The organism is Micromonospora sp. NPDC049139, assembly GCF_055586845.1.
Genome location: NZ_JBVJHK010000005.1, coordinates 1 through 112337, shown reverse-complemented (window position 1 = coordinate 112337; position 112337 = coordinate 1). Strand labels below are relative to the sequence as shown.

At 73.9% G+C, this 112337-nt stretch carries 103 protein-coding genes and 2 pseudogenes (1 of these 105 running past the window's edge); 48 read left to right on the top strand and 57 right to left on the bottom strand.

Annotated elements, in window-relative coordinates:
* Positions 1-1535, bottom strand: partial view of an amidophosphoribosyltransferase gene (gene purF / locus ACZ6Q9_RS11660; RefSeq protein ID WP_396828705.1) — the 5' portion only. 4 nt of this gene lie to the left of the window's left edge; the window shows 1535 of its 1539 coding nt (coding positions 1-1535); the start codon lies at positions 1533-1535; the stop codon falls past the left edge of the window.
* Between the two features lie 171 nt (positions 1536-1706).
* Positions 1707-2060, bottom strand: coding sequence for a sterol carrier family protein (locus ACZ6Q9_RS11655; protein ID WP_393259876.1), 354 nt, complete (start codon positions 2058-2060; stop codon positions 1707-1709).
* Between the two features lie 160 nt (positions 2061-2220).
* On the opposite strand from ACZ6Q9_RS11655, the gene ACZ6Q9_RS11650 reads away from it, so the two are divergent.
* Positions 2221-4191: a carboxypeptidase-like regulatory domain-containing protein gene (locus tag ACZ6Q9_RS11650; protein WP_396828707.1), complete on the top strand. Its 1971-nt coding sequence runs from the start codon at positions 2221-2223 to the stop codon at positions 4189-4191.
* A gap of 248 nt (positions 4192-4439) precedes the next feature.
* On the opposite strand, the gene ACZ6Q9_RS11645 is transcribed toward ACZ6Q9_RS11650, so the two are convergent.
* The 4 genes from ACZ6Q9_RS11645 to purS form a co-directional block, all read right to left on the bottom strand.
* The gene (locus tag ACZ6Q9_RS11645) at positions 4440-5195 is read right to left on the bottom strand and encodes a 2-phosphosulfolactate phosphatase (RefSeq protein WP_393259872.1); all 756 of its coding nucleotides are present in this window, start codon (positions 5193-5195) and stop codon (positions 4440-4442) included.
* Positions 5196-5199: 4 nt separating this feature from the next.
* Positions 5200-7908: a phosphoribosylformylglycinamidine synthase subunit PurL gene (gene purL, locus ACZ6Q9_RS11640; RefSeq protein WP_393259868.1), complete on the bottom strand. Its 2709-nt coding sequence runs from the start codon at positions 7906-7908 to the stop codon at positions 5200-5202.
* A 130-nt stretch (positions 7909-8038) separates the two neighbouring features.
* Positions 8039-8722, bottom strand: a complete 684-nt coding sequence (purQ, locus tag ACZ6Q9_RS11635; RefSeq protein WP_393259865.1) for a phosphoribosylformylglycinamidine synthase subunit PurQ — start codon at positions 8720-8722, stop codon at positions 8039-8041.
* A complete protein-coding gene (purS, locus tag ACZ6Q9_RS11630) occupies positions 8719-8982 on the bottom strand; it encodes a phosphoribosylformylglycinamidine synthase subunit PurS (RefSeq protein ID WP_030332194.1) in 264 nt (87 codons plus the stop codon). The genes purQ and purS overlap by 4 nt, the downstream gene beginning before the upstream one ends.
* Before the next feature lie 410 nt (positions 8983-9392).
* Between purS and ACZ6Q9_RS11625 the strand changes: the two genes are divergently transcribed.
* Together ACZ6Q9_RS11625 and ACZ6Q9_RS11620 are read left to right on the top strand one after the other, a co-directional pair.
* Positions 9393-10076: a S1 family peptidase gene (locus tag ACZ6Q9_RS11625; RefSeq protein WP_396828710.1), complete on the top strand. Its 684-nt coding sequence runs from the start codon at positions 9393-9395 to the stop codon at positions 10074-10076.
* A gap of 23 nt (positions 10077-10099) precedes the next feature.
* Positions 10100-10667, top strand: a pseudogene (locus tag ACZ6Q9_RS11620) (YbjQ family protein).
* 117 nt (positions 10668-10784) lie between these two features.
* Here the strand turns inward: ACZ6Q9_RS11620 and purB are convergent.
* The 3 genes from purB to ACZ6Q9_RS11605 form a co-directional block, all read right to left on the bottom strand.
* Entirely contained in the window at positions 10785-12209 is a 1425-nt protein-coding gene (gene purB / locus ACZ6Q9_RS11615) for an adenylosuccinate lyase (RefSeq protein WP_396828712.1), read from the bottom strand.
* 256 nt (positions 12210-12465) lie between these two features.
* Positions 12466-12603, bottom strand: coding sequence for a hypothetical protein (locus tag ACZ6Q9_RS11610; RefSeq protein WP_393459031.1), 138 nt, complete (start codon positions 12601-12603; stop codon positions 12466-12468).
* A gap of 24 nt (positions 12604-12627) precedes the next feature.
* Complete coding sequence (locus ACZ6Q9_RS11605) at positions 12628-13107, bottom strand: TNT domain-containing protein (RefSeq protein ID WP_396828714.1); 480 nt, start codon at positions 13105-13107, stop codon at positions 12628-12630.
* Positions 13108-13123: 16 nt separating this feature from the next.
* On the opposite strand from ACZ6Q9_RS11605, the gene ACZ6Q9_RS11600 reads away from it, so the two are divergent.
* Positions 13124-13513, top strand: coding sequence for a hypothetical protein (locus tag ACZ6Q9_RS11600; RefSeq protein WP_396828716.1), 390 nt, complete (start codon positions 13124-13126; stop codon positions 13511-13513).
* A gap of 236 nt (positions 13514-13749) precedes the next feature.
* Here ACZ6Q9_RS11600 and ACZ6Q9_RS11595 read toward each other — a convergent pair whose 3' ends face one another.
* Both ACZ6Q9_RS11595 and ACZ6Q9_RS11590 read right to left on the bottom strand, forming a co-directional pair.
* Entirely contained in the window at positions 13750-15507 is a 1758-nt protein-coding gene (locus tag ACZ6Q9_RS11595) for a sugar ABC transporter permease (protein WP_393459028.1), read from the bottom strand.
* A gap of 144 nt (positions 15508-15651) precedes the next feature.
* The gene (locus tag ACZ6Q9_RS11590; RefSeq protein ID WP_396828720.1) at positions 15652-16944 is read right to left on the bottom strand and encodes an acetyl-CoA C-acetyltransferase; all 1293 of its coding nucleotides are present in this window, start codon (positions 16942-16944) and stop codon (positions 15652-15654) included.
* A gap of 55 nt (positions 16945-16999) precedes the next feature.
* On the opposite strand from ACZ6Q9_RS11590, the gene ACZ6Q9_RS11585 reads away from it, so the two are divergent.
* The 7 genes from ACZ6Q9_RS11585 to ACZ6Q9_RS11555 all read left to right on the top strand — a co-directional run bounded on the left by ACZ6Q9_RS11585 (position 17000) and on the right by ACZ6Q9_RS11555 (position 24216).
* On the top strand, positions 17000-18355 hold the full coding sequence (locus ACZ6Q9_RS11585) for a 3-oxoacyl-ACP reductase (protein WP_396828722.1): 1356 nt from the start codon (positions 17000-17002) through the stop codon (positions 18353-18355).
* On the top strand, positions 18355-19428 hold the full coding sequence (locus ACZ6Q9_RS11580) for a MaoC/PaaZ C-terminal domain-containing protein (RefSeq protein ID WP_396828724.1): 1074 nt from the start codon (positions 18355-18357) through the stop codon (positions 19426-19428). Before ACZ6Q9_RS11585 ends, ACZ6Q9_RS11580 begins: the two co-directional genes overlap by 1 nt.
* A gap of 103 nt (positions 19429-19531) precedes the next feature.
* Positions 19532-20284 (top strand): NUDIX hydrolase, encoded by a 753-nt coding sequence (locus tag ACZ6Q9_RS11575; RefSeq protein ID WP_396828726.1) that lies wholly within the window; start codon positions 19532-19534, stop codon positions 20282-20284.
* Positions 20281-21252, top strand: coding sequence for an RIO2 family protein (locus ACZ6Q9_RS11570; RefSeq protein ID WP_393459017.1), 972 nt, complete (start codon positions 20281-20283; stop codon positions 21250-21252). The genes ACZ6Q9_RS11575 and ACZ6Q9_RS11570 overlap by 4 nt, the downstream gene beginning before the upstream one ends.
* Before the next feature lie 10 nt (positions 21253-21262).
* Positions 21263-22222 (top strand): hypothetical protein, encoded by a 960-nt coding sequence (locus tag ACZ6Q9_RS11565; protein WP_393459014.1) that lies wholly within the window; start codon positions 21263-21265, stop codon positions 22220-22222.
* Positions 22219-23481: an adenylosuccinate synthetase gene (locus ACZ6Q9_RS11560; RefSeq protein ID WP_393459011.1), complete on the top strand. Its 1263-nt coding sequence runs from the start codon at positions 22219-22221 to the stop codon at positions 23479-23481. Before ACZ6Q9_RS11565 ends, ACZ6Q9_RS11560 begins: the two co-directional genes overlap by 4 nt.
* A 123-nt stretch (positions 23482-23604) precedes the next feature.
* The gene (locus ACZ6Q9_RS11555; protein ID WP_393259832.1) at positions 23605-24216 is read left to right on the top strand and encodes a DedA family protein; all 612 of its coding nucleotides are present in this window, start codon (positions 23605-23607) and stop codon (positions 24214-24216) included.
* Positions 24217-24262: 46 nt separating this feature from the next.
* Here the strand turns inward: ACZ6Q9_RS11555 and ACZ6Q9_RS11550 are convergent, their stop codons facing one another.
* From ACZ6Q9_RS11550 to ACZ6Q9_RS11540, 3 genes are all read right to left on the bottom strand, one after another.
* Positions 24263-24904, bottom strand: a complete 642-nt coding sequence (locus tag ACZ6Q9_RS11550; protein WP_393259830.1) for a response regulator — start codon at positions 24902-24904, stop codon at positions 24263-24265.
* Complete coding sequence (locus ACZ6Q9_RS11545) at positions 24901-26106, bottom strand: sensor histidine kinase (protein ID WP_396828729.1); 1206 nt, start codon at positions 26104-26106, stop codon at positions 24901-24903. Before ACZ6Q9_RS11545 ends, ACZ6Q9_RS11550 begins: the two co-directional genes overlap by 4 nt.
* 70 nt (positions 26107-26176) lie before the next feature.
* The gene (locus ACZ6Q9_RS11540; RefSeq protein WP_393459002.1) at positions 26177-26794 is read right to left on the bottom strand and encodes a TetR/AcrR family transcriptional regulator; all 618 of its coding nucleotides are present in this window, start codon (positions 26792-26794) and stop codon (positions 26177-26179) included.
* Between the two features lie 87 nt (positions 26795-26881).
* On the opposite strand from ACZ6Q9_RS11540, the gene ACZ6Q9_RS11535 reads away from it, so the two are divergent.
* Together ACZ6Q9_RS11535 and ACZ6Q9_RS11530 are read left to right on the top strand one after the other, a co-directional pair.
* The gene (locus tag ACZ6Q9_RS11535) at positions 26882-27775 is read left to right on the top strand and encodes an NAD(P)-dependent oxidoreductase (protein ID WP_396828731.1); all 894 of its coding nucleotides are present in this window, start codon (positions 26882-26884) and stop codon (positions 27773-27775) included.
* 137 nt (positions 27776-27912) lie between these two features.
* Complete coding sequence (locus ACZ6Q9_RS11530) at positions 27913-28554, top strand: DedA family protein (protein WP_393260659.1); 642 nt, start codon at positions 27913-27915, stop codon at positions 28552-28554.
* A gap of 216 nt (positions 28555-28770) precedes the next feature.
* On the opposite strand, the gene ACZ6Q9_RS11525 is transcribed toward ACZ6Q9_RS11530, so the two are convergent.
* Positions 28771-29409: a TetR/AcrR family transcriptional regulator gene (locus tag ACZ6Q9_RS11525; protein ID WP_396828733.1), complete on the bottom strand. Its 639-nt coding sequence runs from the start codon at positions 29407-29409 to the stop codon at positions 28771-28773.
* 68 nt (positions 29410-29477) lie between these two features.
* Between ACZ6Q9_RS11525 and ACZ6Q9_RS11520 the strand changes: the two genes are divergently transcribed.
* From ACZ6Q9_RS11520 to ACZ6Q9_RS11510, 3 genes are all read left to right on the top strand, one after another.
* Entirely contained in the window at positions 29478-29930 is a 453-nt protein-coding gene (locus ACZ6Q9_RS11520; RefSeq protein WP_357449789.1) for an SCP2 sterol-binding domain-containing protein, read from the top strand.
* Between the two features lies 1 nt (position 29931).
* Positions 29932-31146, top strand: a complete 1215-nt coding sequence (locus tag ACZ6Q9_RS11515) for an acyl-CoA dehydrogenase family protein (RefSeq protein ID WP_396828735.1) — start codon at positions 29932-29934, stop codon at positions 31144-31146.
* 80 nt (positions 31147-31226) lie between these two features.
* Positions 31227-32552 (top strand): MFS transporter, encoded by a 1326-nt coding sequence (locus ACZ6Q9_RS11510; RefSeq protein WP_396828737.1) that lies wholly within the window; start codon positions 31227-31229, stop codon positions 32550-32552.
* Here ACZ6Q9_RS11510 and ACZ6Q9_RS11505 read toward each other — a convergent pair.
* The 6 genes from ACZ6Q9_RS11505 to ACZ6Q9_RS11480 form a co-directional block, all read right to left on the bottom strand.
* Positions 32543-33382 (bottom strand): hypothetical protein, encoded by an 840-nt coding sequence (locus ACZ6Q9_RS11505; RefSeq protein ID WP_396828739.1) that lies wholly within the window; start codon positions 33380-33382, stop codon positions 32543-32545. The two genes, ACZ6Q9_RS11510 and ACZ6Q9_RS11505, sit on opposite strands and share 10 nt — an antisense overlap.
* Positions 33375-33902 carry a SigE family RNA polymerase sigma factor gene (locus tag ACZ6Q9_RS11500; RefSeq protein WP_466021401.1) on the bottom strand — a complete coding sequence of 176 codons (528 nt, stop codon included), beginning with the start codon at positions 33900-33902 and terminating at the stop codon, positions 33375-33377. The genes ACZ6Q9_RS11505 and ACZ6Q9_RS11500 overlap by 8 nt, the downstream gene beginning before the upstream one ends.
* Before the next feature lie 50 nt (positions 33903-33952).
* A complete protein-coding gene (gene purD, locus ACZ6Q9_RS11495; RefSeq protein WP_393259810.1) occupies positions 33953-35200 on the bottom strand; it encodes a phosphoribosylamine--glycine ligase in 1248 nt (415 codons plus the stop codon).
* A gap of 89 nt (positions 35201-35289) precedes the next feature.
* The gene (locus tag ACZ6Q9_RS11490; protein ID WP_393458990.1) at positions 35290-35655 is read right to left on the bottom strand and encodes a hypothetical protein; all 366 of its coding nucleotides are present in this window, start codon (positions 35653-35655) and stop codon (positions 35290-35292) included.
* 9 nt (positions 35656-35664) lie between these two features.
* Complete coding sequence (locus ACZ6Q9_RS11485) at positions 35665-36201, bottom strand: hypothetical protein (protein WP_396828743.1); 537 nt, start codon at positions 36199-36201, stop codon at positions 35665-35667.
* Positions 36202-36408: 207 nt separating this feature from the next.
* A complete protein-coding gene (locus ACZ6Q9_RS11480) occupies positions 36409-37698 on the bottom strand; it encodes an adenylosuccinate synthase (RefSeq protein ID WP_357449811.1) in 1290 nt (429 codons plus the stop codon).
* A 123-nt stretch (positions 37699-37821) separates the two neighbouring features.
* Here ACZ6Q9_RS11480 and ACZ6Q9_RS11475 point away from each other — a divergent pair, with 123 nt between their 5' ends.
* Entirely contained in the window at positions 37822-38991 is a 1170-nt protein-coding gene (locus tag ACZ6Q9_RS11475; protein ID WP_393458984.1) for a diacylglycerol kinase family protein, read from the top strand.
* A 622-nt stretch (positions 38992-39613) separates the two neighbouring features.
* Entirely contained in the window at positions 39614-41419 is a 1806-nt protein-coding gene (locus ACZ6Q9_RS11470; RefSeq protein WP_466021403.1) for a MinD/ParA family ATP-binding protein, read from the top strand.
* A gap of 60 nt (positions 41420-41479) precedes the next feature.
* Here the strand turns inward: ACZ6Q9_RS11470 and ACZ6Q9_RS11465 are convergent, their stop codons facing one another.
* On the bottom strand, positions 41480-41908 hold the full coding sequence (locus ACZ6Q9_RS11465; protein ID WP_350702186.1) for a DUF3151 domain-containing protein: 429 nt from the start codon (positions 41906-41908) through the stop codon (positions 41480-41482).
* Between the two features lie 366 nt (positions 41909-42274).
* On the opposite strand from ACZ6Q9_RS11465, the gene ACZ6Q9_RS11460 reads away from it, so the two are divergent.
* Positions 42275-43531, top strand: a complete 1257-nt coding sequence (locus ACZ6Q9_RS11460; RefSeq protein WP_396828747.1) for an LOG family protein — start codon at positions 42275-42277, stop codon at positions 43529-43531.
* 66 nt (positions 43532-43597) lie between these two features.
* Here the strand turns inward: ACZ6Q9_RS11460 and fbaA are convergent, their stop codons facing one another.
* Both fbaA and ACZ6Q9_RS11450 read right to left on the bottom strand, forming a co-directional pair.
* Complete coding sequence (gene fbaA / locus ACZ6Q9_RS11455) at positions 43598-44623, bottom strand: class II fructose-bisphosphate aldolase (RefSeq protein WP_393259797.1); 1026 nt, start codon at positions 44621-44623, stop codon at positions 43598-43600.
* A gap of 152 nt (positions 44624-44775) precedes the next feature.
* The gene (locus ACZ6Q9_RS11450; protein WP_393259794.1) at positions 44776-45159 is read right to left on the bottom strand and encodes a phage holin family protein; all 384 of its coding nucleotides are present in this window, start codon (positions 45157-45159) and stop codon (positions 44776-44778) included.
* Positions 45160-45286: 127 nt separating this feature from the next.
* Between ACZ6Q9_RS11450 and ACZ6Q9_RS11445 the strand changes: the two genes are divergently transcribed.
* Positions 45287-45499: a hypothetical protein gene (locus tag ACZ6Q9_RS11445; protein ID WP_393259791.1), complete on the top strand. Its 213-nt coding sequence runs from the start codon at positions 45287-45289 to the stop codon at positions 45497-45499.
* A gap of 4 nt (positions 45500-45503) precedes the next feature.
* Here the strand turns inward: ACZ6Q9_RS11445 and ACZ6Q9_RS11440 are convergent, their stop codons facing one another.
* The gene (locus ACZ6Q9_RS11440; RefSeq protein ID WP_393458972.1) at positions 45504-46565 is read right to left on the bottom strand and encodes an LCP family protein; all 1062 of its coding nucleotides are present in this window, start codon (positions 46563-46565) and stop codon (positions 45504-45506) included.
* A complete protein-coding gene (locus ACZ6Q9_RS11435) occupies positions 46562-47047 on the bottom strand; it encodes a SigE family RNA polymerase sigma factor (RefSeq protein ID WP_350702198.1) in 486 nt (161 codons plus the stop codon). Before ACZ6Q9_RS11435 ends, ACZ6Q9_RS11440 begins: the two co-directional genes overlap by 4 nt.
* 179 nt (positions 47048-47226) lie before the next feature.
* On the opposite strand from ACZ6Q9_RS11435, the gene ACZ6Q9_RS11430 reads away from it, so the two are divergent.
* From ACZ6Q9_RS11430 to ACZ6Q9_RS11415, 4 genes are all read left to right on the top strand, one after another.
* Entirely contained in the window at positions 47227-48771 is a 1545-nt protein-coding gene (locus tag ACZ6Q9_RS11430) for an LPXTG cell wall anchor domain-containing protein (protein ID WP_396828750.1), read from the top strand.
* A 306-nt stretch (positions 48772-49077) separates the two neighbouring features.
* Complete coding sequence (locus ACZ6Q9_RS11425; RefSeq protein ID WP_396828752.1) at positions 49078-50511, top strand: 3' terminal RNA ribose 2'-O-methyltransferase Hen1; 1434 nt, start codon at positions 49078-49080, stop codon at positions 50509-50511.
* A complete protein-coding gene (locus ACZ6Q9_RS11420) occupies positions 50508-53033 on the top strand; it encodes a polynucleotide kinase-phosphatase (RefSeq protein ID WP_396828754.1) in 2526 nt (841 codons plus the stop codon). The genes ACZ6Q9_RS11425 and ACZ6Q9_RS11420 overlap by 4 nt, the downstream gene beginning before the upstream one ends.
* Before the next feature lie 138 nt (positions 53034-53171).
* Positions 53172-53885 (top strand): DedA family protein, encoded by a 714-nt coding sequence (locus ACZ6Q9_RS11415; protein WP_393259776.1) that lies wholly within the window; start codon positions 53172-53174, stop codon positions 53883-53885.
* A gap of 58 nt (positions 53886-53943) precedes the next feature.
* Here ACZ6Q9_RS11415 and ACZ6Q9_RS11410 read toward each other — a convergent pair whose 3' ends face one another.
* From ACZ6Q9_RS11410 to clpB, 14 genes are all read right to left on the bottom strand, one after another.
* The gene (locus ACZ6Q9_RS11410) at positions 53944-54321 is read right to left on the bottom strand and encodes an ArsR/SmtB family transcription factor (protein WP_007073957.1); all 378 of its coding nucleotides are present in this window, start codon (positions 54319-54321) and stop codon (positions 53944-53946) included.
* Positions 54322-54378: 57 nt separating this feature from the next.
* Complete coding sequence (locus ACZ6Q9_RS11405; RefSeq protein ID WP_396828756.1) at positions 54379-54918, bottom strand: orotate phosphoribosyltransferase; 540 nt, start codon at positions 54916-54918, stop codon at positions 54379-54381.
* 168 nt (positions 54919-55086) lie between these two features.
* Positions 55087-55896: an SDR family NAD(P)-dependent oxidoreductase gene (locus ACZ6Q9_RS11400; RefSeq protein WP_396828758.1), complete on the bottom strand. Its 810-nt coding sequence runs from the start codon at positions 55894-55896 to the stop codon at positions 55087-55089.
* Positions 55893-56597, bottom strand: coding sequence for a hypothetical protein (locus tag ACZ6Q9_RS11395; RefSeq protein ID WP_396828760.1), 705 nt, complete (start codon positions 56595-56597; stop codon positions 55893-55895). The genes ACZ6Q9_RS11400 and ACZ6Q9_RS11395 overlap by 4 nt, the downstream gene beginning before the upstream one ends.
* A 72-nt stretch (positions 56598-56669) precedes the next feature.
* Positions 56670-57527 carry a hypothetical protein gene (locus ACZ6Q9_RS11390; RefSeq protein ID WP_393458953.1) on the bottom strand — a complete coding sequence of 286 codons (858 nt, stop codon included), beginning with the start codon at positions 57525-57527 and terminating at the stop codon, positions 56670-56672.
* A 122-nt stretch (positions 57528-57649) separates the two neighbouring features.
* On the bottom strand, positions 57650-59218 hold the full coding sequence (locus ACZ6Q9_RS11385; RefSeq protein ID WP_396828762.1) for a polyamine aminopropyltransferase: 1569 nt from the start codon (positions 59216-59218) through the stop codon (positions 57650-57652).
* Positions 59215-60042, bottom strand: a complete 828-nt coding sequence (locus tag ACZ6Q9_RS11380) for a hypothetical protein (RefSeq protein WP_393259759.1) — start codon at positions 60040-60042, stop codon at positions 59215-59217. Before ACZ6Q9_RS11380 ends, ACZ6Q9_RS11385 begins: the two co-directional genes overlap by 4 nt.
* Entirely contained in the window at positions 60042-60464 is a 423-nt protein-coding gene (locus ACZ6Q9_RS11375; RefSeq protein ID WP_350685610.1) for a DUF350 domain-containing protein, read from the bottom strand. Before ACZ6Q9_RS11375 ends, ACZ6Q9_RS11380 begins: the two co-directional genes overlap by 1 nt.
* Positions 60465-60501: 37 nt before the next feature.
* Entirely contained in the window at positions 60502-60927 is a 426-nt protein-coding gene (locus ACZ6Q9_RS11370; RefSeq protein WP_393259756.1) for a DUF4247 domain-containing protein, read from the bottom strand.
* Positions 60924-61430: a DUF2617 family protein gene (locus ACZ6Q9_RS11365; protein WP_393259754.1), complete on the bottom strand. Its 507-nt coding sequence runs from the start codon at positions 61428-61430 to the stop codon at positions 60924-60926. The genes ACZ6Q9_RS11370 and ACZ6Q9_RS11365 overlap by 4 nt, the downstream gene beginning before the upstream one ends.
* A complete protein-coding gene (locus ACZ6Q9_RS11360; RefSeq protein ID WP_363705170.1) occupies positions 61430-62053 on the bottom strand; it encodes a DUF4178 domain-containing protein in 624 nt (207 codons plus the stop codon). The genes ACZ6Q9_RS11365 and ACZ6Q9_RS11360 overlap by 1 nt, the downstream gene beginning before the upstream one ends.
* 105 nt (positions 62054-62158) lie before the next feature.
* Positions 62159-63127 carry a hypothetical protein gene (locus tag ACZ6Q9_RS11355; protein WP_396828765.1) on the bottom strand — a complete coding sequence of 323 codons (969 nt, stop codon included), beginning with the start codon at positions 63125-63127 and terminating at the stop codon, positions 62159-62161.
* A gap of 69 nt (positions 63128-63196) precedes the next feature.
* Complete coding sequence (locus tag ACZ6Q9_RS11350; protein ID WP_396828766.1) at positions 63197-63577, bottom strand: hypothetical protein; 381 nt, start codon at positions 63575-63577, stop codon at positions 63197-63199.
* A 114-nt stretch (positions 63578-63691) separates the two neighbouring features.
* Positions 63692-66283 carry an ATP-dependent chaperone ClpB gene (gene clpB / locus ACZ6Q9_RS11345; protein ID WP_393458941.1) on the bottom strand — a complete coding sequence of 864 codons (2592 nt, stop codon included), beginning with the start codon at positions 66281-66283 and terminating at the stop codon, positions 63692-63694.
* A gap of 233 nt (positions 66284-66516) precedes the next feature.
* On the opposite strand from clpB, the gene ACZ6Q9_RS11340 reads away from it, so the two are divergent.
* From ACZ6Q9_RS11340 to ACZ6Q9_RS11330, 3 genes are all read left to right on the top strand, one after another.
* Positions 66517-67017, top strand: a complete 501-nt coding sequence (locus ACZ6Q9_RS11340; RefSeq protein WP_350702229.1) for a cation:proton antiporter regulatory subunit — start codon at positions 66517-66519, stop codon at positions 67015-67017.
* Between the two features lie 7 nt (positions 67018-67024).
* Entirely contained in the window at positions 67025-68230 is a 1206-nt protein-coding gene (locus ACZ6Q9_RS11335; protein ID WP_357449876.1) for a cation:proton antiporter, read from the top strand.
* Between the two features lie 178 nt (positions 68231-68408).
* Complete coding sequence (locus tag ACZ6Q9_RS11330; RefSeq protein ID WP_393259742.1) at positions 68409-68840, top strand: hypothetical protein; 432 nt, start codon at positions 68409-68411, stop codon at positions 68838-68840.
* Positions 68841-68997: 157 nt separating this feature from the next.
* On the opposite strand, the gene ACZ6Q9_RS11325 is transcribed toward ACZ6Q9_RS11330, so the two are convergent.
* The 5 genes from ACZ6Q9_RS11325 to dnaK form a co-directional block, all read right to left on the bottom strand.
* On the bottom strand, positions 68998-69207 hold the full coding sequence (locus ACZ6Q9_RS11325; protein WP_393259740.1) for a hypothetical protein: 210 nt from the start codon (positions 69205-69207) through the stop codon (positions 68998-69000).
* A gap of 194 nt (positions 69208-69401) precedes the next feature.
* Complete coding sequence (locus ACZ6Q9_RS11320) at positions 69402-69842, bottom strand: heat shock protein transcriptional repressor HspR (RefSeq protein ID WP_350682760.1); 441 nt, start codon at positions 69840-69842, stop codon at positions 69402-69404.
* A 46-nt stretch (positions 69843-69888) separates the two neighbouring features.
* A complete protein-coding gene (gene dnaJ / locus ACZ6Q9_RS11315; RefSeq protein WP_357693425.1) occupies positions 69889-71085 on the bottom strand; it encodes a molecular chaperone DnaJ in 1197 nt (398 codons plus the stop codon).
* A gap of 83 nt (positions 71086-71168) precedes the next feature.
* Positions 71169-71897, bottom strand: coding sequence for a nucleotide exchange factor GrpE (grpE, locus tag ACZ6Q9_RS11310; protein WP_393259736.1), 729 nt, complete (start codon positions 71895-71897; stop codon positions 71169-71171).
* 48 nt (positions 71898-71945) lie between these two features.
* A complete protein-coding gene (gene dnaK, locus ACZ6Q9_RS11305; protein WP_393259734.1) occupies positions 71946-73808 on the bottom strand; it encodes a molecular chaperone DnaK in 1863 nt (620 codons plus the stop codon).
* A gap of 220 nt (positions 73809-74028) precedes the next feature.
* On the opposite strand from dnaK, the gene ACZ6Q9_RS11300 reads away from it, so the two are divergent.
* The 3 genes from ACZ6Q9_RS11300 to ACZ6Q9_RS11290 all read left to right on the top strand — a co-directional run bounded on the left by ACZ6Q9_RS11300 (position 74029) and on the right by ACZ6Q9_RS11290 (position 78889).
* The gene (locus ACZ6Q9_RS11300; protein ID WP_396828771.1) at positions 74029-75870 is read left to right on the top strand and encodes an ABC transporter; all 1842 of its coding nucleotides are present in this window, start codon (positions 74029-74031) and stop codon (positions 75868-75870) included.
* Positions 75867-77552, top strand: a complete 1686-nt coding sequence (locus ACZ6Q9_RS11295; protein ID WP_396828773.1) for a GTPase — start codon at positions 75867-75869, stop codon at positions 77550-77552. The genes ACZ6Q9_RS11300 and ACZ6Q9_RS11295 overlap by 4 nt, the downstream gene beginning before the upstream one ends.
* Positions 77553-77665: 113 nt before the next feature.
* A complete protein-coding gene (locus ACZ6Q9_RS11290) occupies positions 77666-78889 on the top strand; it encodes a hypothetical protein (protein ID WP_396828775.1) in 1224 nt (407 codons plus the stop codon).
* Between the two features lie 51 nt (positions 78890-78940).
* Here ACZ6Q9_RS11290 and ACZ6Q9_RS11285 read toward each other — a convergent pair whose 3' ends face one another.
* Positions 78941-79702, bottom strand: coding sequence for an SDR family NAD(P)-dependent oxidoreductase (locus tag ACZ6Q9_RS11285; protein ID WP_396828777.1), 762 nt, complete (start codon positions 79700-79702; stop codon positions 78941-78943).
* A 57-nt stretch (positions 79703-79759) separates the two neighbouring features.
* Here ACZ6Q9_RS11285 and ACZ6Q9_RS11280 point away from each other — a divergent pair, with 57 nt between their 5' ends.
* Positions 79760-80374: a TetR/AcrR family transcriptional regulator gene (locus tag ACZ6Q9_RS11280; RefSeq protein WP_396828779.1), complete on the top strand. Its 615-nt coding sequence runs from the start codon at positions 79760-79762 to the stop codon at positions 80372-80374.
* Positions 80375-80494: 120 nt separating this feature from the next.
* On the opposite strand, the gene ACZ6Q9_RS11275 is transcribed toward ACZ6Q9_RS11280, so the two are convergent.
* On the bottom strand, positions 80495-81085 hold the full coding sequence (locus ACZ6Q9_RS11275; protein ID WP_357693413.1) for a phosphatase PAP2 family protein: 591 nt from the start codon (positions 81083-81085) through the stop codon (positions 80495-80497).
* A gap of 259 nt (positions 81086-81344) precedes the next feature.
* On the opposite strand from ACZ6Q9_RS11275, the gene ACZ6Q9_RS11270 reads away from it, so the two are divergent.
* The 7 genes from ACZ6Q9_RS11270 to ACZ6Q9_RS11240 all read left to right on the top strand — a co-directional run bounded on the left by ACZ6Q9_RS11270 (position 81345) and on the right by ACZ6Q9_RS11240 (position 91751).
* Complete coding sequence (locus tag ACZ6Q9_RS11270) at positions 81345-81902, top strand: hypothetical protein (protein ID WP_396828782.1); 558 nt, start codon at positions 81345-81347, stop codon at positions 81900-81902.
* Positions 81903-82691: 789 nt separating this feature from the next.
* Positions 82692-83867 (top strand): pyruvate dehydrogenase (acetyl-transferring) E1 component subunit alpha, encoded by a 1176-nt coding sequence (pdhA, locus tag ACZ6Q9_RS11265; protein WP_393458929.1) that lies wholly within the window; start codon positions 82692-82694, stop codon positions 83865-83867.
* Entirely contained in the window at positions 83867-84856 is a 990-nt protein-coding gene (locus tag ACZ6Q9_RS11260) for an alpha-ketoacid dehydrogenase subunit beta (RefSeq protein WP_393259714.1), read from the top strand. The genes pdhA and ACZ6Q9_RS11260 overlap by 1 nt, the downstream gene beginning before the upstream one ends.
* 5 nt (positions 84857-84861) lie before the next feature.
* The gene (locus ACZ6Q9_RS11255; protein WP_396828828.1) at positions 84862-86358 is read left to right on the top strand and encodes a dihydrolipoamide acetyltransferase family protein; all 1497 of its coding nucleotides are present in this window, start codon (positions 84862-84864) and stop codon (positions 86356-86358) included.
* A 222-nt stretch (positions 86359-86580) separates the two neighbouring features.
* Entirely contained in the window at positions 86581-86718 is a 138-nt protein-coding gene (locus ACZ6Q9_RS11250; RefSeq protein ID WP_165947779.1) for a hypothetical protein, read from the top strand.
* Between the two features lie 345 nt (positions 86719-87063).
* On the top strand, positions 87064-89796 hold the full coding sequence (locus tag ACZ6Q9_RS11245) for an LppU/SCO3897 family protein (RefSeq protein ID WP_396828785.1): 2733 nt from the start codon (positions 87064-87066) through the stop codon (positions 89794-89796).
* A 122-nt stretch (positions 89797-89918) separates the two neighbouring features.
* Positions 89919-91751 (top strand): NHL domain-containing thioredoxin family protein, encoded by a 1833-nt coding sequence (locus tag ACZ6Q9_RS11240; RefSeq protein WP_396828787.1) that lies wholly within the window; start codon positions 89919-89921, stop codon positions 91749-91751.
* Positions 91752-91839: 88 nt separating this feature from the next.
* Here the strand turns inward: ACZ6Q9_RS11240 and ACZ6Q9_RS11235 are convergent, their stop codons facing one another.
* Genes ACZ6Q9_RS11235 through ACZ6Q9_RS11225 form a run of 3 tightly spaced genes read right to left on the bottom strand, consistent with a single transcriptional unit; the run spans position 91840 to position 94047 of the window.
* Positions 91840-92589 (bottom strand): LamB/YcsF family protein, encoded by a 750-nt coding sequence (locus ACZ6Q9_RS11235; RefSeq protein WP_393458920.1) that lies wholly within the window; start codon positions 92587-92589, stop codon positions 91840-91842.
* Positions 92573-93433, bottom strand: a complete 861-nt coding sequence (locus ACZ6Q9_RS11230) for a 5-oxoprolinase subunit C family protein (RefSeq protein ID WP_393458917.1) — start codon at positions 93431-93433, stop codon at positions 92573-92575. The genes ACZ6Q9_RS11235 and ACZ6Q9_RS11230 overlap by 17 nt, the downstream gene beginning before the upstream one ends.
* Complete coding sequence (locus ACZ6Q9_RS11225; RefSeq protein WP_393458914.1) at positions 93430-94047, bottom strand: 5-oxoprolinase subunit B family protein; 618 nt, start codon at positions 94045-94047, stop codon at positions 93430-93432. Before ACZ6Q9_RS11225 ends, ACZ6Q9_RS11230 begins: the two co-directional genes overlap by 4 nt.
* Positions 94048-94153: 106 nt before the next feature.
* On the opposite strand from ACZ6Q9_RS11225, the gene trhA reads away from it, so the two are divergent.
* Positions 94154-94831, top strand: coding sequence for a PAQR family membrane homeostasis protein TrhA (gene trhA / locus ACZ6Q9_RS11220; RefSeq protein WP_393259697.1), 678 nt, complete (start codon positions 94154-94156; stop codon positions 94829-94831).
* 92 nt (positions 94832-94923) lie between these two features.
* Here the strand turns inward: trhA and ACZ6Q9_RS11215 are convergent, their stop codons facing one another.
* Entirely contained in the window at positions 94924-95211 is a 288-nt protein-coding gene (locus tag ACZ6Q9_RS11215; protein WP_350702267.1) for a DUF6458 family protein, read from the bottom strand.
* Between the two features lie 114 nt (positions 95212-95325).
* Here ACZ6Q9_RS11215 and ACZ6Q9_RS11210 point away from each other — a divergent pair, with 114 nt between their 5' ends.
* Positions 95326-95862, top strand: coding sequence for a SixA phosphatase family protein (locus ACZ6Q9_RS11210; RefSeq protein WP_393259695.1), 537 nt, complete (start codon positions 95326-95328; stop codon positions 95860-95862).
* Positions 95863-95987: 125 nt separating this feature from the next.
* Here the strand turns inward: ACZ6Q9_RS11210 and ACZ6Q9_RS11205 are convergent, their stop codons facing one another.
* From ACZ6Q9_RS11205 to ACZ6Q9_RS11190, 4 genes are all read right to left on the bottom strand, one after another.
* Complete coding sequence (locus ACZ6Q9_RS11205) at positions 95988-96257, bottom strand: DUF6458 family protein (protein ID WP_043961115.1); 270 nt, start codon at positions 96255-96257, stop codon at positions 95988-95990.
* A gap of 705 nt (positions 96258-96962) precedes the next feature.
* On the bottom strand, positions 96963-98819 hold the full coding sequence (locus tag ACZ6Q9_RS11200) for an acyl-CoA dehydrogenase (RefSeq protein WP_396828791.1): 1857 nt from the start codon (positions 98817-98819) through the stop codon (positions 96963-96965).
* A 163-nt stretch (positions 98820-98982) separates the two neighbouring features.
* On the bottom strand, positions 98983-100116 hold the full coding sequence (locus ACZ6Q9_RS11195) for a PP2C family protein-serine/threonine phosphatase (protein WP_396828793.1): 1134 nt from the start codon (positions 100114-100116) through the stop codon (positions 98983-98985).
* Positions 100117-100216: 100 nt separating this feature from the next.
* Entirely contained in the window at positions 100217-100846 is a 630-nt protein-coding gene (locus tag ACZ6Q9_RS11190; protein ID WP_393259689.1) for a septal ring lytic transglycosylase RlpA family protein, read from the bottom strand.
* A 196-nt stretch (positions 100847-101042) separates the two neighbouring features.
* Here ACZ6Q9_RS11190 and ACZ6Q9_RS11185 point away from each other — a divergent pair, with 196 nt between their 5' ends.
* Both ACZ6Q9_RS11185 and ACZ6Q9_RS11180 read left to right on the top strand, forming a co-directional pair.
* Positions 101043-101591 (top strand): phosphoribosyltransferase family protein, encoded by a 549-nt coding sequence (locus ACZ6Q9_RS11185; protein ID WP_393259687.1) that lies wholly within the window; start codon positions 101043-101045, stop codon positions 101589-101591.
* Positions 101592-101765: 174 nt separating this feature from the next.
* Positions 101766-102197, top strand: a complete 432-nt coding sequence (locus tag ACZ6Q9_RS11180) for an ASCH domain-containing protein (RefSeq protein WP_393458902.1) — start codon at positions 101766-101768, stop codon at positions 102195-102197.
* Between the two features lie 135 nt (positions 102198-102332).
* Here ACZ6Q9_RS11180 and ACZ6Q9_RS11175 read toward each other — a convergent pair whose 3' ends face one another.
* Positions 102333-103214 (bottom strand): LLM class flavin-dependent oxidoreductase, encoded by an 882-nt coding sequence (locus ACZ6Q9_RS11175; protein ID WP_396828796.1) that lies wholly within the window; start codon positions 103212-103214, stop codon positions 102333-102335.
* 96 nt (positions 103215-103310) lie between these two features.
* Between ACZ6Q9_RS11175 and ACZ6Q9_RS11170 the strand changes: the two genes are divergently transcribed.
* Positions 103311-103631 carry a PadR family transcriptional regulator gene (locus ACZ6Q9_RS11170; RefSeq protein WP_350702708.1) on the top strand — a complete coding sequence of 107 codons (321 nt, stop codon included), beginning with the start codon at positions 103311-103313 and terminating at the stop codon, positions 103629-103631.
* A 259-nt stretch (positions 103632-103890) separates the two neighbouring features.
* On the top strand, positions 103891-104898 hold the full coding sequence (locus ACZ6Q9_RS11165) for a hypothetical protein (protein WP_396828798.1): 1008 nt from the start codon (positions 103891-103893) through the stop codon (positions 104896-104898).
* A 46-nt stretch (positions 104899-104944) separates the two neighbouring features.
* On the opposite strand, the gene ACZ6Q9_RS11160 is transcribed toward ACZ6Q9_RS11165, so the two are convergent.
* Complete coding sequence (locus ACZ6Q9_RS11160; protein WP_396828800.1) at positions 104945-105742, bottom strand: DUF4253 domain-containing protein; 798 nt, start codon at positions 105740-105742, stop codon at positions 104945-104947.
* A gap of 297 nt (positions 105743-106039) precedes the next feature.
* Between ACZ6Q9_RS11160 and ACZ6Q9_RS11155 the strand changes: the two genes are divergently transcribed.
* The 4 genes and pseudogenes from ACZ6Q9_RS11155 to ACZ6Q9_RS11140 all read left to right on the top strand — a co-directional run.
* Positions 106040-108382 (top strand): FlgD immunoglobulin-like domain containing protein, encoded by a 2343-nt coding sequence (locus ACZ6Q9_RS11155; RefSeq protein WP_396828801.1) that lies wholly within the window; start codon positions 106040-106042, stop codon positions 108380-108382.
* Between the two features lies 1 nt (position 108383).
* Entirely contained in the window at positions 108384-109478 is a 1095-nt protein-coding gene (locus tag ACZ6Q9_RS11150; protein ID WP_396828802.1) for a hypothetical protein, read from the top strand.
* Positions 109479-109599: 121 nt separating this feature from the next.
* Positions 109600-111282 carry a hypothetical protein gene (locus ACZ6Q9_RS11145; RefSeq protein ID WP_396828804.1) on the top strand — a complete coding sequence of 561 codons (1683 nt, stop codon included), beginning with the start codon at positions 109600-109602 and terminating at the stop codon, positions 111280-111282.
* Between the two features lie 940 nt (positions 111283-112222).
* Positions 112223-112337, top strand: a pseudogene (locus ACZ6Q9_RS11140) (IS5/IS1182 family transposase); the annotation flags it as partial.

Sequence of the window (112337 nt, the reverse complement as noted above, 5' to 3'; positions counted from 1 at the left end):
GGGCGGTGTGTTGTCGCGCCGCCCGGAGTGGCGACGAGCGGAGGGGTGGTGTGCTCGGGAGCGTCGGGCGCCGCGGTGACCCGCCGGCCCACCCCCTCGAGCACGTGCTTGCCGATCAGGTTGCCGGCGGGCAGTTCGATCGGGTACTCCCCGTCGAAGCACGCGCGGCACAGCCGGGTCTTCGGCTGCTCGGTGGCGGCGATCAGGCCGGAGAGGGACACGTAGCCGAGCGTGTCGGCGCCGATCGAGCGGCGGACACCCTCGGTGTCCAGCCCGTTGGCCAGCAACTCGGCCCGGGTGGCGAAGTCGATGCCGTAGAAACACGGCCACTTGACCGGCGGCGAGGAGATGCGCACGTGCACCTCCAGCGCGCCGGCCTCGCGCAGCATCCGCACGATCGCCCGCTGGGTGTTGCCGCGCACGATCGAGTCGTCGACCACGACCAGCCGCTTGCCCCGGACGTTCGCCCGCAGCGGGTTGAGCTTGAGCCGGATGCCGAGCTGGCGCAGGGTCTGCGACGGCTGGATGAAGGTGCGCCCGACGTACGGGTTCTTCATCAGGCCGGCGCCGTAGGTGATCCCGGACTCCTCGGCGTAGCCGATCGCGGCCGGAGTGCCGGACTCCGGCACCGGGATGACCAGGTCGGCCTCGACCGGGTGCTCCTTGGCCAACTGGCGACCGATCTGCACCCGGGCCGCGTGCACGTTGCGGCCGGCGATCGTGGCGTCCGGACGCGCGATGTAGACGTACTCGAAGAGGCAGCCCTTCGGCTCCGGGGCGGCGAACCGGCTGGAACGCAGGCCGTCCTCGTCGATCGCGATCAGCTCGCCGGGCTCGACCTCGCGGACCACGCTCGCGCCGACGATGTCCAGGGCGGCGGTCTCGCTCGCCACCACCCAGCCGCGCTCCAGCCGGCCCAGCACCAGCGGGCGTACGCCGTGCGGGTCGCGGGCCGCGTAGAGGGTCGACTCGTCCATGAAGACGAAGCTGAACGCGCCGCGCAGCTGCGGCAGCACCTCCAGCGCGGCCGCCTCCACCGACAGGTCGGGGTGGCTGGCCAACAGCATCGTCACCAGGGAGGTGTCGTTGGTCGAGCCGTCGGCGACCAGGCCCCGCTCGGTGACCTCACGCTGGAGGTCGGCCGTGTTGACCAGGTTGCCGTTGTGTGCCAGCGCGATCGTGGTGCCGGAGCTGGTGGACCGGATGGTCGGCTGGGCGTTCTCCCAGGTCGAACCGCCGGTGGTGGAGTAGCGGGCGTGGCCGATCGCCACGTGCCCGCGCAGGCTGGCCAGGGTCGGCTCGTCGAAGACCTGGGCGACCAGGCCGAGGTCCTTGTAGACCACGACGCCGGAGCCGTCGCTCACCGCGATGCCGGCGGCCTCCTGGCCACGGTGTTGGAGGGCGTATAGCCCGAAGTAGGTGAGGTTTGCGACCTCCTCCCCGGGCGCCCAGACACCGAAGACGCCACACGCGTCCTGGGGGCCTGGTCGTTGGGGATCAAGGTCGTGGCTCAGCCGGCCGTCGCCTCGGGGCACCTGCGCTCCCTCATGCTGGTCTGGACCGGCCTGGCGAACCACGCGGGGGGCGGGACTCGCACTCCTCGGCCGGGACCACTGTCGTCGCCTGACAGTGTACGCGAATCCGCGTCGACACAGAAAGTCACGATCTGGCTCCCGAACGTCACCAGCCCCTGCGCGTCGCCGCAGCTAGAGGGGCAGGTGCTCGGAGAGGTCGGCCCGGATTCCGCTCACCCGCACGCGACCCTGGGTGATCGCCTCGGCCCAGTCGAGCCGCCCGGTCGCCACCGCCAGCCAGGTCGCCGGATCCATCTCCACGACGTTCGGCGGGGTGCCGCGGGTGTGTCGAGGCCCGGGAATGCACTGAACTGCGCCGTAAGGTGGGACACGCACCTCCACCGATCGGCCGGGGGCGCGCTCCGCGAGGGCGGTCAAGAGGGCACGGACCGCATCTCGGAGGACCGGCCGTTCGGGCGTACGCCCCTCGTCGAGCGCCGACAACGCCGCCGCGACCGCGGCGGACTTTATGTGCGGAGAGGACACGACGGGACGATACGACTCGAACGCAGCGCGTCACACGCTGGCCCTGGGTCGCGCCGTTCCGGTCAGACAAGGCATAGTTGCCAACGGCGTATTCGTACCGTGATGATCCCCGGCCCGGCGCCCCGCCGGTCGAGGGAAGTCAGTCCGGAAGGCGGTGGACGTGTCAACACACCGACGTGCCTGGAAGCAGCGGGCCGGTGTGGTCGTGGCGCTGGTTGTCGGCGCTCTGCTCGCTGTCCCCGCCACACCAGCCCTGGCCGCCGACGTCAAGGTGTCCCCGAACTCTGCCACGGTGCAGGCGGGTAACGAGACGTCGGTCACCGTCTCGATCACTCCGACGAGCCCCACCGAAAGGTCGGTCAACCTCAGCCTCGCGGGTCTGCCGCAGGGGGTCGAGTGCGTCCGGGGTTGTGGGCAGGTCGAGCTGAACTTCGGAGAGACAGCGTCGCCGGAGGTTCGGCTGCGGGCGGCCAACAACGCTCCGGGCGTCGACCGGCAGCAGGTCACCGTCAACGTCTCGGGCTCCGGCGGCGCCTCGTTCAACCTGACCGTCAGGGGCCGCGAGGCGGAGCCGAGTCCGTCGCAGACGCAGACCGTCCGGTCGGTCTCCGGCAAGGTGGTCGTCCAGGCGAACGGCAAGGCCGTGCCGAACGCCGTGGTGATGCTCAAGGACGGCGCCGGCAACACGCGGGACACGGTCAGCGACGACAGCGGCAACTTCCGCTTCACCGGCACCACCGAAAAGCCGATCGTGCCGGGCCGGCTCGCCGTCGGCGCCAACGTCGGCGAGGTCTACGGCACCAAGAGCTTCGACGCGAGCGCCGGCCAGAGCATCACCGGCCAGCGCATCGCCCTGGCGATCAAGGTCGAGACGACCCCGAGCGCCACCCCCTCGGCCACCGACGAGCCGCTTCCCACGGACGAGGCTCTCGACGAGACCGACGGGGGAAGCACCGAGGCGAGCCCGGGCGCGGCGGCCAACGCCAGCAACGAGGACTCCGGCGGCATGGGCTCCTGGCTGATCATCCTGCTCGGGGGCCTGCTCGTCGCCGCGGGCGTCGGCACCATCGTGCTGCTCTGGATGCGGCGCAAGGACAACGGCGACGAGGGCGACGACGCCCCGGCGGGCGCCGCCGCGGCGGGCGCGGTCCCGGCGGCGCGCGGGGCGTACCGGGGCGCTGGCGTGGACGACCAGACCCGGGTGGTCAACCGGGCCGGCGCCGGGCCGGACCCGACGATGGTCGGCGGCACCTCGCTCAGCGACGCCCCGACGATGATGCACCGTCCCGTGGTCGACGACGTGCCGCCGGACCCGTACGGCGCGCCCCCGCAGCCCTACGGCGCGGCAGGCGCGGGGCAGGGCTGGGCCGGCAACGGCTATGGCGACGAGCCCGCCGGCTCGGGCGGCTACGGTGGCGGTGGCTACGGCAACGCGCCGTCCTCCGGCGGTGGCTACGGCAACGCGCCGTCCTCCGGCGGTGGCTACGGCAACGCGCCGTCCTCCGGCGGTGGCTACGGCAACGCCCCCGCCTCGGGCGGTGGCTACGGCGGGCACGACTACGGCGCTCCGGCCGGCGCTGCGGGCGCCGCGGGTGCCGCGGGTGCCGCCGGCTACTCGGCGGGAGCCGGAGGCGGCCGGGGCTACGGCGACCGCTACGACGAGCCGACCGGCCGCTACACCGGCGAGTCCACGCAGTACCCGGCCCCGGCCGATCCCTACGCGACGGGCGTCTACCAGCCGGAGCAGGGCCAGGGCTACGGCCGGTCCGAGACCGCGCCGTACGGGCGGGGCGGCGAGCCGACCGGCGGCTTCGACCAGCGCGGCGGCTACGACCAGCAGCGCGGCGGCGGCTACGACGACCCCGGCTACGGCCAGGAGCCACCGCAGCAGCGCGGCGGCGGCTACGGCCAGGGCGGCTACGACCAGCCCACGTCGTACGACCAGGGTGGCTACGGCCAGCAGGGCGGCTACGGCCAGGAGCCCCCGCAGCAGCGCGGCGGCGGCTACGACGACCGCGGCTACGGCCAGCAGGGCGGCGGCTACGACGACCCGCAGGCCGGGCGCGGCCGCCCGGATGGCCCGCCGCAGCAGGACCGGGGCGGTCGCCGGCTGGACTGGCTGGACGACTGACCGCACGGGCACAGCCGAAGACGACAGCGCACCACGGCGAGGGCCGTCCGGGATCCCCGGGCGGCCCTCGCCGTGGTGGCGCGCGGCACCGTCAGTCGGTCTGCTGAGGCGACGACAGCCCGGCAAACGCGGGTGAGCTGATGCCCGGGCGGCAGGGCGTCGCGCAGTCCCGGCGGGCGGCCGGGCGCGGGCGGCCGTCAGGTGCCAGGGCGGGCGCGGCCCGCGGGCGGCAGGGCGTCGGCGAACTGTCAGGCGGCGGAGAAGACGCCCTGGCGCAGCACCGGGACCACGTCGGAGACGCCGACCCGGACGGCGATCTCCACGTCCTGGGCGAAGCCGCCCTCGACCAACTCGCGGCCCGACACGCTGCCGCGTACCGCGGCGGGGACGTCGGGGGTGCTGGCGAGCGCGGCGAGCGCCATGGCCGCCTCCACGGAGAGACCGCCGGTCACCCCCGAGAGGGCGTCCAGCACGCTGGCCGCCCCGAGCTGGTCCTCCACGGCGGGGCGCAGCGAACCGTCCGGCCAGCGCTCGCCTGAGGCGACCACGCCGATCGGGGCGTCCGTCGAGCCGTACCCGTGACGGCGCAGCCAGCGCCCGACGGCGCGCGCGTTGCGCAGGCAGGCCGCGACCACCGGCAGGCCGGTGGCGCTGGCCGCGGCGCTGATCGCCGAGCCGTTGGGCGACGGCAACACGAGGTCGGCGACGACCGGCGCGGTGCTCAGCGCCGCCGGCGAGAGCGACCACGGATGCTCCGGGGTCGTCTGCCGGCGGCCCACCGCGGCGACCGCGCCCACCCGTCGCGCGTAGTCGGCCGCCTGTTCTCCCCATGGGAACGGGTGCACCCGCATGCCGCGCCCGACGGCGACCTCCACGGCGGTGGTGAACGAGAGCACGTCCACCACCACCAGCACCGCGCAGACCCGGCCGAACTCAGCCGCTCCCGTCAGCCCCCAGTCGAACCGGGCGCCGGATCCGGGTTGGGCGTAGACGGCCGCGGCCAACGCCTCAGCGCTTATCGGGCGCGGAGGACTGCTCGGTGTCACCGGAGTCGGGGTCGGCGTCGGCCCCGGTCGGGTCGTCGGCGACCTCGGCGGCCGGCTCCTCGGGTGCGGGGGCCGCGGCCTCCACCGGCGCCACGGCACCGGTCGACGGGACCGGCCCGGCCGACGCGATCGGCTCGGACGCGACGTCCGCCGGGTCCACCGGCGCCACCTCGGCCCGCTCGGCGTCGGGCAGCGGCACGGCCTCGACCGCACCGGCCACGCCGGCTGCCGGCGCCGGCACCCGCACGACCTCCGAGCCGCCGAAGAGGCGCGGCAGCGTCGCCGTGTGCGCGGCGCGCAGCTCGTCCAGGCCGATCCGGAACTGGCCGTGCACCTCCAGCGCGCCGCCGGCCGGGTCGGTGACGCCGATCAGCTCGAACGGCACCCCGCGCTCGGCGCACAGGGCGGTGAACGCCTTCTCGTGGCCGCGCGGCACCGAGGCCAGGACCCGCCCCGCGGACTCGCTGAAGAGGTAGACGAACGGCATCGAGCCGCCGGCGAACCGCTCCGGCACCGCGATCCGGGCGCCGACCCCGCGCCGCAGGCAGGACTCGACCAGGCCCTGCGCGAGGCCGCCGTCGGAGAGGTCGTGCGCGGAGCTGAGGTGCCCGACCCGGGCAGCCTCCGCCAGCAGGTCCGCCAACCGCCGCTCGTGGGCCAGGTCGACCTGCGGGGGTACGCCGCCGAGGTGCTCGTGGGTGACCCACGCCCACTCCGAGCCGGAGAGCTCCACGTGCGTCTCGCCGAGCAGGAAGAGCTGGTCGTGGTCGCCGCCGGGGCGCGGCACGAAGCCCATCGGCACCCGGTTGGCGACGTCGTCGAGCACGCCGAGCACGCCGACAACCGGGGTCGGGTGGATGGCCGCCGCGCCGGTCTGGTTGTAGAAGCTGACGTTGCCGCCGGTCACCGGGATGCCCAGCTCGGCGCAGCCGTCGGCCAGGCCACGGACGGCCTCGGCGAACTGCCACATCACGCCCGGGTCCTCCGGCGAGCCGAAGTTCAGGCAGTTGGTGACGGCGATCGGCTTCGCGCCGGTGACGGCGACGTTCCGGTACGCCTCGGCCAGCGCGAGCTTCGTGCCGTGGTACGGGTCGAGGCGGGCGTACCGGCCGTTGCCGTCCACCGACAGCGCCACGCCGAGCCCGGTCCGCTCGTCGATCCGGATCACGCCGGAGTCCTCGGGCTGGGCGAGCACGGTGTTGCCCAGCACGTACCGGTCGTACTGCTCGGTGACCCAGGTCTTGTCGGTCAGGTTCGGCGACGCGATCATGCGCAGCACGGTCTCGCGCAGCGCCTCCGGGTCGGCCGGCCGGGGCAGCGTCTCCGCGCGGTCGGCCTGGAGCAGGATCAGGTCGGCCGGCTCGCGCATCGGGCGGGCGTAGACCGGACCGTCGTCGACCAGCGAGCCCGGCGGCACGTCGACCACGAGCTGGTCCCGCCAGGTGATCACCACCCGGCCCGGCTGGCCGTCCGGTGCCGGCGGGGTGACCTCGCCGATCGCGGTGGCCCAGACGCCCCACTTCTCGGCGGTCTTGAGCACGGCGTCGAGCTTCTCCGGCTCGACCACCAGCAGCATCCGCTCCTGCGACTCGCTGGCCAGGATCTCGTGCGGCTCCATCGAGGGCTCGCGCAGCGGCACCCGCTCCAGCCACACCCGCATGCCGGTGCCGGCCGCCGCGGCGGTCTCGGTCAACGCGCAGGTCAGGCCGGCACCGCCGAGGTCCTGGATGCCGACGACGAGCTGGGCGTCGTAGAGCTCCAGGCAGGCCTCGATGAGCAGCTTCTCCATGAACGGGTCGCCCACCTGCACCGACGGGCGGCGCTGCTCGCTGCCCTCGTCGAAGGTGGCGCTCGCCAGCACCGACACGCCGCCGATGCCGTCCCGGCCGGTCTTGGCGCCCATCAGCACCACGACGTTGCCCGGGCCGGCGGCGGCCTTGTTCTGCAGGCGGTTTACCGGCAGCACGCCGAGGCAGAGCGCGTTGACCAGGGGGTTGCCCTGGTAGCAGGGGTCGAACACGACCTCGCCGCCGATGTTCGGCAGGCCGAGGCAGTTGCCGTAGCCGCCCACGCCGGCGACGACGCCGGGCAGCACCCGGGCGGTGTCGGGGTGGTCGGCCGCGCCGAAGCGCAGCGGGTCCATCACCGCGACCGGGCGGGCGCCCATGGCCAGGATGTCCCGGACGATGCCGCCGACGCCGGTGGCCGCGCCCTGGTAGGGCTCGACGAAGCTGGGGTGGTTGTGCGACTCGACCTTGAAGGTCACCGCCAGCTCGTCGGAGACCTGCACCACGCCGGCGTTCTCGCCGATGCCGGCGAGCAGCCGGTCACTCGGCGGGGCCTTCTCCCCGAACTGGCGCAGGTGCACCTTGCTCGACTTGTAGGAGCAGTGCTCGCTCCACATGATCGAGTACATGGCCAGCTCGGCCTGGGTGGGCCGGCGGCCGAGGATGTGCCGGATCCGGTCGTACTCGTCGTCGCGGAGCCCCAGCTCGGCGTACGGCTGCAGCTCACCGGGGGTGTCCACGGCGTGCGACACGGTGTCCAGGCCGGCCGCCCAGTCGGCCGTCGCCGGCCCGGTGGGCGCGGCCGGACGCGGCTCCACCGGCTGCGCCGGGGCGGCCGGGAAGGCCTCCGGGGTCTCCCGTACCTCGTCCGGATGGCTGGTCATGACCTCTCCTCGTTGCGCTCAGGGCCGCCCTGAGGGCGGGTGAGCCGACCGATGATGCCGCCGCGCACGGTCACCGCCCCGCACTTTGTTCGCGACTGCGGGGCTCGCAGACCCGGCTCACTCCTCGCGCTCACGCTGGCGCCCCCACCAGGTGCTTAAGCACCGAGGTGAAGAAGCCGAGGCCGTCCAGGGAGGGGCCGGTGAGGGCCTCCACGGCGTGCTCGGGATGCGGCATGATGCCGACCACGTTGCCGGCGTGGTTCGTGATCGCGGCGATGTCGCGCTGCGACCCGTTGGGGTTGCCGCCGACGTAGCGGGCGACCACCCGGCCCTCGGCTTCGAGCTGGTCGAGCGTCGCGGTGTCGGCGACGTAGCAGCCCTCGCCGTTCTTGACCGGGATCAGCACCTCCTGGCCGGGCTGGAACGCGTTCGTCCACGCGGTGCCGACCGACTCGATGCGCAGGACCTGGTCCCGGTTGCGGAAGTGCAGGTGCTGGTTGCGGGTGAGGGCCCCGGGCAGCAGGTGGGCCTCGCAGAGGATCTGGAAGCCGTTGCAGATGCCGAGCACCGGCAGGCCGGCCCGGGCCGCGTCCACGATCGTCTCCATCACCGGGGCGAACCGGGCGATGGCCCCGCAGCGCAGGTAGTCGCCGTAGGAGAAGCCGCCGGGCAGGACGACGGCGTCCACCCCATGCAGCCGCGGGTCACCGTGCCAGAGGCGGACCGGTTCGGCGCCCGCGATGCGGACGGCCCGGGCCGCGTCCCCGTCGTCCAGCGAGCCGGGGAACGTGACCACGCCGACCCGGGCGGTCACGAGCGGGCGTCCGCGGTCTCGTCGGCCTCGACCAGGCGGACGGTGAAGTCCTCGATGACCGGGTTGGCGAGCAGTTTGTCGGCGATCTCCCGGGCCCGGTCCAGGTCCGGTTCACCGGTGAACTCGATCTCGATCCGCCTGCCGATCCGAACCGAGGCGACGTCGCTGACGCCGAGCCGGGGCAGCGCGTTTGCGACGGCCTGGCCCTGCGGATCGAGGATCTCGGGCTTGAGCATGACGTCGACGACGACGCGAGGCACTGGGGCACTCCTGACTGTGTACGCAGTTGGGTGCCGACCCACAACGGGCGAGCGCAGCCAGCCTACCTGGCAGATCCGGCCCTGGACGCACCGGCCGGACGCAGTTCAGGCAGCGATCGGCATTCCCGGCGCGGGGGCGGGAGACCGATACGGGTTCGTTGCGATCCCGATGCGTTTCCGTTGCCGACCAGCCCGTTTCGCCCCACTCCGGCCGCCGGGACGCCCACCGCCATCGACCGACGGACCACCATCGTCATTGATGAAGTTCGATGAAACTCTTGTGAACGACATCTCAGGAGCCCTACCGTACATCGTCATACGTCGATGGGACGTACCCGGTCGCCGGCCACCCCGACCGCCGGCCGACAGCTCGACCCGGTGACCCCGGGCCCATCCCCGAAGGAGCCCCCATGCGCATCCGATCCATGATCGCAGTGCTGGCCACCGCAGCGGCCGGCCTGCTCGGCGCCAGCTCCGGCGCCCTCGCCGCCCCGGCGGGCCCGCAGCCCATCATCGGCGGCGGGACAGTCTCGTCCGCCCCGTGGGCCGCCGCGGTGTTCAGCAACGGATCGTTCACCTGCTCCGGCACGATCATCGCGCCGGAGTGGGTGCTCACCGCCCGGCACTGCCTCGGCGGCACCATGTCTGTCCGGGTCGGCAGCGTCTACCGCTCCTCCGGCGGGGTCACCCGCACGGTGAGCGCCACCTACAGCCGCTACGACCTGGCCCTGATGCGCCTGTCCAACTCGGTGAGCACCTCGTACGTCACGCTGGCCAGCAGCAACCCGCCGATCGGCTCCACCAACTCGATCTACGGCTGGGGCATGACCTGCTACAGCGGCTGCTCCGCCGCCAGCCAGCTGAAGACCGCGAGCGTCCAGGTGACCAGCAACAGCGCCACCGACGCATACGGCGGCCAGGCGATCCGGAGCACGCGGATCAACGGCAACGCGTGGCGGGGCGACTCGGGCGGCCCGCAGTTCTACAACGGCCGCCAGGTCGGCGTCGCCTCGACCGCCGACGGCTACAGCATCCAGAACTACGGCAGTGTCGCGTACAACCGGGCCTGGATCACCTCCGTGGCCGGTGTCTGACGGTTAGCGCCCGGGCGGCGCGGATGGCCGGCCACGCGCCGGCCGTCCGCGCCGCGCCGTTTTGCAGCATCCGATCAGGTGAACAAGGCTCGCGATCGGGTGCGGGGTCGCCCTGACAGCATCGGAAACGTGCTGGTCGTGACGACGGAGCAACTACCCGGGTACGAGATCCGCCAGATCCTCGGCGAAGTGGTGTCGTCGATGGCCAGGACGCGGAACCCGTACCGCGAGGGGGTCAAGAACCTGCGCGGCGGCGCGTACGACCCGATGGCGCCGGACAACCTGACCCGGTGGCGTACCGACTCGGTGGCCCGGCTCGGCGAGGAGGCCCGCCGCCTCGGCGCGAACGCCGTGGTGGGCATGCGCTTCGACAGCCGCGACTGCGGCGAGATGTGGATGGAGATCTGCGCGTACGGCACGGCGGTGATCGTGGTGCCCAAGGTGCCCGACGTCATGCCTCCCGACCAGCCGCTGGTCGCCGCGGAGACCGCCCACGACCCCGCCTTCGCCGAGTCCCCGGGCGGCATCGCCGAGCCGGCGAGCGCCCCCACCCTCCGCACGGCGGCCGAAACCCCCACCCGCGACTCCTGACCCACCCGCCCCCTTGGCCGCGTTGATCATGAAGTTGTTGCCCGCCCGTCGGCGTGTCGAGGCAACAACTTCATGATCAACGCTGGCAGTGGGGGGTGGGAGTGGGGGGGGTGGGGGTTAGAGGATGGGGGGTGGGGTGTAGGTGGCGGCCATGGGGTGGGCTTCGACCACGGCGGCTACTCGGCGGGTGACTGCCTCGACCTGGGCCGGGGCGGCGCCGACGAAGGCGGTGCGGTCGGCGACGAGCGCGTCGATCTCACCCCGGGTCAGGCCCAGGCGGCCGTCCGCCGCGAGGCGGTCGAAGAGGTCGTTCTCGGCGGCGCCCTTCTCGCGCATGGCGAGCGCGACGGCGACCGCGTGCTCCTTGATCACCTCGTGGGCGACCTCGCGCCCGACGCCGCGCCGGACCGCCGCCACCAGGATCTTGGTGGTGGCCAGGAACGGCAGGAAGCGCTCCAGCTCCCGGTTGACCACCGCCGGGTACGCGCCGAACTCGTCCAGCACGGTGAGGAACGTCTGGAACAGCCCGTCGGCGGCGAAGAACGCGTCCGGCAGCGCGACCCGGCGGACCACCGAGCAGGAGACGTCCCCCTCGTTCCACTGGTCGCCGGCCAGCTCGCCGACCATCGACAGGTAGCCCCGGATGATCACCGCGAAGCCGTTGACCCGCTCGCTGGACCGGGTGTTCATCTTGTGCGGCATCGCGCTGGAGCCGACCTGGCCCGGCTTGAAGCCCTCGGTCGCCAACTCCTGGCCCACCATCAGCCGGATCGTCGTGGCCAGCGAGGACGGCGCGGCGGCGATCTGCGCCAGCGCGGAGAGCACCGCCAGGTCGATCGAACGCGGGTAGACCTGGCCGACGCTGTCGAGCACCCGGGAGAAGCCGAGGTGCTCGGCCACCCGGCGCTCCAGCTCGGCGACCTTGTCGGCGTCGCCGTCGAAGAGGTCCAACTGGTCGGCGGCGGTGCCCACCGGGCCCTTGATGCCGCGCAGCGGGTACCAGTTGATCAGGTCGTCCAGCCGCTCGTACGCGATCAGCAGCTCCTCCGCGGCCGACGCGAAGCGCTTCCCGAGCGTGGTGGCCTGCGCGGCGACGTTGTGCGAGCGGCCGGTCATGACGAGGTCCGAGTGCTCGACGGCCAACCGGGACAGCCGGGCCAGGGTGGCGACCACCCGGTCCCGGACCAGCTCCAGCGAGGCCCGCACCTGGAGCTGCTCGACGTTCTCGGTGAGGTCCCGGGAGGTCATCCCCTTGTGCACGTGCTCGTGCCCGGCGAGCGCGCTGAACTCCTCGATCCGGGCCTTCACGTCGTGTCGGGTGACCCGCTCCCGCTCGGCGATCGAGGCGAGGTCGACCTGGTCGAGCACCCGCTCGTACGCCTCGACCACGCCGTCCGGGACGGACACGCCGAGGTCCCGCTGCGCCCGGAGCACGGCGAGCCAGAGCTGCCGTTCCATCCGGATCTTCTGCTCCGGTGACCAGAGGGCGACCAGCTCGGGCGAGGCGTACCGGCTGGCGAGCACGTTGGGGATCGTCGTCACGTACCTCAGTCTTGCACGCCCCTCTCGCGTGCCTTCGCCGAAGACCCGCGACGTGCCACGGCTCTCGGCAGGGCGGGGTGGGCGGAGCGTCGTCGCCCCGGCATGCCGCGCGTCGCGGCGACCGGTCGGTCGACCGCCCTCAGGACGAAGGGGCGGGACGGCCCGTCAGGGCCCGCCACAATCCCGCGCACGCCTCCGCCTCGGTGTCGAACACCAGCCGGACGTCGTACCTGCCGCGCTCGTAGGCGCCGATCTCTCACCGTCCCCCCGACGAGCGGCGCAGGAACCAGAAGTCGGGAGGGACCGGCACGTGCTCGTGCACACCTTCCAGTTCGAACGCGTCCGGTGACATCCCGGTCGCCAGCAGGGCGCTGCGCACCTCGTGCCGGTCCACTCCCGACCTCCCTGTCCACGGGCTTCAGCAGACGGGAACCCCGCCGCCCACACCACCCTGCCGGGGCACGGTGGTCGCCGTGCACGGCGGGGCGACGCCGTCCAGGTACTCCTCGACGAGGTAGTGGTGGTCGATCAGCCACTGCACGTTCAGGTTCCCACCGGCCTGCGGCACGTACGCCGGGTTCAGCTGGAACTGGGTGCCCAGGCCGGGCTGGGCGAACCACGGCGCGATCGGGCCGGAGTCGACGTCGAACGGCTTGAGCACGCAGTAGGTGTGGTAGTTGGCCAGTGGGGCCCCCGGCGGGGGCGGCGGGATCGGCGGCGTGTTCAGGCTCTGCGGCGCCAGCGAGCGAGCGCTGAACGGAGTGCCGAGCGGGGAGAGGAAGGCGCCGCCGGGGAAGCCGAAACGGTCGAGGCGGTACCCGGGCAGCAGGGTCTGCCGCGTCTTGATCGGCTCGCCGTGCGGGCCGAGGACGTAGCCGTCCTCGGGCGGGAAGCGCAACTCCGCCGGGCTGCCGGTGGTAGTTCTGCAACCACCGGCTCTCGGTCTGCGCGCCGAGCCGCTGATAGCCGGCGAGCAGCGGCCCGACCGGCGAGGCGTACGGAAGCTGGGCCGGCCCGAGCAGCCGCTTGCCGTCGAAGAACTGGGTGGTCTCCGGCGCGTTCGGCGGCAGGCCCGGGCGGCAGAGGCCCGGCGACGGCTGCGGTTGCCGGTCCGCCCCACCGGACTGCTGGCCCGGCTCGCCGGATCGCTCCTCCGCCCCGCCGGGGCGCTGGCCCGGCGCTCCGCCGGCCTGGCCGGCGCCCGAGTCGTCCTCGGCGGCGGCCTGGGCCACCGCCGTGGGGGCGACCTGGTACGGGGTGCCGGGGAGCGGGACCAGGGCCGCGCCGGAGAGTGCGGCGAGTAACCAACGTCTGGATTTCATGACAAACCTCCCGATGAAGGACGATCGACGTCTTCATCGCCGGGATGTTCGAACATGAATGCGAGGATTGCGCTGTTTTTCCACCGGAAGGTGTGTACGTGCAGGTCAGGGCGGGTTCGCTCTGTTGGCGGGCGACTGCGGCGGTGGTGGCGGCGTCGTTCTCCACCACCCGGGACAGGGCGGGGCCCGGACGAGAACGCCCGGTCACCGCCTCAGGATCAGCGGGCTCGGTCCCCCGTCGACGGTCCCGCCCCGATCACGAGCCGGTCCAGGTAGAGCAGTTGCAACGCCACGAACGCGGCCAGGAAGAGCAGCAGCATCGGCAGCGGCAGGACCTGGGCGACGAGCCCTCGCATGGCCTCCGGGTCGCCGAAGGACTCCGCGAGCCGCAGGAGGACCAGGTTCGTCGCCGGCGCGTGCCGGACGTCCGCGACGACCAGTTGCGGCCACAGCCAGCTCTGCGCGCCGACCAGCCAGCTCAGCAGCCCGGCGCCGGCCAGCATCGGCAGGGCGGGCAGGAGCATGGTCGACCCGAACCCGCCACCGGCCTCCCAGCGTTCCCGCTGGCCCCGGAAGAGCAGGGTGAACACCACGAGCGCGGGGATGCAGAGCCAGCCCGGCGGGATCAGCCCGACGAAGGTGCTGAGCTGGTCGGCCTCCCGGGCCCGGACGAAATGGGCGATGGCCAGCGGACCGTCGCCGACGAAGAGCCAGGGCGCGAACGGCAGCAGGAGCAGCTCACTGGCCCGGCCCAGTGGGCGCAGGCCGCCGATGCCGAAGCCGGCCAGGGCGGCGACGCCCACCCCGACCACCGCCGGGATCAGCGGCGGCAGCCAGGTGTTAACCTGGACCTGGCCGGTGGAGACGCCGGAGGGCAGGAGCGCCGCCCCGGCGGTGAGCGCCCGCAGCCACGGCGCCAGCACGTAGGCGAGCACGCCGAGGAACGCCAGCAGCCCCACCGCCAGCAGGCCGAGCGCGACCGGGTTGCGCGCACCGGCCGGGACGCCCGGGGGCATGCCCGCAGGTGTGCCGGTCGGAGCGCCCGCCGGAGCGCCCGTCGGGGTACCGGCCGGGCGGTCGCGCCACCCGGTGAAGGCGATCCTCGTCCGGGTGACCAGGAGCAGGACGACGGCGAGAATGCCGAGCACCGCCAGCAGGGCGAGCAGCAGCACGTTGCCCGCGGCGCCGACGCCGAACTGGAACCGGGCCACGCTCTCCCGGACGATCCGCACCAGGGGGGCGACCTGGTCTTCCCGCCCGCCGAGGACGGGCCACTGGAGGGACCAGGACTGCACGGTCACCGCGACGACGGCCAGCCCGAGCACGCCGCCGACGGCCAGGACCGCCGGGCCGGAGCGGCCGCCGCCGGGGCCACGGCGCAGCGCGGCGAGGAAGACGGTGGCACCGACCGCGACCACCAGCCCGGCCGTCAGCAGCGCCACGGCGCGTACGGCGGTCAGCGTGGGCGCCTGCGTCCAGGCGTCCCGGTCGGCCTCGAACCGGTCCATCGTCCACGCCACCCCCACGGCGAGCGGGGCGTAGGCGGCCAGCGGCAGGGCCAGCAGCGCCCGGGTCACCAGGCGGGGCACCCGGCCGGCATGCTGTGCGGCGAGCGCGAGCAGCGGGGCGACGAGCAGCGCGAGCAGCAGCGGCACGAGGGCGAGGAGCAGCGCGTGGCCCAGGTCGCCGAGGAACCCCCGCTCGATCACCTGCGCGTAGTTGTCGCCGCCGGCGGACTCGGTCGGCCCGCCCAGCCCGCTGCCCCGCCGGAAGCTCTCCGCCAGCGTGCTGACCGACGGGAGCACGTACGACCACAGCAGGGCGACGGCCGCCGGCACGAGCAACACCAGCCCGGTGACCACCTGGGCCGTCCGGCCGATCCCGACGCCCCCGGACGGCGCCGGGCCGGACGGGGCCGGGAGGGGCGGCGCCGGGTGGGCCCTGGGGTCGGGCACTGACGTCGGGTTGGCAGACACCGGCGGGATCCTCCGGTCGGCAGTGGAACGGGGAGCGACTCAGGTTAGGCCACCCGACCGGCACCGTGTCCAGGTGCGGATCTGCACAGTCACGGTGGCCGGCGGCGCGCGCCGCACAGCGTCCACCCCGGCGGGGGCAGCCGCTCAGCGCTCCAGGATCGCCGTCACGCCCTGGCCGCCGGCCGCGCAGATCGAGATCAGTCCCCGCCCGCTCCCCTTCTCGGCGAGCAGCTTCGCCAGGGTCGCCACGATCCGGCCGCCCGTCGCCGCGAACGGGTGCCCGGCGGCCAGCGAGGAGCCGTTGACGTTCAGCTTCTCCCGGTCGATCGCGCCGAGGGGGGCGTCCAGCCCGAGCCGGTCCTTGCAGAACTCGGGCGACTCCCAGGCGGCCAGGGTGGCCAGCACCTGCGAGGCGAACGCCTCGTGGATCTCGTAGTAGTCGAAGTCCTGGAGCGTCAGCCCGGCCCGGGCCAGCATCCGGGGCACCGCGTGCGCGGGGGCCATCAGCAGCCCCTCGTCGCCGTGCACGAAGTCGACGGCGGCGGTCTCCGACCAGGAGAACCAGGCCAGCACGGGCAGGTGGTGCTCGCTGGCCCACTCCTCGCTGGCCAGCAGCACCGTGGAGGCGCCGTCGGTCAGCGGCGAGGAGTTGCCGGCCGTCATCGTCGCCCGCTCGGCGTCCGGGCCCTTCGCGCCGAATACCGGCCGCAGCGACGCGAGCTTCTCCGGGCTGGTGTCCGCGCGCAGGTTCTGGTCACGGGTGAGCCCGAGGTAGGGCGTCAGCAGGTCGTCGAAGAACCCCCGGTCGTACGCGGCGGCGAGCCGCTGGTGCGAGCGCAGCGCCAGCTCGTCCTGCGCCTGCCGGTCGACCTGCCAGCGCAGCGCCGTGCGGGCGGCGTGCTCCCCCATCGACAGCCCGGTGCGCGGCTCGGCGTTGCGGGGGATCTCCGGCCGGAACGGCTGGGTGGGGCGCAGCCTCGCGGCGATCCTCAGCCGCTCGCCGAGGGTGCGGGCGCTGTTGAGCCTGAGCAGCGTGCGGCGCATGTCCTCGTTGACCGCGAGCGGGGCGTCGGAGGTGGTGTCCACGCCGCCGGCGATGCCGACGTCGATCTGCCCGAGGGCGATCTTGTTGGCGACCAGGATGGCGGCCTCCAGCCCGGTGCCGCAGGCCTGCTGGATGTCGTACGCGGGGGTGTGCGGGTCGAGCTTCGAGCCGAGCACCACCTCGCGGGTCAGGTTGAAGTCCTTGGCGTGCTTGAGCACCGCACCGGCGACCACCTCGCCGACCCGTTGGCCGGCCAGGCCGAACCGGGCGACCAGCCCGTCCAGCGCCGCGCCCAGCATGTCCGCGTTGGACGCGCTCGCGTACCGCGAGTTGGACCGGGCGAAGGGGATGCGGTTGCCGCCGATGACCGCCACCCGCCGGATGCTCTGCACGATCCCGCCTCCTCGAAGGGCTTGCCCTCAACCTACTCGCCAGTAGGCTACGCCTATGACCGACAGGTACGCGAGCTTCGTCCGATCGGGGGCCGGTCGCGCGCTGGTCAAGCGCCTCGGGCTGCCCGACCCGCCGCGACTGCGCCGGCACACCCCCGGCGACCCCCTCGCCCCCGGGCCCGTCCTGCTCGGTGCCGCGACCGGGGGTCGGCTCGCCGAGCAGGTCGGCAAGATCCTGACCGCCGCCGGGGTCGAGCTGCGCGACCCCGCCGCCGTGGAGCCCACCGAGCGCTTCGCCGCCCTGGTCCTCGACGCGACCGGCATCACCGACTCCACCGAGCTGCGCCAGCTGTACGACTTCTTCCACCCGCACGCCCGCTCGGTGCTGCCCAGCGGTCGGGTGGTCGTGCTCGGCACCCCGCCCGCCGAGGGCGGCTCGCCCCGGGAGGCCACCGCCCAGCGGGCCCTGGAGGGGCTGACCCGCAGCATCGGCAAGGAGTTCGGCCGGGGTGTCACCGCCCAGCTCGTGTACGTCACGAAGGAGCCCGACGCCGGCACGTCGACCGGCCTGGAGGTCACCCTCCGGTTCCTGCTCTCCGGCCGGTCCGCGTACGTCTCGGGGCAGGTGATCCGGGTCGGCGCCGGCAGGGCCGAGCCGCCGGCCGACTGGGACCGCCCGCTGGACGGGCAGGTCGTCCTGGTCACCGGGGCGGCGCGGGGCATCGGCGCGGCGCTGGCCCGGGTGCTGGCCCGCGACGGCGCGCGCGTCGTCGCGCTGGACATCCCGGCGGCCGGGGACGCGCTGGCGGCGGTCGCCAACGAGATCGGCGGGACGGCCGTCCAGCTCGACCTCACCGCTCCCGACGCCCCGGCCCGGCTCGCGGAGCACCTCGCCGGCCGGCACGGGCGGGTCGACGTGGTCGTGCACAACGCCGGCATCACCCGGGACAAGACCCTCGGCCGGATGGACGCCGACCGCTGGGACTCCGTGCTCGACGTCAACCTCTCCAGCCAGGAGCGGATCAACGACGTGCTGCTGGAGCGGGAGCTGATCCCGGCCGGCGGCCGGATCGTCTCCGTCTCCTCCATCGCCGGCATCGCCGGCAACCGGGGCCAGACCAACTACGCCACCAGCAAGGCGGGCGTGATCGGGCTGGTCGACTCGCTCGCCCCCGTCCTGCGCGAACGGCAGATCAGCGTGAACGCCGTCGCCCCCGGGTTCATCGAGACCCGGCTGACCGCGCGCATCCCGCTGATGCTGCGCGAGGCGGGCCGGCGGATGAACAGCATGTCCCAGGGCGGGCTGCCGGTGGACGTCGCCGAGACCATCGGCTGGCTGGCGTGGCCGGCCTCCGGCGCGGTCAGCGGCAACGTCGTCCGGGTCTGCGGCCAGAGCCTGCTGGGGGCGTGATGGCCGGGCGGAGGGAAGCGGCGGAAGGCCCGGCCGACGACCTGTCGGTGCACGAGCTGATCGACGGCCCCACGGAGCGGCTGTCGGAGGAGACGCTGGCCGCAGTCCGCCGGCCGGGGCCGGCCGAGAGCGACCTGAGCCTGGCGGAGACGCACGACCTCGCCGGGCACGCCTCCTCGGTCGAGGCGACGCAGGACCTGGCCGGGCACGCCGGGGCGGTCGCCCGGGAGCGCGTCGAGCTGGCCCGGATGCCGGCGGCCGGGGCGCTCTACCGGCGGGCGCTGCTCGGCGCGCTGCCCGGCCTCGGCGGGCGACCGGCGGCGGCCGACGCCCCGGCGGTCGAGCTGGCCATCGGCGGGATCGCCGTCGACCGGGCGCACCTGGCCGACTACGACCGGGTCTGCGGGTTCCGGCTGACCGACCGGCTGCCCGCCACGTTCCCGCACGTCATGGGCTTTCCGCTGGCCCTGCGCCTGATGACCGCGCCGGGGTTCCCGATCCCGCTGACCGGCGTGGTGCACGTGGGCAACCGGATCACCGTGCACCGCCCGGTCACGGCCGACGAGACCCTCGACTTCACCACGTACGCGGAGAACCCGCGCCCGCACGACCGGGGGCGGCAGGTCGACGTGGTGCTGGTCGGCTCGGTCGGCGGGGAGGAGGTCTGGCGCGGCGTCTCGACGTATCTCGGCCGGGAGCGCAGGCCCGGCGGTGACGCAGGGCGCGACCGGGGCGAGCGACCCCCGGCGCCGGCCGGCTCGGCCCACTGGCGGGTCGAGCCCCGCGTCGGTACGCACTACGCGCGGGTCTCCGGCGACCACAACCCGATCCACACCTGCCGACTGGGGGCCCGGCTGTTCGGCTTCCCCCGGCCCATCGCGCACGGAATGTGGAGCAAGGCGCGGTGCCTGGCGGCGCTGGAGAACCGGCTGCCGGACGCCTACACCGTCGAGGTGGCGTTCAAGCTGCCGGTGCCGCTGCCGAGCACGGTGAGCTTCGGCCTGTTGCCGGGCGGCGGGTTCGCCCTGCACGACCTGCGCGGTCGCCCGCACCTGGTGGGCCTCGTGCGCTGACCGCCCCTGCCAACCCCCGGCAGCGCGGCCGGGGGTTGGCAGGGGCGACCGTATGCGCTAGGTTGTTCTCACATCGAGATGTTCTCAAGATGAGAGGGACGCCGTGGACGAGCAGGACTTCCTGGCCGCGTACGACCCCCGGGCCTATCCGGCGGTCGCGGTCACCGTCGACGTGGTGGCGCTGACCATCCGCGGCGGCGTGCTCCACCTGCTGCTCATCCGGCGCGGCGAGCCGCCCTTCGCGGGGCACTGGGCACTGCCCGGCGGCTTCGTCCGCCCCGACGAGGACCTGACCGCCGGCGCCCGGCGGGAGCTGGCCGAGGAGACCGGGCTCGGCGGCGAGGGGCTGCGTCGCGTACACCTGGAGCAGTTGGCCAGCTACGGCGGCGTCGACCGTGACCCGCGGATGCGCGTCGTCTCGGTCGCCCACCTCGCGTTCGCGCCCGACCTGCCGGACGCGGCCGCCGGCACCGACGCCGACGAGGCGGCCTGGCTGCCGGTGACCGCCCTGAGCAGCCGGCAGCTCGCCTTCGACCACGACCGGATCATCGCCGACGGGCTGGAGCGGGCCCGGTCCAAGCTGGAATACACCCCGCTCGCCACCCGCTTCCTCGCCCCCGAGTTCACCATCAGCGAGCTGCGCGCCGTCTACGAGACGGTCTGGGGGCACCCGCTGCACGCCGGCAACTTCCACCGCAAGGTGCTCTCGGTGCCGGGCTTCGTGGAGAGCACCGGCGCCAGCACCGAGCGCGGCGGGGCCCGGGGCGGCCCCCGCGCCAAGCTCTACCGGGCCGGCGACGCCCGGCTGCTGCACCCGGCGCTGCTGCGCCCCGCGCGGGAGGAGACGGTGCGGTGAGGACCGCCGAGGCGATCCGCCTGGTCGCGGCAGCCCGCACCGACGCCGACCTGTTCGGCGCCGACGAGCCGGCCCGGCGCTACCGCGAGCTGGTCGCGGCCCTGCACCCCGACCGCGTGCCCGCCGATTCGGCCGTACGCGCCGAGGCCACCGACGCGTTCGTCCGGGTCACCACCCGCTGGCGGGCCCGGCGGGTCACCGTCCTCGGCGGCTACCGCCTCGGCGCGCCGGCGCACTCCGGCGACCTGGCCGACCTCTACGACGTCGGGGCGGACAGGCTGCTCAAGCTGCCCCGGCGGCCTACCGACAACGACCTGATGGCGCGGGAGGCGCACGCCCTGCGCGCCCTCGCCGAACGCGGCGACCCGCGCTACCTGCCCTACGTGCCCCGGCTGGTGGAGGAGTTCCGGCACCGGGACCCCGACACCGGCGCCGAGCGGCGGGTCACCGTGCTCGCCACCGCGCCCGGCATGCACGACCTCACCGAGGTGCGGCGCGCGTACCCGGACGGGCTGGACGCCCGGGACGCGGCCTGGATGTGGCGGCGGTTGCTGGTCGCGCTCGGCCTGGCCCACCGGGCGGGCGTGGTGCACGGGGCGGTGCTGCCGCCGCACGTGCTGATCGAGCCCGACGGGCACGGCGTGGTGCTGGTGGACTGGTGCTTCTCCGTCGTCGGCGGCGGCGCCGTCCCGGCGCTCGTGCCCGGCCACGAGGACTGGTATCCGGCCGAGGTCGTCGCGAAGCGCCCGTGCGGGCCGGGCACCGACATCGCGATGGCCACCCGCTGCATGACCTGGCTGATGGGCCCGCGCGCGCCGCGCGAGCTGCTCGCCTTCGCCCAGGGCTGCCTGCGGCCCGCCCTGAACGCCCGGCCCGGCGACGCCTGGCGTCTGCTCCGCGAACTCGACGAGGTGCTGGACCGGCTCTACGGGCCGCGCACCTTCCGACCCTTCACCCTGAACCCCTGAGGAGGCTGCCATGGGCAGTGGAATCTGGTCCACCGACGTGTACGACGCCGCCGACCGCTACCGCCGGGCCACCGGCAAGAGCGCGTTCTCCTACAGCGACAGCGGGGCGCGCACGGTGCACGCCGCGCTCGACCCCCGCGACGCGACGCGGGAGAGCCGCGACTCCGCCGAGCACCCGCAGTCGACCGCCATCGCCGTGCTGTTCGACGTGACCGGCTCGATGGGTCACGTGCCCCGTACGCTCCAGGCCAAGCTGCCGCAACTGCTCGGGCTGCTCCAGCGGCAGGGCTACGCCCGCGACCCGCAGATCATGTTCGGCGCGATCGGCGACGCCACCTGCGACCGGGTGCCGTTGCAGGTCGGGCAGTTCGAGTCCGACAACCGGATGGACGACGACCTCGGCCGGATCGTGCTGGAGGGTGGCGGCGGCGGGCAGATGACGGAGTCGTACGAGCTGGCCATGTACTTCATGGCCCGACACACGGTCACCGACTGCTGGGAGAAGCGCGGCCGCCGCGGCTACCTGTTCATCATCGGCGACGAGCTGGCGTACCCCCGGGTGAAGGCCCGGGAGGTGGCCCGCCTGATCGGCGACGACCTGGCCGAGGACGTGCCGCTGCGGCAGGTCGTCAACGAGGTGACCCGCCGGTGGGACACCTACTACCTGCTACCCGCCGGCAGCCACTACTCCGGCAACGCCAAGGTGCTCGACTTCTGGCGCGACCTGCTCGGGCAGAACGCCGTCGTGCTGGACGACCTCGACGCGGTCTGCGAGACCATCGCGCTCACCATCGGGCTCGGCGAGCAGGCCATCGACCTGGACGAGGGCCTGCGCGACCTCGACCGGGCCGGTTCGGGCGCCACCGGGACGGTGTCGAAGGCGCTGGCCCGGCTCGGCCGGGGGCGGCGCGCCGAGGTGTCGGCGCTGCCGGCCTTCCGGGACACCGACGGCGGGGTCACCCGGCTGTGAGACACGTGACGGTGGTCGACCTCGGCTACGGCGACGCCGGCAAGGGCACGGTCGTGGACTGGCTCTGCGCCACCCGGCCCGTGCACACCGTGGTCCGCTTCAACGGGGGCGCGCAGGCGGCGCACAACGTGGTGCTGCGCGACGGGCGGCACCACACCTTCGCCCAGTTCGGCGCGGGCACCTTCCACCCCGGGGTGCGTACGCACCTGTCCCGGCACGTGGTGGTGGACCCGCTGGCGCTGGCCGCCGAGGCCGACCACCTCGCCTCGGTCGGGGTGCCCGACGCGCTCGACCGGCTGACCGTGGACGGGGAGGCGCTGCTCGCCACCCCGTACCACCGGGCCGCCAACCGGGCCCGGGAGATCGCCCGGGGAGCCGACCGGCACGGCTCCTGCGGGCTGGGGGTGGGCGAGGCCGTCGCGTACGGTCTCGCCCACCCCGACGAGGCGCCCCGGGTGGCCGACTGCGGCACCCCGGCGCTGCTGCGCCGCCGGCTGACCGCCCTGCGGGACCGGCTGACCGCCGAACTGGGGCCGCTGGACGCGCCGCCCGTCGAGGACTGCCTGCCCGCGTTCACCGGGTTCGCCGGCCGGGTGGCGATCGTGGACCGGGGCTGGCTCGCCGGGGCGCTGCGCGCCGGGACGTGCGTCTTCGAGGGCGCGCAGGGGGTGCTGCTTGACGAGTGGCACGGCTTCCACCCGTACACGACGTGGAGCACCACCACGTTCGCCAACGCCGACAGCCTGCTCGCCGAGGCGGGCCAGGCGGGCACGGCGACCCGGCTCGGGGTGCTGCGCGTGACCACCACCCGGCACGGGCCGGGGCCGTTGGTGACCGAGGACCCCACCCTGCCGCTGACCGACCCGCACAACCCGACGAACCCGTGGCAGGGCCGGTTCCGGTTCGGCCACTTCGACGCGGTCGCCCACCGGTACGCCCTCGCCGCGGCCGGGGGCGTCGACGGCCTGGCGTTGACCCACCTCGACCTCGCCGGCCCCGGGCTGCGGATCTGCCGCCGCTACGACGCCACCGACCGGCTCACCCCGGGACCGCCCGGCGACCTGGACCGGCAGGCCGCGCTCACCGCCCGCCTGCTGCGCTCCCGCCCGGTGTACGACGACCCGCCCGTCGACTGGCCGTCGGCGGTGGCTCGGGAACTGGCCGCCCCGGTGGTGCTCACCTCGCACGGCCCCACCGCCGGGGACAAGGTCCCGCACGGCCCGCTGCTCGCCCCACCGACCCTGGTCGCCACCGCCTGACGCGGTGATCGCGGCCGGCGGCGGGTGAGCGTGCCGCCGCTCGCGGATCTTGAACGCGTCGTCGAGCAGGGGTGATCCGGCGACTCGGCCACCCGGCGCATCGTGCCCGGCCAGCATGGGGGCATGGAGTCCGCGCTCGACCTGCTCCGGCAGCTGGTCAGCTCCCCGTGGGTGTACCTGCTGCTGTTCGGGCTCACCGCGGTCGACGCGTTCTTCCCGGCGGTGCCCGGCGAGACCGCCGTGATCACCGCCGCCGTGCTCGCCACCGACGGCAGCCCCAACCTGGTGGCGGTGATCGTCGCCGCCGCGCTGGGCGCCTGCGTCGGCGACCACATCTCGTACGCCATCGGGCGCGGCGGCGGCGCGCACCGGCTCGCCCGGTTTCCCGAGGACAGCCGGCGGCGGGCCAGCTCGGAGTGGGCCCGCCGGGCGGTGCACCGGCGCGGCGGGCTGATCCTCACCACCGCCCGGTACATCCCCGGCGGTCGCACGGCGGTGACCCTCACCATGGGCGCGGTCCGCTACCCGCTCCGCTCGTTCCTGCTGTTCGACTCGATCGCGGCGGTGGGCTGGGCGCTCTACTCCGGCCTGCTCGGCTACTTCGGCGGGCTGGCCTTCGAACGCGACCCGGTCAGAGGCATCCTGGCCGCGGTGGGCATGTCGGTGGCGGTCACGCTGGTGCTGGAGTCCGTCCGCTGGCTTCGCCACCGCGCCCACCGCCGCACCCCCCACTGACCCGTCCCACCGGGCACCGGGACGACCGGACGCCGTGGCGGGGCCGTCAGAGGAGGTCGGCGTCGTGGACCAGGATCGCGAGCTGCACCCGGTTGGCGAGCTGGAGCTTCGCGAGGGCCCTGCTCACGTGCGTCTTGACCGTCGCCTCGCTCATCGTCAGTCGGCGGGCGATGTCGGCGTTGCCCAACCCCCGGCCCACCTCCCGGACGATCTCCAACTCCCGGTCCGTGAGGTGGCCCAGCCGCTGCCGTGCGGCGTCCCGCCGGGCCGGGCCGCGCTCGGCGAAGGAGTCGATCAGCCGCCGGGTGACCGTCGGGGCCAGCATGGCGTTTCCGGCGGCCACGGTCCGCACGGCGGCGGCGAGTTCCCGGGGCGGCGTGTCCTTCAGCAGGAAGCCGACCGCGCCCGCCCGCAGCGCCCGGTGCACGTACTCGTCTCGGTCGAAGGTGGTCAGCATGACGACCTTCGCCCCGGTGGCGACCACCTGCGGGGCGGCGGTCAGCCCGTCGGTGCCCGGCATCCGGACGTCCAGCAGCACCACGTCGGGACGCAACCGGCGGGTCTCGGCCAGGGCCGCCGCGCCGTCGGCCGCCTCGCCGACCACGGTGAGGTCGGGTGCCGCCTCCAGGATCAGCCGCAGCCCGGCACGGACCAACTGCTCGTCGTCGGCCACCAGGACGCGGATCATGTCGCCTCCTCCACCGGGATCAACGCCCGGACCAGGAAGCCGCCGCCGCGGGGGCCGACCTCCAGCCGCCCACCCAGCAGTTCCACCCGCTCCCGGAGGCCGATCAGCCCGAGTCCCGCACCCGGCAGGGCCGTACCGCCCGCCGGCCGATCGTCCGCACCCGGCCGGGCTGGGCCGCCCGCCAGCGGGCCGGTACGGACGCTGATCTCCAACCCGCCCGGCAGGTACCGCAGCCGGACGGTGGTGTCCGCGCCCGGCGCGTGTTTGCGGACGTTCGTCAGCGCCTCCTGGACCACCCGGTACACGGTCCGGCCGACGGTCGCGGAAACGGGCCGGGGCGTCCCCTCGTCGTGCCGGTCGACCCGCAGCCCGGCGGCGCGGGACTCCCGGACCAGGTCGTCGACGCCGGCCAGCCCGGCGGTGCCGATGGTGGCCGGCTCGCCGGCGGGCGCGGGCTGGCGCAGCACGCCGAGCACCTCCCGCAAATCGGTGAGAGCCTGCCGTCCGGTGGACCGGATCAGGGTCGCGGTGTCGACGGTCGCCGGATCGGTGGCGGTGACCTCCAGCGCGCCGGCGTGCACCACCATCAGCGACACCCGGTGCGCCACCACGTCGTGCATCTCCCGGGCGATCCGGGCCCGCTCCTCGGCCCGGACGCGCTCCGCCCGCGCCTCCTGCTCGCGCTCCAGCCGCTCGGCCCGGTCCCGCAGGGCGGCCAGGGTGTCCCGGCGGGCCCGGACCCAGAGCCCGACGACCAGCGGGAACAGCACCGTCCACGCGAACATCGCCAGCGCGTTGGCGGGCGTGGCGGTGGTCAGCCGCCGCTCGCCACCCACCACGACGCCGATCACCACGCCCGCCACCGCGACCAGGGCGGCACCGGCGAGGAAGCCGGCGAGCCGCCGCCGGTCCCGCAGCCGGAATCCCGCCTGCCAGGAGGCGACGGCCACCGCCGGCCAGGCCGCCAGGAGCAGCCACGTGACGGCGGCCGTCACGAACAGCGGCCAGCGCCGTACGCGTACCGTCGCGGCGGCCCAGCCCGCGAGGACGGCGACGGCGAGGACCAGCACCCGGGGCAGCGGCGAGCGCACCCCGAGCGAGCCGGTCGCCGCCCCCCAGACCCCCGCCGCGACGACGACGGCGAGCAGCACGGGGGCGTACCGCTCGACGGTGCGCCGGAGCGCGACGGCTCGGGAGGTCACGCCCCGAGCCTAGGCCGGGCGGAGGTCGTTGCCGCCCACCCGCCTCCGGTGTGCGCGCGGCCCGTGCCGCTCAGGCACCCGGCGACCGGTGCAGGTTGATCAACTGGGCGAGGTGCCGGCCGGCCGTCAGCAGCGGCCGGTCGCTGCGGGAGACCTGGGCCGCGAGTTCGGCGCCTTCGAGGGTGGAGATCACAGTGTGGGCCAGGTCCTGCGCGTCGTCCTCGGCGATCCCGGCGCGGCGGAGCTTGTCCGCGACCAGCCCCCGCCAGTGCGCGAAGGCCTCCGCGGCGGCCTGCTGGATGTCCGGCGCCCGGCTGGCCGTCCCGAGGGCGGTGGAGGTGACCGGGCATCCGTCCGTCCAGTCGGAGTCGCGCAGGGCCTCGGCGAGGGCACGGGCGCAGGAGATCACCGCCTCGGCCGGGTCCGCCGCCTGGTCGAGGATCGCCCGGAGCAGGTCGGCGAACTCCTGGTCGCCGTGACGGATGGCGGCCACGGCCAACTCCTGCTTCCCACCGGGGAAGAAGTGGTAGACCGACCCGAGCGTCGCCCCGGCCTCCACCGAGATCTGCTTGACCCCGGTGCCGTCGTAGCCCTGGCGCTGCATCAGCCGGGAGGCGACCCGCACGATCCGGTCCCGAGTGCCGAGGCCGGCGTCCGCCGTCGGGGCCTGCCGTGTGGGTGTCCTCATGCGGTCAGCCTACCGGATAGAACGTTCGTTCCAGTCCGTGCTAGCGTCCCGCTCTAGATAGAGCGTTCGTTCTAGAGGAGGATCATCATGACCGACCGCGCGGTGACCGTCATGGGTCTCGGACCCATGGGCCGGGCGATGGTGGACGCGTTCCTGGCCGAGGGGTACGAGGTCACGGTCTGGAACCGGACCGCGGCCAAGGCCGACGAGCTGGTGAGCAGAGGCGCGCGCCGGGCGGCGACCGTGGGCGAGGCCCTGGCCGCCAGCGAACTGGTCGTCCTCAGCCTCACCGACTACGACGCGATGTACGCGATCCTGGGCCCGGCCACGGCCGAGCTCTCCGGTCGGGTGATCGCCAACCTCAGCTCGGACACCCCTGAGCGGGCCCGAGAGGCGGCGGAGTGGCTCGCCGGGCACGGTGCACGGCAGCTGACCGGCGGCGTGCAGGTGCCACCGTCCGGCATCGGGAACCCCGGGTCCGCCACGTACTACAGCGGCCCACGGGACGTGTTCGAGGCGCACCGGCAGACGCTGGAGGTGCTGACGCGTGCCGACTACCGGGGCGAGGACCCAGGGCTGGCGGCGCTGTACTACCAGCTCGAGATGAACATGTTCTGGACCGTCATGGTGAGCTGGCTGCACACGCTCGCGGTGGCCCGCACCCACGGCATCACCGCGACGGAGTTCCTGCCCGCCGCTCTGAAGACCGCCAACGTGGCCCCGTTCCTGGAGTTCTACGCGCCCCGCATCGACGCGGGCGACCACCAGGGGGACATGGACAGGCTGGCGATGGGAGTGGCCAGCGTCGGGCACGTCCTGCACACCGTGCGGGCGGCCGGCGTCGACACCACGCTGCCGGCCGCCGTGCTCGACGTCTTCCGGCGAGGCATGGCGGACGGCCGCGCCGACCAGAGTCTCACCAGCCTCGTCGAGGTGTTCGCCTCCGGCGCCGCCGTGGCCGACGTCGACGCACGACCCTGACGCCGGTCCGCGCCCGACCCTGAAGGCCGGTCGTGTCCGACCCGGATCCCTCTCCGGGTCGGGCACGACTTAAGTAGCAGGCACCGGGTGACCACCGGACGATGGCGGGGCCGTCGGGCGGCACCAGCATCGAGATCATGGATTCGGTGCTCGACCTGCTCCACCAGACGATGTCCTCGCCCTGGGTCTACCTGGCGCTCTTCGCGATCGCGGTGATCGACGGCTTCTTCCCGGCGGTGCCCAGCGAGACGGCGGTGATCACCGCCGGCGTGTTCGCGGCGACCGGGCAACCCGACCTGGTGGCGGTGATCGCGGTCGCGGCGGCCGGCGCGCTGGTCGGCGACCACGTGTCGTACGCCATCGGCCGGCACGGCGGCGGACGCCTCCTCGCCCGCCTGCCTGACGGCGGCCGACGACGGGCCGCCTACGAGTGGGCGCGGCGAGGGATCGCCGTGCGGGGCGGGCTGATCCTCACCGTCGCCCGGTACGTCCCCGGTGGCCGGACCGCCGTCACGATGACCATGGGGGCGACGCGCTTCCCCCGGCGGCGCTTCCTCGCCTTCGACGCGCTCGCCGCCGGCTCGTGGGGGGTCTACTCGGCGCTGGTCGGTTACCTCGGCGGACTCGCCTTCGAGCAGGACCCGATCCGCGGGCTGCTGCTCGGGCTCGGTCTCGCGCTGACGGTGACCCTGCTGGTGGAGGTGACCCGCTGGCTCCTGGGCCGTCGCCGGGCGGCCGTCGGCGCGCCCGCCCGGGAGCCGGCGGAGCTGCGACGGTAACCCACCGGCGGCCTTGGCTGCCGATGCCGGCCGGCCCTCGGCTTCATCGCCGACGGCCGGGCGTCGTCGGCGGCAGCCGGGTGTCGTCGGCGGCGGCGGCCGGACCTCGGCGTCGTCGGCGGCGGCCGGGCGTCTTCGGCGGCGGCGAGCTGCAGCACCGGCCGGGCATGGGACCGTGCGCGGGCGGCGGGCCCGTCGGTCTCCCCGGGCGGGAGGTCAGGCGGTGGGCGGCCGCCAGGTGGCGCCGCGCAGGAGTTGGCCGGCACCGAGCCACGCGACGTTCATCATCCGCGTCGCGGTCTTCTCCGGGTCCGCCTCCGGGTGGTCGGCGAGCCAGTCGGCCAGCGACTCGGTCGCCCCCACCAGGGCGTACGCGACGACCTCCAGGTCGGTCTCGCCCGCCTCGCGCCCCTCGGCGCGCAGCGCGTGGTCGAGCATCCCGGCGACCACCTCGACCAGCCGGGCGCGCATGCCCGCCAGCTCGCCGGCGAACGGCTGCTCGCCCCGCGCCTGCCGGTAGAGCACCGCCCAGCCGTCCCGGTGCGCCCCGACGAAACCGAAGAACGCCCGCAGCCCGCGCCAGAGCCGCTCGTCGGCCGACAGCTCCGGGGCGGCGGCCCCGGCGATGGCCTGCATCATCCGGACGCCCTCCCGGTGCAGGCAGGCGACGAAGAGCTCCTCCTTGGTGCCGAGGTACGCGTAGACCATCGGTTTGGAGATGCCGGCGTCCTCGGCGATCTCGTCCATGCTGGCCGCGTGGAACCCCCGGCGGGAGAACACTTTCACGGCCGCGTCGAGCATCTGCTGCTCGCGTACGGCACGCGGAAGACGCTTGAAGGTGGGTGGCGTGGACACCCTTGCGAGCATACCTACTCGTGCGTAGGGTTACGCACGAGTAGCCAACACCCGGAAGGTGCAGACCCATGACTGACTTCGACCCGGCCAACTTCGCGAACGTCGGCCCCAAGGAGTTCGCCCAGCTGGTCAAGTCCACCCCGGACGACAAGATCGCCGAGGTCATGTCCGGCGACCTGCGCGGCAAGATCCTGGGCGAGGTCTTCGGCCGGATGCCGCAGCTCTTCCGCGCCGACCGGGCGGGCTCGACCAACGCGGTCATCCACTGGAACATCACCGGCCGCCCCGACGGTGGCACCGACACCTACGAGGTCGTCATCGCCGACGGCGCGTGCACGGTCAACGAGACCGCACAGCACGACCCGAAGCTGAGCCTCACCATGGGCCCGGTCGAGTTCCTGAAGATCGTCTCCGGTGGGGCCAACCCCGTCATGATGTTCATGACCGGCAAGCTCAAGGCCAAGGGTGACCTGGGCCTGGCCGCCAACATCGCCAACCTGTTCGACATCCCCAAGGCCTGACATGGCCGAGTTCTCGCTCGACCTGAACGAGGAACAGCGGGATCTGCGCGACTGGGTGCACGGCTTCGCCGCCGAGGTCGTGCGCCCGGCCGCGGCCGAGTGGGACGCCCGGGAGGAGACTCCCTGGCCGATCATCCAGGAGGCGGCGAAGGTCGGCCTGTACGGCTTCGAGTTCCTCGCCACCTGCTGGGCCGACCCCACCGGCCTCTCCCTCCCGATCGCCAGCGAGGAACTCTTCTGGGGTGACGCCGGCATCGGGCTGGGCATCTTCGGCACCTCCCTCGCGGTGGCCGCCATCTACGGCACCGGCACCCCGGACCAGATGGTGGAGTGGGTGCCGCAGTGCTTCGGCACCGTCGACGAGCCCGCCGTCGCCGCGTTCTGCACCACCGAGCCCGAGGCCGGCTCCGACGTCGGCGCGATGCGCACCCGGGCGGTCTACGACGAGGCCACCGACGAGTGGGTGCTGAGCGGGCAGAAGGCGTACGCCACCAACGGCGGGATCGCCGGGGTGCACGTCGTCACCGCCTCGGTCGACCCGACGCTCGGTTCCCGGGGGCAGGCGGCGTTCGTCGTACCGCCGGGCACCGCCGGGCTGGCCGCGACCCGCAAGCTGCGCAAGCTGGGCCTGCGCGCGTCGCACACCGCCGACGTCTTCCTCGACGACGTACGCGTGCCGGGGCGCTGCCTGCTCGGCGGCCGCGACGCGCTGCGCGAACGGCTCGACCGGGCCCGCTCCGGCCGGCGCGCCTCCGGCCAGGCGGCGATGCGCACCTTAGAGCTGTCCCGGCCCACGGTCGGCGCGCAGGCGCTGGGCGTGGCCCGGGCCGCCTACGAGTACGCGCTGGACTACGCGAAGGACCGGGTCCAGTTCGGCCGGCCCATCATCGAGAACCAGGCGGTCGCGTTCGCGCTGGCCGACATGAGGACGGAGATCGACGCGGCCCGGCTACTGGTCTGGCGGGCCTCCTGGATGGGCCGCAACAACCGGCCCTTCACGGCGGGCGAGGGCTCGATGTCCAAGCTCAAGGCCGGCGAGGTGGCCGTCTCCGTCACCGAGAAGGCCGTGCAACTGCTCGGCGGAGCCGGGTTCCTGCGGGACCACCCGGTCGAGCGCTGGTACCGGGACGCCAAGATCTACACCATCTTCGAGGGCACCTCGGAGATCCAGCGCCTGGTCATCTCCCGGGCCGTCTCCGGCGTCCAGATCCGCTGATTCGAGGACCCTCCGCGCCCGGGCGACGCGGGCGGCGCTGGGCGTGCAGCACCGCCCGCGGCCTCTAGGCTGACAGCACCATGGTCAGCTCCGGACCCCGCCGCCGTACGCCACTGCTGCTGGTCGAGGCGGCGACGCTGCTCTCCGGCATCGGCAACGGGGTGTCCACCGTGGCCCTGCCGTGGCTGGTGCTGGAGCGCACCGGCAGCGCCACCGCGGCCGGCCTGGTCGCGGCGGCCACCGCGCTGCCACTGCTGCTGTCCAGCCTCGTCTCCGGCACCGTCGTGGACCTGCTCGGCCGGCGGCGTACGGCGCTGGTCTCCGACGCGCTCTCCGCCGTCTCGGTCGCCGCGATCCCGGTGGTGGACGCCCTGCTCGGGTTGAACGTCGGCTGGATCGTGGCGCTGGCCGCGCTCGGGGCCGTCTTCGACCCGGCCGGGCTGACCGCCCGCGAGACGCTGCTGCCGGCCGCCGCGCAGGCCGCCGGGTGGCGGATCGAACGGGCCAACGGGGTGCACGAGGCGGTCTGGGGCCTCGCCTTCCTGATCGGGCCGGGGGTCGGCGGCGTGCTCATCGCCGCGATCGGTCCGGGGTCGACGCTCTGGGTCACCGCCGCCGGTTTCGCGCTGGCCGTCGCGCTGGTCGCCGCCGTCCGGCTGCCCGGGGCCGGCCGCCCGGAACGCCCGCCGGCCGGCCTGTGGCACGGCACCGCCGAGGGACTGCGGTTCGTCTGGCGGGACCGGCTGCTGCGGACCATCGCACTGATCACGATGGTGCTGGTCGCGCTCTACCTGCCGGTCGAGGGCGTGCTGCTGCCGGCGTGGTTCGTCGCCCAGGGCGAACCGGCCCGGCTCGGCGCGATCCTGATGGCGATGAGCGCCGGATCGGTGGTCGGGGCCCTCGCCTCCGGCACGGCGGGCCGGCGGATCCGCCGGCGCACCCTGATGGTGGTCGCCCTCGTGGTCACCGGGGCGGCCCTGGTCGGACTGGCCGCACTGCCGCCGTACCCGGCGATGCTCGGCTTCTCCGCCGTCATCGGGCTCGCGTACGGGCCGGTCAACCCGCTCGCCAACTACGCCATGCAGACCCGCACCCCGGAGCGGCTGCGCGGCCGGGTGGTCGGGGTGATGACCTCCTTCACGTACGCCGCCGGCCCGGCGGGCTATCTGCTCGCCGGGCCGTTGGTGGAGTGGCTCGGGCTGCGCCCGGCCTTCCTGCTGCTCGCCGGGGCGCTGCTGGTGGCGGCACTGGTCGCCGCGCCACTGCCGGTGCTGCGGGATCTGGACGAGCCGCCCCGCCATCCGCCCGCCCCGCCCGGCGGCACGTCGGGCCGGATCGAGGGGCCCCTCCCACTCGGCGAACAGTGGGCGCCCTCGGCGCACCGGGACCCGCCGGATCAGGGATAGAGCGTCAGCCCGGGCGTGGTGGCGATCTCGGTCAACTGCGCCACGCTGAGCACCGGCGGCGGCCCGAACTCCTCCGTCGGGGTCCCGTCCGGCTCGACGACGACGCGGAAGTTGTCCGTCGTCACCCGCACGGACGTGCCGTCCACCCGCTGCACCAGCACCCAGCGCTGTTCCCCCTTGTCACCGAGAGTGGCGGTGACGGTGGTGATGGTGCCGCCGCCGGGCAGGCGGGTGCTCGTGCAGGCCCGGCGATCGGGGGCGGCGGCGCAGCCCCGGGGCTCATCGGCGGCCGTCGGCATCACCATCACCGTGAGGTTGTCGACCTGCCCGCCCCGAACCAGCCGGACGTAGGCGTAGTAGTTCCAGTGGCTCTTCTCGTAGGTGAACTGGACCCGGTCGCAGCCCGGGATCGTGCCCTCGACCGTCAACTCCGCCGGCACGACGGCCGCCAGCACCGGGCGTAGCACACCGGTCAGCCGGGCCACGCCGGCGTCGGGGCGCTCGGTCGGCCGGTCGCGCACCGTGTCGTACGACTGCTGCGGCACCGGCGGGCCACTGGGCTCCGGCTCGGCGATCGGGCAGAGCGACGGGTCGGCGGTACCCGCGGCGGCCGGCGGCAGGGTGAGGCCGCCCGGTTCCGGGGCGGGACCGGCGAGCAGCGCCGGTGCCACCGCGACCGCCGCGACCGCAACGGCGGCACCGGCGCCCGCCAGCGCCCACGCCCGGTGGCGGCGGCGCTGCCGGTCGTCGGCGATCAGCCGGTCCACGTCGATCCTGGTCGGTGGCGGCGCGGCCACCGCCGTGCGCATCTGCTGGGAGAGTTCATCCATCGGTGCCTGCCTCCTGGGCTCGGGCCGGCGCGCCGACGAGGCGGCCCCGCAGCGCCTCGATCGCCCGCGCCGACTGGCTCTTGACGGTGCCGGTGGTGCAGCCGAGTTCCCGGGCGGTCTCCTCGACGGACAGGTCGCAGAAGTAGCGCAGCACCAGGACCGCGCGGCGGCGCGGCGGCAACTCGGCCAGCAGGGCGAGGATGGTCAGCCGGTCGGCGGCACCGTCGGTCGCGGACCGCGCGGGGGCGTCCGGGACCTCGGCCCAGGCGGCCTCACGCCGCCACGGCCGACGCCGCTCGTCCAGCCAGACCCGCAGCAGGGTCCGCCGGACGTACGCGTCGGGGCTGTCCATCGCGGACACCCGCCGCCAGTGCCGCAGCAGCTTGACCAGCGCCGTCGACACCAGGTCGTCGGCCGTGTGCCAGTCACCGCAGAGCAGGTACGCCGGGCGGCGCAGCGGCTCCAGCCGCGCCGTCACGTACTCGCGGTAGCCCTCGATGTCGGCAGGCAATCCCGCCACCTCCTCGCCTCACCGGTCAAACGGAGGCGACGGCGGCGGGGGTTGCCCGGTCAGCCCGGAATCGTGATCCGGCCCTCGACGGCGGCGGCGGCGATGTCGGTGCGGTGGTGCGAGCCGGCCAGCTCCACGCCGGCAACCAGCGCGTACGCGGCGTCCCGGGCGGCGGCCAGGTCGGTGCCGGTGGCGGTGGCGCAGAGCACCCGGCCACCGGAGGAGAGCAGCGCCCCGTCGTCGGCCCGGCGGGTGCCGGCGTGGATGACGCCCGGGCCCTCGGCACCGGTGATCACGTCGCCGCTGCGCGGGGCGGCCGGGTAGCCCTCGGCGGCGACCACGACCGTGACGGCGGCCCCGTCGCGCCACCGCAGCGGCGGGTGCCCGGCCAGCGTGCCGGTGGCGGCGGCGTGCAGCAGCCCGGCGAGCGGGGTCTCCAGCAACGCGAGCACCACCTGCGTCTCCGGGTCGCCGAAGCGGGCGTTGAACTCGATCACCCTGGGGCCGTCGGCGGTGATCGCCAGCCCGACGTAGAGCAGGCCCGCGAACGGGGTGCCCCGGCGGGCCATCTCGGCCAGGGTCGGGTGGACGACGTCACGCATGACCTCGTCGACCAGGCCGGGCGGTGCCCAGGGCAGCGGCGCGTACGCCCCCATGCCGCCGGTGTTCGGGCCGGTGTCGCCGTCGCCGACCCGCTTGAAGTCCTGCGCCGGCAACAGCGGCACCGCCGCCTCGCCGTCGGTGACCACGAAGAGGGAGACCTCCGGGCCGGCCAGGTATTCCTCCACGACGACCCGCCCGCACTCCTCGGCGTGCCGGAGCGCGGCGGCGCGGTCGTCGGTCACCACGACGCCCTTGCCGGCGGCGAGCCCGTCGTTCTTCACCACGTACGGCGCGCCGAACTCGTCCAGCGCCCTCGCCGTGCTCTCCGCATCCGTGCAGGTGTACGCGCGGGCGGTCGGCACGCCGGCGGCGGTCATCACGTCCTTGGCGAACGTCTTCGAGCCCTCCAGCCGGGCGGCCTCGGCGGACGGCCCGAACGCGGGGATCCCCTTGGCACGTACGGCGTCGGCGACCCCGGCCACCAGCGGCGCCTCCGGCCCGATCACCACCAGGTCGACCCCGGTCTCCACCGCCAGCGCGGCGACGGCCGCCGGATCACACGGATCCACCCCCCGCAGAGAGGCAAGCGAAGCGATGCCGGGATTCCCGGGCGCCGCGATCAGCTGCTCGACGGACGGATCGCCGGCGAGGCCCAGCGCGAGCGCATGCTCCCGCCCCCCACCACCAAGAAGAAGAACCCGCACACCCGCATCCTACTGACCCCCTCGCCCACCCCGTTGATCATGAGGTTGTTGTCTCGACACGCCGGGCGGCGATGGCAACAACTTCATGATCAACGGCGCTGGGCGGCGGCGATGGCCTGGCGGACGGTCCACGGGATGTAGGCGGGGTCTAGGGTGTCGGCCCAGGTGAAGCGGAGGACGGTCCAGCCGGCGTTGACCAGGCGGTTCTGTCGGCGGCGGTCGGCGTAGACGGCCTCCGGGGTGCCATGCGGGCCCCGCCCGTCGGCTTCGGCGATCACCCTCGGGCCCCGCCAGCCGAGATCACCGATCCCGAGCAGGTAGCCGTCGTCGTCGCGCACCATGAGCTGGAGGACGTCCGGGGGCACCTTGCCGTCGACGCAGCGCAACCTCGTCCGGGTCTCCAGCGGGGACTGCGCCCGCCCGTCCGCCTCCGCCAGGTGGGAGCGTGCCGCCACCGCGCCGCGTCAACGTCTGATCAGGTGCGGCACGGCGAGCAGGTCCTCGTCGGTGATGAGCCCTCGGTTCAGCGCGGAGTCCAGCACGCAGACCGCGGCGTAGCGGTCTTCCCGGAGGACCAGGTCGGCGACGGTCCGGAGCGGCGAGGTGGCGGCGATGCCGTCGACTCGGACCAGTTGACCTGGCGCGACCGTCAACTGGTGCACCACCACGTCGGGATGGGCCAGCCGGGCGGGCCTCGCGACCGGACCGGGCATCGACAGGTGGATCGCCCCCGTCGCCCGCGGCCCCGCGATGCCGTGCAATTCGGCGGCCGTTGTCAGGACGGCGGCGGCACACGCACCGAAGGATGCAACAGCCGCCCTGATCCGTGCCCGCCGCGGGATGCCGTCATAGCGGTCGGCATCGACGAGATAGCCGCCACGGATCACCGCACGCCAGCGACCGGACCGACAGAACCGGTGTACGTCGTGCACCGTGAACCCGGCCGCACGCGCCTGCGCCAGCGTCACGATGCCGTCGCGCGCGCCGGCCATCAACCGCACGACCGCCAGCGGATCCGCCCTCACACCGACCGACTGTCCCGCCCGCGGCCAATCGACGATACCCCTGTGGATAACCCGGGCCCGTCCTGTGGACAACCCCTCGCCCCGAGCCGTTGATCATGAAGTTGTTGCTCCGACACGCCGGCACCGAAGGCAACAACTTCATGATCAACGGGGCGGTCCCGGGGGGGGTGGGGGGGGTGGGGGTTAGGGGAGGAGGGGGTGGCGGAGGACGTTTTCCTCGCGGCCGGGGCCTACGCCGACCACGCTGACGCGGGTGCCGCAGAGTTCCTCGATGCGGGCGATGTAGCGGCGGGCGTTCTCCGGGAGTTCCGCCTCGGTCCTCGCCTCGGTGATGTCCTCCCACCAGCCGTCGAGCTCCTCGTAGATCGGAGTCGCGTGGTGGAAGTCGGTCTGGGTCATCGGCATGTCGTCGTAACGCTTGCCGTTGATCTCGTAACCGACGCAGATCGGCACCTTGGGCAGGCCGGTCAGCACGTCCAGCTTGGTGACCACCAGGTCGGTGACCCCGTTGAGGCGGCAGGCGTACCGGGCGACGACGGCGTCGAACCAGCCGCAGCGGCGCTCCCGGCCGGTGGTGGTGCCGTACTCGTGGCCGACCTTGCGCAGGTGCTGGCCGTTGTCGTCGAATAGTTCGGTCGGGAACGGCCCGGAGCCGACCCGGGTCGTGTACGCCTTGCTGACCGCGATCACCTTGCTGATCGCCGTCGGCGGGATGCCGGCGCCCACGCAGGCCCCGCCGGCCGTCGGGTTCGACGAGGTCACGAAGGGGTACGTGCCGTGGTCCATGTCGAGCATGGTGGCCTGGGCGCCCTCCAGCAGGACCGTCTCGCCGCGGTCCAGCGCGTCCCAGAGCATGACCCGGGTCTCGGCGATGTACGGCTTGAGCCGCTCCGCGTACTCCAGGTACTCCTCGATCGTCGCGTCGACGTCGATCGCCTTGCGGTTGTAGACCTTGAACAGGAGCTGGTTCTTCTCGCGCAGCGCCAGCTCCAGCTTCTTGCGCAGGATGCCCGGGTCGAGCAGGTCCTGCAGCCGGATCCCCATCCGGGCGACCTTGTCCCCGTACGCGGGGCCGATGCCCCGGCCGGTGGTGCCGATCCGGGAGCTGCCGAGGTAGCGCTCGACGACCCGGTCGAGGGCCCGGTGGTGCGGCATGATCAGGTGCGCGTCGCCGGAGATCCGCAGCCGGCTGACGTCCACGCCCCGCTCGGCGAGCCCGTCGATCTCGGCCAGCAGCACCTTCGGGTCGACCACCACGCCGTTGCCGATGACGATCATCGCGCTCGGTGACAGGGCACCCGACGGCATCAGGTGCAGCGCGTACTTCTGGCCGTCCGGGGTGATCACCGTGTGGCCGGCGTTGTTGCCGCCGGAGTAGCGCACGACGTAGTCGACCCGCTCACCCAGCAGGTCGGTAACCTTGCCCTTGCCCTCGTCGCCCCACTGGGCGCCGAGGAGCACGATCGCTGGCATCTTCTCGCCTCCAGAAGGCTCGGGTGCCAGGTGGCGACCGGTCAGCGAGCCCGGGGTGTCAGGCTAACAAGTAGTGACGACGCGGCCGGCAGGGGTCGCGTCGAGAGGCAGGAGGCCGTTTCCGTGTACGACGTGGTGCTGCTCACCCTCGGCTCGGAGCGCGACGCGCCCGGCGGGGCCTGCGGCAGCGGCGGTGCCTGCTGCGGCGGCGCGACGGCGCACGAGGGCGACGCCGGGGCGACGGCGGACGGAGCCGAGACCGGGGCCGACGCGACGGCAAACGGAGCCGAGACCGGGGCTGCGGCGCACGAGGCCGACGCCGACGCGACGGCGGACGGGGACGCGACGGCACGTGACGCGGCCGACGCCTGCGGGACCGGCGACCGGCACGGCGGGAAGGCCGGGGAACGCTGCGACACCCCCCGGGTGCCGGTGCTGGCCTGCGCGGACGCGCTCACCGCCCGGGGCGCCCGGGTGGAGACGGTCACCGCCCGCTCGGACGCCGAGATCGACGAGGTACTGGCCCGGTTCGACGGGCCGCCCCGCCCGGACGGCCTCACCTGGCCCGACCCGGACTCCAAGATCCGGCTGGTGGTCGCCGCCGCCAGCGACGCGCAGTTGCGCGCCGTCGTGCGCCGGCTCGTCCGGCGGTACGCCCCACCGCCCAGTCGCCGTCCCGACGACCTCCCCGGCAACCGCACGGTGCCGGACCTGCCGCCGATCGGCGTACTCCCGCTCGATCCGGCGCGGAGCACGAGCACGACGCACCGTGACCTGGCGGCGCAGCTCGGGCTGCCCCGCGACCCGGCGGCGGTGGCCGCCGCGGTGCTGGACGGCACGGCCCGCCGGCTCGACCTGCTGCGCAACGACGGCGGCTCGGTGACCCTGGACGGCGCGCTGATCGGCGCCGCCGACGACAGCGGCCGGCCGCTGCACTGGCGGGGGCGGGTCGAGGTGGACGACGCCGTCCTCTCCAACGGCGACGACCCGCTGCTGGCCTGCGCGATCGGCAACGCCGGCGGGTACGCCCGACTCGACGACGTGACACTGCTCGGCAATCCCGAACCGAACGACGGGCTGGTCGAGGTGGCGGTGGCGGTTCCCGTGGTCACCCGCTCGGCGTTCGGCAGGAAGCGGATGCGGCTGGAGGTGCGCCGCGCCCGTGGGCGGGCCGTGTCCGTGCTGCCCCGCGAGGGCAAGGTCCCGTACCTCGACGACGGGGCCGAGGGCGAGCTGAGCCGGAAGCGGTCCTGGTGGACCGAGCCGGGCGCCTGGGCGGTCTGGACAAGCTGACCTCGGCGTCCCGCGACGGCCGACCATGGCTGGCCACTGGGCCTATCCTCGGCAGAAGGAATGGGGAGGAACCGTAGTGGACGAGAACGCCGACCGGGTCCACGTGCCCGGGCAGCCGCCGGTGCCGGAGCGGGACATCGAACCACTCTGGCCGCCCGACCAGATCGACGGCGCCGACGCCCCGCCGTGGGCGTCGACCAGCTCACCGACGTCGCCCGTCCCGCCGCAGGGCCGGCCGGCCGCCCCGCCCTCGCCCGCCGACTACCCGTCCCTGACCGGCGGCCCGGCGACGACCGCGCCGCCGGCCGCGACGACCGGCTGGGCACCCCCGCCGGCCAGGGCCTCCGGCCGGGCGCCCGCCCCCTCGGGCCAGGGCTGGGCCCCGCCCACGCCCTTCACACGGCCCACCGCCCCGCCGGCACAGGGCGCTGTCGCCCCGCCCAGCGACCCGGCCGTCCCGCCGGGCACGGGCACAGCGGTCCCGCCCGGCACGGGCACAGCGGTCCCGCCCGGCACGGGCACAGCGGTCCCGCCCGGCACGGGCACGAGCGCCCCGGGCATCGCCGGAACCGGGCCGGCCGTCGGGGCGGGTGGACAGGCGGCCGGGGGTGCCGGGGCCGGTGTGCCCGCTCCCCGGTCTCCCCAGCCCGCCCCCACCCGGGTCGACCTCAACACGCCCTTCAGCCTGGACCAGCCGGCCGCACCCGTCCCGGTGACGCGCCCGGCCGCGATTCCCCAGCCCTCAGCCACCGACCGGGCTGCCGCCAGCGAGCGGTCGCCGGAGGTCGCCGCCGACTCGGCAGCGACCGGGGCCGGCCCTGCGAAGAGCGGGGCTCCGGTCGCCGGCAGCGCCGGGAGCGGAGGCGGCGCACCGACGAGCGACGCGGCGGCGAACAGCGGCGCGGCGGCGAACAGCGGCGCGGCGAACGGCGGCGGGGCGCGCGGGTCGGCCGAGTCCCCGTGGGCGCAGCCGCCGCAACGGCCCGCACCGGCCGCCGTCGAACCTGCACCGGCGGCCGGAGCCGACGGGCCGGCACCCGTGACGAACCACCGTGCCGCCCAGCCGGTGCCCCCGACGTACCGCGGTGCCGCCAGAGCGGCGCCCCCGAGCGGGGGCGCGACCGGTCACGGTGCGACCGGGCAGGGCGTGCCCCAGCCGGGCAGCCCTGGACATGGCGGGTCGGCCGAGCCGGCCGGGGACCTCGGGCCCGGTGCGGGGGCACCGCAGACCACACCGTCCGGCCCCTACCCACCGCAGACGACCGTCCCGCACCCACCGCAGGCGGCCGTCCCGCACCCACCGCAGACGGCCGTCCCGCCGCAGCAGGCCGCCCCGACGCCGCCCGGCCCGTACCCGCCCCAGCCCGGCTGGTATCCGCCGGCCTGGCCCCTTGGCACGCCGGGAGCCGCCGGCCCGGCACCGCAGCAGGCGTACCAGCCGGCCGAGGGGGTGACCGCGGTGCCGCCGACCCAGCCCGACCCGGGCTGGAACCCGGCGGTCGCCGCGCCGCCGACCGCCGAGGACTTCGCCCGCCGCCGCCAGGTCCGGCCCGCCGACCCGGTGGCCACGATGGGCGTACGGGCGGTGGCGAACCTGGTGGGGCTGCGGCTCCCGCCGGGGCGGCACGAGCAGGAGTTGCGGCGGGACATCGAGATGGTGCGCCGCAACTTCGGCGGGCTGCGTCAGGTGACGGTGGTTAACCCGAAGGGCGGCGCCGGCAAGACGGTGGCCATCCTGCTGTTGGCGATGACGTTCGGCCAGAAGCGCGGGGGCTACGTGCTGGCGTGGGACAACAACGAGACCCAGGGCACCCTGGGGATGCGCGCCCAGCAGGACTTCCACTCGCGTACGGTGCGGGACATGCTGCGCGACCTGGGCCAGTTCCAGGGCGCGCACGGGCGGGTGGGTGACCTGTCGCAGTACGTCCGGTCGCAGGGCGAGGGGATGTTCGACGTCCTCGCCTCGGACGAGTCGGCGACCGGGGGCGAGATGCTCACCGCCGCCGCGTTCGCCGAGATCCGCGAGGTGGTGAGCCGGTTCTACAAGCTGATCTTCGTGGACACCGGCAACAACGTGCGCGCCCAGAACTGGCAGGCCGCGATGGACGCCACCGACCAGCTCGTGGTCACCATGTCGGCCCGGAACGACTCGGCGGAGACGGCCGCCCGGATGCTGGACCACCTGGAGCAGAGCGGCCGGCAGCGGCTGGTCCGGCAGGCGGTCACCGTGGTCTCCATGCCGCCCTCGCGCAAGGAGATCGACCTGCCGGCGATCCAGGAACACTTCGCGGCCCGCACCCGGGCGGTGCTGCTCGCGCCGTACGAGCGGCTCATCGACACCGGCGAGCCGATCCGGTACGCCGCTCTCTCCTCGGCGACGCGGGACGCCTGGCTGAAGATCGCCGCCTCCGTGGCGGAGGGGTTGTAGGGACCCCGGGACAGCCCGACGGCCGGCCCGCACTGTGTCGGGCCGGCCGTCGGAGTGGCGTCAGTTGCTGGCCAGCGCGTCTGCGGCGGCCGGGTCGCAGTCCCGGAGGAACTGGGCGCAGCGGGCCGCCTCGTCGGCCTCGCCGATCGCGTCGGCGGCGCGGGACAGCACGTAGAGGCAGCGCAGGAAGCCCTGGTTCGGCTCGTGCGACCACGGCACCGGGCCGTGCCCCTTCCAGCCGTTGCGGCGCAGCTGGTCCAGCCCCCGGTGGTAGCCGGTGCGCGCGTAGGCGTACGCCGGGACGACCTGGCCCGCGGCGAGGGCCCGAGCCGCCAGCGCGCCCCAGCCGGCGCTGTAGGTCGGGAAGCGCGCCGCCACCTCGGCGTACGCCTCGTCGCTGCCGGCCTGCTCGGCGGCGGCCAGGGCGGCGTCGGCCTCGTCGTGCGCGGGGAGGAGGGTGGCCGGTGGTTCCGGCAACAGGTTCTGCATCGTCCCATTCAACCCGCTTCGCCCGTGGGTGCGCGAGGGGGTTGGGCGAGCTGGTTGCCTGAACGGCTGAGGAGTTGGTCACGCCTGCGGCCTATGCCACCGGCAGATGTTTTCCACTACAACTATTGGTCCGGAGCCTCCCCAGGACCGGGTTGTGCAGGAGCCCGGTGGCCGCGGCCGCCGGGCTCCTGTCCGTTCCGGGCAGACCCGGCGCGTTCCCCGACGAGCCGGGCGGCCCGGTGCCGCCGACGTCGCCACCGGCACCGCGCGCCGTCCGCACCCGCCCGGCCGCCGGCCCGGGTCTGCCGACCACCCGGCCACCCCCGCAGGTTTGGCCGGTTGCCGGGGCGGGGCAGGATGGCGAGGGTGCCGACCCCACCGCCCGCGGACGTCATCGAGCCGCACACCTGCACCGACGAGATCGAGACCCGCGCCGAGTTCGACCGGCGACTGGCCACGGGCAGCCTGGTCGGGCTGACCGTGCAGGGGCTGCGGCTCGACCTCGCACCCGTCCCCGACCTCACCGGGATCGAGGTGACCGGCACCCTGTTCGTCGGGTGCCGCTTCGCCTCCCGTGAGGTCGGCGCCGACCTGGTCCGGCGCGGCGCGAACGTCGTGCCGCCGTTCTCCGGGCTGCCCTACCCGACCCAGCCCTCGCACCTCTACACCCCGGACGACCTGGCCGCCGGCTTCGCCGAGGGCAGCTTCGCCGGGATGTACGACACCCGGGTGTACGAGCACTTCCGCGCGCACGGCGGGGCCCTGCCGGAGGTGAAGGAGGCGCTCGGCCAGCGGCTGCACGACCACGGCGTGGACAACGCGCTCGCCGACGCCACCCGCGCCTGGCTGGCCACCCACGGGCCGCAGTCGGTGGTCGGCATCATGGGCGGGCACGCGGTGCCGCGCGGCAGCGCGCCGTACCGGATGGCGGCCGTGCTGGGCTGGGAGCTGGCCCGGGCCGACCGGCTGGTGGTGACCGGCGGCGGGCCCGGGGTGATGGAGGCCGCCAACCTGGGCGCGTTCCTGGCGCTGCGGCCGGTCGAGGACCTGGACGCCGCGATCGACCTGCTCGCCGGGGCGCCGGACTTCACCGACCACGACCGCTACACGGCGGCGGCGCTGCTGGTCCGGGAGCGCTACGGCCAGCCGGTGTCGCCGCCCCGGCCCCGGGCCGCCGACCCCGCCAGCGTCTCCCGCGTCGACTCGGCCACGCTGGCCGGCGGCGACGTGGACTGGGCGCGCGCCGGCGGGCTGGCCATCCCGACCTGGCTCTACGGGCACGAGCCGGCGAACCTGTTCGCCGGCCGGATCGCGAAGTACTTCTCCAACGCCATCCGGGAGGACACCATCCTGCGGCTGGCCCGGGGCGGGATCGTCTTCGCGCCCGGCCGGGCCGGCACCGTGCAGGAGGTGTTCCAGGCGGCCACCAAGACCTACTACGGCACCGACGGGGCCAGCGGCGCGTACGTCTTCCTGGACCGCGCGTACTGGACGCGGGAACTGCCGGTGGAGTCGCTGCTGCGACCGCTGCTGGGCGCCTCGCCGTTCGGCGACCTGTCCGCCACCGTGCACCTCACCGACGACGTCCACGAGGCCGTCCGGGTGCTCACCGCGACGGCCTGACGGGCCGGACACGCCGACGGCCGGCTCCCGGTGGGGAGCCGGCCGCCGGCGGTACGCGTCAGCGCGTCACTTGGCGAGCGTGGTGCCGGTCGAGCGCAGGTGCTCGCAGGCCTCCGTGACGCGGGCGGCCATGCCGGCCTCGGCGGCCTTGCCCCAGACCCGCGGGTCGTACATCTTCTTGTTGCCGACCTCGCCGTCGACCTTGAGCACGCCGTCGTAGTTGCGGAACATGTGGTCCGCGACCGGGCGGGAGAAGGTGTACTGGGTGTCGGTGTCGATGTTCATCTTCACGACGCCGTAGTCGAGCGCCTCGCGGATCTCCGACAGCAGCGAGCCCGAGCCGCCGTGGAAGACCAGGCTGAGCGGCTTCTCCTTGCCGTACTTGGCGCCGACCGCCTCCTGGATCTGGTTGAGGATCTCCGGACGGAGCTTGACGTTGCCCGGCTTGTAGACGCCGTGCACGTTGCCGAAGGTCAGCGCCGCCATGTAGCGGCCCTTCTCGCCCAGGCCGAGCGCATCCACCATGGCCAGGCCGTCCTCGACCGTGGTGTAGAGCTTCTCGTTGATGGCGTTCTCGACGCCGTCCTCCTCGCCGCCGACCACGCCGACCTCGATCTCGAGGACGATCTTGCCCTTGGCGGCCTCGTCGAGGAGCTGCGCGGCGATCTCCAGGTTCTCCGCCACCGGCACGGCCGAGCCGTCCCACATGTGCGACTGGAACAGCGGCTCCTCGCCGCGCTTCACCCGCTCCTGCGAGATGCCCATCAGCGGGCGGACGAACTTGTCCAGCTTCTCCTGCGGGCAGTGGTCGGTGTGCAGGGCGATGTTGACCGGGTACTTCTTGGCCACCTCGTGCGCGTACGCGGCGAACGCCACCGCGCCGGTGACCATGTCCTTGATCGAAGGTCCGGAGAGGTATTCCGCGCCACCGGTCGAGACCTGGATGATGCCGTCGCTCTCCGCGTCGGCGAAGCCCTTGAGCGCCGCGTTCAGGGTCTGCGAGGACGTCACGTTGATCGCGGGGTACGCGTACCGGCCGGCCTTGGCGCGGTCCAGCATCTCCGCGTAGGTCTCGGGGGAAGCGATGGGCATGTCGAACGCTCCTTACTTACCGCTGTCGGCCGTCGCCGGCCGCTGTTGTCCTTGGGTGCGCCGGACCGCGCTGTCCACCGTCGGAAGTATCCCGTAGAAGAGGGGCGCCGGCACAACCGACCCGGTACGCGCCCGAAGGCCGGTCGCGACGCTCACCGCTCCCCCCACCTGTCGGGCACGACGACGCTGATCAGCCAGGTGGCCACGGCCATCACGATGGCGCCCCAGAACGCGGCCCAGAAGCCGTCCACCTGGAACGGCAGGTCCAGCGCCCGGGCGATCCGGTCGGTCAGCAGGAACAGCAGGGCGTTGACCACCAGCGCGAACAGGCCGAGGGTGAGCAGGTAGAAGACGCAGCCGAACACCTTGATCAGTGGCTTGAGCACCGCGTTGACCACGCCGAAGATCAACGCCACGACGACGAGCGTGAGCGCGTCGTCGGCGCCGGAGCGGCCGGTCACCTCGACGCCGGGCACGATCAGCGTGGTGATCCACAGCGCGACCGCGGTGATCGCCAGCCTGATCAGGAAGCCCACGGCATCATCCTGGCACCGGGGGCGGCGACCGGTGGGGCGATTCGGTCGACTCGGCTTCCGAGCGGCGGGCGGGCGCAGCCCGTACGGTGTGTGGGGTAACCGTCCGCCGAGATCCCGGGAGGGACCGATGGGTCAGCCCGACGAGGACTTCGCCCCCAGCGACCACCTCAGCCCCGAGGAGCGCGACATGGAGGCGGAACCGGCCGACGCGGTCGAGCAGGCCGCCGCGGTCGACCCCGGCGAGGCCGACGTGGAGCCGCACCGCGGCCTGGAGATCAACGACTGGGACGCCATGGAGCAGGCCCGGGTGGTCGCCCCCGACGAGGAGGACTACCGCTGATCCGTCAGCGGGTGCGGTTGACCTGACCCGGATTCCGCGCCGCCCACTGCGCCAGCCGGTCCTCCCGCAACGCGGCAAGGAACGCCGGAGCCTCCTTCGGATCCGGTGGCAGCCGCCAGCCGAGGCCCTCCGGCGGCCCGACCGGGAGACTGAGCCCGACCGGGTCGACGGACTTCAGCTCCGGAAGCACCTTCAGCAGGTCCACCAGTGGCGAACCGGCGCCGCCCACGACCAGGTCCGCGCCGACGGTGTCGACCAGGGCGAAGAGCCTGACCGGACTGGTCAGCACCCCCTGCTCGCCGGCCCGACGGATCAGCCCGGCGGCGAAAAGCTGCGCGTGCCGGTCCCGGTCGAGCCCGCCCTCGGGCAGCCCCCGCCGCTGCCGCAGCAGGTCGACCGAGGCGGCGCCGTCGAGCCGCTGGCAGCCGGTCGGGAAGACCCGCTTCGTGTGGATGGAGCGCACCTCGCGCGGCAGGCAGACCTCCACGCCGCCGACCTCGTCGGTGAGCCGACGCAACACCGGGTAGGTGAGCACCGCGCCGGCGTCCACGCGTACGCCCGTCAGGTCGGTGACCACCCGGCGGGTCAGCTCGTAGCCGCGCCCCAGGTCGGGCCGGCCGTCGCCGGCACCGTGCCGGAAGGCGGCGTTGAGCTTGTCGGTCCCGTGACCGGGAATCGGCACCGCCAGGTCGCGAGGCAGCGAGATGAGGTACGGCCGGCTACGGTCCGCCGGAATGTGCACCAGCAGGACGGAGTCCGCCAGCCGGGCGGGCTCCTTCGCCGAGCCGTCCACGCCGAGCAGCAGGATGTTCAGCGCGCCCGCCGGTGCCGAGGCGGTGGGCTCGGCGAACAGGGTGGCGTCCTCGGCGACCCGGTCGGGCGTGAACGGTGGTAGCCCGATCCCCAGCACGCCGAGCAGGGCCAGCGCGGCACCGCCGGCCCGCAGCCGCAGCCGGCGACGGCGACGGGCAGCCGCGAGCCGGTCGATCGTGGACCGCAGCGGACCGACGGGCGGGGTCAGGGCCTCGTGCCGGGCAAAGGCGGCACGCAGGTCGTCCTCGATCATGAACAGGCCTCCACGTGTTCCGCCCGCAGCGTGGCCAGGGCGCGCGAGATGGACGAGCGGACGGTCCCGACGGCACAGCCGAGGATGTCGGCGATCTCCGCGTCGGGCAGATCCTCGTAGTAGCGCAGCACCAGGGTGGCCCGCTGCCGGCGCGGCAGCCCGGACAGCCAGGACCAGACCTGGTCCCGGTCCACGGCGTGCTGGGCGTGGTCGGCCGGCACCGGCACCGCGTCGTCGGGCTCGGCGCGCAGCAGCACCCGGCGCATCCAGGAGCCCCGCCGCCAGTCGACGTACTGGTTGGTCAGCATCCGGCGGACGTAGCGCTCGGGCGAGTCGGCACGGGCCACCCGACGCCAGTTGAGCTGGACCCGGACCATGGTGTCCTGCACCAGGTCCTGCGCCTGGTGCGGGTCACCGGTCAGCATGACCGCGTACCGCAGCAGCGCGGCCAGCCGCGAGTCGGCGAACTCCTCGTACGTCACTGCACCTCCCGGGCTCCTGCCCCAGATGACGGGTCCGGGCGGGCGGAACGTTGCGGCGATCCTGGTCAGCCGTTCGGTCGATGTTTGCCCCTCCGAGGCGGACCAGGGCAGCGGCGCGCCTTAAGGCTTCCTTAAGATCCGCTGGCCACTCCTGGCATTCCCACGGGAGGACCCCCCACATGCTCAAGCACTCCACCCGGCGCTGGCTGGCCGGGCTGGGCGTCGCAGGCGCGCTCGTCGCCGCCTCCGCCAGCCCCGCCGTCGCCGAAGAGCCCGGCGACGAGCTCCTCCTCTACGCCAACAACGCACTCGTCGCGCCGAGCGGCGAGGCCAAGTCCGTCACCCTGTACGCGTTTGCCGAGACGCTGCCCGAGAAGCTGACCCTCACCATCGACCGCGGCGACGTCGACGGCTTCGCCACGGTCGTCCTCGGCGACCGGGTGTCGGGCTGCAAGGAGGCCGGCGCGGTCATCACCTGCGCCCTCGACGGCACCGAGATCACCGACTACCTGGTCAACCTGACCGTCACCGCCAAGGATTCCGCCGCACCCGGCGACAAGGGCGAGCTCGTCCTGAGCGTGGCGGCCAAGGGCATCCCCACCGCCACCGCGCGATCCACCATCGAGGTCGGCGAGGGCGTCGACCTGAAGACGGAGCGCTCCCTGGAGTTCGCCGGCGACCCCGGCGCCACGGTCAAGGCGCCGCTCACGGTGGCCAACATCGGCGACCGACCCGCGCGCGGCACGGTGCTGCTCCTCGCCACGACCCCTGGTCTCACCCCGGCGCGGCGGCACTCGAACTGCTCCTACCTCTCGGAGTTCGGCAGCAACCTCGCCCAGTGCCACTTCGGCGAGGAGATTCCGCCGGGAGCCGCTCTCCAGCTCGACGACTCGTCCGCCCTGACGATCGCCTCCGACGCCTGGGCGCCGGGCCGGCAGTACGGCCAGGCGATCTGGTTCGCCAAGGGCGACTGGGAGGAGTTCATCGGCGACTTCTCCGGCGCGGACTGGGAGAAGGGCAGCGGAAGCGCGATGACGCTGGTGCCGGCACCGGCGTCGCGGGCCCGCGCGGTGAAGCAGACCGACAAGGACACGACGAACAACGTCGCCTGGATCGACGCCACCGTCACCGGTGACCAGCGGGCCGACGTCGCCGCCACCGGTGCCGAGGTCACCGGCGCAGCCGGCGGGACGGTCATCGCCAAGGTCGGCTTCGTCAACAACGGGCCCGCGGCGATCAACTCGTACAGCCCGGGCGAGCTCCTGACCGGCGCCCTGGTCACCGTTCCCGCCGGCGCCACCGTGGTGGACGCGCCCGAACAGTGCTCGCCGGGCACCGCCGAGGAGCCGACTGGCTGGTACGGCGAGCCGGGCGGCCGGGTCTACTTCTGCGAGTGGTTCGAGCTGCGCCGCAAGGGCGAGGCGGCCGTCTTCGAGTTCGGTCTGCGGATCGACAAGGTGGGCGGCGCGCCGGGTTCGGTGCGGCTGCTGCACTTCGGCCCGGGCGAGCCGGGGAAGGTCGTCGACCTGAACCCGAAGAACGACACCGCCGCGCTGGTCGTCAAGGGCGCGACCGGCGGCGAGGGCGGCGGCGGTGACGACCCCGAGCTGCCGATCACCGGCGACTCGGCCGGCTTGGTCGCCGGCATCGGCGGCCTGCTGCTCGTCGCCGGCGGCGGAGGCTACCTGGTGGCCAAGCGCCGCCGGACCCGCTTCGTCGCCTGATCCACCCGCACCACCGGTGCCCCGTCGACCCCCGGTCGGCGGGGCACCGCCGTCTCCACCTCGCTCCCGACACCACCCGGCACGCGCGCCCACCCAGGATCCCCACCCCGGCAGCACGCGCCCTCGCCCCCCGAGCCACCCGCCGCCTCCCGACGACGCCGGCCACGAAGGGTTTCCGGGGGAGCCCCACCCGCGCAGGGATCAAGCCTGACCGCCCGGAGCGGGTGGGGCTCCCCCGGAAACCCACCCCGGGACAAGAGCAAAAACGGGACGACGCAAGATCGAAAACACTGACACCATGGGCGCGTGCTGCTCACCCTGACCACCACCCACCGCCCGGCGACCGACCTCGGTCACCTGCTGGTCAAGCACCCCGACCGCGCGCACACCTTCGACGTGCCGGTCGGCACCGTGCACGTGTTCTACCCGGAGGCGGGCGAGCAGCGCTGCACCGCCGCCCTGCTGCTGGACGTGGACCCGCTGCGGCTGGCCGGCGCGCGGGGCAAGGGTCGCGGCCGGCAGCAGGCGACGCCCCCGGAGGGCTTCACCCTCGGGCGGTACGTCAACGACCGGCCGTACGCCGCGTCCAGCCTGCTCTCCTCGGCGCTATCCAAGGTGTACCGTTCCGCGCTGCGCGGCGAGTCCCGGGAGCGCCCCGAACTGGCCCGTACGCCGATCCCGCTGGAGGTGCGGGTGCCGGTGCTGCGCTGCCGTGGCGGCGCGGACGTGGCGGCCCGGATGTTCGGCCCGCTCGGCTGGGCGGTGACCGCGACCCCGATCCCGCTCGACGAGCGGCACCCGGAGTGGGGCGACAGCCGGTACGTCGACCTGACCCTGACCGGGACGCTGCGCGTCGCCGACGCGCTCAACCACCTCTACGTCCTGCTGCCGGTCCTGGACGACGCCAAGCACTACTGGGTGGCGCCCGACGAGGTGGACAAGCTGCTCCGGGCCGGCGAGGGCTGGCTGGCCGACCACCCGGAGCGGGGCATGATCACCCGCCGCTACCTGGCGCACCGGCGGGCGCTGGCCGGGCTGGCCCTCGCCCGCCTCGCCGAGCAGCGGTTGACCGACGAGCCGGCCGCCGCCGAGCCCGACACGGTGGACGAGCCCACCCTCCGCCAGCCGACGCTGGCGGCGCGACGGCGGGAGGCCGTCCTCGCGGCGCTGGTCGAGTCCGGCGCGAGCCGGGTACTGGACCTGGGCTGCGGCGGGGGCGCCCTGCTCGCCACGCTGGTCGGCGACCGCCGGTTCACCGAGATCGTCGGCACCGACGTGTCCCCGCACGCGCTGACCCTGGCCGCCCGGCGGCTGCGGCTGGACCGCCTGCCGGAGCGGCAGCGGGACCGGGTCCGGCTCTGGCAGTCCGCGCTGACCTACCGGGACGACCGGCTGCGCGGCTACGACGCGGCGGTGCTGATGGAGGTGATCGAGCACGTCGACCCGCCCCGGCTGCCGGCGCTGGAGGACGCCGTCCTCGGTCACGCCCGCCCCGCCACAGTCGTGGTGACCACGCCCAACGTCGAGTACAACGTCCGCTACGAGGGCCTGCCCGCCGGGCGGTTCCGGCACGCCGACCACCGGTTCGAGTGGACCCGCGCGGAGTTCGCGGCGTGGGTCGGCCGGGTGGCCGCGACCTACGGCTACTCGGCCGCGATCGGCGGGGTCGGCGACGACGATCCCGAGGTCGGCGCCCCCACCCAGCTCGCCGTGCTCACCCGCCAGGAGAACAGCCGATGACCACCCTCGACATCCCCGAGCTGGCCCTGGTCGCGCTGGTCGGCGTCTCCGGTTCCGGCAAGTCGACCTTCGCCCGCCGGCACTTCGCGCCCAGCCAGGTGCTCTCCTCCGACGCGTTCCGGGCGATGGTCGCCGACGACGAGAACGACCAGTCGGCCTCCGCCGACGCGTTCGACGCGCTGCACCACGTCGCCGCCACGCGGCTGCGGCGGGGCCGGCTCACCGTGGTCGACGCGACCAACCTCCAGCCGCACGCCCGGGCCGCCCTGGTGCGGGTGGCCCGCGAGCACGACGTGCTGCCGGTGGCCGTCGTGCTGGACGTGCCCGAGGCACTGGCCTGGGAGCGCACCGAGGGCCGCGCCGACCGCACCTTCGGCCGGCAGGTGCTCGCCCGGATGCAGCGTGACCTGCGCCGGTCGTACGGGCAACTGGCCCGGGAGGGCTTCCGGAAGGTGCACGTGCTGCGGGGCGTGGAGGAGATCGACGCCGCCGAGATCCGCTACGAGAAGCTGTTCAACGACCGGCGGGAGCTGACCGGGCCGTTCGACGTCGTCGGTGACGTGCACGGCTGCCGCGCCGAGCTGGAGGCACTGCTCACCCGGCTCGGCTGGGAGCTGCGCCGCGACGAGCACGGCCGGCCGGTCGACGCGACCCACCCGGCGGGGCGTACCGCCGTCTTCGTCGGTGACCTGGTGGACCGCGGCCCGGACTCCCCCGGCGTGCTCCGCCTGGTCATGGGCATGGTCGCCGCCGGGCACGCGATCTGCGTGCCCGGCAACCACGAGCAGAAGCTGCTGCGCCGGCTGCGCGGCCGGGACGTGCGGCTCACCCACGGTCTGGCCGAGACGATGGCCCAGCTGGCGGCGGAGCCGGACAGCTTCGTGGCCGAGGTGGCGGCCTTCGTCGACGGCCTGGTCAGCCACTACGTGCTGGACGGCGGCCGGCTGGTGGTCGCGCACGCCGGGCTGAAGGAGGCGTACCAGGGCCGCGCGTCGGGCCGGGTGCGGGCGTTCGCGCTGTTCGGCGAGACCACCGGCGAGACCGACGAGTACGGGCTGCCGGTGCGCTACCCGTGGGCGCGGGAGTACCGGGGCTCGGCGATGGTGGTCTACGGGCACACGCCCACCCCGGAGCCGGAGTGGGTGAACAACACCATCTGCATCGACACCGGCTGCGTCTTCGGCGGCCGGCTCACCGCGCTGCGCTACCCGGAGAAGGAGCTGCTCTCGGTGCCGGCGGAGCGGGAGTGGTACGCCCCGGCCCGCCCGCTGACCGCCGCCCCGGCCCGACCCGACCAGGTGCTGGAGCTGACCGACGTGGCCGGCCGGCGGCACATCGAGCACGCGTACGGGTCGCTGACCGTGCCGGCGGAGAACGCCGCGGCGGCGCTGGAGGTGATGAGCCGGTTCGCGGTCGACCCGCGTTGGCTGGCCTGGCTGCCGCCGACGATGGCGCCCTGCTCGACGGCGACGGTGGGCGGCTTCCTGGAGCACCCGGCGCAGGCGTTCGCCGACTACCGCGCGGCGGGCGTGGACCGGGTGGTCTGCGAGGAGAAGCACATGGGCTCGCGGGCGGTGGTGCTGGTCTGCCGGGAGCCCGACGGCGGGCCGTTCGGCCCGGGCGGCGGGGTGGTGCACACGCGCACCGGCCGGCCGTTCTTCGGCGAGCCGCTCGACACTGGGCTGCTCGACCGGGTGCGCGGGGCAATCGGTGGGGCGGGGCTCTGGGCCGAGCTGGAGACCGACTGGCTGCTGCTGGACTGCGAGCTGCTGCCCTGGTCGGCGAAGGCGGGCGGGCTGATCCGCGAGCAGTACGCCGGGGTCGGTGCCGCCGGCCGGGCCGCGCTGCCCGCAGCGCTGGCCACGCTGGAGGCCGCCGCCGGTCGGGGCCTGCCCGTGGGCGACCTGCGCGACCGGATGGCCCGCCGACGCGACGAGATCGTGGCCTACTCGGACGCCTACCGGGCGTACGTGGGGCCGACCGATGGGCTGCGCGGGGTGACCCTGGCCCCGTTCGCGGTGCTCGCCGGCGCCAAGGCCAGCTACGCCGACCGGGACCACGGCTGGCACCTCGGGCTGGCCGACCGGCTCTGCGCGGCCGACCCGGAGTTCTTCACGCCGACCCGTCGACAGGTGGTCGACCTGGCCGATCCCGCCGCCGAGGCGGCGGCCACGGACTGGTGGCTGGAGCTGACCGCCGCCGGCGGCGAGGGCATGGTGGTCAAGCCGTACGGCGGTCCGGCCGCCCGCTCCGAGCGGGGCTCGCTGCTCCAGCCGGGGATCAAGTGCCGGGGCCGGGAGTACCTGCGGATCATCTACGGCCCCGGGTACGACGAGCCGGAGCAGCTCGCCGCGCTGCGCCGCCGGTCGCTGGGGCGCAAGCGGGGGCTGGCGCTGCGCGAGCACGGGCTGGGGCTGGCGGCGCTGGACGCGCTGGTCGCCGGTGCGCCGCTGTGGCGCCGGCACGAGCTGGTCTTCGCGATCCTGGCCTGCGAGTCCGAGCCGGTCGACCCCCGGCTGTAGGCGCGGTCCCCGCCGTCCCGGCCCCGGCCGGGACGGCGGGCGGGCGGACGTGGGTGTGACGTCGAGCACCGGCACGCCGGGGAGCCACCTAGACTACGGACGTTCCGTCCCCGACCGGCATCCATCGGAGGTCACCTCGTGCCGACGCCCACCACCACCCTGGCCCTGGGGCCGAGCTGGCTCGATCCAGAGGTGTTGATCTCGACGTTCGGGCTGATCGGCATCCTGGTCATCGTCTTCGCCGAGTCCGGCCTGCTGATCGGGTTCTTCCTGCCGGGCGACTCGCTGCTGTTCACGGCGGGTCTGCTCACCGCCGACGGGAAGTACATCACCTACCCGCTGTGGCTGGTCTGCCTGCTGATCACCCTCGCGGCGATCGCCGGCGACCAGGTCGGGTACGCGTTCGGCCGCAAGGTCGGCCCGGCGCTGTTCCGCCGGCCGAACTCGAAGCTGTTCAAGCAGGAGAACGTGCTGAAGGCGCACGACTTCTTCGAGAAGTACGGCGCGCGTTCCATCGTGCTGGCCCGCTTCGTGCCGATCGTGCGGACGTTCACGCCGATCGTGGCCGGGGTCAGCCGGATGAACTACCGCACCTTCGTCATCTACAACGTGATCGGCGGCGTCCTATGGGGCACGGGAGTGACCGTGCTCGGCTATTTCCTGGGCCAGATCCCGTTCGTCAAGACGAACATCGAGATGATCCTTATCGCCATCGTGGCGCTCTCGGTCGTCCCGATCGCCGTCGAGCTGCTGCGGGCGAGGATGGCCGCCAGGCGTGGCACCACCGCGCAGGAGCGGGCCGCCGCCGAGGAGGCGATCCGGGAGACCCGCGAGCACTACGGCAAGCACTGACCGGCGGGCCGTCCGGTGCCGTCCCCGGTGGGGGATGGCACCGGACGATCGCTACAGGTCAGCGAGCCTTCTTGGTGGCGCGCTTGCGCGGCGGGGTCAGCAGATCCGCGATCGTGGCGATCGCGGTCGGCACCAGCCGGTAGTAGGCCCAGACACCGCGCTTCTCCCGCTCCAGCAAGCCGGCCTCGGTGAGGATGCGCAGGTGGTGACTGACCGTCGGCTGCGAGAGGCCGAGCGGCGCGGTCAGGTCGCACACGCACGCCTCGCCCTCGGGCGCCGACTGGATCAGGCTGAGCAGCCGCAGTCGAGCGGGGTCGGCGAGGGCCTTGAGGACCCCGGCGAGACGCTCGGCATCGGCACGTTCGATCGGCTCGCCGGCAAGCGGCGAGATCTGAGGCATGGTCATTTCAGCCAACGCAGTTCCCACGTATTCCATCCTTCCACCAGCAGCATCGATCCGCCTGCATATCAGCAGATCCGAATCGGCAGACTTTTACGCCACAAGGCCGAGGTCAGCCAACGTATAGGCCGCCCGATAAGGCAGTCCGGCAGCTCTCACCGCGTCGCCGGCGCCTCGATCAACAATAACCGCCACACCCACGATCTCGGCCCCGACCTCACGAAGGGCCTCGACCGCGGTCAACACACTCCCCCCGGTGGTGGACGTGTCCTCCACCGCCAGCACCCGCCGGCCGGCCACGTCCGGTCCCTCGATCCGGCGCTGGAGCCCGTGCGCCTTGCCCGCCTTGCGGACCACGAACGCGTCCAGCGGATGATCAGTCGCGGACGCGACGTGCAGCATGGACATCGCCACCGGATCGGCGCCCAGGGTCAGGCCGCCCACCGCGTCGTAGCCCCAGTCGGCGGTCAGCTCGCGCATCACCCGGCCCACCAACGGGGCGGCCTGGTGATGGAGCGTGACGCGACGCAGATCGACGTACCAGTCCGCCTCGCGCCCGGAGGAGAGCACCACCCGGCCGTGGACCACCGCCAGGTCGGTAATGAATTTACGCAGGTCGTCGTGGTCCCCCATGGGGGTAGAGGGTACTGCGCAAGTCTGGGAGCCGCGTGGCGGGTCCACCCGGATCAGCCGGGGGAGCGACCGATGGATGGCGATGGCCGGCTACGCTGAGCGACCGTTCAGCCCGTGGGGCGGGCGATCGACGCCGGCCGGCGGCGCGGCGCGGCCCCGCTGCGGCGGTCAGCCGCCGTCGCGGCCGATGCGGCCCCGGGTGTCGCGGGCCACCGCCTCCAGCAGCCGCCGGGGCGCGTGCCGCAAACCGGCGACGGCCAGCTTGTACTTCCACGCGGGAACGCTGACCAGCTTGCCTTTGCGCAGGTCACGCAGTGCTTCGTCGACCACGTCGTCGGCCCGCAGCCACATCCACTCCGGGGTTTTCGACATGTTGATGCCGGCCCGCTCGTGGAACTCCGTCCGCGTGTAGCCGGGGCAGAGCGCCATCACGCGGACGCCGAACGGCCGCGCGGACTGGCCGACGGACTCACTGAAGTTGGTGACCCACGCCTTGCTGGCCGAGTAGGTCGAGCCCGGCATGACCGCCCCGAAACCCGCCACGGAAGAGACATTTATCACTGCCCCGTGACGCCGCTCCGTCATCGGACGCAGGGCCGCGAGGGTCAGCCGCATCACCGCGTGCACGTTGAGCCGCAGCAGCCGCGCCTCGTCCTCGGCGGACGACCGCAGGAACGGGGTGTTCAGGCTGATGCCGGCGTTGTTGACCAGCAACTCGACCGGCGACCCCTCCGCCAGCCGCCGCTCCACGGCCGCGCAACCGTCGTCGGTGGACAGGTCGGCCGGGATCGTCTCGACCTCCCGGCCGTGCCGCGCGGTCAGCTCGGCCGCCGTGTCGGCCAGCCGGGCGGCGTCCCGCGCCACGAGCACCAGATGCCAGCCGTCCGACGCCAGCCGGCGGGCGAAGGCGGCGCCGATGCCGGCGGTCGCGCCGGTGATCAGGGCCCGCCGCCCGGTGGTCGGCTGGTCGAGCGTCACGGGCGATCCTCACTCGGCGGGTACGAGGGCGCGGGCGGTTGGTGCCACTGGTGCTGGGCGGGCGGCGGTGCGGGCTGCTGCGGGTCGGCGGGCGGTGCGGGCTGCGTCAGGGGCTGCTGCGAGGCGGGTGGTGCTGGTCGGCGGCGGAACCAGGCGTTCGCCGCCGGCAGGGCCAGCAGCGTTGCTACCACAAGGTAACCGAGCACCTGGCCGACGGAAAGCCCTGCGCCCAACGGAATCCACCAGGAGGGGTGGGAGTCGTCGACGAGGCCCAGCAACTCCCCTGTCGCCCGGTCGTCCTCGCCAAGTCGCAGCGGGGCGGCGCGCTCGCCGACCAGCACCGCCAGCGCGCAACAGCCGAGGATCAGGCCCAGGCCGGACACCACCCAGGTCGCGGTGCGCGCGCCGGAGCGGCCGGCCCGCAGGCCGAGGGCCAGACCGGCGAGGAGCAGCCCCGCCACCGTGCTCACCACCACGGTGAGCACGGTGGACACGCGCAGCAGGGTGACGATGCGGTCGATCTGGTCGGGGCCCGCCGAGGTGCTCCCGGCCGCGTCGCGGAACCGGCCCACGGTGCCCCCGAGGGTCGCCGCGCCGGCGCCGGCGTACGCCAGGGCGGCGACCGCCATCAGCACCAGCGCCGCCACGGCCAGCGTGACCACGGCCGGGCGACGGGCCGGTGCCCGATCGGGGTACGACACGACGAGTCCCTCCGGTAGGCGTCGGGATGCAACCTACTCGGAGGGACCGTCGGCGTCGCTGTTATCGACCGGTCAACTCACTGGCGGCGGCGTCGGACCGGGGCGGTCCGAGCCGGGCTGCTCGCCACCCGGGGTCCCCCCCGGCTGACCCGGCTGCCCCTGGTGCCCGCCGTACGGAGAGGACGATGGCTGGCCGCCCGGAGCCGGGTAGCCGGGCTGGCCCGGTGCCGGCGGCTGGCCGGGTGCCTGCGGGTAGCCCGGCGTCTGCGGATAGCCCGGCGTCTGCGGGTAGCCGGGCTCGCCGGACGTCTGCGGGTGGCCCGGGTAGGCCGCGCCCGGGACCGGCGGCTCCCACGCCTGCTTCGGCTTGCGGAAGAACTCGTTGGCCTTCGGCAGCGCCAGCAGGATCAGCGCGGCGAGCAGCGAGAGCAGCCCGATCACGGCGACCAGCGTGGAGACCGGGTTGACCCAGCCGGGCAGCGCCTCCTCCAGGCGACGCTGAATCTCCTCGGGGCTCGGCCCGTTGCCGGTCGTCTGGCCGGTGCCGCCGAAGCCGCCGCCGGCCAGGCCGCTGGCCAGGCCGCCGCCCGTGCAGCAGACCATGATGCCGCCGACGATCCAGGTGGTGATCCGGGCCCCGTTGCTGCCCCGGTTGTTGAACACGCCCAGTACGGCGAGCACCACCGCGAGCAGGAGCAGGATGACGGCACTGACGATGGTGATGACCTTGGTGATGTCCGCCAGGTTCTGCACACCGTTGGCCTCGGTGCCCCGGTAGGCCTCGTCGAGCACCCTGGAGACGGTGCCGAGAGTGGACAGCGTGATGATGACGCCGATGAGCTGGGTGAGCGCGAACAGCCACAGCAGATACGTGGAAATGGTCACCACACCCGGCCGGGTGCGGGCCGGCGTGTTGTGGGGATCGACCATGATTCTCCCTCCCTAAGATCGCGGTCACACCGTATCGAGATCGGGCCAGTCGGGCACGACAGGCGGACACCGACCCGCCGTACGGCATCGACATACCCGCACACAGCGGGCCGCGACACGCACTAGTAGCCGCGCCACTCCGCCCGCGCGTACTCCAGCACCCGGGGCTGGAGCAGGGTGGAGGCCGGCACGTCCACGCGGCGGCGGTCGGCGGGGAAGGCCCCGGCGGCGGAGAGCGTCGCCGCGTCGAGAAAGCGCAGCGCCGGCGCGTCCGGCGGCAGGGCCAGGGCGGGCGCGGGCGCGCCGGGGGCGGCGAGCAGGAAGCCCCAGTCGCCGAAGGACGGCACGTCCACGTGGTACGGCGTGGTGGCGAAGCCGGCCTCGCGCAGCGACGCCTCGATCGACCAGTACGACCGGGGCGCGAAGTACGGCGAGCCGGACTGCACGACCAGCCGGCCGCCCTCGGCGAGCACCGCGCGCACCAGCGCGTAGAACTCGACCGTGTAGAGCTTGGCGGTGGCCGTCTCGTCCGGGTCGGGCAGGTCGGCCACCACCGCGTCGAACCGGTCCGTGGCGGTACGCAGCCACGAGAACGCGTCGGCGTGCACCACCCGGACCCGGGGGTCGTCGAACGCCCCGCCGTTGAGCCGGCGCAGCTGCGGCTCGCTGCGGGCCAACGCCACCACCGCCGGGTCCAGGTCCACCACGGTGATCCGCCGGACGTCCGGATAGCGCAGCAGCTCGCGTACGGCGAGGCCGTCGCCGGCGCCGAGCACCAGCACCTCGCCGCGCGGGCCGTTCAGCACCGGGTGCACCAGCGCCTCGTGGTAGCGGTACTCGTCGACGGAGCTGAACTGGAGGTCTCCGTTGAGGAAGAGCCGCAGGTCGGTGCCGGCCCGCCCGGTCTCGGCGACCGAGCGGGTGAGCACGATCTCCTGGTAGCGGCTGCGCTCGGCGTGCACCACCGGGTCCCGGTAGAGCTGCTGGCGGGCGGTCAGCTCGAAGTCGTGCGCGGTCACCCACGCGTACCCGAGGCTGAGGAAGACCACGGCGGCGCCGGCGCCGAGCGCGACGCGGGCCCGGCGGCTCAGCTCGCGCCGGAAGACCGTGCAGACCAGCGCGAGCCCGGCCACGGCGTTCACCGCGCCGACCACCAGCGCGCCCTTGAGCTGCCCGAAGACCGGCAGCAGCAGGAACGGGAAGGCCAGCCCGCCGAGCAGCGCACCGACGTAGTCGGCGGCGAACAGGTCCGCCACCGCGCTGCCGGCGGACTGCTCCCGGATGCGTTGCAGCAGCACCATCAGCAGCGGGATCTCCGCGCCGATCAGCAGGCCCAGCACGAACGCGGTGCCGACCAGCGCCGGGCCGTAGAGGTCCAGCCACGCGAAGGCCGCGTAGAGGCCGAGGACGGAGAGACCGCCGAGCAGGGCCAGGGCCAGCTCGATCGCGGCGAACGCGGCGGCGGCGCGCGGCTGCAACGGCTTGGCGGCGAGCGCGCCGACGCCCATCGCGAACACCATCACGCCCAGCACGATCGACGCCTGCCCGACCGTGTCCCCGATCAGGTAGCTGCCCAGGGCGACCAGGGCCAGCTCGTAGACCAGGCCGCAGGCGGCGCAGACGAAGACCGCGACGAGCACCGCCGCGCGGGACAGCCGCCACCGCGCGGGCGCCGGCGCGTCGACGGTCACCGACCCTCCGGCGTACGCCGTGCGTCCCGCTTGGCGGACTGCCGGGGAGCCGTGGGCGTGCGCCCGTCGGCCGTGCCCTTCTCGGCCTCCTCGCGGAGCTGGCGGCGGCGCTGCCACAGGCCGATGGCGACCAGCAGCCCGGTGAGCAGCAGCAGGCCGAGCGCGGCCAGCAGGTAGCCCCAGCGGTCCCGCCACAGGTCGTTGCCGGCGTCCGACAGCGGCGCGGGGGTGGCCGCGTCGGCAGCCGGGGTGGCGGCCGGCTCCACCAGTCCCGCCTCGACGGCGAGCAGGGGCAGCGTCACGGCGGCCCGGGTGATCGCCCAACCCGGATCGTCGACGAAGACGTCCTCGGTCAGGCCGAACCGGGTCAGCCCGTCCTCGATGCGGAACAGCTGGCTGGTGGAGATGTCGGCGGAGCCCGTCACGTCGATCCGCGCGGAATCGTTGCTCTCGCTGCTCTCCGAGGTGTAGGCGACCCGGGCGTCCACCTGCACCCATCGGGGGCAGGCCGGATTCTCCTCGACCGCGACCCCGTCGCCGAGGTTGGACCCGACGCTCAGCGGGTCGCCGTAGCTGAAGTAGTCCTGGAGCACCCAGCCGTAGCAGATGCCCTGGCTGTCGGCGGAGCGTTGGAGGATCGGCACGGTGTCACCGCGTTCCTGCGCGGTCGGCGACGGCACGTCGTCGTCTCCCGAACCGCTGTTGACCATCCCGGCCACCACGCAACCGAGGACGATCATGCCGCTGACCAGCCAGACGACCGCCGCCGCTTTCGGCGACGACTTCTTCGCGGCCGGCGCGGCGGGTGTCTTCGCGCCGGCCATCAGCTGATGGCGGCGGCGATGATCGCGCCGGTGGCCAGGTGGACGACGGCGGAGACCCAGACCGCCGGGTGCGGCTGCGGGTCGACCAGGATCTCCCCGAGCCTGCCCGGCGTGGCCACGTCGAGCAGCAGGAACGCCGCCGCCATGATGACCAGGCCGAGGATGCCGTACGCCGCCGCGCCGACGATGCCGAGCACGAAGTCGTCGGCGCTGGCGGCGATGGCCGCCACCACGATGATGCCGACGCCCGCCAGGTTGGAGGCGAGCAGCAGCGCGGCGTTGCGGTTGCGCTCGACCCAGATCAGCTCGTGGAGCTTTCCGGGGGTGGCCACGTCGACCAGGGCGTAGCCGACGGCCATCAGGACGACACCGACCACGCCGTAGGCGAGCGTGACCAGCAGATCGGTGACCAGCGTCTGCAAGGGGACTCCAGGGGTTTCGTCGGGGTGAGGGGATGAGCTACTTGCCGGAGCCCGGGCCGCCGCCGCGCACGGTGCTGCCCCGGCCCCAGCCCCAGTGGTTGCCCACGGTGGAGTGGTAGCGCGGGTACGCCGTGCCCATGCGCTCCAACAGGATCACCGAGCCGGCGGCGATCGGCAGGATCACCACCGAGTCGTCGTCGTAGCGCAGGTAGACACCGCTGCCGTCGACGTACTGGTCGGCCGGCCGCCACGCGTCGGTGACCTCCTTCGCCACCTGGCTGGGCGACCGGTTCGAGGTGTAGGCGACCGCGTCCCGGCCGATGTCCCGGCTCACCGCCCGGGTGTACCTGTCCTCGACGAAGCCGCGGGGCGAGAAGTTGCCGTAGAAGATGGCGAAGGCGGCGACCAGCGCGCCGATGACGGCGAACGCCACCCCCACCACGAACCAGCGTCGGTACGTCATCGCAGTGCCACCACCGTCTCGGTCAGGACCAGCTCGTTGGTCTGGGGATACGCGTGCCAGGTGCGCCAGCCGAGTGCGCCGTCCGGCGGGTCGGGGCGCACCGACAGCGCGGTCACCGCGTCGACGTCGCCGGGGAAGACCCCCACCAGCGCGTACGGGTCGTCGGCCAGGTCGGCGCGCAGGGCGGCCACCCGGTCGCTCAGCCCGGTGCCGGCGGGCCGCAGCACGGTCGCGGTGAAGCGGTAGCCGTTCGCCTCGTCCTGCACCGCTTGCGGCAGCTCGGGCGGGCGGCCGGGCAGGCAGGCGACCGTCTCGGTCAGCGTGGTGCCTCCAGCGCGCAGGACGACCTGGTGCGAGGCGCCGAGCAGGCGCAGCCGCAGCCGGACGCCGCCGGGCAGGTCGAGGTCGAGCACGTGCAGCGCCGGCAACTCGTCGTCGCCGAGGGCCAGGCTGAGGTCGGCGGCGCTGGTGTCGACGTACGGGGCGTCGAGGGTGACGAGCATCAGTCCACCTCGGCCTGCGGGTAGATCATCACGTCGGCGCGGTGCAGCACCTCGCCCAGCGCCACCTCCCAGCCCGCCTCGCCGTACGCCTCGAAGGAGAGCCGGGCCCCGCCGGGCGCCTGGTAGTCGTGGTACCGCATGGTGCCGGTCGGGTCGAGGCCGGTGGTGCCCGTAGCGGTGTAGCGGGCCTGGCCGGACTCGTCCCAGTTGTAGCGACGGCCGGCGAAGTCGATCGTCGGGGCGCCCGGGGTGACGGTGGCGCCCGGCTCGGCGGCCCAGAGCACCAGTTCCAGCTCCGGGTCCTCCTCCACGGAGAGCCAACGGCGCACGCCCGCGGCGTCGTCGAGCAGGTGCTCGGCCCAGCTCCAGCCGCCCTCGACCAGGCGGATCGAGCCGCGGACGGCGTACGACGTCCCCCGGATCTCGACGATGTCGCCGGGCTTCAGGCGGCGGGGGTCGCCGCGCAGTGCGTCGGCGTCCCGGTCCCGCAGCGGATCGCCCGGGTCCTTGGGGCGCTGGGGCCGGGACCGACCCCGGCGCAGGGCCACCACGGCGACCACCACTCCGGCCACCCCCACCAGACAGCCCGCCGCCGTCAGCAGGTACGCCACCGACCCGTCCACCGACCACCTCCCCAGGTACGTCGGCGGAGACGGTAACAACCCCGCGCACCTGGGGAAACCTGCCGTCGTTCGGGTGAGGGGCCGATTACGCGACGTGCTGGCGGCTCAGTCGTCCGCCGTCCCCGATCCGGCGTCGCCCGGCCGGGGCGGGGCCTCGTGTGCCGCCGGATCGGGACAGATCAGGTGACCGGGCGGGGCGGCCTGGTGACCGCCGGAGCCGGCCGGCGGGACGTGGGCGCCGGGCCCGGCCGGCGGGGCGTAGCCACCGGGACCCGCCAGTGGGGCGTAGGCACCGGGCCAGGCCGGCGGAACGTGTCCGCCGGCCCAGGCCGCCGGGGCATGGGCGCCGGGCCCGGCCGGCGGGACGTAGGCGACGGGAATCACGGCGTACCCGGCCGGCGGTAGTGGCGCGGCGGGGGACGCGGCCCGGGGCACGAACCACCGGTGGGCGGGCGGCAGCGCCAGCAACAGCACCACCGCGAGGGTGAGCAGCAGCACGGTCAGCACCCCGAGGCCGGCCAGCGGGAACAGCACCGCATCGAAGGGGTCGGACTGCGAGTAGAGGGTCTCGACGAACTTCGACTCCGCCCAGAAGTCGGCCTCCGGGTCGACCGGCCCCTCGACGGGATACTCCTCCTCCGCGTACGGCTCGTCGATGCCGAGGCCGAGGCCGAAGAGCAGGGGGAACACGAGCACGCCGGCGAAGCTCTGGCCGCAGCAGACGACCAGTTGGACGCCGCCGGCCACGAAGACCAGGATCCGGGCGACGTTGCCGCCGCGCCGCACCGGCAGCGCCGTGGCAGCCAGCCAGAGCGCGAGCAGCAGGGCGGGCAGGCCGAGCACCACCGCCCCGACGACGTTGCTCCAGCGCTCGCCGCTCACCTCGTCGGGATCGGCGTCCGGGACCGCCCGCACCGCGCGGTCGATCTGGCCGTCCCACTGGACGGCCTGGGTGACCACCAGGGCCACCAGCCCGAGGAGGACGAGCACGGTCACGAGCTGCAACCAGAAGGCGATGGTGACGGTGGCGGGACGGGGCGGGCGTACCGGCGCGTCGGCGGCGGGCGGCGTCATGGGACGGAAGCTACGGACCGCCGGCGCCGGCCGGCAGACCCGATCGGGCGGGGCCGGCCGGCGAACGGGTCATGCTCCGGCGAGCTGCTCCGACGCGTAGCCGCCCAGGGTGGCGCGGCCCATGACACAGCCGGTGAACGTGCCGAACTCTGCCGGGTCGTCCCGCAGCGCCGTCCAGGCCGCCCGGCCGGCCGCCGGGTCGATCCCCTCCAGCAGCGTGGCGGCGTAGACGCGGCCCGCCGGGGTGCCCTCGGCGAGCAGCCGGTCGAGTTGCCCGCGTACGTCCTCGGGGTCGTCGGCGATCGCCGCCTCGACCCGCCGGTACGCCTCGGTCACCGGCAGCAGCGTGCCGGCGATCCCGACGCCGCCGAACGCCACCGTGTCGGCCTGCCGCAGCTCGTCGAGGGCCGCCTCGACCTCCCGGTCCCGCTTCTTCCCGATCCCGAACATGCCCATACTCCTTCCCCGCCGCGCCCCGCCCGACTCTTTGAATCATGAGGTTGGCGGCAGTTGCCGAGATCCAACTCGCCGCCAACCTCATGCTCGATGCGGGTCGGGCCGGGGTCAGGCCGTCGAGACCGAGAGAGCGTCCTTCGTGTCCGCCAGATCGACGCGAACCGTGTCGCCGTCGCGGATCCGGCCGGCCAGGAGGGCCTTGGCGAGCTGGTCGCCGATCGCCGTCTGAACCAGGCGGCGCAGCGGCCGGGCCCCGTAGATCGGGTCATAGCCGTGCTCGGCCAGCCACCCCCGGGCGGCGTCGGTGATGTCCAGGCCGAGGCGGCGGTCCGCCAGCCGCTTGCGCATCCGGTCGAGCTGGATGTCCACGATGGCTCGCAGGTCGTCACCGTGCAGCGCGGCGAAGACCACGATGTCGTCCAGCCGGTTGAGGAACTCCGGCTTGAAGTGCGACCGGACCACCGCGAGGACACCCTCCCGGCGCTGCTCCTCGGCCAGCGTCAGGTCGCCGATCACCGACGACCCGAGGTTGGAGGTGAGGATCAGGATGGCGTTGCGGAAGTCCACCGTGCGGCCCTGCCCGTCGGTGAGCCGGCCGTCGTCCAGCACCTGGAGCAGGACGTCGAAGACGTCCGGGTGGGCCTTCTCGACCTCGTCCAGCAGGATCACCGAGTACGGCCGGCGGCGCACCGCCTCGGTGAGCTGGCCGCCCTCCTCGTAGCCGACGTAGCCGGGCGGGGCGCCGACCAGGCGGGCGACGGAGTGCTTCTCGCCGTACTCGCTCATGTCGATGCGGACCATGGCCCGCTCGTCGTCGAAGAGGAACTCGGCGAGCGCCTTGGCCAGCTCGGTCTTGCCGACGCCGGTCGGCCCCAGGAAGAGGAAGCTGCCGGTCGGGCGGTCCGGGTCGGCGACCCCGGCCCGGGCGCGGCGGACGGCGTCGGAGACCGAGCCCACGGCCTCGGCCTGGCCGACCACGCGGGCGCCCAGCGACTCCTCCATCCGCAGCAGCTTGGCGGTCTCGCCCTCCAGCAGCCGGCCGGCGGGGATGCCGGTCCAGGAGGCGACCACGGCGGCGATGTCGTCGGCGCCGACCTCCTCCTTGAGCATCGCGCCGTCGGCCTGGAGCCGGGCCAGCTCCTCCTCGGCCTGCTTCAGCTCGGTCTTGAGGGCGGGGATCCGGCCGTAGCGCAGCTCGGCGGCGCGCTCCAGCTCGCCGTCGCGCTCGGCCCGCTCGGCCTCGCCGCCGAGCCGCTCCAGCTCCTCCTTGGCGGTGGAGAGCTTGGTGATGTGGTCCTTCTCCAGCTTCCAGCGGTCGGCGAGGGCGGTGAGCTGCTCGCGCTTGTCGGCCAGCTCCTTGCGCAGCCGCTCCAGCCGCTCGGCGGAGGCGGCGTCGGGCTCCTTGGCCAGCGCCATCTCCTCGATCTCCAGCCGGCGCACCGCCCGCTCGATCTCGTCCACCTCGACGGGCCGGGAGTCGATCTCCATCCGGAGCCGGGAGGCGGACTCGTCGACCAGGTCGATCGCCTTGTCCGGCAGGAACCGGTCGGTGATGTAGCGGTCCGACAGTGCCGCGGCGGCGACCAGGGCGGCATCGGTGATGCGTACACCGTGGTGCACCTCGTAGCGCTCCTTGAGGCCGCGCAGGATGCCGATGGTGTCCTCGATCGTCGGCTCGCCGACCAGCACCGGCTGGAAGCGGCGCTCCAGGGCCGGGTCCTTCTCGATGTGCTCGCGGTACTCGTCGAGGGTGGTCGCGCCGACCATCCGCAGCTCGCCGCGGGCCAGCATCGGCTTGAGCATGTTGCCGGCGTCCATCGAGCCCTCGCCCTTGCCGGCGCCGACGACGGTGTGCAGCTCGTCGAGGAAGGTGATGACCTGCCCGTTGGAGTTCTTGATCTCCTCCAGGACGGACTTCAGCCGCTCCTCGAACTGGCCCCGGTACTGCGCGCCGGCGACCATCGCGCCGAGGTCGAGCGAGACCAGCTTCTTGTCGCGCAGAGACTCCGGCACGTCGCCGGCGACGATCCGCTGGGCCAGGCCCTCGACGATCGCGGTCTTGCCGACGCCCGGCTCGCCGATCAGCACCGGGTTGTTCTTGGTACGCCGGGACAGCACCTGGATCACCCGGCGGATCTCCGAGTCCCGGCCGATGACCGGGTCGATCTTGCCGTCGCGGGCGCTGGCGGTCAGGTCCACGCCGTACTTGGCCAGGGCCTGGTAGGTCTGCTCGGGGTCGGCGGTGGTGACCCGCCGGTCCCCGCCGCGGACGGTCGGGAAGGCGGCGACGAGGTTCTCCTCGGTGGCGCCGGCCGACTTCAGCGCGCCAGACACCGCGCCACCCACCCGGGCCAGGCCGGCGAGCAGGTGCTCGGTGGAGGTGTACTCGTCGCCGAGCGGCCGGGCGATCTGCTCGGCGGCCCCGATGGCGTTGACGAACTCGCGGGCCAGGGTCGGCTCGGCGATGCTGGAGCCGCGCGCGGCGGGCAGGGCGTCGACCGAGCGCTGGGCGACCCGGCGCAGCTCGGCGGGGTCGGCCCCGACGGCGCGCAGCAGGCCGGCGGCGGTCGAGCCCTCGGTGTCCAGCAGCGCCAGCAGCAGGTGCCAGGGCTCCACGGTGGCGTGACCGCGCTGGTTCGCCATCGCGACGGCACCGGTGATGGTCTCGCGGCTCTTGGTGGTGAGTCGTTCCGTGTTCATGGGCTCCCCCGGATCGGCGTGTCCACTGGGAAGGACACAACCAGAGTTGAGCCTATTCCGCTCAACCCTGATGGTGTGATCTGGATCACTCTCGCCGTCCGGACATGCCCAGGGGTGTCTGCGTGATCGATTGGACGGGCCGTTCTCGTGGCGGAGAAGCGCTGAGCGACCACGCAGCGGAACGACGCTCGTTGCCAAGATCTGCGCGGGCCGACCAGGGGTAGCCTGGCCGGGTGCGCGTACGTGTTGAACAGACCGCCCTGCCGGGAATCGGGGTCCGTCACGATCTGTTGACGGAGTCCGGTCGCCGCCTCGGTGTGGTCTCCCACCGCAATGGCCGCCGTGACCTCGTCCTGTACGACCCGGACGATCCCGACTCATGTCAGCACGACATACCGCTGACGGACGACGAGGCGGAGGCGCTCGCCGACATCCTCGGCGCGTCGCTGATGCTCGGTCAGCTGTCCGGGCTGCGTGAGCAGGCCGCCGGCCTGCTCACCGAGCAGATCGCCATTCCGGCCGGCTCGAAGTACGTCAACCGGAAGCTCGGGGACACGCAGGCACGTTCCCGCACGGGCGCCTCGATCGTGGCCGTGCTGCGCCACGGCGAGGTGATCGTCTCGCCGGAGCCCTCCTTCCGCTTCGCCGCCGGTGACGTGGTGGTCGTGGTCGGGACCCGCCAGGGCCTCGACGGGGTGACAGCCATCCTTGCCGACAGCGACCCGGACGGCTGAGGCGCGGATGCACGAAACGACAACACTGCTCATCGAAGTCGGCGCACTGCTCTTCCTGCTCGGCCTCCTCGGCCGGCTGAGCCGCCGGATCGGCCTCTCGCCCATCCCCCTCTACCTGCTCGCCGGGCTCGCGTTCGGGCACGGCGGCCTGCTGCCCCTGGCCGCCAGCGAGGAGTTCTTCGCGGTCGGCGCCGAGATCGGCGTGATCCTGCTGCTGGTCATGCTGGGCCTGGAATACTCGGCCAACGAGTTGGTCGGCAACCTGCGCGCCGCGGCCCCGGCCGGCCTGATCGACGGGCTGCTGAACGCGCTGCCCGGGGCGGCGTTCGCGCTGCTGCTCGGCTGGGACTGGGTCGCCGCCCTGGTGCTCGCCGGCATCACCTGGGTCTCCTCCTCGGGGGTCATCGCCAAGGTCCTCGCCGACCTGGGCCGCCTCGGTAACCGGGAGACCCCGGTGATCCTCTCGATCCTGGTGATCGAGGACCTCGCGATGGCGTTCTACCTGCCCCTGGCGACCGCGGTGCTCGCCGGCAGCGGCCTGCTGGGCGGCGGCATCGCGCTCGGTGTCGCGGTCGGCACCGTGCTGCTGGTGCTGGTGGTCGCGATCAAGTACGGCAACCTGATCTCCACCGCCATGTCGGCGAAGGACCCGGAGGCGCTGCTGCTCGGCGTACTCGGGATGACCCTGCTGGTGGCGGGCATCGCGGCGAAGCTCCAGGTGTCGGCGGCGGTCGGCGCGTTCCTGGTCGGCATCGCGCTCTCCGGGCCGGTGGCGCACCACGCGACCGAGCTGCTCACCCCGCTGCGGGACCTCTTCGCGGCGGTCTTCTTCGTCTTCTTCGGTCTGGTCACGGACCCGCGGGACATCCCGCCGGTGCTGCTGCCCGCGCTCGCGCTGGCCGTGATCACCATGGCGACGAAGACGCTCACCGGTTACCTGGCGGCCCGCCGGGTCGGCATCGCCGAACCCGGTCGCTGGCGGGCCGGCCTGACCCTGGTGCCCCGGGGAGAGTTCTCCATCGTCATCGCGGGGCTCGCGGTGGCCGCCGGCAGCGTCGACCCGAAGCTGGCGGCGCTCGCCACGGCGTACGTGCTGATCACGGTCGTGACCGGGCCGATGCTGGCGCGGCTGCCCGACTTCGCGTGGTTCAAGCGGTGGCTGCGGAGACGCGGCGCGGCCCAGCGGGCCCAACCGGTGCCGGCGCACGACTGACCGACGGCACCGTCCGGGCCGGGTCGACCGTACGGTCGGCCCGGCCCTCGCCCAACGGTTGTCGAATTGCCTCCGGCGGGGCCTACCGCCGGTGAACGCGCCGGGCTACCGTTTCGCCCCAGCAGCCAGAGGTCGCGGACGGCCTGAGCCCCCGCGGACGAGAGCGGAAGGTTGGCCGGTGAGCGTGCAGGAGTCGACGTTCCACGGCTTTGCCAACCCCGTCGATCCGACCCCCGCCGAGCTGCGCGCGTGGGCCTTCCAGCCCGACTCCGTGCCGCTGACCTCCATGCCGCCGGACTGGGACCTGCTGGTCTCCGGTGACCGGCTGGTGGCGGTGCTCTTCGACCTGGCGATGGACGCGACCTGCCCGGCCCGCCGGTTCGCCCTGCACTGCCTCTACATCTACGCCGCCGACGGCATCCGGACGAACTTCCGCGCCCACCCGAAGCGGCGCTTCCGGAAGCTGGTCGAGCAGGCCGAACGGAACGGCGACGACCTGATGCGCACCTGGGCGTACAACAGCCGGGCGCTGCTGGCCCGGCCGGAGCTCTTCGTCTACCGGGACTGGTGCGAGGGCGGCCTGGTCCGGGAGAACCGCCGCATCGCCTGAGCGCCCCACGCACCCGCACGGCGCACCCCCGGGCTCGCACTTCACAACGGCGAACGGGCCGGGACCCCCGCCCGGGACCTCTGGCGTCCCGGCCCGCCTCCGGACGGCGAACGGGCCGGGACCCCCCGTGGGTCCCGGCCCGCACGTCGGCGGAACGTCAGTGTTCCGATCCGCCCTGCTCGCGGCGTCTCGCCTCGTCGCGTCCCTGGTCGATGCCGTGGTCGACCTGGTCGGCGAACCTGCCGTTCTTGATCTCGTCGGTGAAGCGGCTCTCGGTGAACCGGTCGAATCTCTCCCGGACGTTCTTCGCCACCTCGTCGAGCCGGTCCTCGGTCTGCTGGGCAACCTTCCTCGCCGCTTCCGTCATGGCTCCCCCTGCCATCGGAGTCCGGATTGAGATGGTTGGACCTGATTTTGAGGCTAGCGGATCCGGCGCCGTCCCCGCCCGGGAACCGGCAACCGCGGGCGCCTGCGGAGACGACGCACGTCCCGGGCGGTGGCGGCGGCGGAAAGACGACCGCGCCCGGCCGCGGGAGGGCGGCCGGGCGCGGTGAGGTGTCGTCAGCGGTCGGGGCCCCGCCGGGGACGCCAGACCACCAGCGCGGTGGAGGTGCGGTTGGTCGGGACGAGGTCGCTGCCCGGGAAGCGGGCCAGGGACTCCAGCTCGGCGATCCGGCGGTACGCGGCGTCCAGCTCCGCCTCCAGCCGGGCCACCCGCTGCTGGGCCTGCTCCAGCAGCCGCTCCAGCCCGATGATGCGCTTGACCCCCGCCAGGTTGATGCCGTCGTCCTGGCTGAGCCGCTGCACCTCGCGCAGCAGCACCACGTCCCGCACGCTGTAGCGGCGGCCACCGCCGGCCGCCCGGCCCGGCTGGACCAGGCCCAGCCGGTCGTACTGGCGCAGGGTCTGCGGGTGCATCCCCGCCATCCGTGCCGCCACCGAGATCATCAGCACCTTGGCCTCGTAGGCAGGGTCACCCGAACCGACGAACTCGTCCGACATCCCGCTCACCTCCGCGTGCACTCCACCGAGCCGACTGAACACCGGGTCAACTGAATCGACGCACCCGCGCGTCGAGATGTTCCCGGGCGGCCGGCGGGGTCTGCGCGGCGAAGCTCTCCAACGCCGTACGCGCCTCGTCGGACACCCGCGCGGGCACCACCACGTCGAGGGTCACCAGCAGGTCACCCGCCCGCCCGTCACGGCGGACCACCCCCTTGCCGCGGGCCCGCAGGATCCGGCCGCTCGGCGTGCCCGGCGGCACCCGCAGGGTCACCGCGCCGTCGAGGGTGGGCACCCGCAGGTCCGTGCCGAGCACGGCCTCCGCGAACGTGATCGGCACGGTCAGCGTGAGGTCGTCGCCCGTACGCCCGAACAGCTCGTCCGGTCGCACCTTGACGTGTACGAAGAGGTCCCCGGCCGGGCCGCCCCGCGCGCCGGGCTCGCCCCGCCCCGCCAGCCGGATCTTCTGGCCGTCGGCCACCCCGGCCGGGAAGCGGACGTTCAGCGTGCGGGTCTTGGTGACCCCGCCGGTGCCCTGACACTCCGGGCACTTCTCCTCCACGATCGTGCCCACGCCCTGGCAGTTGCGGCACGGCTCGGAGAAGCTGAACGACCCCTGGTTGCGGGTGGTCACCCCGGCTCCGTGGCACACCGGGCAGGTGCGCGGCTGGGTGCCGGGCTTGGCCCCGTTGCCGTGGCAGGTGTCGCAGACCCCCGGCGCGCGCAGCGTCAACGGGACGGTCACCCCGCGTACGGCGTCGCCAAAGTCGAGGGCCACCTCGGCCTCGACGTCCCGGCCCCGCGCCGGGCCCCGGGGTGCGGCCGGCCCGCCGCCGGGACCAGCGGCGCCGCCGGTGAAGATCGAACTGAACAGGTCCTGGAAGCCGGCCCCGCCGAAGCGGCGGTCGCCACCCCCACCGGCCGCGCCCCCGAACAGGTCGGAGACGTCGAACGGCATGCCGCCGGGCTGGCCGGCGCCACGGGCGTTGCGCCGGAACGCGCCCGAGCCGAACAGCGAGCGCAGCTCGTCGTACTCGCGGCGCTTGGCGTCGTCGCCGAGCACCGCATACGCCTCGGAGGCGGCCTTGAAACGCTCCTCGGCCTTCGGGTCACCGGGGTTGTGGTCCGGGTGTGAATCCCGCGCCAGCTTCCGGTAGGCCTTCTTGATGTCGTCGCCGGAGGCGGCCTTGTCCACGCCCAGCACGGCGTAGAAGTCCTTCTCGATCCAGTCCTTGGAACTCACCGGTCCACCCCCTCCCTACCTGGGGACCGACCGTCCCGCCCACCCGTTCGGGGTGGGCGGGACGATCCGGTCGTCGTTGCGCACTACTCCGGGTCGGCGACCGCGACCATGGCGGGTCGCAGCAGCCGCTCCCCGACCTGGTAGCCCCGGCGCATCACCTGCACGCAGGTCGGCTCGGTGACGTCGGCCGAGGTCTGGTGGGCCACCGCCTCGTGCCGGGTCGGGTCGAACGGGTCGCCCTGCTCGCCGAACGCCGTCAGCCCGAACTTGCCGAGCGCCGTGGTGAGCTGCTCGGCCACCGTGCCGAACGGCCCGACCAGGTCGCCGTGCTCGCGGGCCCGGTCCAGGTCGTCGAGGATCGGCAGCAGCGCGGCGAGCACCGCGCCGGTCGCCTGCTCGGTGACCAGACCCTTGTCCCGGTCCACCCGCTTGCGGTAGTTGGCGTACTCCGCCGTCACCCGCTGCAGGTCCCGGGTCCGCTCGTCGAGGTCCTTGCGCAGCGCCTCCAGTTCGGCGCCGAGCGCGGTCCCGCCGCCGTCGGCCGGCTGTGCCGGGGCGTCCACCACCGGCGGGCCGGCCACCTCGGCCGCCTCGACCTCGATCTCGTCGACCACGACCTCGGCCTCCTCGACCAGACCCTCGGCCGGGGCGTCCGACCCGGCGTCGGCGGCGGCCGGCTCGTTGGTCTCACTGATCTTGCGGTTGTTGCGGATGACGACCCGCGGCCCGTCGCCGGCCTGCTCGGCGGGCGCGGAGCCACCCGGCGTCGACCCGGTCGCACCCGGGTCGGCGGCTCGTGGCTTCTCCGTCATGGGGTTACCTCATCCCTCTGCCGTGGTGCCGTGTCCGGGGACGGACCGTCACTTCTTGTCCTCGTCCACGATCTCCGCGTCGACCACGTCGTCCGCGCCACCGGCCTGCGCGCCACCGGTCGCCCCGGCGCCCGCCGCACCCGCGGCACCCGGGCCGGCCTCGCCCGGCTGCTCGCCCTGCTGGCTGTAGAGCAGCGAACCGGCCTGCTGGGAGACCTGCGCCAGCCGCTCGTGCGCCGACTTGATCTTCTCGATGTCCTGACCACCGAGGGCGCCGCGCAGCTCGCCGAGCGCCTCGTTGATCTGGTCACGGGACTCCGACGGCAGCTTGTCGCCGCTCTCGGCCAGGAACTTCTCGGTCTGCCACTGGAGCGCCTCGGCCAGGTTGCGGGTCTCGGCCTCGTCGCGGCGGCGCTTGTCGTCCTCGGCGTGCTCCTCGGCGTCGCGGCGCATGCGCTCGATGTCGTCCTTCGGCAGCGAGGAGCCGCCGGTGATCGTCATCTTCTGCTCCTTGCCGGTGCCGAGGTCCTTCGCGTGGACGTTGACGATGCCGTTGGCGTCGATGTCGAAGGTGACCTCGATCTGCGGCACGCCGCGCGGCGCCGGCGGGAGGCCGGTCAGCTCGAAGGTGCCGAGCTTCTTGTTGTAGGCCGCGATCTCCCGCTCGCCCTGGAACACCTGGATCAGCACCGACGGCTGGTTGTCGTCCGCCGTGGTGAAGACCTCGGAGCGCTTGGTCGGGATGGTGGTGTTGCGCTCGATCAGCTTGGTGAAGATGCCGCCCTTGGTCTCGATGCCCAGGCTCAGCGGGGTCACGTCGAGCAGCAGGACGTCCTTGACCTCGCCCTTGAGCACACCGGCCTGCAGGGCGGCGCCGACGGCGACGACCTCGTCCGGGTTGACGCCCTTGTTGGGCTCCTTGCCGGTGAGCTGCTTGACCAGGTCGGTCACGGCCGGCATGCGGGTCGAGCCGCCGACCAGGATGACGTGCTCGACGTCGGAGACCTTGATGCCGGCGTCCTTCACGGCCTGCTCGAACGGGCCCTTGCAGCGGTCCAGCAGGTCCTGCGTCATCCGCTGGAACTCGGCCCGGCTGAGCGTCACGTCCAGGTGCAGCGGCCCCGCCGCGCCGGCCGTGATGTACGGCAGGTTGATGTTGGTGGTGGTGGCGGCGGACAGCTCGATCTTGGCCTTCTCGGCCGCCTCGCGGAGCCGCTGCAGGGCCATCTTGTCCTGGGCCAGGTCGATGCCGTGCTCGCCCCGGAAGGTCTTCACCAGGTGGTCGATGATGCGCTGGTCCCAGTCGTCACCACCGAGGTTGTTGTCACCGCTGGTCGACTTGACCTCGATGACGCCCTCGGCCAGCTCGAGCAGCGACACGTCGAAGGTGCCGCCGCCGAGGTCGAAGACCAGGACGGTCTGCTCCTTGGAGCCCTTGTCCAGCCCGTACGCCAGGGCCGCCGCGGTCGGCTCGTTCACGATCCGCAGCACGTTGAAGCCGGCGATCTCGCCGGCCTCCTTGGTGGCCTGGCGCTGGCTGTCGTTGAAGTAGGCCGGGACGGTGATCACCGCGTCGGTGATCTGCTCGCCCAGGTACGCCTCGGCGTCCCGCTTGAGCTTCATCAGCGTGCGGGCCGAGATCTCCTGCGGGGTGTACTTCTTGCCGTCGATGTCGACGGACCAGTTGGTGCCGACCTCCCGCTTGACCGAGCGGATCGTCCGGTCCGGGTTGGTCACCGCCTGGCGCTTGGCGACCTCACCGACGAGCACCTCGCCGTTGCGGGCGAACGCGACGATCGACGGGGTCGTCCGCGAGCCCTCAGCGTTGGCGATGACGGTGGGCTCACCGCCCTCCAGGACGCTGACGCAGGAGTTCGTCGTGCCGAGGTCGATACCGACCGCACGTGCCATCTTCGCTTCCTCGCTTCGTGACGTTGTGAGCCGCTCGTGGGCACCGCCCTGAGCTGCGTGGCGGCGTCGCCCGCAGCGACCCCACCACAAGTTGAGTGAACTTGACTCAATAGTGCCACGCCCCCGGAAATCGTCAAGTCGAGGTTGAGCCGACCCGACGCAAGTCACGGGTACTACCGGCCGGTTGTCTTCCCTTGCGTCGGTCGGGCACGCTTTAGCGGTGACGACGCACGGCGACTCCGCCACCCAGGCCGACGCGCCCACCGTCGCAGCCCGCACCGGCTCCACGGACGCCGGGGAGGACCGGCCCGCCACCACCGGGGACGACAGCCTGCCCGCCGCGCTGGCCGGCCTGCGCGCCGCGATCGGGGCGGCCCGGTTCCCGCTGGCGCTGCCCTCCGCCGAGCCCGCCCGACAGGCCGCCAGGAGCCTCACCGACCAGCTCGACGACTACCTGCTGCCCCGGCTGCGCCGGCTCGACGCGCCGCTGCTCGTGGTGGTCGGCGGGTCCACCGGCGCGGGCAAGTCCACCCTGGTCAACAGCCTGGTGCAGGCGCGGGTGAGCGCGGCCGGGGTGCTCCGGCCCACCACCCGCTCCCCGGTGCTGGTGTGCAGCCCGGCCGACTCCGGCTGGTTCCGTCAGGGCGAGCTGCTGCCCGGCCTCACCCGCACCAACGAGCCCAGCGAGGACCCGCGCACCCTGCAACTGGTCACCGCCCCCGCCCTGCCGCCCGGGTTGGCCTTCCTCGACGCCCCCGACATCGACTCGGTGGTCGACGCCAACCGGGCCCTGGCCGGCCAACTCCTGGCCGCCGCCGACCTCTGGCTCTTCGTCACCACCGCCGCCCGCTACGCCGACGCGGTCCCCTGGGAGCTGCTGCGCAGCGCCCGGGCCCGGGGCGCGGTGATCGCCATGGTGCTGGACCGGGTGCCCCCGGAGGCGGCCGACGAGATCGCCGCCCACCTGTCGGAGATGCTCGCCACGCAGGATCTCGGCGCGGCCCCGCTGTTCGTGCTGCCCGAGACCTCGGTCGACGGGCAGGGCCTGCTGCCCGACCGGGTGACCGCGCCGCTCTCCGCCTGGTTCGCCCGGCTGGCCGCCGACGCCGACGCCCGGGCGGCCGTGGTCCGGCAGACCCTCGACGGCGCACTCGCCGCGCTGCGCCCGGCGGTCGAGGGGCTCGCCGACGCCGCCGACGAGCAGGTGACCGCCGCTGACGCGCTCGACGAGCGGGTGCGGGCGGCGTACCGGGGGGCGCACCGGACCGTCGAGCAGGGGCTGAAGGACGGTCGGCTGCTCCGTGGCGAGGTGCTCGCCCGCTGGCAGGAGTTCGTCGGCACCGGGGAGTTCTTCCGCACGCTGGAGGCCCGGATCGGGCGGCTCCGCGACCGGGTGGTGGCCACCGTCACCGGCCGTCCCGCGCCCGCCTCCGAGCTGCGCGAGGCGATCGAGTCCCAGCTGGTGACCCTGCTGCGCGGCGTCGCCGCCGAGGCGGCGGAGAACGCGTACACCGGGTGGAAGGCGCATCCCGCCGGGGCGGCACTGCTCGAACCGGGGCTCGCCCACCCCGCCGGCGACCTGCCCGAGCGGGCCGAGCGCCTGGTCCGGGAGTGGCAGCGCGGCGTGCTGGAGCTGGTGCGGGTCGAGGGCGGCGACCGGCGCTTCGTGGCCCGCACGGCCGCGTACGCCGTCAACGCCACCGGGCTCGCCGTGATGATCGCCGTGTTCGCCTCGACCGCGTTCATCCCGACCGGGCTGGAGGTCGCCACCGGGGCCGGCACCACGGTCGCCGCGCAGACCGTGCTCCAGGCGGTCTTCGGCGACCAGGCCGTGCGTACGCTCGCCGCCAAGGCCCGGGCCGACCTGCTGGACCGGGTGCGGGCCCTGCTGGACGACGAGGCCGCCCGCTACCTGGCCCGGACGGCGGAGGCCCGGCCCGCCCCGGACACCGCGGAGGCCCTGCGCCGGGCCGGCAACGGGGTGGAGATGGCCCGGCACCGCAGCGGCCTCGCCGACGCGGACGCCGCGCGCCTCCCCGGCACCGAGGGCGGAGGATCATGACGAACATCGTCGGGCGGATGCGCGAGGCGTTCCGTGGTGACCGACGGGTGGACGCCGACGCGCTGATGGCCCGCCTCGACGCCGTACGCCGGTTCCTCGCGGTCGTCGACGGCCACCTGCCGGATTCGCGACTCGTGCCGGCGCACACCCTGGTCGAGCGGGCCGGCACCCGGCTGGCGCTCTCCCGCGATCACACCGTGGTGGCCCTCGCCGGCGCGACGGGCAGCGGCAAGTCCAGCCTGTTCAACGCGCTCGCCCGGATGGAGCTCTCCCCGGTCGGGGTGCGCCGCCCCACCACCGGCGTCACGCACGCCTGTGTCTGGGGGCCGCTCGACGGCGGCAACCGGCTGCTCGACTGGGTCGGGGTGCTGCCCCGGCACCGGTTCGTCCGGGAGAGCGTGCTCGACGGCGACGACGAGTCGGCCCTGCACGGGCTGATCCTGCTCGACCTGCCCGACTTCGACTCGGTGCAGCGGTCCCACCGGCTGGAGGTGGACCGGCTGCTCGGCCTGGTCGACCTCGTGGTCTGGGTGGTCGATCCGCAGAAGTACGCCGACCGCGTCATCCACACCAGCTACCTGCGCGAGTTCCACCGGCACAGGGACGTCACGCTGGTCGTGCTCAACCAGGCCGACCGGCTGCCCCCGGCCGAGCTGCCCCGGGTGCTGGCCGACCTGCGCCGCCTGCTCGACGCGGACGGCCTGGCCGGCGTGCCGCTGCAGGCCACCACCGCCGTGGAACCGGCGGGCATGGTCGGGCTCCGGGAGGCGCTGGAACGGACGGTGGCCGGGCGGCAGGCCGCGCTGCGCCGGCTCCAGGGTGACGTGGACACGGTGGTGGCCGGGCTCGACGAGCTGGTCGGGGGCGGGTCGCCGGCTGCCGGGCCGGACGACGCCGCCGTCGCCGCGCTGCACCGGGCGCTGGCCGGCGCCGCCGGGGTGCCGACGGTCGCCGAGGCGGTCGAGCAGGCGTACCGGCACCGGGGCGCCGCCGCCACCGGCTGGCCGCTGGTCCGGGGCTGGCGGCGGCTGCGGCCCGACCCGCTGCGCCGGCTGCACCTGCCCGGCCCGGCCGGCGAGCGCGACGACCCGGCGGAGAGCCTGGTCGCCGCGACCTCGGTGCCCGACCCCACCGCCGCGCAACGCTCCGCGCTCGGGCTGGCGATCCGGTCCGTGGCCGACCAGGCCGGGGCGGAACTGCCCGCCTTCTGGCCCGCCGCGGTGACCGCCGCCGCCCGGTCCCGCCTCGGCGACCTGCCGGACGCGCTGGACCGCGCGGTCGCCGGCACCGACCTCGGCATGGACCGGCGGCCGCTCTGGTGGCGGATCGTCGGCGGCCTCCAGTGGCTGGTGACCCTGGCCGCGCTGGCCGGGCTCGCCTGGCTGGCGCTCGGCTACGGGCTGCGCGCGCTGGGCCTGCCGGAGTTGGCCGACCCGGCCGTCGGCGAGGTGCCGCTGCCCACCCTGCTGCTCCTCGGCGGCCTGCTCGCCGGGCTGCTGGTGGCGGCCCTGACCAGGCCGGCCGTCCGGTGGGCGGCCCGCCGCGCCCGCCACCGCGCCGAGCACCGGCTCACCGAGCGGGTGACGGCGGTCGGCGAGGAGCAGGTGCTGGCCCCGGTGCGGGCGGTGCTCGCCTCCTACGCCGAGGCCCGGGCCGCCCTGCGGGACGCCGCCGGCCGCTGACCCGGGCACTCGCCGGCGGCAGCCGCAGGTCGGCGGTGGTGGGTGCCCACGACGCGGGCGATGCTCGGGTCGCTCGTGCCGCCCGGAGCCGGGCGGCAGCGTAGGGTCGGTGGATGGGAACGCCTCAGACCCCGTACGACGCGGTGCTGCACGCCGCCCGCGACGTGGCCAAGCTGGAGAACGCCCTCGACGCGGAGATGCTCGGCGCGGCCCTGCTCGGCAGCGTCTACGCGGTGGCGGAGACCGACCGTGACAGCGCGGTGCGGGAATTCGTGGCCGGCTTCCTGGCCGCCACCTCCCGTCGCCGCTCGGCCGCCGCGACCACCGTCCGCTCGGTCTTCGCCGCGCTGGTGCCCGACGCCGAGGGTGCCGCCCGGGTCCGCCCCGGTGCCGCCACCCCCGCCTGGGCCGCCCACCTCGGCCGGGTCCACCTCACCGGCTGCTGGTCCTACGGCGACGTGTACGGCGACCAGACCTCCTACCTGGCGACCTTCGCGTACGACGACCCGGCCGGCGGGCCGGCGCACGCGGTGGTGACGCTGCTCGACCACAACATCGGCATCACCAAGGACGTCTTCGTCGGCGGGCCGCCCGACCGGATCCTCGACCAGGTGCGGCAGATGTGCGCCGGGGACGAGCTGACCTGGTTCCGCGACGAGGAGCCGGCCCGGATGCACGCCGAGGTGGGCCGGCACCTGACGATCACCGACAGTCTGAGTGAGCTGCCCGGGGAGGGCTCGCTGGCCACCGACCGGGCCCTGCTCGGCGCCCGGCTGGCGCGGTTGCCCCACCCCACCCGCACCGTGCCCGCGCCCGCCGTCGAGCCGCTCTCCGCCGCCGAGCGTACGGAGCTGGTCCGCCGGTTCCTCGCCTCGCCGGAGGCGGCCCGGTTCGGCCTGGACGCCGTCGACGGGGCGGAGCTGGCCTCGCTGCACTTCTGCCTCAGCCTGCTGCTGGACCACGCGGCCAGCTTCCCCGACGCCGACCCGATGCGGTGGAGCCCGACCGTGTCCGGGCTGTTCCTGCTGGACTGGGTGCACCGGCGGGCGGTGCTGGACATGGACGACGCCGCCCTGCTGCCCCGGGTGCTGCGCGGCTGGGCCGCGTACGCCGCCCGCAAGCGCGGGCTGCCGGAGCGGGCGGCGGCGCAGACCGACACGGCGATCGAGGAGATGGTGCCGGAGTTCGCCCGCCTCTACAGCACGGGCGAGCGGCGCAGCCCCGCCACCGCCGCCGTGGCGCAGTTGATGGCCGACGGCGTCGACCCGGACGACCCGGCCGCCCTGGACGCCTGGATCGAGGCCAACCGCCACCGCCTGGCCGACGAGGGCGCCTGACAGCTCGCGGGCCCGGTGCCCTGGCGCGACGTCGCCGGGGCACCGGCCCGGTCAGAGGGCCGAACCGCCGGTGACGTCGATGACCTGCCCGGTGATCCAGCGGGACTGCTCCGAGGCGAGGAACCGCACCACGTCTGCCACGTCGTCGACGTCGCCGACCCGGTTGAACACCGACAGCCCGGCCGCCTCCTTCCGGGCGTCCCCCTGGTCGAGCCAGTCGGCGTTCATGTCGGTTTCGATGACGCCGGGCATCACCGCGTTGACGGTGACGCCGCGGGCGCCCAGTGTGGGGGCCAGGGCCAGGGTCAGCGCGTTCAGCGCCGCCTTCGTCGCCGAGTAGACAGGGTGCGTGGGGGCGGCGATCCGGGTGTATCCGGTGGACACGTTGATCACCCGCCCTCCGTCGCGCAGGTGCGGCCAGAGCGCCTGGGTGAGGAAGATCGGGACGGTGAGGTTGACCTCCACCACCCGCCGGTACGTCGCCTCGTCGATCGAACCGAGCTGCTGCGGACCACCGATGCCGGCGTTGTTGACCAGGACGTCGATCTGGCGGTGCCCGACGGTCCGCTCGACCTGGTCGAGGAACGTCGTGGCAAGCCGCTCGGCGGCGGCCACGCCCGCGGTGCCGAACTCCGCGCGTACCAGCACCGGCGCGGCGCCGGCCTGACGGACCAGTTCCGCGGTCTGCCGGGCGGCCGCCTCGTCGCGCGTGTAGTGGACCCCGACGACCTCCGCGCCGGTACCCGCCAGTCCCACGGCGATCGCCCGACCGATGCCCCGCGAACCACCCGTCACCAGCACTGACGATCCCATCGACGCCCCCTTTTTGTATCGATCACTAAACAATCCGCGTTTACTATAGTGGTCACTATGAAAAAGCGGGAGGGGGGCCCCGGCCGGCCCCGGTCCTTCGACCAGGAGCGGGTTCTCGAGCAGTCCATGCGGGTGTTCTGGGCGCACGGCTACGAGGGCGCGAGCCTGACGATGCTGCAGGCGGCCACCGGCCTGAACCCGCCGAGCATCTACCACGCGTTCGGCTCGAAGGCAGGGCTGTACTCCGCCTGCCTCGACCACTACGTCACGCACGTCGGACGCCACGCCACCGCCCCGCTCGACCGGGAGGTCCCCGACCGCGCCGGGCTCGCGGACTTCCTCCTCGGCGCGGCACGCCAGTTCGCCGGCAGCGGCGGTCCGGGCGGTTGCATGATCTCCACGGCGGCGCTGGAGGTGCCGCCACAATCCGACTCCGTGGCGCGGGCCGTCGCCGCCCGCCGCGACACCACTCTGGAGCAGATCGCCGACTACTTCCGGCGGGCGCAGGCGGTGGGCACCCTCGATCCCGCCGCCGACCCGCGGAGCCTGGCCCGGTACGTCGGCGCGATCGTGCAGGGCATGTCGGTACAGGCCCGCGACGGCGCCACGGAGGACGAACTGGCGGCCGTGGCGCGGGTCGCGCTGACCGCCTGGCAGCCGCCACCGGCCTGACGACCGGAAGGGTCCGGACGATCCAGCGGCCCGTCACCCTCACCCGGGGGACCTCGACCAGGCAGCCGGGCGCGGTTCGCGACGAGCGGTTGGGCGCAGGACGGTGCGGCGGCGACGGTTTCAGCGGAGGGTGGCGAAGACGACGCCCGCGATCAGTGCGCCGAGCAGTGCTCCCGCGACCACCTGGGGCACGGTGTGGTCGCGCAGACGGACCCGGGACCAGCCGACGAGCGCGAGCAGTGGCGCGGTCGCCAGCAGAGCGGCCCCGAACGTCAGCACCAGCACGACCACCGTGCCGGCGGCCACCGCCGAGTGGATCGACATCTTCCACCAGTGACTGACGGCCACGGCGACCACCAGGCCGAGCAGCCCGGCGGCGGCCAGGGCCAGCACCGGGCGGGGCGCACCGAGGACCGCGAGCAGGGCCAGGCCGGCGGCCACCGAGCAGAGGCCGAACAGCAGCGGGACGCGGCGCTGCTCACGGACGCCCACGTGGTGGTCGGTGAACCGACCCCGGCGCACCCCGCCGACGATGTACGCGAACGGGATGCCGCTGACGAAGAGCGTGGCGAGCAGCCCCCAGGCCAGCCCGTGCGCGCCCCGGGTGCTGTGCCAGCCGACCGCCACGGTCAGCAGGGAGACCAGCACCGCGGGCGCGGTCAGCTCGGTGACGAGCCGGGCGAGCCGCAGCGTGGGACCGGGACGCGGCACGGCGTCCGGGCGGGTCGAGGGCCCTGCGCCCGTGCCGTCCGCTCCGCTCAGCGCTCCGCCTCTGCTCCGCCCCGGGCCGCGCCCGGAGCCACCCCGTCCACCCACCGGCGGGCCGACCCGCGCTGCGCCGTTGGGCGGCTCACCTGCCGTCGGCCGTCACCGTACCCGTGGCCGCCCGGTGCCGGCCCGCACTCCGGCGGGCTCGACCGTAAGGCGGGAAGCCTCGGCGGGCCGTGGGCCGGCCGGGGACGAGGCCGGCGTGGCGTCGGCGGTCGGCGTGGCGTCGGCGGTCGGCGTGGGATCGGCGGTCGGCGGCGAGCCCGTGCTCGTGGGCTCCGCCGACGGTCCCGGGGTCGGCGAGCCGGTCGCCGTGATCACCGGGGACGGACTCGGCGAGAGGGTCGGCTCGGGCGAGGGCGACGTGGACGGGGAAGGGGACGGGCTGGGTGACGGGCTCGGTGAGGGCAGCGGAACCGGCCGGCCGCCCGGCGGGCGCGACGGGACCACCGCGGGCGGGGGCGCGGGCCGCACCACCGACCCCGGGCCCGGCGCCGCCACGACCGGCGTACGCGGGGCCGGCGCGGCGGGCCGCCAGGTGCTCGGGGTCGCCACGGCGGGGGACGGGGTCGACGGGGCGACCGCCGGCTGGTTCGTCGCCGGCACCGGGATCACCACCGGGCCCACGGAGGGCGTGGGCAGAAACGGGGTGCCGCTGTCGGGCAGGGCGGTGCTGCCGACCGTGGCAGAGCCGGTGCTGATCGCGGCGAGGATCGGCATCGACGCGGTGCCGGCGAGCAGCGCCACGGTGAACAGGTAGCCCCGGGGCGGCCCGCCGGACCCGGGCGCCCGGTGCGCGCCCACCAGTCGGCGGTAGCCACCGGCCGCACGGTGCCGAACGAGGAACGGGGCACCGGGGCCTTCGCCTGGATCGGACACCGCGCACTCCTCCTCGTTGGTCTCCCGCCGGCCCGGGGCAGCGGTCGCCCGACTCCGCCCCGCGACCACGGCCGCATCGTCGAGTCCGGCACCCACGACGACCTGCCGGACGAGCGTCGGCTTCGCGACCGTTCGCCGGGCCGACGATCAGCGGGACACCGCGACCGGAGCCAGCCGGCGGCACCCGGATCGCCGCGAGGAAGCGGCAAACCCCTCGACCTGGGCCATCCCCCCCGCCAATCAGCCTGCCCAGTGACGCTCCGTCAGCCAACCCCCTACCGCGTGTCGACACGCGTATCTGCCCGAACGGTGACGAACCATCGCCGGATCGGCCGCGCGTCGATGGAACGGACACCCGGCGCTTCGTGTAACGAAGCGGGCCGCCCTCCCGGTGCGGGGCGGGCGTACTGTGGGCGCGCTCACGTGTGATGCGAATATGGACCACGACGGCAACGCAGCCTCGACCTCCGCGCACCCCCGCGGCAGGCGCGGCTGGGCGCCGGCGCTCCCGAACCGGGTTCGGCCAAGAATCCGGCTTCACGCCGCGCGGCAACCCCCACCGGGGCTAGGCGCGGCCGCCAGGAACCGGTCCGGCACCAGCCGGACAGGCGCACGAGTTGCGCGGCCGGGTGACCCCCCGGTGCCGACGCAGACAGACAGGGAGAGACGGATGGCAAAGGGCGACCCCGGGGTCTCCAGCCGCGGCCGGCGGGCCGCACCCCGCTCCAGGAAGGGCGCGACCGGCGACCCGCAGCTGGTGCAGTTGCTCACCCCGGAGGGTGAGCGGATCGAGAGCGCGACCGGCCCGGACGGGACGGAGTACCGCGTCGACTTCACCGACGAGGAGTACCGCGGGCTCTACCGCGACCTCGTGCTGGTCCGCAAGCTCGACGCCGAGGCCACCGCGTTGCAGCGCCAGGGCGAGCTGGGCCTGTGGGCCAGCCTGCTGGGCCAGGAGGCCGCGCAGGTCGGCTCGGGGCGTGCGCTGCGCACCCAGGACATGGCCTTCCCGACCTACCGGGAGCACGGCGTCCTCTACTGCCGGGGCATCGACCCGATCATGCCGCTCGGCCTGTTCCGGGGCGTCGACCAGGGCGGCTGGGACCCGAACGAGTTCAAGTTCAACATGTACACGATCGTGATCGGGGCACAGACCCTGCACGCGACCGGGTACGCCATGGGCGTCAGCATGGACGGCAAGACCGGGACCGAGGACGGCGAGGCGGTGATCGCCTACTTCGGCGACGGCGCCACCAGCCAGGGCGACGTCAACGAGGCGTTCGTCTGGGCCAGCGTCTTCAACGCCCCCCTGGTGTTCTTCTGCCAGAACAACCAGTACGCCATCTCGGAGCCGCTGGAGCGGCAGACCCGTGTCCCGCTCTACCAGCGGGCGGGCGGCTTCGGCTTCCCCGGCGTGCGGGTGGACGGCAACGACGTGCTCGCGTCGTACGCGGTGACCCGGCACGCGCTGGACAACGCCCGGCTCGGCCAGGGCCCCAGCCTCATCGAGGCCTACACCTACCGGATGGGCGCGCACACCACCTCCGACGACCCGACCCGCTACCGGATCGCCAGCGAGGTCGAGGCCTGGCAGGCCAAGGACCCGATCGCCCGGATGAAGGCGTTCCTGACCAGGCAGCAGATCGCCGACGCGGACTTCTTCGCCGACGTCGACGAGCAGGCCCGCACCGAGTCGGTGCACCTGCGCGAGCGGGTGCTCGCCATGCCCAACCCTGAGCCCGTGACGATGTTCGACCACGTCTACCCCACCGGGTCCCCCGAGCTCGACAAGCAGCGGGCGCAGTTCAGCAGGTACATGGAGTCGTTCGAGGGGAGCGCCCACTGATGGCCACGGAGACGCTCACCCTCGGCAAGGCCCTCAACACCGGCCTGCGCAAGGCCCTGGAGAACGACCCGAAGGTCGTCATCATGGGCGAGGACGTCGGCAAGCTCGGCGGCGTCTTCCGGATCACCGACGGCCTCCAGAAGGACTTCGGCGAGCAGCGGGTGATCGACACCCCGCTCGCCGAGTCCGGCATCATCGGCACCGCGGTCGGCCTCGCCATCCGCGGCTACCGCCCCGTCTGCGAGATCCAGTTCGACGGCTTCGTCTACCCCGCGTACGACCAGATCGTGTCGCAGGTGGCGAAGATGCACTACCGCTCGCAGGGCAAGGTCAAGATCCCGATGGTCATCCGGATCCCCTTCGGCGGCGGCATCGGCGCGGTCGAGCACCACTCGGAGTCGCCGGAGGCGTACTTCGCCCACACCGCCGGCCTCAAGGTGGTGAGCTGCGCCAGCCCGCAGGACGCGTACACGATGATCCAGCAGGCCATCGCCTCGGACGACCCGATCGTGTTCATGGAGCCGAAGCGGCGCTACTGGGAGAAGGGTCCGGTCGAACTGGACGCCCCGCTGTCCGAGGCGTACCCGCTGCACTCCGCCCGGGTCGCCCGGGCCGGCACCGACGCCACCCTGCTGGCGTACGGACCGATGGTGCGGACCTGCCTGGACGCGGCGACGGCCGCGGCCGAGGACGGCCGCGAGCTGGAGGTCATCGACCTGCGCACGATCTCGCCGCTGGACCTGACCGCCGCGTACGAGTCGGTGAAGCGCACGGGCCGCTGCGTGGTCGTGCACGAGGCCCCGGGCAACCTGGGCCTGGGCTCGGAGATCGCGGCCCGGGTCACCGAGGAGTGCTTCTACTCCCTGGAGTCCCCGGTGCTGCGGGTGACGGGCTTCGACACTCCCTACCCGGCCTCCCGGGTGGAGGAGGAGTACCTTCCCGACCTCGACCGGGTGCTCGACGCCGTCGACCGCACCTTCGGCTGGTGAGCGGCATGTCGCGGATCAAGGAGTTCAACCTTCCCGACCTGGGCGAGGGCCTGACCGAGGGCGAGATCCTCGCCTGGCTGGTCAAGGTCGGCGACGTCATCGAGCTGAACCAGCCGATCGTCGAGGTGGAGACGGCCAAGGCGGCCGTCGAGATCCCGGCGAAGTGGGCCGGCCAGGTGCAGGCGATCTTCCACCCGGAGGGGACCACCGTCGAGGTCGGCACACCGATCATCGCGATCGACACCGACCCGGGCGCCGGGCCCATCGAGGCGTCGACGACCAGTGCGCCGGCCGCCGACCTGCCCGCCCCGTCGGCGGCGTCGCTGGCCGCGGTCGAGGTGGCGCCGGCCGAGGGCGCGGTCGAGCCGGGCCTGATCGGCGGTCCGGCCCCGGGTGGGCGTACCGCCGTGCTGGTGGGCTACGGCCCGCGGACCACGGCCGCCAAGCGGCGCCCGCGCAAGGGCGGCGCCCCGGTGCCGGCCCAGGCCGCGGCCCCGGCGGCTCCGGTCGCGCCGGCGGCCCCGGTCGCGCCGGCGGCCCCGGTCGCCCCCGCGGCCCCGGTCGCGCCGGTGAGCACGGCCCCGGCGAACGGCCACGGCCGGGCCGGCGGCCCGGTGCTGGCCAAGCCTCCGGTCCGCAAGCTCGCCAAGGACCTCGGCGTCGACCTGTCCACGCTGACCGGCTCGGGCCCGCAGGGCTCGATCACCCGGGAGGACGTGCAGCGGGCGGCGAGTGGCACCCCGGTGGCGGCCGAGCCGCTGACGGTGGCGGCCCCGGCCACGGCGGCGGCGAGCTTCGGCGCGGACCGCGAGCAGCGCATCCCGGTCAAGGGGGTACGCAAGCTCACCGCCGAGAACATGTCCCGCTCGGCGTTCACCGCCCCGCACGTGACGGAGTTCCTGACCGTCGACGTGACCCGGGCGATGAAGGCCCTGGACCGGCTCCGCGGCCGGCGGGAGTGGCGCGACGTGCGGGTATCGCCGCTGCTGCTGGTCGCCAAGGCGGTGCTGCTGGCGGTCAGGCGCCACCCGATGGTCAACTCGACCTGGGCCGGCGACGAGATCGTGGTCAAGGACTACGTCAACCTGGGCATCGCGGCGGCCACCGAGCGAGGGCTGATCGTGCCGAACATCAAGGACGCCGGCCGGCTCTCGCTGCGCGAGTTGGCGGACGCGATGACCGACCTGGTGCAGACGGCCAAGGCGGGGAAGACCTCGCCGGCCGACATGTCCGGCGGCACCCTGACGATCACCAACGTGGGTGTCTTCGGCGTGGACACGGGCACGCCGATCCTGCCCCCGGGCGAGTCGGCGATCCTGGCCTTCGGCGCCGTACGCGAGATGCCCTGGGTGCACAAGGGCAAGGTCCGTCCGCGCCAGGTCACCACGCTGGGCCTGTCGTTCGACCACCGGATCATCGACGGCGAGCTGGGCTCGAAGTTCCTGCGCGACATCGGGGACTTCCTGGCCGACCCGGAGGCGGCGCTGCTCGCCTGGACCTGACGGGTCTCGACACCAGCCACGGCCGGTGTGCCTCGGGTGAACGCCCGGCACACCGGCCGTGACCGTTGGGAGACAGAAACATCGGCTCACGGACCGGTTTGACCTTCGATTGTTCGGCTCGTGTCCCAGCTCACCTAATAATCGATGGAAGTTGGGGGCGTTCTGCGGTTCAATAGAGACATCAAGGGGCTGACAACCGAATAGCCAGGAGGAGAGACCACCATGAGCATGATCGAGCGAATCCGTAACCGCCGCGACGCCAACCGCCGCGCCCGTGCCATCGAGCACGCGCTGCGCTCCGCCAACTCGCCCGCGGTCCGCGAAGAGATCCTCGCCATCGCCCAGCGTCACATGAGCTGACGCCCAGATCGTTCCTCACCTCCTCCAGATCGATGGCCCGCCCGGTCTACCCGGGCGGGCCATCGGCGTTTCACACCCATTGACACCGGGATTCCACCCCGCCGCAGCGCCCGGTACGGTGGGCTTCGGTCGTCGCCCGCCGACCGGGAGCAGGTCGAGTCGATAGATGCCGCTCGACACCACCCGGCCACAGGGAGTGACGGCCGGGTGCTCCCCGGAAGCCCTCGGGCAGTCACCGGATACGGTGCGGGGAGCCGGTACGGCCGGTACACCGGCGACGCCGGCCACCCTGCCGAGCAGACCGATCGGCAGCGGCGGCCGACAGGTGATGGAGGAGGCGCACGCATGACGTCCGAGGGCACGCACCACCCCGGCCAGCAGCCGGACGAGGTGTCGCCGGGCGCCGGCGGACCGGCGCCGTACGGCGACCGCCCGGCGCAGCAGGGCAACGGCTACGGCGGCGCCCCCGACCTGGGCTGGGCGCCCCCGCCACCGTCCGGGCAGCCGAACCCTCCCGCCTGGGCCAACCAGAACGAGCAGCAGACGGCCCCCGCCTGGGGCGCCGGCCAGGCTCCGCAGCAGGCCGACCCCGCCCCGCCCGCCACCTGGGGACCCGCCGGCGGGTCCCCACAGCCGGCGTGGCCCGGCGCGCCGGGAGAGCAGCCCGGTCCCACCTGGGCCGCCGCCGCCCCGCCGCACGCCGCCCCCGACCAGCCCGCCTGGGCCCAGACCGAGCAGCCCTCCCCGGCCTGGGCGCAGTCCGAGCCCGCCGCGCGCGGCGCCGCCCAGGTCCCGCAGGCCGCCCCCGCCCCGCAGCCCTGGCCCACCCAGGACGACCCCGCCCGCTCCGGCGGCTGGAACACCGAGCCCCCGCAGGACCCCACCCGCTCCGGCGGCTGGACCGCTGCCGGGCAGCCGCAGGACGACCCGAACCGCTCCGGCGGCTGGACGGCCGGACAGCAGGACGACCAGGCCCGCTCCAGCGGCTGGGCCGGCGACGCCGTCCCGGACGATCGGCCCCGGCAGGACGGCTGGGCCGCCCAGCAGGATGACCCGAACCGTTCCGGTGGCTGGGTAGGCGGCGTCCAGCAGGACGCGCAGCCCGAGCCCGCCGCGCGCGGCGCCGCCCAGGTCCCGCAGGCCACCCCCGCCCCGCAGCCCTGGCCCGCCCAGGACGACCCCGCCCGCTCCGGCGGCTGGAACACCGAGCCCCCGCAGGACCCCACCCGCTCGGGCGGCTGGAGTCCTGCCGGGCAGCAGCAGGACGACGAGTGGCCGGGCCGGGACGAGCCGGCCTCGACCCGAGGCGCGGCCTCGGTGCCGCAGCAGCCCGAGGACCGGGACCCGAACGGCTGGGGCGCCTCCGCACCAGCCTCGACCCCGCCCGGCCGGGCGGCCGTTCCCGCCTCCGGCGACGGCGGGCCGCCGCCATGGGGCCCCGCGGCCGAGAGCCTGCCGCAGCGGGTCGGCGGACCGGCCATACCGGACGTCGAGCCGTGGTCGGCCGACGAGGCGTGGGGCCGCGCCGCGGCGGGCGAGCCCGCCGCGAACCGGGCCGGCAACGGCTGGGAGGCGGACCGCGCCGAGGAGCCGCCGATCTACCAGCCCCCCCCGGGCCCCGGCATCTCGCCGGCCAACGCGGTGCCCCTGCCGCCCCAGGAGCAGCGGGTGCCCGGCGCCAGCCTGGCCGCCGCCCCGCCGACCGACTACGTTCCCCCGGCCCAGTTCGCGCCCGAGCAGTCCGCCCGGGAGGGCGGTGTGCCGGCGTACGGGCAGGAGCAGCCGGGCTGGGCGCAGGCCGGCTCCCGGCACGACGATCCGCAGTCCACCGCCGGGCCGGTGGTGCCCGCTCCGCGTACCTCGCCGGAGTCGGGCGGGCGGGCGGCCGTACCGGCGCCGGAGGGTGCCGAGGCGGCGGCCGGCAGCGTCTCGGCGAGCGCCGCGGTGCCGCTGGCCAGCCGGGTGATGCCGCCGGCCGACCAGCCCCTGCAGCCGGGGGGCACCCCCGCGCCGCAGCCCCGCGTGTACGGCCGGCCGGCCCGCCCTGAGCCAGCGGACGCACCGGCGCAGGACGAGCCGCACGGGCACCGGCCGGACCACGCGCCGCCGCCGCGGTTCGACCAGGGGCCCGAGACGCGGTTCAACCAGGACGCGCGGTTCGACCAGGGCCCGGACGCCCGGTTCGACCAGGACGCGCGGTTCGACCAGGGCCCGGACGCCCGGTTCGACCAGGACACGCGGTTCGACCAGGGCCCGGACGCCCGGTTCGACCAGGACACGCGATTCGACCGGGCTCCCGAGCCGCGCTTCGACCAGGCGCCGGAGCCCCGCTTCGACCAGGGGCCGGACCCCCGCTTCGACGACCGGGACCGGGGAGCGGCCGCCTTCGGCGCCGCCGCTCCGGTCGCGCCCGCGTCGCCGGCCGCGCCCCCGACCTTCCCGCCGGGCGTGCCATCCTTCGTCGACGCGCCGGCCAACGGCCGGCCCGTCAACGGGGTCCGGCCGCACGATGGCGCGGACCGCCCCGCCGAGCACTTCGGCGCCCCGGCCGCCGGCGCCGCCGCTGGCGGCGCGGCACCCGGCTACGGGCCCGCCCCGATGGCCGACCCCGCACCAGGCGGCGCCTTCCCGCCGGCGTTCCCGCCGCCCGGGCAGCAGCCCGGCCCGTCCTCCTGGGACCAGGGCGCTCCGGAACAGGACCAGGGCCGGTTCGACTCGTTCAAGCCCATCGCGGAGCCGAAGACCGAGGCGCCCACGCCCAAGGTGCGCAACGGGCGGGTGCTCGCTGCGGTGCTCGTCGCCGCGGTGCTGATCCTGGCGGTGCCGCTGGGCCTGCTCATGCTGCTCGGCAAGGTCGGCGGCACGGAGAAGGCCCCGACCTTCGATCCGGCGGTCGGCAGCTGCGTCAAGCAGTCGGGCGAGGGCGCGGCGGGGGCGGACTGCGGTGAGGCGGGTGCCTTCACCGTGGTCTCCAAGGTGGACGCGAAGGACAAGTGCGCCGACCCGGCCCAGCCGCACGTGGTGCTCCCCGGCGACGGGGCGAACCGGGTGCTCTGCCTGAAGCCGGCCGGCAAGTAGCCACAGCACGGGGGCGGGGCCACGGGAGATCGTGGCCCCGCCCCCGTTTCGCCGGTGGGATGTGATCGAGCCCGCGCGGGGTGCCGCCCGGCCCGACCCGCCGCGTCCGGCAGACTGGGCTCATGAGCGCACGAGTACGGGCCCCCGAGCTGCGCGGTCGAGGCTGGCTGAACACCGGCGGGCGGGACCTGAAGCTGTCCGATCTGCGCGGCAAGATCGTGATCGCCGACTTCTGGACCTTCTGCTGCATCAACTGCCTGCACGTGCTCGACGAGTTGCGCCCGCTCGAGGAGAAGTACGGCGACGTGCTCGTCGTGATCGGCGTGCACTCGCCCAAGTTCGAGCACGAGAAGGACCCGGACGCGCTGGCCGCCGCCGTGGAGCGGTACGGCGTCCACCACCCGGTGCTCGACGACCCCGAGCTGGACATGTGGCAGCAGTACGCGGCCCGCGCCTGGCCCACCCTGTCGGTGATCGACCCCGAGGGCTACGTGGTGGCGACCATGGCCGGCGAGGGCCACGCCGAAGGGCTCGCGCGGCTCGTCGACGACCTGATCGCCACCCACGAGGCGAAGGGCACCCTGCACCGGGGCGACGGCCCGTACGTGCCGCCGGCCGAGCCGGAGACCACGCTGCGCTTCCCCGGCAAGGCGGTGCTGCTGGAGAACGGCAACCTGCTGGTGTCGGACTCGGCCCGGCACTCGCTGGCCGAGCTGGCGCCGGACGGGGAGGCGCTGGTCCGCCGGATCGGCGCCGGCACCCGGGGGCGGGCCGACGGCCCGGCCGGGGCGGCCACCTTCTCCGAACCGCAGGGGCTCTGCCTGCTGCCCGCGCACGCCGCCGAGGTGGCCGGCTACGACCTGGTCGTCGCCGACACGGTCAACCACCTGCTGCGGGGCGTACGCCTGGCGGACGGGGAGGTGGTCACGGTCGCGGGCACCGGTCGGCAGTGGCGCTCCACGGTCGACGACCACGCGCACGACGCGCTCTCGGTCGACCTCTCCTCCCCCTGGGACCTGGCCTGGTACGACGACAGGGTCGTCATCGCGATGGCCGGCATCCACCAGCTCTGGTGGTTCGCCCCGGTGAAGCGCACCGCCGGCATGTACGCGGGCACGACGGTGGAGGCGCTGCGCGACGGCCCGCTGGCCGAGGCGTGGATGGCGCAGCCTTCCGGCCTCTCGGTCTCGGCCGACGGCAGGCGGCTCTGGATCGCCGACAGCGAGACCAGCGCGATCCGGTACGTCGAGAACGACGTCATGGGCACCGCCGTCGGGCAAGGGCTCTTCGACTTCGGCCACGTGGACGGGCCGGCGTCCTCGGCGCTGCTCCAGCACCCGCTGGGGGTGTGCGCGCTGCCGGACGGCTCCGTGCTGATCGCCGACACGTACAACGGGGCGGTCCGCCGCTATGACCCGGAGGGCGACCGGGTCTCGACGGTCGCCGACGGGCTCGCGGAGCCGAGCGACCTCGTGCTGACGCCGGCCGGCGAGGTGCTGGTGGTGGAGTCCGCCGCGCACCGGTTGACCCGGCTGGCACCGGGCGCGCTCTCCGCCGCGGGGGCGAGCACCGTGGACGGCCCTCGGCACCGCACCGAGCGCAAGCCCACCGACCTGGCCGCCGGCGAGGTGACGCTGGACGTCGTCTTCACCCCAGCGCCGGGGCAGAAGCTGGACGAGACGTACGGCCCGTCGACGCGGCTGGTGGTCTCCGCGTCCCCGCCCGAGCTGCTGCTGGAGGGCGCCGGCACCGGCACGGAGCTGTCCCGCCGCCTGGTGGTGAACGGCGACGTGGCCGGCGGCGTGCTCCAGGTGACCGCCCAGGCGGCGACCTGCGACGCGGACGTCGAGCACGCGGCCTGCCACCTGACCCGCCAGGACTGGGGTGTCCCGGTCCGGGTGGTCGACGGCGCCACCGCCCGGCTCCCGCTGGTCCTCCGCGGCCTGGACGCCTGAACACCACGCGAACGGCGCACGCCGCCCGGCCTGTGTGTTAGGAAGGGCACCTTCCTCTACAGAAAACGATAGGAAGGTGCCCTTCCTTTCACGCGAACGGAGTGAGCGTGACCCCCGCGTCGACCAAGGCGGCGCGTACGAGCTCGGCGCAGCGGACCGCGCCGGGGGCGTCGCCGTGCAGGCAGATCGACTCGACCGGGCACGGGATCACACTGCCGTCGACGGCGACGACGGTCCGCTCGGTGGCCATCCGGACGGCCCGGGCGGCCACCTCCTCCGGGTCGGTGACCAGCGCGCCGGGGGCGGTGCGCGGCACCAGCGAGCCGTTGGGCAGGTAGCCCCGGTCGGCGAAGCCCTCGGCGACCACCCGCAGGCCCGCCCCGGCGGCGAGCTGGGCGAGGACCGAGCCGGGCGAGCAGAGCAGCGGCAACCGGTCGTCGTACTCGCCGACCGCCGCGACCAGCGCCGCCGCCTGGGCCTCGTCGCAGGCGGCGGCGTGGTAGAGCGCCCCGTGCGGCTTGAGGTAGCGGACCCGGCTGCGGAACAGCCGGCAGAACGCGTCGAGGGCGCCGAGCTGGTAGGTGACCTCGTCGCGCAGCTCCGCGAAGGCGTACGCGATGTGTCGCCGGCCGAAGCCGGCGAGGTCGCGGTAGCCGACCTGGGCGCCGACGGCGACCCCGCGTCCGGTGGCGGCCTCGCAGACCCGGCGCATCGTGGACGCGTCGCCGGCGTGGAATCCGCAGGCGACGTTGGCGGAGGTGACCAGGTCCAGCAACGCGGTGTCGTCGCCGAGCCGCCAGATGCCGAATCCCTCGCCGAGGTCAGCGTTGAGGTCCATGGAACCTGACCGTAGTCCCTGGGCGCGCCTGCGCGAGGGGGGTCACGTCGTCCACCACCCCGACGACGGGGTACCCGCCGGTGGTCGGATGGTCGGTGAGGAAGATCAGCGGCTGGCCGTCCGCCGGCACCTGCACCGCGCCGAGCACGATTCCCTCGCTGGGCAGTTCCCCGGCCACCGCGCGGGGCAGCACCGCGCCGGTGAGTCGCGCGCCGACCCGGTTGCTCACCGGGCTCACCGCGTACGCGCTGCCGAACAGCCGGTCCAGCGCCGCCGGGGTGAACCAGTCGTCGCGGGGGCCGCGGCGCAGCGTCAGCCGTAGCTCGGTCGGCGTCGGCGCCACGACGGTGACGTCGACCGGGGCGGGTGGCCCGGTCGGCGCGCCCAGGGGCAGCAGGTCGCCGTCGCGCAGCGGCGGCGGGCCGAGCCCGGAGAGCGTGTCGGTGGCCCGGCTGCCGAGCACCGGCTCGACGGCGATCCCGCCGCCGACCGCGAGCCAGTTGCGCAGGCCGTCGCGGGGCGGGTCGATCCGCAGCACGGCGCCCGCCGGCACCGAAAGCGGCCGTCCCACGTCCCCGAACCGGCGGCCGACCCGGACGGCGGTGGCCGTCCCCGTCACCGCGACCGTCGCGGCGCGGGAGAACCGCAACTCGCAGCCGGTCAACGTGATCTCCAGGCCGGCGGCGGACTCCGGGTTGCCGACGAGGCGGTTGGCCAGCCGCAGCGCCGCCGGGTCGAGCGCGCCCGACCGGGGCACGCCCAGGTGCGCCCACCCGGCCCGGCCGAGGTCCTGGACGGTGGTCAGCGCCCCGGCACGGAGAACCTCGACCGCCGGCCCGGTCACGCGGCCACCAGGCGCACCTCGGTGCCGGGGGTGAGCCGGGCCGGCGGGTCCGCGTGCACGTCGAAGAGGGCCGTGCCGGTCCGCCCGACCAGCAGCCAGCCGCCGGGCGAGGCCGTCGGATAGATCCCGGCGTACGGGCCGGCCAGGGCGACGGAGCCGGCCGGCACCCGGGGGCGCGGGGTGGGCAGCCGGGGCACCGCCAGTACGGCGGGGAGCCCGGTGAGGTAGGCGAACCCGGGGGCGAAGCCGCAGAAGGCCACCCGGAAGGCGGTACGCGTCAGCCGCTCGACCACCGCCGGCACGTCCACGCCCCAGTGGCCGGCGACGACGGGCAGGTCCTCCCCGTCGTACGTCACGGGGACCTCGACCGTTTCGGCGGCGGCCGTGCCGGCGGGGGCGGGTGGGCGGGGTGCCCAGGCGGCGATCCGTGCGGCGGTCGCGGCCGGGTCGGGCACGCCGTCGAGCAGGACGGTGGTGGCCGCCGGCACGATCTCGACGGCGCTCAGCTCTCCGCGTTCGCGCCGCCGCCACAGCGTTGCCCGCCATCCCTCCACCTGGTCGGCGTCGTCACAGTCGATCAGCAGGGCGTGCGCCCCGACGGGTCGGATCCGCATCCCGCCATACTCCACGACCGATCCGGGGCACCAGGGTCGGCGGTCGCCATCTCGCGTGACCGGACGCACTACTTTCAGGTAACCTACGGTGCCGTAACCTGATGTCGTGACCACCTCCGCCCCGCTTCGACTCAAGCCGGTCGACATCGGTAAGCCCCGGATGCGGGGCTGGCTCCACACGTACGCGTTCTTCGTCGCCCTCGTCTGCGGGATCGTGCTCAGCGCGATCGCCGCCTCCCGACCCGGCTGGGCACCCCTGGTGAGCTGCGTGATCTACAGCCTCACGGTGTGCGGGCTGTTCGGAACCAGCGCCCTCTACCACCGGCGGGTGTGGTCCGAGCGCGGCTACCAGGTCATGCGCCGGATGGACCATTCGATGATCTTCGTGTTCATCGCGGGCACGTACACGCCGTTCTGCGTCCTGCTGCTGGAACCCCGGCCGGCCACGATCATGCTGTCGCTGGTCTGGGGCGGCGCGATCGCCGGGGTGGCGCTCAAGCTGGTCTGGCCGCACGCCCCGCGCTGGGTCTCCGCGCCGCTCTACCTGGCGCTCGGCTGGGTCTCGGTCGCGATGCTGCCCGACATCCTGCACCAGGGTGGTGTCACCGCCCTGGTGCTGCTCGCCGTCGGCGGCGCGATCTACAGCGCCGGCGCGGTCTTCTACGCGCTGCGCCGGCCCAATCCGTGGCCCACCGTCTTCGGCCACCACGAGTTCTTCCACGCCTGCACGCTGGTGGCGGCGCTCTGCCACCACATCGCCATCTACTTCGCCCTCTTCGCCTGACCCCACCGACCGACGCACCACCCGCGTTGACGGCTGCGCAGGACGACGGGGCCCCGCCACGCCGCGGAGCCCCGTCAGATCGGCGTCGGATGTCAGACCGTGCGGCGCGGCCGACGCACCTCGCGGTACTCCTCGACGACCCGGTCGTCCTGCACCGGCACGACCCGCTCGGCGACGACCCGGTCCTCGGCCACCGGGCGGGCGACGACGGTACGACGGCGCGTGTTCCAGAAGTGGAGGGTGACCAGCAGGCCGGCCAGGCCGGCGAGCATCAGCACCCAGCCGACGACCGCCAGGTTGAGCCAACCCAGATCCGCCTCCACGGCGAACGCGAAGATCGCACCCAACGCGATCAGGAAGATGCTGCCACCAAAACCCATGTCGTCGCCTCCTCGGCTGTCCCTGGCGTCTGCCTCCGCCGCGGCCATCGGTGAGGGTGCGGCATCCATCGACTTACCCAGGCGCTCTGATCGCCAATCGGGCAAGCTTGGGACATGACGGACGCTCACGCCGCGGGACGGACACTGGTGCTGCTCCGGCACGCCAAGGCCGAGCAGCCGGGGGATGTGCCGGACGAACGCCGCCCGCTAGCCGCCCGGGGGCACGCCGACGCGGCGGCGGCCGGTGCCTGGCTCGCCAAGCACGCGCTGCTGCCGGACGTCGTCATCTGCTCGACCGCCCGGCGCACCCGGGAGACCTGGCACGGCGTGGCGATGGGCATGACCGGGTCCCCACCCGAGGGCGGCTCGGCCGGCCCCGCCCCGGTCGTACGCTACGAGGCGGAGGCGTACGAGGCGCACATGGAGGACCTGTTGACGCTGGTCAGGCGGGTCGATCCGGCCGCCCGCACCGTCCTGCTGATCGCCCACAACCCGGGCATCTCGCTGCTCTCCGCCCTCCTGGACCCGTTACGCGCGGACCAGGACGGCATGCGTACCAGCGACGTCGTCGTGCACCGGCCCGAGGTCGGGTGGGCCGACCTGGACCGGGGACGGGCTCCGATCACCGATCAACACACCGCACGCGGCTGAGCCATCCGCCGGTGCTGGCGGATGGCTGAGGGGCCGCTCGATGTGCCGGTCGTGCCGCCGGTCGTCGTACCGCCGCTCAGGTTGGCGGCACGGCGGCGGCGTCGGTTCAGGGCGACGGCGTCGGCTCAGGACGGTGGCGCCGTCGGCGGCGGCGGATCGGGCGGCGGTGGCATCATCGCGGTCGGATGCGAGAGCCGGTTCTCCTCCACGATCAGGGTCCGCGCCCGCTTGCGGCGGTCCTGCCAGAACCAGAGCGTGGTCAGCAGTACGGCGAGCCCGGCCAGGATGAACACCCAGCCGACCGCCCGCAGGTCGACCCACCAGACGTTGGCCCTGATGGCGAAGGTGAGGATCGCGCCGATCGCGATCAGGAAGATCCCGCTACCAATGCCCATGTGCGCTGCACTCCCCCGTGCGATGGCTTCTGGGCGTTCTCTGCCGTGGTCCTGCGACGGTTACCCGCCACACCGCCCGGCTACCTGGCTGAGGCCACCGAATAGCCGAGGCGCCCCCTCTTCCGGAAGCTTCTTCGGGCCGGGGGGGGCCGGCTCTTCCCAGGGGCAATCGCCATCCGGGCACCCCGCGCATGCCGTCCCAGCTCGCCCACGACGCTGAGGCCGATCGCGTCGCGGTCGACCGCGGAGCGTGACGGACCTGGAAAATTCTGGGAGCTTCACGAGGAGTAACGAACACGCCGCCCGTCACTCAACCCAAAGTCGGCACGAATCGGAATAACAGGACGAGACCGGTACAGCTCGGCACCGCCAGCCCCACGCCTCCGCATCGCCTTTGCTCTGCACCCACGGACGCGACGGACACCGAGAGTGCCTGGTGCCTCCGTGGGTGCAGAGCAAAGGGCGGAGGAGGGCGTCCCTCGTCGGCGCGCTGACCGCGACGCTGCGTAACCGACGTGGTGACTGCGGGCCGATCGGCGGGCGCGGCACCTCCGGGGACGCCGACGGCCGGCGGGCTACCGCCCGCCGGCCGTCGTGCCTGCCCTCTGCCGGGTCGTCACCCGGCCGCGCGCAGCACCGCAGCGCCGCAGCGCCGCAGCAGCGCTGCGACACGGCGGCACCGCCGCGACACGGGCGTGGCGTGACTCAGAAGGCCTCCTCCGGGAGATCCATGATGTCCAGGTCGGTGCCCTCGATGATCCGCCGGTCGGCGCCGATGCGGGGCAGCACCTCGCGGGCGAAGAACCGGGCGGCGGCCACCTTGCCGGTGTAGAACGCCTTGTCAGCGACGGAGACCTCGCCGGCCAGGGCCTTCAGTGCCACGTCGGCCTGCCTCTGGAGCAGCCAGGCGACGACCAGGTCGCCGACCGCCAGCAGGAACCGGCGGCTGGCCAGGCCGACCTTGTAGAGCGCCCGGGCGTCGCCGCCCTGCGCCTCGCCCAGCCAGCCGGTCAGCACCCCGAGCATGTTCTGGATCTCGACGAGCGCCTTGCCGAGCGCCTGCCGCTCCTCCTTGAGCTGGCCGTTGCCGCCCTCGGTGGCGATGAACTCCTGGATCTCGCCGGCGACGACCATCAGGGCCTTGCCGTTGTCCCGGACGATCTTCCGGAAGATCAGGTCGAGGCTCTGGATCGCGGTGGTGCCCTCGTACAGGGTGTCGATCTTCGCGTCGCGGACGTACTGCTCCAGCGGGTAGTCCTGGAGGAAGCCGGAGCCGCCGAAGGTCTGCAGCGACTCGTGCCCGAGCAGCTCGTACGCGCGCTCCGAGCCGACGCCCTTGACCAGCGGCAGGAGCAGGTCGTTGACCCGCTTGGCCGTCTTGGCGGCCTTCTCGTCACCGGCCGTCTCGGCCAGGATGATCTTGTCCTGCCAGCTCGCCGTGTAGCAGACCAGGGCGCGCAGGCCCTCGGCGTACGACTTCTGCAGCATCAGCGAGCGGCGCACGTCCGGGTGGTGGGTGATGGTGACCCGCGGCGCGGTCTTGTCCGCCATCTGGGTCAGGTCGGCGCCCTGCACCCGGCTCTTGGCGTACTCGAGGGCGTTGAGGTAGCCGGTCGACAGGGTGGCGATCGCCTTGGTGCCGACCATCATCCGGGCATTCTCGATGATCATGAACATCTGCCGGATGCCGTCGTGCTTCTCGCCCAGCAGCCAGCCCTTGGCCGGCACGCCGTGCTCACCGAAGGTCACCTCGCAGGTGTTCGAGACCTTGAGGCCCATCTTGTGCTCGACGTTGGTGGCGAAGACGCCGTTGCGCTCGCCCAGCTCGCCGGTGTTCTCGTCGAAGTGGTACTTCGGCACCACGAACAGCGACAGGCCCTTGGTGCCCGGGCCGCCGACACCCTCGACACCGACCGGACGGGCCAGCACGTAGTGGATGATGTTGTCGCTCAGGTCGTGCTCCGCCGAGGTGATGAAGCGCTTCACGCCCTCGATGTGCCAGGAGCCGTCGGGCTGCGGAATGGCGCGGGCCCGGCCGGCGCCCACGTCCGAGCCGGCGTCCGGCTCGGTGAGCACCATCGTGGAGCCCCACTGCTTGTCGGCGAAGAGCTTGGCCCACTTCTTCTGCTGCTCGGTGCCCTCGACGTGCAGCACGTGCGCGAAGGACGGGCCGGAGGAGTACATCCAGACCGCGGCGTTGGCGCCGAGCACCAGCTCGGCGAGGGACCAGACCAGCGCCCGCGGCGCGGTGCTGCCGTCCAGCTCCGCCGGGAGCTCCAGCCGCCAGAACTCGGAGTTCATGAACGCCTGGTACGACTTCTTGAACGACTCGGGCAGCGGCGCGGTGTGCGTGGCCGGGTCGAAGACCGGCGGATTGCGGTCGCTGTCCAGGTAGCTGGCGGCCAGGTCCTCCCGGGCGAGGCGATCGACCTCGGCGAGGATGTCGCGCGCGGTGTCGACGTCCAGCTCCGTGTACGGCTCCTGGCCGAACGCCCGGTCCGCCCCGAAGACCTCGAAGAGGTTGAACTCGAGGTCCCGAAGATTGCTCTTGTAGTGGGTCATGCTCGCTGGCCCCGCTTCCGGACAGGTGTTACCGATCAGTAACCCCGACTCTATTACTCGCGGGTAGGCAGCGACAAGCCGATCTCGGAAGTGACGGCGGTTACACAGTTCCCGTTCAGGTTGCCGAGACCACCCCGACACCCTCGCGCGACGGCCACCGGCCTCAGCTCTCGGCCGCGCCGACCTCCCAGCTCGGTACGGCCGCGGTCGCGGTCGTGCCGTCGCGCGAGCCTGTGTACTCCATCAGGACCAGGGCGATGTCGTCGTCGAGCCGGCCGTGCACCCATTCCTTCAGAGCGGTCTCCAGCGAGGCGAGCCCGTCGGCGACGGTGCCGTGGCCGAGCAGCCGCCAGGCCCGGTCGGCGGTCGGGAAGAACTCCCCGTCCCGGCGCGCCTCGCCGAGCCCGTCGGTGAAGAGCAGCAGGCGGTCGCCGGGCTCCAACCGCTCGACCCGGGGGCGGACCACCGGCATGAAGCCCAGCGGCGGGGCCGGGGCCGGCGGTTCGAGCGGGATGACGGCGCCCCGGCGCAGCAGCAGCGGCGGCGGGTGACCGCAGTTGACGATGGTGAGCGTGCCGCCCCGCTCCTCGACCAACGCGGCGGTGACGAAGTCCTCGTCGCCCACGCTCCGGGCCACCGCCCGGTCCAGGTCGGTCACGATCGCCCGCAGGTCGGCCCGCTCGTACGCCACGTGCCGGTACGAACCCAGCACGATGCTGGCCAGCCGGACGGCGTCCAGCCCCTTGCCCCGCACGTCGCCGATGATCATCCGCACCCCGTACGGCGTGTCGATTGCCTCGTACAGGTCCCCGCCGATCTCGGCCGTGGCGGTGGAGGAGATGTAGCGGGCGGCGACCGAGAGAGTGCCGACCTGCGGCCCGAGCGGGCGCAGCACGGCCTGCTGCGCCACCGCCGCCAGCCGGGACAGCTCGGCGATCTGCTCGGCCTGCCGTTGCCGTACGGCCGCCGTGGCCGCCGCGATCCCGGTGCCCAGCGCGATGCACGTGACGGCTACCGCGGTGGAGAGCGACACGGTCTGCTCGCCGAGGGCGAAGCCCGCCCCGAGCGCCGTGGCGGCGGCACCCACCCCGAGCACGATCCGCCACGACGCCAGCGCGGCGGCCAGGAATGGCGCGGCGACCATGAGCGCGATGTAGTTCGCCGACCGCCCGTCGGCCAGCTCGACCGCCGAGACGATCGCGAGCAGGACGACGGCCGCGCCGAGGCCGGCGCGGGATCCGGGGCTCAGTGGGCCGCGGCCCGACTGGAAGGGTTTCGTGCGTACGAGGGACAGCATGCCTGATTGACGTGAACGGGTGAATGAAGCTGGCCCGTCGTCCGAGGATGTTCTGGCCGCGCGGATCACCCCGGCGGGCCGATCGCGGCCCGGCGAGGGCTCAGCCGAGCACCTCGTAGCGGACCTCGACGTGGCCCGCGTCCAACGAGGCGATCTCGGCGAACGCGGCCCGGGACAGGTCCAGGCAGCGCCCCTCGACGAACGGGCCGCGGTCGTTGATCCGCACCGTCACGGACTTGCCGTTCGCCGGATTGGTGACCCGGACCCTCGTGTCGAACGGCAGGGTCTTGTGGGCGGCGGTCAGCTCCGACGGATCGAAGGTCTCGCCGTTGGCGGTGAGCTGCCCCTCGGAGTAGAAGGAGGCGCCGCACGAGCCGCTGTCCACCACCGGTCGGGCGGTGCTGGTCTTCTTCGTCGCCGTGGGCTTCGGCGCGGCGGTGCGCGGCTTGCTCCGGGAGGGAGCCTGGGGCGACCGGGTGGCCGTCGGGCTGGCGGTCACGCTCGGCGACGCGCCGGCGCTCGGCGAGGCGGCCGGCGTGCTGGGGGCCGCGCTGCTCGGCACGCCGGTGGGCGACAGGTCGACGGCGGCCGGCCGCGCGGACTCCGAACCGGAGGTCAGCTGGACGGCGCCGACCGTGCCGCCGACGGCGAGGGCCACCCCGACCGCAGCGGTGGCCGCGATGGCGGCCGGCGAGGAGAACATGCGGGTACGGGAATGCCTGCCAGCCACCGGTCCGGTCCTTTCGTCATCCGACAAACCGGATCGGACCATAACGAGAGAAACACTTCCGAAGTCAACGTGATCATGTTGTTTTGCCCGCAATTGCGGTGATACGTGTAGCCGATCATCCGACCCGACGTGGGCCGGGCGGCCCGGGCGAGCCACGGCCTACGCGGGTCGCGTCGGTTGCCGCAGGATGGGTGGCATGCCCCCCGAGCTGAGTGGACGCCTCGTCGAGCTGGTCCGGTGGATCGATCCCGGCCCCGGCGCCAGTCACCTGGTCAGCGACGTCTCCGGCTGGTGGCGCGACCCCGAGGTGCTCGCCCGGCTGGGGCCAGCCCTGGTGGAGCCGTTCCGGGCCGCGCGGCCCACGGTGGTCGTCGCGCCGGCGGTGACGGGGTTCCTGCTCGGTCCACTCGCCGCCACGGCGCTCGGGGTCGGCTTCGTGCCGGCGCACAAGCCGGGCGACGGCCGGCTGCCCGCCGGGCCGCTCACCTGGGCGCAGAGCCCGCCGGACTTCCGCGGCCGGCGGGTTGACCTGGCCGTCCGGGACCACGGCCTCGACCGCGGCGACCGGGTGCTGGTGGTGGACGACTGGGTCGCCACCGGAGCCCAGGTCCGTGCGCTCTACGAGATCTGCGCCGCGCGCGGCGCCGAACCGGTCGGCACCGCCGCCGTCGTGCTCGACTGCCCGGCGGCGGTCGCCGCCGAGCTGCGGATCCGGGGGCTGGTCAGCGGCGACGACCTGACGTGACCCGGACGAACTCCTCGACCGCCGGGCAGGCCCGGCCGAGCACCTCCGCCGGGCGGGCCATCGGGCCGGGCACCTTCGGCGCGTGGCCGGCCTACTCGATCTCCGCGTGCGGGGTGAGCCGGCGGGCGACCAATGCGCAGGCACGAGATCAACGACGGCGGTAGCGTCGGCAGGATGTGGCCTCGGATCGGTGAACTGCGCACCCTCGCCCTCGGCACCCCCGGCGACCTGCGGACGCGACTGAACACCCTGGTGCTCGGCGGGGTGAAGACGGCGACCGCCGGCCTGCTCGCCGAGTACGCCGAGGAGGGCGAGGATCTGGAGCGCGTCGGCGAGCGGCTGGCCCTCGTGGACGACGAGGACTCGCTGGTCGGCGTCGTCGAGGTCACCGGCGTCGAGGTGGTCCGCTTCGCCGAGGTGACCTGGGACTTCGCCCGATCCGAGGGCGAGGGCGACCGCTCGGTCGAGGAGTGGCGCGAGGGGCACGCCGCCTACTGGGCGCGGGTCGGCACCCCCGTCACCGACGACAGCGAGGTCGTCTGCATCCGGTTCCGGCTGGTCTCGGCCGGCGACGGCGGCATCCCCACCGGGGACCTCGGCACCTGAGGGCGCCCGGCCGGGCCGACTGTCGCCTCCGGGGCCGGCGCCGGAGGCGGCCCGGCCTGATCGGCCCGGCCCCGGCCTGATCGGCCCGGCCCGGCCGGGGCCGGCCACCGAGCCGAACGGGCCCGCCGGGGTCGGTCAGTCCCGGCGCAGCTCGGGCAGCAGGCGGGTGGCCACGTCCACCAGGACGGCCTCGTCACCGGCGTACCAACTGCTGGCCCGGGGCCAGTGCGTGACCACGTCGGTGAAGCCGAGGGCGGCGGCCCGGCCGACCTGGTCGGCGAAGAACTCGGCGCTGTGCAGCGAGAAGACGGGCGCCGAGTCCAGCGACAGGTAGCGGTCCAGGGTGCCCGGGTCGCGGCCGGCCGCGGCGAGCGTCTTGTCCATCCGGGCGCAGAGCTCGGCCACCCCGTCCCACCAGCTCTCCAGGTCGTCCACGCCGGGGCCGGTGGTGACCCAGCCCTGACCGAACCGGGCCGCCAGCCGCATCGACCGGGGCCCGTTGGCGGCCACCACGAAGGGCACCCGGGGCGTCTGGACGCAGCCCGGGTTGTTGCGCGCGTCGACCGCCGTGAACCAGTCCCCGCGCCAGGTGGTGCCGTCCTCGCGCAGGACGAGGTCGAGCAGCTCGGTGAACTCGGCGAACCGGTCGACGCGCTGGCGCGGCGGCAGCGTCTCCCCGCCGAGCACGGCCGAGTCGAAGCCGATCCCACCCGCGCCGAGGCCGAGCAGCAGCCGCCCGCCGGAGACGTCGTCGAGCGCGGTGACCTGCCGGGCGAACGCCGCCGGATGCCGGAAGTTCGGCGAGGCGACCAGCGTCCCGAGCCGGATGCGGGTGGTCACCGTCGCGGCGGCGGTCAGCGTGGCCACCGAGTCGAACCACGGCCCGTCGACCAGGTCCCGCCAGCCCAGGTGGTCGTACGTCCAGGCGTGGTCGAAGCCCCACTCGTCCGCCTGCCGCCAACGGCGCTGCGAGTCGGACCAGCGCTGGTCGGGAAGGATCACGATGCCAATCCGCATGATCGCCAGCCTAACGGCCGCCGCCGGCCCGGACCCGCACCAGGCGGGCGCTCGCCATGTATCGATGATCTGAATATGGTGACGCCCGTGACCGCGATGCGCGAGCCGACGTTCCTGATCCTCACCGCGCTCGCCGGCGGCCCACGGCACGGCTACGGCATCATCCGGGACGTCACCGCCCTCTCCGCGCAACGCGTCACCCTGCTGCCGGGCACCCTCTACGCCGCGCTGGACCGGCTGCACGCGCAGGGGCTCGTCGCGCCCGACCGGGAGGAGACCGTCGACGGCCGGCTCCGCCGCTACTACCGCCTCACCCCGGACGGGGTCCACGCCCTCGACGCCGAGACCGCCCGGCTGCGCCAGCTCGCCGCCGCCGCCGAGACCCGGCTGCGCGCCCTGCGCCCCAGAACCGCCTGACCGCCCGCACGCCTTTCCACCGCACCGCCGCCGCACCGCCCGCACGCCTCCGCACCCCAGCACCGCCGCCGCACCACCACACCAGCTCCGCACCACCGCACCGCCGCTCCCGCCCGAACCGCTCGCGCGATCGCACCGCCGAATCCGCGCGTACCGACGAAAGGACGGCCATGCCGACGAACGGCGACCGCTCGCCCGCCGCTACCGGCGGCTGCTGTTCTGCCATCCGCGCGCCTACCGGCGTGACCGGGCCGACGAGATGGTCGGGGTCCTGCTGGACGCGGCGCCGGCCGGCCGCACCCGGCCCACCGCCCGCGAGGCCGCGAACCTGATCCGGCACGGCCTGCGCTGCCGGCTGGGACGGCCGGCAAGCCGCACGGTCGGCGTCTGGGCGACCCTCGCCGCCGTCGTCTGCGGGCTGTTCACCGCCGCCCTCACCACCCGGGGCGCGTGGGAGACCTCCCGGCCACTGCCGGACCGGGCCGAGACCGCCGCCGTCGTCGCCGCCGTGCTGCCCGGCCACGACCTCGGCGACGTCGACCTGGCGCCCGCACTCTTCACCTTCTACACCCAGCGGCTCACCGCGCGGAACATCGACAACCTGGTCTTCGGGGACGGCGGCGAGTACCAGGCGAGCAGCGCCGTGGCCGAGGTGACCGCGGCACCGCCGATGTCCGCCGACGAGACGCTCGCGCTCGCGCAGCGGCGCCTGCGCGAGACCGGCTGGCAGCTGTACGAGCCGACCGTCGGGCAGTACTCCGGTTGCGCCGACAAGTTCTGCTCCCGGATCACGGACACCACCGAGACGGCGGTGCCGGCCCGGCGCGGCGACACCGAACTCACCCTCCAGGTCCGCGCCGAGTCCCCCGGCGACACCGTCCAACTCTGGCTGAATCTGCGCCGGACGACCCCGCCGGCCGTGCTGCCGACCGGCATCGTCGGCGGCCTGCTCGGCGCGGGCCTCGGCTGGCTGGCGTTCGGCTGGGCCAGTCGCCGCACCGAGGCGTCGCACCCGGCCCGGGGCGCGGTCACCGTGCTGTACGCGCTCACCATGGTCCTGTGGTGGGCGCCCGTCCTGCTGACCGTGCCGACCCTGCTCCGCCACCACCTCGACGAACCGCACCCGACGTGGCACCCGCTGTGGGAGTGGCTCGGCCAGCCGGCGGCCCTGCTGTTGTTCCTGGCCGGTACGGCGACCGCACTGCTCGGGCTGGCGCTGGCCGCCGCGCCCCGCCGCGACCCCCTGCCCACGACCGCCGTCGGCTGACCGGCTCCGCCTCATTTCATGCTGGCCCGCTGGGTCGGGGCCTCCTTCAGTCCCACCAGAACGACCAGGAGTGCGCGCCCAGGATTCTCTCGGCGTAGGCAGTCAGCGTTCCAGCGCCCTGCCAGATGTTGTCAGGGCAGAAGGCGAAGTGCTCGGCCGCCACCTGGCAGGCGTGCTCGATCGAGGTCGGTGGGGCGGCGACGCTGAGGTGGAGGGTGTCGAATCCGACGCCGACAACTCGGACCCCGAAGCGGTCCTCCCAGCTCCGGACCACCGCCGAGATCTCTCCCGAGTCGTTGGTGTAGTTCAGGGGACCGGACCAGCCGCTGACGGCGAGTGTGTCCGCGCCACGAGCGGCCGGCACGAGCCCGAGACGCGCCGGCCTGATCACGAGGAATTCCGCGTACTGGTCGGCGAAGTCGTCGGGTGGTGCCGAGGCATCACCGGGCACGGCGAGGCCGGGCCAACGCTCACCGAAGGGGGCGGTGCCGGCAGCGCGTTCGGCCGCTGGCCGCATGTCGTCCTCGGCGGTCCTCGTGTGCGCGGTCCACCACCGGGCCAGCAACTCGGCTGCGTCATGGCGGTCCGGCGAGGACATGCCAGCCGGGAACACCTCCCCGTCGGCCCACGGACGAGTCTCCTCGCTCGACAGGCCACTCAGCAGCAGCGGCCACAGCCCGGATTGCCGGTGCTGTGACCGCAGCCGCGTCCAGAGCGCGGCTCCGACCGGGGCCTCGCTCAACCAGTACGTTGGCGATCCGCCGTCTCCTGGCTCGACGAGGCGGCCGGGCGGCAGCGTCCTCGGTGGGAACGATCCGAGCAGGCGCGGCAGGTCCGTGATCATGGCAGGAGCGTAGGAGGCCCGTACGACGAACTTCCGATCCGCGGAGGCGAGTGACGCGGGCCGGGGTCGGGGTCGGGGTTGCCACCCTGCACGGCACGGGATCCGGAGTGGACAGGGCCGTCCCGACGCGGCTTCGACTGCTAAGCTCCCGCCACTTGTCTGGGGCTTCCGGCCGGCGCGGATCGCTGACGCGTGACCTGCCACCGCATCGATGCGCCGCAGGGTCAGCTTCCCGGCGAGACGTCGTCCGGCCGTGGCCGGAACCCCTTCATCCTCTGTCTTGCAGGGAGGACGAGCGTGGTCCGAGGCTCGCTCATCCGCGCCGGCTTCGCCGCCGCCGTGTCGTTCACGTTCGCCGTGGGCCTCAGCCCGTTGTCGGCCGGCAGCGCGCAGGCCGAACCGGTCGCGGGAGAAGTGGTGGTCCCCGCCTCCTACGTCCTGGCCCCCCGGACAAAACTGTTCAGCGCGGGCCCCTCGGGTTTCCTGCGTCACGAGTCCACGCTGGGCTACCTGTGGACGAGCTACACCGGAGTCGACACGAAGCTCGACACGTACGCCCCGGATACGACCCTGGTTCCGGACCTCGGTGCCGGCTCGGACGTCGTCGCGGAACTCGACCATCCCGGGACCGTCATGCTCCGGGACATGGCGACCGGCCGATCGCGTACGGTCACGATTCCCGTCGGCCACACGTACGTCAGCACGCTGGGGTCGACGGTCGTGACCAAGGCGCAAGACGGGTCCGACGGCGACTACACGTGGCATCTCTTCGACTCCCACGACGATGGTTCCGTCAGCCGGCGTGCCGTCACGGGCGTCCCCGACGGGGTCGTGGTGCCGGGCGAGGCCGAGGCACCGCTGGGCGACGCACGCGGACAGGTCGTGCAGTACCGGGAGAACACCACGTTCCGCACCGGATTCCTCGACGTCGCACAGGGCCGGCTGATCCCGCTTCCGTACACGAACTGGATCGGCGACGGCGGCGTCGTCGTGCTCACCTCCACCCACCTGCTGTGGACGCGCGACGGCACCGTCTTCGTCCACTCCCGCGACGACCTGACCGCCACCCCACGGACCGTGCCGCTGCCCGGCGACGCGCAGGTGCTGGGGATGGTCGGCGAGACGCTCGTGGTGGGCCGGCACGACCCCTCGCTGGGGCCCCGGAACTTCCTGGAGCCGGTCTGGCGGGTCGAGGCGGTGGGCCTCGACGGTCGTACGGTGAGGACGCTGCTGGCCAGGACGAGGGGGCTTGCCATGCCGACCCCGGACGGCAGGCTCCTGGTGCAGGGCGGCCCCGACACGGACCGGTGGGGAGTCTCCCTCGTCGAGGCCGGGGACGGCGGCGACGTGACGATCCGCAAGATCGCCGAGGCGTACCCGCAGAAGATCCAGACGGTGTCCGGGCTGACCTTCACCCAGGGGCGGCTGACCACCCTGGACGACAACGCGGCGCAGAGCCGCCGCTACCTCCACACCCGGGAGATCGGCGTGACCGGCTCCCTCACGGTCGGGCCGCGTACCGCCCGGGGTCCCGCACCCGCCAGCTGCGACACCACGGCCTGCCCCGACCTCCACGACACCGGTGACGGCCGGACGGTCGTCTCGGGCCTCAGCTACGGCCGTACGGACGACGACCGGCAGCCCCACCTGCTGGGGCCGAACCAGCCCATGCCCGGAACCCGGATCGACGGCTCCCGCACGTACCACTCGGTGGCGGCGGTCGGCGGCCGCTTCGCGGCCCTCACGGCGGCCGGCGGCACGGGTACGGAGACCCGGGTCGTCGATCTCGACACCGGGAAGGCGGTGTTCACGACGACGGCCTCCGTCGAGGCGCTGTGGGGCACCACCCTGTGGGTGCGGGACGGCAACCACGCCGTGGCCCCCGTCGACGTGCTGACCGGGCAGCGGGGCGCTCAGGTGTCGTTCGGCCAGGGGTGCCTCCTGGAGGACCTCCAGGCCGTCGGGCGCTGGCTGCTGTGGACCTGCGTGGGCTCGGCGTCGGGTCAGGGCGTCTACGACACCGTCAAGCGGACGAACCTGCGACTCGCGTCCGGAGACGACTGGTCGTGGGCCAAGCTCGGCGACGGCTTCGTCGCGTCCGAGGTGAACGGGCAACTGAAGGTGACCGACGTCCGTGACGGGACGCCGAGGTCGCACACCGCCGGGGCGTTCGCGTCGTGGCGGCCCTGGGACGTCGACCCGTACACCGGCGTCATCGCCCACCTCGGCGCCGACGACGGCATCCATCTGGTCCCCAGCGGCGTCCCGGTCTCGCCCCTCGCCCAGCTCGACGCCACCGTCGCCACGTCGGCGCACGTCAAGGACGCCACCGGACACTGGAGCCCGAAGTGGTGGTTGTCCAAGCCGGCCGCCTCCTGGACGCTCGTGATCAGGAGTCAGACCAGCGGCGCCGTCGTCCGTACCCTCTCCGGCGGCCTGACGCGCGGTGTGGTGGCCACGGCGTGGAACGGCAAGGACGACCGCCGCCGCGTGATGCCCAACGGCACCTACACGTGGACGCTGACCGCCACGCCGGCCGACGGACAGGGCGCGGCCCTCACCAGGTCGGGGACCGTGAAGCTCAGCCACGAGTGCCACATCGGCGACCGCCCGCGGCTCGTCGTGGTCAGGTGCTCCTGACATGACCGCGCCGGACGGTGCCGTCCCCGGGCGTACCGCCCGGTTCGCCGCCCAGCTCGTGGCCACCGTCGCCGCTCCGCTCGACCCCGCGTCGGCGGACGCCCCGCAGGTGCTGCACTGGCCGGGGCGCAGGCTGCTGGTGCAGCGCGGGGACACCGAGCTGGCCGTCCGCGACCTGGACGGGGAGGGGGCGGAGATCCGCTTCCCCGCGCCCTGGCCCCGCCGGTACGGCTCGACGGCGGTCTCTCCCACGGGCGACGTCGCCGTGTTCGTCGGCGTCCACGCGTTGCGAGCGGTGGATCCGACCGGCGCCGTGCGGTGGGAGATCCGGCACGGATGCTGGTCCGCCGCCGTGTGCACCGAGGCCCACGCCTCGTTCTCCGAGTACGCCGACGACCACCACCACGGCCACGCGGACAGCGGCTCGGCGGCCTTCTCCTCGGACGGCAAGCTCCTCTGGGCCCACGTCTGCAACAGCGTGGGGGACGACGTCGAGGAGGAATGGCTGATCCTCGACCCCACCGACGGCAGGGTGCTGGCCCGGGCCGGGACGACGACCGTGGCATCCGGCTCCATCCACCTCCCCCATCCGGACCCGGCGTACATGGGACTGACTGTCCTCGCGGGCGAGGAGGACTCGCCCGTGCTGTGGGGGCACTGGGACGGCACGGCGCTCACTGTCCAGCGGTTCGCCGAGGAGGTCCTCCTCGCCGTGAGCCCGTCCGGGGAGCACTTCCTGACCACGGATCCGGGGCAGTGGGCCCTCTACCTGCACCGGGCGGAGGACGGCACGGAGCTGCGGCGGCTGAACGCCGACGAAGCCGTGCCCCCTGCCTCAACCGCGGACGACCGCGTTTGTTGGGGCTACGAGGCGGCGTTCCCGTACGACGACAGCGCCGTGGTCGGCACCGAGTACGACGAGGAGATCCCCCGCCACTGGCTGGTCGACACCCGCACGATGGCCGTGCGCGGCCGGATCGCCTATCCCTTCCCCGTCTCGGGATCTCCCCGCTCGGCGGGGCGGGGCGCCTGGTACACGGTCTCCAGGGACGCCGCCGTCCATTTGTGGAGCCTGCCGCAGGCGACCGGTACCTGACCATGGGGCTTGATGATCTTCCCCGCGCTCCCTGCCTCCCACGGCGACCGGCCCAGTAGGCTCGCGCCCAAAATCCTCGGTGCGAAAGCGCCGATCCTTGTCACGGGGGGCGGGAGGTCGGGTGCGCGTCAAAGCGATCGCACGTCTGATGGTCGCGGCGCTGGGCGCCGCTTTCGGCGTGGTGGCGCCGATGGGTTCCGGTACGGCGTACGCCGACGGCGCGGTCGGTCTCGGCATCGACACGTACGCGGAGATGGTGGTCGACTCGGCGCGCGGTCGGCTGTTCTTCAGCCAGGGGCGGGAGCGTTCGGGCGTGCGGTTGACGGACCTGTCCGGCGGCTCGCAGCGGACGATCCCGAACCTGCCGGGCGCCAGCGGCATGGCGCTGAGCCCGGACGGCTCGACGCTCTACGTGGCCCTCGCCGACGTGGGCGCGGTTGCCGCGATCGACACCACCACGCTGACCGAGACGCGTCGCTACAGCACCGGCGCGAGCAGCTGTCCCACCTGGCTGGCGCCGGCCGGCGGGAAGATCTACGTCGGCTATGGATGCCAGTCCGGGAAGGGCAAGCTGGGGTCGATCGACGTACGCGGGGCGACGCCGATCGTCGCCTTGGACCTGCCCCTCAACGGCCAGTACTACTACCCGCCGCTGCTCCGGAGCACCCCGGCCAACCCGAATCTGCTGCTGCTGGTGAACCGGTCCCGCGTCTCGTTCGCCATCTCGGGCGAGCCGAGTCTGTACGACGTCTCGTCCGGGACGCCGTCGCATGTCGCGTCCCTGGCCGGGGAGACCTGCACCGGCCTGCACGACGCCGCGCTGACGGCCGACAAGGTGATCCTCGCCTGCTCCTACCTGTGGGACCCACAGTCGAACTCCCGCTTGGTGGCGACCGAGCACGCGGCGTTCTCCACGGCGGACCTGTCGCCCGCGGGCGCGTACCCGTCCGGGACCTGGCCGACGGCCGTGACGACGTCTCCGAACGGTTCCTTCGTCGTCCTCGGCGCCAGCGAGAGCAATTCGATCCACGTCAAGCGACCGGACGGGACCGTGGTCCGCCGGTACGACCTCCCGCCGGGCAACCACCTCGAGGTGCGGGGCCTCGCCGTCAGCGCCGACAACCGCACGCTCTACGCCGTCACCACCGATCAGGACCGGAAGAACCCGGCCCTGCGGGTGCTGACCGACTTCGGCACCACCGGATCCTCGCTCCTGCTGGCCGCGCCGACAACGAGCACCCGCACCGCGCCACTCACCGTCCACGGGAAGTTGGCGTTCGCTGGTGCGAACGTGTCGACGCCGTGGACGCTGCGGGTCGCGAAGCAGGACCTCGCCGGCGGCCACCCGCTGCCGGACGTCACCACTGCCGCGGACGGCTCGTTCTCCTTCTCCGACACGCCGCTGGTCGGCGCGGCCAACACCTACACGGTGACCTTCCCCGGCGACGCCGCGCGCCCGGGGGCGACCCAGTCGGTCACCGTGCAGGTCTCGCGCGCCGCCACTACGTTGAGCGTCATGGCGAAGGCGACGGCCGACCGCCGCGCGGCGGTGACCGCCCAGCTCGGTGCCACCTACACGAACCGCACGGTCTGCCTGTACGCCCAGCCCTACAGGTCCACTCGCAAAACGATCACCTGCGGCACAGTGGATTCGAACGGCAAGCTGACGGCCACGTATCCGACGTACCAGCGGGTCACGTTCAGCGCGAGCTTCGCCGGGGACCACCGGTACGCGCCCGCCGAGGCGTCGGTACGCACGTACGGGTTCCACTGGAGGAAGCCCGGGGTGTTCCGAGGCTACTGATGGGCCCACCTGTGACCCGGATGGGCCACGACAGCCCACGCGCCGCGCTGATCTATCAGCACGCCAACCGGGAGGCCGACCAAGGGATCACCGAGGCGATCGACAAGCGGTGAAGACGGCCCGGCGCAGGCCGAGCAAACGCGAGCCGAGGCGGGCCGCCGGAGGTGGCCGGCCGGCTGCCGAGACGAGCTGATGGCCCGCTAACGGCCCACGGCCTGTTTCAGCTCGCCTGACAATACGAAAGCCCTGATCGGGACTGTCGTCCTGGTCAGGGCCTTCGCGTTGGAGCGGGTGACGGGAATCGAACCCGCACTGTCAGCTTGGGAATCGGATTGATCACGCTGCTGAGCAACCGTGCCGCCTGGCTATCGAGGATGGAAGGGATCGGTCGATGTCGTGCAAGGGGCCGCTGTTGACCGCTGCTGACCGCTCCATCGGGCACACGGTCTCGCTACCCTCCTGGTGTGCGTAGGCGGATCAAGTTCGTCCTGGCGCTGACGCCCGCAGACACACGCCAGGTTGAGGCGGTGCGAGCGGATCACTCCTTGCCGCTGCGTGAGATGGTTGGCCACGCCGTTACAGACGACGGGTTCACGGCCCTCTGCGGAGCAGACGTGATGCCGGCGGTGCCGAGAACCGACTTCTGGGATGACCTCATGGATGAGCAGTGGGGGCCGATCCGTCTGTGCAGGCCGTGCAGCTCCGCCGCCTCGTCGGGTTGACGATCGGCTTCCCTGCCCCTGCCTTGCAAAGGTGGATGACGGGGCGGTGAGTCCTCTCGACAAGCCGCAACGCTTGTCGTCTGCTACTCAGCGCCCGTCGTCCTCTGTTGGAACCTCACAACGGCTATCAGCGCTTCTGCTGACTTCTTGCTGATGATCCAGCCTGCCTAAGGGACGTCTCGTAACTGGGTCTCGCGTCCATCGTGGATCATGGTGGGGTGCAGGTGATCTCGGCAGCCCGCCCGGAGTGGATCTTCCCGTTCACCGGGCTGCAGCCCGCCCAGTTCCGCAGGCTGGTCCGGCTGGTCGCCGAGCGCGGCGGTGACGGCATCG

Excerpts from the sequence above, each read along its gene's own strand:
- purL (WP_393259868.1), bottom strand. The coding sequence starts at position 7,908 with ATGACCAGCCATCCGGACGAGGTACGGGAGACCCCGGAGGCCTTCCCG.
- ACZ6Q9_RS11625 (WP_396828710.1), top strand. The coding sequence starts at position 9,393 with ATGCGCATCCGATCCATGATCGCAGTGCTGGCCACCGCAGCGGCCGGC.
- ACZ6Q9_RS11585 (WP_396828722.1), top strand. The coding sequence starts at position 17,000 with ATGACCGACAGGTACGCGAGCTTCGTCCGATCGGGGGCCGGTCGCGCG.
- ACZ6Q9_RS11580 (WP_396828724.1), top strand. The coding sequence starts at position 18,355 with ATGGCCGGGCGGAGGGAAGCGGCGGAAGGCCCGGCCGACGACCTGTCG.
- ACZ6Q9_RS11565 (WP_393459014.1), top strand. The coding sequence starts at position 21,263 with ATGGGCAGTGGAATCTGGTCCACCGACGTGTACGACGCCGCCGACCGC.
- ACZ6Q9_RS11555 (WP_393259832.1), top strand. The coding sequence starts at position 23,605 with ATGGAGTCCGCGCTCGACCTGCTCCGGCAGCTGGTCAGCTCCCCGTGG.
- ACZ6Q9_RS11550 (WP_393259830.1), bottom strand. The coding sequence starts at position 24,904 with ATGATCCGCGTCCTGGTGGCCGACGACGAGCAGTTGGTCCGTGCCGGG.
- ACZ6Q9_RS11540 (WP_393459002.1), bottom strand. The coding sequence starts at position 26,794 with ATGAGGACACCCACACGGCAGGCCCCGACGGCGGACGCCGGCCTCGGC.
- ACZ6Q9_RS11535 (WP_396828731.1), top strand. The coding sequence starts at position 26,882 with ATGACCGACCGCGCGGTGACCGTCATGGGTCTCGGACCCATGGGCCGG.
- ACZ6Q9_RS11530 (WP_393260659.1), top strand. The coding sequence starts at position 27,913 with ATGGATTCGGTGCTCGACCTGCTCCACCAGACGATGTCCTCGCCCTGG.
- ACZ6Q9_RS11520 (WP_357449789.1), top strand. The coding sequence starts at position 29,478 with ATGACTGACTTCGACCCGGCCAACTTCGCGAACGTCGGCCCCAAGGAG.
- ACZ6Q9_RS11515 (WP_396828735.1), top strand. The coding sequence starts at position 29,932 with ATGGCCGAGTTCTCGCTCGACCTGAACGAGGAACAGCGGGATCTGCGC.
- ACZ6Q9_RS11510 (WP_396828737.1), top strand. The coding sequence starts at position 31,227 with ATGGTCAGCTCCGGACCCCGCCGCCGTACGCCACTGCTGCTGGTCGAG.
- ACZ6Q9_RS11505 (WP_396828739.1), bottom strand. The coding sequence starts at position 33,382 with ATGGATGAACTCTCCCAGCAGATGCGCACGGCGGTGGCCGCGCCGCCA.
- ACZ6Q9_RS11480 (WP_357449811.1), bottom strand. The coding sequence starts at position 37,698 with ATGCCAGCGATCGTGCTCCTCGGCGCCCAGTGGGGCGACGAGGGCAAG.
- ACZ6Q9_RS11465 (WP_350702186.1), bottom strand. The coding sequence starts at position 41,908 with ATGCAGAACCTGTTGCCGGAACCACCGGCCACCCTCCTCCCCGCGCAC.
- fbaA (WP_393259797.1), bottom strand. The coding sequence starts at position 44,623 with ATGCCCATCGCTTCCCCCGAGACCTACGCGGAGATGCTGGACCGCGCC.
- ACZ6Q9_RS11445 (WP_393259791.1), top strand. The coding sequence starts at position 45,287 with ATGGGTCAGCCCGACGAGGACTTCGCCCCCAGCGACCACCTCAGCCCC.
- ACZ6Q9_RS11440 (WP_393458972.1), bottom strand. The coding sequence starts at position 46,565 with ATGATCGAGGACGACCTGCGTGCCGCCTTTGCCCGGCACGAGGCCCTG.
- ACZ6Q9_RS11430 (WP_396828750.1), top strand. The coding sequence starts at position 47,227 with ATGCTCAAGCACTCCACCCGGCGCTGGCTGGCCGGGCTGGGCGTCGCA.
- ACZ6Q9_RS11420 (WP_396828754.1), top strand. The coding sequence starts at position 50,508 with ATGACCACCCTCGACATCCCCGAGCTGGCCCTGGTCGCGCTGGTCGGC.
- ACZ6Q9_RS11410 (WP_007073957.1), bottom strand. The coding sequence starts at position 54,321 with ATGGAATACGTGGGAACTGCGTTGGCTGAAATGACCATGCCTCAGATC.
- ACZ6Q9_RS11405 (WP_396828756.1), bottom strand. The coding sequence starts at position 54,918 with ATGGGGGACCACGACGACCTGCGTAAATTCATTACCGACCTGGCGGTG.
- ACZ6Q9_RS11390 (WP_393458953.1), bottom strand. The coding sequence starts at position 57,527 with ATGGTCGATCCCCACAACACGCCGGCCCGCACCCGGCCGGGTGTGGTG.
- ACZ6Q9_RS11380 (WP_393259759.1), bottom strand. The coding sequence starts at position 60,042 with ATGGCCGGCGCGAAGACACCCGCCGCGCCGGCCGCGAAGAAGTCGTCG.
- ACZ6Q9_RS11370 (WP_393259756.1), bottom strand. The coding sequence starts at position 60,927 with ATGACGTACCGACGCTGGTTCGTGGTGGGGGTGGCGTTCGCCGTCATC.
- ACZ6Q9_RS11365 (WP_393259754.1), bottom strand. The coding sequence starts at position 61,430 with ATGCTCGTCACCCTCGACGCCCCGTACGTCGACACCAGCGCCGCCGAC.
- ACZ6Q9_RS11355 (WP_396828765.1), bottom strand. The coding sequence starts at position 63,127 with ATGACGCCGCCCGCCGCCGACGCGCCGGTACGCCCGCCCCGTCCCGCC.
- ACZ6Q9_RS11350 (WP_396828766.1), bottom strand. The coding sequence starts at position 63,577 with ATGTTCGGGATCGGGAAGAAGCGGGACCGGGAGGTCGAGGCGGCCCTC.
- clpB (WP_393458941.1), bottom strand. The coding sequence starts at position 66,283 with ATGAACACGGAACGACTCACCACCAAGAGCCGCGAGACCATCACCGGT.
- ACZ6Q9_RS11335 (WP_357449876.1), top strand. The coding sequence starts at position 67,025 with ATGCACGAAACGACAACACTGCTCATCGAAGTCGGCGCACTGCTCTTC.
- ACZ6Q9_RS11325 (WP_393259740.1), bottom strand. The coding sequence starts at position 69,207 with ATGACGGAAGCGGCGAGGAAGGTTGCCCAGCAGACCGAGGACCGGCTC.
- ACZ6Q9_RS11320 (WP_350682760.1), bottom strand. The coding sequence starts at position 69,842 with ATGTCGGACGAGTTCGTCGGTTCGGGTGACCCTGCCTACGAGGCCAAG.
- grpE (WP_393259736.1), bottom strand. The coding sequence starts at position 71,897 with ATGACGGAGAAGCCACGAGCCGCCGACCCGGGTGCGACCGGGTCGACG.
- dnaK (WP_393259734.1), bottom strand. The coding sequence starts at position 73,808 with ATGGCACGTGCGGTCGGTATCGACCTCGGCACGACGAACTCCTGCGTC.
- ACZ6Q9_RS11295 (WP_396828773.1), top strand. The coding sequence starts at position 75,867 with ATGACGAACATCGTCGGGCGGATGCGCGAGGCGTTCCGTGGTGACCGA.
- ACZ6Q9_RS11290 (WP_396828775.1), top strand. The coding sequence starts at position 77,666 with ATGGGAACGCCTCAGACCCCGTACGACGCGGTGCTGCACGCCGCCCGC.
- ACZ6Q9_RS11285 (WP_396828777.1), bottom strand. The coding sequence starts at position 79,702 with ATGGGATCGTCAGTGCTGGTGACGGGTGGTTCGCGGGGCATCGGTCGG.
- ACZ6Q9_RS11280 (WP_396828779.1), top strand. The coding sequence starts at position 79,760 with ATGAAAAAGCGGGAGGGGGGCCCCGGCCGGCCCCGGTCCTTCGACCAG.
- pdhA (WP_393458929.1), top strand. The coding sequence starts at position 82,692 with ATGGCAAAGGGCGACCCCGGGGTCTCCAGCCGCGGCCGGCGGGCCGCA.
- ACZ6Q9_RS11260 (WP_393259714.1), top strand. The coding sequence starts at position 83,867 with ATGGCCACGGAGACGCTCACCCTCGGCAAGGCCCTCAACACCGGCCTG.
- ACZ6Q9_RS11255 (WP_396828828.1), top strand. The coding sequence starts at position 84,862 with ATGTCGCGGATCAAGGAGTTCAACCTTCCCGACCTGGGCGAGGGCCTG.
- ACZ6Q9_RS11250 (WP_165947779.1), top strand. The coding sequence starts at position 86,581 with ATGAGCATGATCGAGCGAATCCGTAACCGCCGCGACGCCAACCGCCGC.
- ACZ6Q9_RS11245 (WP_396828785.1), top strand. The coding sequence starts at position 87,064 with ATGACGTCCGAGGGCACGCACCACCCCGGCCAGCAGCCGGACGAGGTG.
- ACZ6Q9_RS11240 (WP_396828787.1), top strand. The coding sequence starts at position 89,919 with ATGAGCGCACGAGTACGGGCCCCCGAGCTGCGCGGTCGAGGCTGGCTG.
- ACZ6Q9_RS11235 (WP_393458920.1), bottom strand. The coding sequence starts at position 92,589 with ATGGACCTCAACGCTGACCTCGGCGAGGGATTCGGCATCTGGCGGCTC.
- ACZ6Q9_RS11225 (WP_393458914.1), bottom strand. The coding sequence starts at position 94,047 with ATGCGGATCCGACCCGTCGGGGCGCACGCCCTGCTGATCGACTGTGAC.
- ACZ6Q9_RS11215 (WP_350702267.1), bottom strand. The coding sequence starts at position 95,211 with ATGGGTTTTGGTGGCAGCATCTTCCTGATCGCGTTGGGTGCGATCTTC.
- ACZ6Q9_RS11210 (WP_393259695.1), top strand. The coding sequence starts at position 95,326 with ATGACGGACGCTCACGCCGCGGGACGGACACTGGTGCTGCTCCGGCAC.
- ACZ6Q9_RS11205 (WP_043961115.1), bottom strand. The coding sequence starts at position 96,257 with ATGGGCATTGGTAGCGGGATCTTCCTGATCGCGATCGGCGCGATCCTC.
- ACZ6Q9_RS11200 (WP_396828791.1), bottom strand. The coding sequence starts at position 98,819 with ATGACCCACTACAAGAGCAATCTTCGGGACCTCGAGTTCAACCTCTTC.
- ACZ6Q9_RS11195 (WP_396828793.1), bottom strand. The coding sequence starts at position 100,116 with ATGCTGTCCCTCGTACGCACGAAACCCTTCCAGTCGGGCCGCGGCCCA.
- ACZ6Q9_RS11185 (WP_393259687.1), top strand. The coding sequence starts at position 101,043 with ATGCCCCCCGAGCTGAGTGGACGCCTCGTCGAGCTGGTCCGGTGGATC.
- ACZ6Q9_RS11180 (WP_393458902.1), top strand. The coding sequence starts at position 101,766 with ATGTGGCCTCGGATCGGTGAACTGCGCACCCTCGCCCTCGGCACCCCC.
- ACZ6Q9_RS11175 (WP_396828796.1), bottom strand. The coding sequence starts at position 103,214 with ATGCGGATTGGCATCGTGATCCTTCCCGACCAGCGCTGGTCCGACTCG.
- ACZ6Q9_RS11170 (WP_350702708.1), top strand. The coding sequence starts at position 103,311 with ATGCGCGAGCCGACGTTCCTGATCCTCACCGCGCTCGCCGGCGGCCCA.
- ACZ6Q9_RS11165 (WP_396828798.1), top strand. The coding sequence starts at position 103,891 with ATGGTCGGGGTCCTGCTGGACGCGGCGCCGGCCGGCCGCACCCGGCCC.
- ACZ6Q9_RS11160 (WP_396828800.1), bottom strand. The coding sequence starts at position 105,742 with ATGATCACGGACCTGCCGCGCCTGCTCGGATCGTTCCCACCGAGGACG.
- ACZ6Q9_RS11150 (WP_396828802.1), top strand. The coding sequence starts at position 108,384 with ATGACCGCGCCGGACGGTGCCGTCCCCGGGCGTACCGCCCGGTTCGCC.